Source organism: Agromyces zhanjiangensis, from assembly GCF_040496055.1.
Taxonomy (GTDB): Bacteria; Actinomycetota; Actinomycetes; order Actinomycetales; family Microbacteriaceae; genus Agromyces; species Agromyces zhanjiangensis.
The window spans coordinates 399498-514840 of record NZ_JBEPKB010000002.1; the positions used below are offsets into that span (position 1 = coordinate 399498).

The 115343-nt window shown below is 71.7% G+C and carries 105 protein-coding genes, 6 tRNA genes and 1 pseudogene (2 of these 112 cut by a window edge); 33 read left to right on the plus strand and 79 right to left on the minus strand.

From position 1 onward, the window contains the following. From gltB to ABME02_RS05165, 28 genes and pseudogenes are all read right to left on the minus strand, one after another. Positions 1–67, minus strand: the beginning of a protein-coding gene (gene gltB / locus ABME02_RS05030) for a glutamate synthase large subunit (protein WP_353814402.1). Its footprint begins 4457 nt before the window's first position; 67 of the gene's 4524 nt are visible here — the first part of the coding sequence; it begins with the start codon at positions 65–67; its stop codon lies beyond the left edge, outside the window. 167 nt (positions 68–234) lie between these two features. Further along, on the minus strand, positions 235–1224 hold the full coding sequence (gene lgt / locus ABME02_RS05035) for a prolipoprotein diacylglyceryl transferase (protein WP_436408238.1): 990 nt from the start codon (positions 1222–1224) through the stop codon (positions 235–237). Positions 1225–1286: 62 nt separating this feature from the next. Then, positions 1287–2072: a tryptophan synthase subunit alpha gene (trpA, locus tag ABME02_RS05040; RefSeq protein ID WP_353814176.1), complete on the minus strand. Its 786-nt coding sequence runs from the start codon at positions 2070–2072 to the stop codon at positions 1287–1289. After that, a complete protein-coding gene (gene trpB, locus ABME02_RS05045) occupies positions 2069–3274 on the minus strand; it encodes a tryptophan synthase subunit beta (protein WP_353814177.1) in 1206 nt (401 codons plus the stop codon). The genes trpA and trpB overlap by 4 nt, the downstream gene beginning before the upstream one ends. A 1-nt stretch (position 3275) precedes the next feature. Beyond that, positions 3276–4046 (minus strand): indole-3-glycerol phosphate synthase TrpC, encoded by a 771-nt coding sequence (gene trpC, locus ABME02_RS05050; RefSeq protein WP_353814178.1) that lies wholly within the window; start codon positions 4044–4046, stop codon positions 3276–3278. A gap of 3 nt (positions 4047–4049) precedes the next feature. After that, positions 4050–4280 carry a DUF6704 family protein gene (locus tag ABME02_RS05055; protein WP_155843226.1) on the minus strand — a complete coding sequence of 77 codons (231 nt, stop codon included), beginning with the start codon at positions 4278–4280 and terminating at the stop codon, positions 4050–4052. A gap of 33 nt (positions 4281–4313) precedes the next feature. Beyond that, positions 4314–5027, minus strand: coding sequence for a Trp biosynthesis-associated membrane protein (locus tag ABME02_RS05060; RefSeq protein ID WP_353814179.1), 714 nt, complete (start codon positions 5025–5027; stop codon positions 4314–4316). Next, a complete protein-coding gene (locus tag ABME02_RS05065) occupies positions 5024–6565 on the minus strand; it encodes an anthranilate synthase component I (RefSeq protein ID WP_353814180.1) in 1542 nt (513 codons plus the stop codon). The genes ABME02_RS05060 and ABME02_RS05065 overlap by 4 nt, the downstream gene beginning before the upstream one ends. Further along, positions 6562–6990 carry a phosphoribosyl-AMP cyclohydrolase gene (gene hisI, locus ABME02_RS05070; protein ID WP_353814181.1) on the minus strand — a complete coding sequence of 143 codons (429 nt, stop codon included), beginning with the start codon at positions 6988–6990 and terminating at the stop codon, positions 6562–6564. The genes ABME02_RS05065 and hisI overlap by 4 nt, the downstream gene beginning before the upstream one ends. Beyond that, positions 6987–7748, minus strand: coding sequence for an imidazole glycerol phosphate synthase subunit HisF (hisF, locus tag ABME02_RS05075; protein ID WP_353814182.1), 762 nt, complete (start codon positions 7746–7748; stop codon positions 6987–6989). The genes hisI and hisF overlap by 4 nt, the downstream gene beginning before the upstream one ends. 10 nt (positions 7749–7758) lie before the next feature. Beyond that, on the minus strand, positions 7759–8598 hold the full coding sequence (gene hisG / locus ABME02_RS05080; RefSeq protein ID WP_353814183.1) for an ATP phosphoribosyltransferase: 840 nt from the start codon (positions 8596–8598) through the stop codon (positions 7759–7761). Between the two features lie 46 nt (positions 8599–8644). After that, a complete protein-coding gene (locus ABME02_RS05085) occupies positions 8645–8908 on the minus strand; it encodes a phosphoribosyl-ATP diphosphatase (protein ID WP_353814184.1) in 264 nt (87 codons plus the stop codon). Further along, complete coding sequence (gene rpe / locus ABME02_RS05090; protein WP_353814185.1) at positions 8905–9597, minus strand: ribulose-phosphate 3-epimerase; 693 nt, start codon at positions 9595–9597, stop codon at positions 8905–8907. The genes ABME02_RS05085 and rpe overlap by 4 nt, the downstream gene beginning before the upstream one ends. 30 nt (positions 9598–9627) lie before the next feature. Next, the gene (locus ABME02_RS05095) at positions 9628–11118 is read right to left on the minus strand and encodes an RsmB/NOP family class I SAM-dependent RNA methyltransferase (protein WP_353814186.1); all 1491 of its coding nucleotides are present in this window, start codon (positions 11116–11118) and stop codon (positions 9628–9630) included. After that, positions 11115–12050: a methionyl-tRNA formyltransferase gene (gene fmt, locus ABME02_RS05100; protein WP_353814187.1), complete on the minus strand. Its 936-nt coding sequence runs from the start codon at positions 12048–12050 to the stop codon at positions 11115–11117. The genes ABME02_RS05095 and fmt overlap by 4 nt, the downstream gene beginning before the upstream one ends. A 17-nt stretch (positions 12051–12067) precedes the next feature. Next, entirely contained in the window at positions 12068–14011 is a 1944-nt protein-coding gene (locus ABME02_RS05105) for a primosomal protein N' family DNA-binding protein (RefSeq protein ID WP_353814188.1), read from the minus strand. A gap of 33 nt (positions 14012–14044) precedes the next feature. Next, on the minus strand, positions 14045–15238 hold the full coding sequence (gene metK, locus ABME02_RS05110; RefSeq protein WP_353814190.1) for a methionine adenosyltransferase: 1194 nt from the start codon (positions 15236–15238) through the stop codon (positions 14045–14047). Beyond that, positions 15235–16515 (minus strand): annotated as a pseudogene (gene coaBC, locus ABME02_RS05115) (bifunctional phosphopantothenoylcysteine decarboxylase/phosphopantothenate--cysteine ligase CoaBC); the annotation flags it as partial. The pseudogene coaBC and the gene metK, both read right to left, overlap by 4 nt. A 7-nt stretch (positions 16516–16522) precedes the next feature. After that, entirely contained in the window at positions 16523–16780 is a 258-nt protein-coding gene (gene rpoZ, locus ABME02_RS05120) for a DNA-directed RNA polymerase subunit omega (RefSeq protein ID WP_092669843.1), read from the minus strand. Next, a complete protein-coding gene (gene gmk, locus ABME02_RS05125) occupies positions 16773–17759 on the minus strand; it encodes a guanylate kinase (RefSeq protein ID WP_353814191.1) in 987 nt (328 codons plus the stop codon). The genes rpoZ and gmk overlap by 8 nt, the downstream gene beginning before the upstream one ends. Next, complete coding sequence (gene pyrF, locus ABME02_RS05130; RefSeq protein ID WP_353814192.1) at positions 17752–18627, minus strand: orotidine-5'-phosphate decarboxylase; 876 nt, start codon at positions 18625–18627, stop codon at positions 17752–17754. The genes gmk and pyrF overlap by 8 nt, the downstream gene beginning before the upstream one ends. Continuing rightward, positions 18624–21917, minus strand: coding sequence for a carbamoyl-phosphate synthase large subunit (carB, locus tag ABME02_RS05135; RefSeq protein WP_353814193.1), 3294 nt, complete (start codon positions 21915–21917; stop codon positions 18624–18626). Before carB ends, pyrF begins: the two co-directional genes overlap by 4 nt. After that, positions 21917–23119, minus strand: coding sequence for a glutamine-hydrolyzing carbamoyl-phosphate synthase small subunit (gene carA / locus ABME02_RS05140; protein ID WP_353814194.1), 1203 nt, complete (start codon positions 23117–23119; stop codon positions 21917–21919). The genes carB and carA overlap by 1 nt, the downstream gene beginning before the upstream one ends. After that, complete coding sequence (locus ABME02_RS05145) at positions 23112–23669, minus strand: PH-like domain-containing protein (protein ID WP_353814195.1); 558 nt, start codon at positions 23667–23669, stop codon at positions 23112–23114. The genes carA and ABME02_RS05145 overlap by 8 nt, the downstream gene beginning before the upstream one ends. Then, positions 23662–25008, minus strand: coding sequence for a dihydroorotase (locus tag ABME02_RS05150; RefSeq protein WP_353814196.1), 1347 nt, complete (start codon positions 25006–25008; stop codon positions 23662–23664). The genes ABME02_RS05145 and ABME02_RS05150 overlap by 8 nt, the downstream gene beginning before the upstream one ends. Beyond that, positions 25005–25958 carry an aspartate carbamoyltransferase catalytic subunit gene (locus ABME02_RS05155; RefSeq protein WP_353814197.1) on the minus strand — a complete coding sequence of 318 codons (954 nt, stop codon included), beginning with the start codon at positions 25956–25958 and terminating at the stop codon, positions 25005–25007. Before ABME02_RS05155 ends, ABME02_RS05150 begins: the two co-directional genes overlap by 4 nt. Further along, positions 25955–26494, minus strand: coding sequence for a bifunctional pyr operon transcriptional regulator/uracil phosphoribosyltransferase PyrR (gene pyrR, locus ABME02_RS05160; RefSeq protein ID WP_353814406.1), 540 nt, complete (start codon positions 26492–26494; stop codon positions 25955–25957). The genes ABME02_RS05155 and pyrR overlap by 4 nt, the downstream gene beginning before the upstream one ends. Before the next feature lie 159 nt (positions 26495–26653). Beyond that, a complete protein-coding gene (locus ABME02_RS05165; RefSeq protein WP_353814198.1) occupies positions 26654–27178 on the minus strand; it encodes a DoxX family membrane protein in 525 nt (174 codons plus the stop codon). A gap of 223 nt (positions 27179–27401) precedes the next feature. Between ABME02_RS05165 and ABME02_RS05170 the strand changes: the two genes are divergently transcribed. Beyond that, entirely contained in the window at positions 27402–28727 is a 1326-nt protein-coding gene (locus tag ABME02_RS05170; protein ID WP_353814199.1) for a glycosyltransferase, read from the plus strand. A 46-nt stretch (positions 28728–28773) separates the two neighbouring features. Here ABME02_RS05170 and nusB read toward each other — a convergent pair whose 3' ends face one another. From nusB to ABME02_RS05235, 13 genes are all read right to left on the minus strand, one after another. After that, positions 28774–29187, minus strand: a complete 414-nt coding sequence (gene nusB / locus ABME02_RS05175) for a transcription antitermination factor NusB (RefSeq protein ID WP_353814200.1) — start codon at positions 29185–29187, stop codon at positions 28774–28776. After that, on the minus strand, positions 29187–29750 hold the full coding sequence (gene efp, locus ABME02_RS05180) for an elongation factor P (protein ID WP_353814201.1): 564 nt from the start codon (positions 29748–29750) through the stop codon (positions 29187–29189). Before efp ends, nusB begins: the two co-directional genes overlap by 1 nt. Positions 29751–29826: 76 nt before the next feature. After that, positions 29827–30279 (minus strand): type II 3-dehydroquinate dehydratase, encoded by a 453-nt coding sequence (locus tag ABME02_RS05185; RefSeq protein ID WP_353814202.1) that lies wholly within the window; start codon positions 30277–30279, stop codon positions 29827–29829. A 46-nt stretch (positions 30280–30325) separates the two neighbouring features. Then, positions 30326–31408: a 3-dehydroquinate synthase gene (gene aroB, locus ABME02_RS05190; RefSeq protein WP_353814203.1), complete on the minus strand. Its 1083-nt coding sequence runs from the start codon at positions 31406–31408 to the stop codon at positions 30326–30328. Further along, positions 31405–31905: a shikimate kinase gene (locus tag ABME02_RS05195; protein ID WP_353814205.1), complete on the minus strand. Its 501-nt coding sequence runs from the start codon at positions 31903–31905 to the stop codon at positions 31405–31407. The genes aroB and ABME02_RS05195 overlap by 4 nt, the downstream gene beginning before the upstream one ends. 40 nt (positions 31906–31945) lie before the next feature. Further along, positions 31946–33157 carry a chorismate synthase gene (aroC, locus tag ABME02_RS05200; RefSeq protein ID WP_353814206.1) on the minus strand — a complete coding sequence of 404 codons (1212 nt, stop codon included), beginning with the start codon at positions 33155–33157 and terminating at the stop codon, positions 31946–31948. 24 nt (positions 33158–33181) lie between these two features. Then, positions 33182–34057, minus strand: coding sequence for a shikimate dehydrogenase (locus ABME02_RS05205; RefSeq protein ID WP_353814207.1), 876 nt, complete (start codon positions 34055–34057; stop codon positions 33182–33184). 6 nt (positions 34058–34063) lie between these two features. Then, positions 34064–35731 carry an endolytic transglycosylase MltG gene (mltG, locus tag ABME02_RS05210; protein WP_353814208.1) on the minus strand — a complete coding sequence of 556 codons (1668 nt, stop codon included), beginning with the start codon at positions 35729–35731 and terminating at the stop codon, positions 34064–34066. A 136-nt stretch (positions 35732–35867) separates the two neighbouring features. After that, positions 35868–36338: a Holliday junction resolvase RuvX gene (gene ruvX / locus ABME02_RS05215; RefSeq protein WP_353814209.1), complete on the minus strand. Its 471-nt coding sequence runs from the start codon at positions 36336–36338 to the stop codon at positions 35868–35870. 2 nt (positions 36339–36340) lie between these two features. Beyond that, on the minus strand, positions 36341–38998 hold the full coding sequence (gene alaS, locus ABME02_RS05220; RefSeq protein ID WP_353814210.1) for an alanine--tRNA ligase: 2658 nt from the start codon (positions 38996–38998) through the stop codon (positions 36341–36343). 69 nt (positions 38999–39067) lie between these two features. Then, positions 39068–39256, minus strand: coding sequence for a hypothetical protein (locus ABME02_RS05225; RefSeq protein ID WP_353814211.1), 189 nt, complete (start codon positions 39254–39256; stop codon positions 39068–39070). Positions 39257–39390: 134 nt separating this feature from the next. Continuing rightward, positions 39391–40014 (minus strand): 30S ribosomal protein S4, encoded by a 624-nt coding sequence (gene rpsD, locus ABME02_RS05230; protein WP_166548861.1) that lies wholly within the window; start codon positions 40012–40014, stop codon positions 39391–39393. A gap of 184 nt (positions 40015–40198) precedes the next feature. Continuing rightward, a complete protein-coding gene (locus ABME02_RS05235; RefSeq protein ID WP_353814212.1) occupies positions 40199–41653 on the minus strand; it encodes a replication-associated recombination protein A in 1455 nt (484 codons plus the stop codon). A 120-nt stretch (positions 41654–41773) separates the two neighbouring features. On the opposite strand from ABME02_RS05235, the gene ABME02_RS05240 reads away from it, so the two are divergent. From ABME02_RS05240 to ABME02_RS05250, 3 genes are all read left to right on the plus strand, one after another. Beyond that, positions 41774–42541 carry a peptidylprolyl isomerase gene (locus tag ABME02_RS05240; protein ID WP_353814213.1) on the plus strand — a complete coding sequence of 256 codons (768 nt, stop codon included), beginning with the start codon at positions 41774–41776 and terminating at the stop codon, positions 42539–42541. A 109-nt stretch (positions 42542–42650) separates the two neighbouring features. Beyond that, positions 42651–43883 carry a DUF349 domain-containing protein gene (locus ABME02_RS05245; RefSeq protein WP_353814214.1) on the plus strand — a complete coding sequence of 411 codons (1233 nt, stop codon included), beginning with the start codon at positions 42651–42653 and terminating at the stop codon, positions 43881–43883. Positions 43884–44041: 158 nt separating this feature from the next. Beyond that, entirely contained in the window at positions 44042–44629 is a 588-nt protein-coding gene (locus ABME02_RS05250) for a type IV toxin-antitoxin system AbiEi family antitoxin (protein ID WP_353814215.1), read from the plus strand. On the opposite strand, the gene ABME02_RS05255 is transcribed toward ABME02_RS05250, so the two are convergent. From ABME02_RS05255 to pdxS, 10 genes are all read right to left on the minus strand, one after another. Beyond that, positions 44608–46863, minus strand: a complete 2256-nt coding sequence (locus ABME02_RS05255; RefSeq protein WP_353814216.1) for a RelA/SpoT family protein — start codon at positions 46861–46863, stop codon at positions 44608–44610. The two genes, ABME02_RS05250 and ABME02_RS05255, sit on opposite strands and share 22 nt — an antisense overlap. A 73-nt stretch (positions 46864–46936) precedes the next feature. Continuing rightward, positions 46937–47950, minus strand: a complete 1014-nt coding sequence (gene secF / locus ABME02_RS05260) for a protein translocase subunit SecF (RefSeq protein ID WP_353814217.1) — start codon at positions 47948–47950, stop codon at positions 46937–46939. Then, positions 47950–49692, minus strand: coding sequence for a protein translocase subunit SecD (gene secD / locus ABME02_RS05265; protein ID WP_353814218.1), 1743 nt, complete (start codon positions 49690–49692; stop codon positions 47950–47952). Before secD ends, secF begins: the two co-directional genes overlap by 1 nt. 63 nt (positions 49693–49755) lie before the next feature. Beyond that, entirely contained in the window at positions 49756–50106 is a 351-nt protein-coding gene (gene yajC, locus ABME02_RS05270; RefSeq protein ID WP_353814219.1) for a preprotein translocase subunit YajC, read from the minus strand. A 96-nt stretch (positions 50107–50202) separates the two neighbouring features. Further along, positions 50203–51246, minus strand: a complete 1044-nt coding sequence (gene ruvB / locus ABME02_RS05275) for a Holliday junction branch migration DNA helicase RuvB (RefSeq protein WP_353814220.1) — start codon at positions 51244–51246, stop codon at positions 50203–50205. Continuing rightward, positions 51243–51863: a Holliday junction branch migration protein RuvA gene (gene ruvA / locus ABME02_RS05280; protein ID WP_353814221.1), complete on the minus strand. Its 621-nt coding sequence runs from the start codon at positions 51861–51863 to the stop codon at positions 51243–51245. Before ruvA ends, ruvB begins: the two co-directional genes overlap by 4 nt. Beyond that, the gene (ruvC, locus tag ABME02_RS05285; protein ID WP_353814222.1) at positions 51860–52489 is read right to left on the minus strand and encodes a crossover junction endodeoxyribonuclease RuvC; all 630 of its coding nucleotides are present in this window, start codon (positions 52487–52489) and stop codon (positions 51860–51862) included. The genes ruvA and ruvC overlap by 4 nt, the downstream gene beginning before the upstream one ends. 10 nt (positions 52490–52499) lie before the next feature. Beyond that, complete coding sequence (locus tag ABME02_RS05290) at positions 52500–53258, minus strand: YebC/PmpR family DNA-binding transcriptional regulator (RefSeq protein ID WP_353814223.1); 759 nt, start codon at positions 53256–53258, stop codon at positions 52500–52502. A 111-nt stretch (positions 53259–53369) separates the two neighbouring features. Continuing rightward, on the minus strand, positions 53370–54011 hold the full coding sequence (gene pdxT / locus ABME02_RS05295; protein ID WP_353814224.1) for a pyridoxal 5'-phosphate synthase glutaminase subunit PdxT: 642 nt from the start codon (positions 54009–54011) through the stop codon (positions 53370–53372). Then, positions 54005–54895 (minus strand): pyridoxal 5'-phosphate synthase lyase subunit PdxS, encoded by an 891-nt coding sequence (gene pdxS / locus ABME02_RS05300; protein ID WP_353814225.1) that lies wholly within the window; start codon positions 54893–54895, stop codon positions 54005–54007. Before pdxS ends, pdxT begins: the two co-directional genes overlap by 7 nt. A gap of 122 nt (positions 54896–55017) precedes the next feature. Here pdxS and ABME02_RS05305 point away from each other — a divergent pair, with 122 nt between their 5' ends. After that, positions 55018–56358: an aminotransferase class I/II-fold pyridoxal phosphate-dependent enzyme gene (locus tag ABME02_RS05305; RefSeq protein WP_353814226.1), complete on the plus strand. Its 1341-nt coding sequence runs from the start codon at positions 55018–55020 to the stop codon at positions 56356–56358. A gap of 7 nt (positions 56359–56365) precedes the next feature. Then, the gene (pdxY, locus tag ABME02_RS05310) at positions 56366–57217 is read left to right on the plus strand and encodes a pyridoxal kinase PdxY (RefSeq protein WP_353814227.1); all 852 of its coding nucleotides are present in this window, start codon (positions 56366–56368) and stop codon (positions 57215–57217) included. Positions 57218–57224: 7 nt separating this feature from the next. Here pdxY and ABME02_RS05315 read toward each other — a convergent pair whose 3' ends face one another. Together ABME02_RS05315 and thrS are read right to left on the minus strand one after the other, a co-directional pair. Then, the gene (locus ABME02_RS05315; RefSeq protein ID WP_353814229.1) at positions 57225–57791 is read right to left on the minus strand and encodes an HIT family protein; all 567 of its coding nucleotides are present in this window, start codon (positions 57789–57791) and stop codon (positions 57225–57227) included. Further along, on the minus strand, positions 57788–59698 hold the full coding sequence (gene thrS / locus ABME02_RS05320) for a threonine--tRNA ligase (RefSeq protein WP_353814407.1): 1911 nt from the start codon (positions 59696–59698) through the stop codon (positions 57788–57790). Before thrS ends, ABME02_RS05315 begins: the two co-directional genes overlap by 4 nt. A 363-nt stretch (positions 59699–60061) precedes the next feature. Here thrS and ABME02_RS05325 point away from each other — a divergent pair, with 363 nt between their 5' ends. The 3 genes from ABME02_RS05325 to ABME02_RS05335 all read left to right on the plus strand — a co-directional run bounded on the left by ABME02_RS05325 (position 60062) and on the right by ABME02_RS05335 (position 64379). Then, positions 60062–60940 carry a hypothetical protein gene (locus ABME02_RS05325; RefSeq protein WP_353814230.1) on the plus strand — a complete coding sequence of 293 codons (879 nt, stop codon included), beginning with the start codon at positions 60062–60064 and terminating at the stop codon, positions 60938–60940. Positions 60941–61321: 381 nt separating this feature from the next. Then, on the plus strand, positions 61322–63382 hold the full coding sequence (locus ABME02_RS05330; RefSeq protein WP_353814231.1) for a glycosyl hydrolase family 28-related protein: 2061 nt from the start codon (positions 61322–61324) through the stop codon (positions 63380–63382). Positions 63383–63530: 148 nt separating this feature from the next. Continuing rightward, positions 63531–64379 (plus strand): lysyl oxidase family protein, encoded by an 849-nt coding sequence (locus tag ABME02_RS05335; RefSeq protein WP_353814232.1) that lies wholly within the window; start codon positions 63531–63533, stop codon positions 64377–64379. Between the two features lie 50 nt (positions 64380–64429). On the opposite strand, the gene ABME02_RS05340 is transcribed toward ABME02_RS05335, so the two are convergent. The 3 genes from ABME02_RS05340 to ABME02_RS05350 all read right to left on the minus strand — a co-directional run bounded on the left by ABME02_RS05340 (position 64430) and on the right by ABME02_RS05350 (position 64732). Next, positions 64430–64504: transfer RNA gene (locus ABME02_RS05340), tRNA-Val, on the minus strand. A 32-nt stretch (positions 64505–64536) separates the two neighbouring features. After that, positions 64537–64607, minus strand: a tRNA-Cys gene (locus ABME02_RS05345). A 52-nt stretch (positions 64608–64659) separates the two neighbouring features. Then, a tRNA-Gly gene (locus tag ABME02_RS05350) sits at positions 64660–64732 on the minus strand. A 295-nt stretch (positions 64733–65027) separates the two neighbouring features. On the opposite strand from ABME02_RS05350, the gene ABME02_RS05355 reads away from it, so the two are divergent. Next, positions 65028–65103: transfer RNA gene (locus ABME02_RS05355), tRNA-Val, on the plus strand. A gap of 54 nt (positions 65104–65157) precedes the next feature. On the opposite strand, the gene ABME02_RS05360 is transcribed toward ABME02_RS05355, so the two are convergent. The 3 genes from ABME02_RS05360 to zapE all read right to left on the minus strand — a co-directional run bounded on the left by ABME02_RS05360 (position 65158) and on the right by zapE (position 68271). Next, complete coding sequence (locus tag ABME02_RS05360) at positions 65158–65718, minus strand: type II toxin-antitoxin system PemK/MazF family toxin (protein WP_353814233.1); 561 nt, start codon at positions 65716–65718, stop codon at positions 65158–65160. Between the two features lie 42 nt (positions 65719–65760). Continuing rightward, positions 65761–66984: an ammonium transporter gene (locus ABME02_RS05365; RefSeq protein ID WP_353814234.1), complete on the minus strand. Its 1224-nt coding sequence runs from the start codon at positions 66982–66984 to the stop codon at positions 65761–65763. 231 nt (positions 66985–67215) lie between these two features. Continuing rightward, complete coding sequence (gene zapE, locus ABME02_RS05370) at positions 67216–68271, minus strand: cell division protein ZapE (RefSeq protein ID WP_353814235.1); 1056 nt, start codon at positions 68269–68271, stop codon at positions 67216–67218. A 142-nt stretch (positions 68272–68413) separates the two neighbouring features. On the opposite strand from zapE, the gene ABME02_RS05375 reads away from it, so the two are divergent. Beyond that, a complete protein-coding gene (locus ABME02_RS05375) occupies positions 68414–69313 on the plus strand; it encodes a sulfurtransferase (protein ID WP_353814236.1) in 900 nt (299 codons plus the stop codon). A 36-nt stretch (positions 69314–69349) separates the two neighbouring features. Then, positions 69350–69790 (plus strand): SufE family protein, encoded by a 441-nt coding sequence (locus ABME02_RS05380; protein WP_353814237.1) that lies wholly within the window; start codon positions 69350–69352, stop codon positions 69788–69790. Positions 69791–69838: 48 nt separating this feature from the next. Here the strand turns inward: ABME02_RS05380 and ABME02_RS05385 are convergent, their stop codons facing one another. Continuing rightward, positions 69839–71020, minus strand: a complete 1182-nt coding sequence (locus tag ABME02_RS05385; protein ID WP_353814238.1) for an alpha/beta hydrolase family protein — start codon at positions 71018–71020, stop codon at positions 69839–69841. A 99-nt stretch (positions 71021–71119) separates the two neighbouring features. Between ABME02_RS05385 and ABME02_RS05390 the strand changes: the two genes are divergently transcribed. The 5 genes from ABME02_RS05390 (at position 71120) to ABME02_RS05410 (ending at position 76931) form a co-directional block, all read left to right on the plus strand. After that, entirely contained in the window at positions 71120–71710 is a 591-nt protein-coding gene (locus ABME02_RS05390; protein ID WP_353814239.1) for a DUF3000 domain-containing protein, read from the plus strand. Continuing rightward, the gene (locus tag ABME02_RS05395; RefSeq protein WP_353814240.1) at positions 71703–72899 is read left to right on the plus strand and encodes a ribonuclease D; all 1197 of its coding nucleotides are present in this window, start codon (positions 71703–71705) and stop codon (positions 72897–72899) included. Before ABME02_RS05390 ends, ABME02_RS05395 begins: the two co-directional genes overlap by 8 nt. A 78-nt stretch (positions 72900–72977) precedes the next feature. Beyond that, the gene (locus ABME02_RS05400; protein WP_353814241.1) at positions 72978–74186 is read left to right on the plus strand and encodes a thiolase family protein; all 1209 of its coding nucleotides are present in this window, start codon (positions 72978–72980) and stop codon (positions 74184–74186) included. Positions 74187–74197: 11 nt separating this feature from the next. Further along, on the plus strand, positions 74198–76336 hold the full coding sequence (locus ABME02_RS05405; RefSeq protein ID WP_353814242.1) for a 3-hydroxyacyl-CoA dehydrogenase NAD-binding domain-containing protein: 2139 nt from the start codon (positions 74198–74200) through the stop codon (positions 76334–76336). Between the two features lie 64 nt (positions 76337–76400). After that, a complete protein-coding gene (locus tag ABME02_RS05410; RefSeq protein WP_353814243.1) occupies positions 76401–76931 on the plus strand; it encodes a dihydrofolate reductase family protein in 531 nt (176 codons plus the stop codon). Positions 76932–76983: 52 nt separating this feature from the next. Here ABME02_RS05410 and dxs read toward each other — a convergent pair whose 3' ends face one another. The 5 genes from dxs to dut all read right to left on the minus strand — a co-directional run bounded on the left by dxs (position 76984) and on the right by dut (position 83882). Then, positions 76984–78927 carry a 1-deoxy-D-xylulose-5-phosphate synthase gene (gene dxs, locus ABME02_RS05415; RefSeq protein ID WP_353814244.1) on the minus strand — a complete coding sequence of 648 codons (1944 nt, stop codon included), beginning with the start codon at positions 78925–78927 and terminating at the stop codon, positions 76984–76986. Between the two features lie 131 nt (positions 78928–79058). Further along, on the minus strand, positions 79059–81887 hold the full coding sequence (locus ABME02_RS05420) for an aconitate hydratase (protein WP_353814245.1): 2829 nt from the start codon (positions 81885–81887) through the stop codon (positions 79059–79061). 158 nt (positions 81888–82045) lie between these two features. After that, the gene (locus ABME02_RS05425; RefSeq protein WP_353814246.1) at positions 82046–82810 is read right to left on the minus strand and encodes a DUF3159 domain-containing protein; all 765 of its coding nucleotides are present in this window, start codon (positions 82808–82810) and stop codon (positions 82046–82048) included. Further along, complete coding sequence (locus tag ABME02_RS05430; protein WP_353814247.1) at positions 82807–83427, minus strand: DUF3710 domain-containing protein; 621 nt, start codon at positions 83425–83427, stop codon at positions 82807–82809. Before ABME02_RS05430 ends, ABME02_RS05425 begins: the two co-directional genes overlap by 4 nt. Then, positions 83424–83882 carry a dUTP diphosphatase gene (gene dut / locus ABME02_RS05435; protein ID WP_353814248.1) on the minus strand — a complete coding sequence of 153 codons (459 nt, stop codon included), beginning with the start codon at positions 83880–83882 and terminating at the stop codon, positions 83424–83426. The genes ABME02_RS05430 and dut overlap by 4 nt, the downstream gene beginning before the upstream one ends. Positions 83883–83920: 38 nt before the next feature. Here dut and ABME02_RS05440 point away from each other — a divergent pair, with 38 nt between their 5' ends. Beyond that, entirely contained in the window at positions 83921–84385 is a 465-nt protein-coding gene (locus ABME02_RS05440; protein ID WP_353814249.1) for a DUF3093 domain-containing protein, read from the plus strand. On the opposite strand, the gene ABME02_RS05445 is transcribed toward ABME02_RS05440, so the two are convergent. Then, the gene (locus ABME02_RS05445) at positions 84382–84675 is read right to left on the minus strand and encodes a DUF4193 domain-containing protein (protein WP_129233012.1); all 294 of its coding nucleotides are present in this window, start codon (positions 84673–84675) and stop codon (positions 84382–84384) included. The genes ABME02_RS05440 and ABME02_RS05445 overlap by 4 nt on opposite strands. A gap of 193 nt (positions 84676–84868) precedes the next feature. Between ABME02_RS05445 and sepH the strand changes: the two genes are divergently transcribed. Beyond that, positions 84869–86008, plus strand: coding sequence for a septation protein SepH (gene sepH, locus ABME02_RS05450; protein WP_353814250.1), 1140 nt, complete (start codon positions 84869–84871; stop codon positions 86006–86008). 148 nt (positions 86009–86156) lie between these two features. Continuing rightward, positions 86157–86429: a hypothetical protein gene (locus tag ABME02_RS05455; protein ID WP_353814251.1), complete on the plus strand. Its 273-nt coding sequence runs from the start codon at positions 86157–86159 to the stop codon at positions 86427–86429. Positions 86430–86495: 66 nt separating this feature from the next. Here ABME02_RS05455 and clpX read toward each other — a convergent pair whose 3' ends face one another. From clpX to ABME02_RS05485, 6 genes are all read right to left on the minus strand, one after another. Continuing rightward, on the minus strand, positions 86496–87773 hold the full coding sequence (gene clpX / locus ABME02_RS05460; RefSeq protein WP_155843327.1) for an ATP-dependent Clp protease ATP-binding subunit ClpX: 1278 nt from the start codon (positions 87771–87773) through the stop codon (positions 86496–86498). Positions 87774–87913: 140 nt separating this feature from the next. Continuing rightward, the gene (locus ABME02_RS05465; protein WP_353814252.1) at positions 87914–88585 is read right to left on the minus strand and encodes an ATP-dependent Clp protease proteolytic subunit; all 672 of its coding nucleotides are present in this window, start codon (positions 88583–88585) and stop codon (positions 87914–87916) included. A 19-nt stretch (positions 88586–88604) separates the two neighbouring features. After that, a complete protein-coding gene (locus ABME02_RS05470; protein WP_271192402.1) occupies positions 88605–89237 on the minus strand; it encodes an ATP-dependent Clp protease proteolytic subunit in 633 nt (210 codons plus the stop codon). 54 nt (positions 89238–89291) lie between these two features. Continuing rightward, on the minus strand, positions 89292–89801 hold the full coding sequence (locus tag ABME02_RS05475; RefSeq protein WP_353814253.1) for a tetratricopeptide repeat protein: 510 nt from the start codon (positions 89799–89801) through the stop codon (positions 89292–89294). A 96-nt stretch (positions 89802–89897) separates the two neighbouring features. After that, complete coding sequence (gene tig, locus ABME02_RS05480) at positions 89898–91373, minus strand: trigger factor (protein WP_353814254.1); 1476 nt, start codon at positions 91371–91373, stop codon at positions 89898–89900. A gap of 52 nt (positions 91374–91425) precedes the next feature. After that, a tRNA-Pro gene (locus ABME02_RS05485) sits at positions 91426–91500 on the minus strand. Positions 91501–91699: 199 nt separating this feature from the next. Here ABME02_RS05485 and ABME02_RS05490 point away from each other — a divergent pair. The 5 genes from ABME02_RS05490 to ABME02_RS05510 all read left to right on the plus strand — a co-directional run bounded on the left by ABME02_RS05490 (position 91700) and on the right by ABME02_RS05510 (position 97956). After that, positions 91700–95443: an SCO7613 C-terminal domain-containing membrane protein gene (locus ABME02_RS05490; RefSeq protein WP_353814255.1), complete on the plus strand. Its 3744-nt coding sequence runs from the start codon at positions 91700–91702 to the stop codon at positions 95441–95443. A gap of 106 nt (positions 95444–95549) precedes the next feature. Then, positions 95550–95623, plus strand: a tRNA-Gly gene (locus tag ABME02_RS05495). Between the two features lie 196 nt (positions 95624–95819). After that, a complete protein-coding gene (locus ABME02_RS05500) occupies positions 95820–96326 on the plus strand; it encodes a Dps family protein (protein ID WP_353814256.1) in 507 nt (168 codons plus the stop codon). Positions 96327–96457: 131 nt separating this feature from the next. Further along, positions 96458–97102 carry a hypothetical protein gene (locus ABME02_RS05505; protein WP_353814257.1) on the plus strand — a complete coding sequence of 215 codons (645 nt, stop codon included), beginning with the start codon at positions 96458–96460 and terminating at the stop codon, positions 97100–97102. 143 nt (positions 97103–97245) lie between these two features. Continuing rightward, entirely contained in the window at positions 97246–97956 is a 711-nt protein-coding gene (locus ABME02_RS05510) for a hypothetical protein (RefSeq protein WP_353814258.1), read from the plus strand. Positions 97957–97990: 34 nt separating this feature from the next. On the opposite strand, the gene ABME02_RS05515 is transcribed toward ABME02_RS05510, so the two are convergent. The 6 genes from ABME02_RS05515 to ABME02_RS05540 all read right to left on the minus strand — a co-directional run bounded on the left by ABME02_RS05515 (position 97991) and on the right by ABME02_RS05540 (position 103899). Then, a complete protein-coding gene (locus tag ABME02_RS05515) occupies positions 97991–98659 on the minus strand; it encodes a response regulator transcription factor (RefSeq protein ID WP_353814259.1) in 669 nt (222 codons plus the stop codon). Then, complete coding sequence (locus ABME02_RS05520; RefSeq protein ID WP_353814260.1) at positions 98656–100065, minus strand: sensor histidine kinase; 1410 nt, start codon at positions 100063–100065, stop codon at positions 98656–98658. The genes ABME02_RS05515 and ABME02_RS05520 overlap by 4 nt, the downstream gene beginning before the upstream one ends. A gap of 198 nt (positions 100066–100263) precedes the next feature. Next, positions 100264–101793, minus strand: a complete 1530-nt coding sequence (locus tag ABME02_RS05525; protein WP_353814261.1) for an amidohydrolase — start codon at positions 101791–101793, stop codon at positions 100264–100266. After that, positions 101790–102350, minus strand: coding sequence for an FMN-binding negative transcriptional regulator (locus ABME02_RS05530; RefSeq protein WP_353814262.1), 561 nt, complete (start codon positions 102348–102350; stop codon positions 101790–101792). Before ABME02_RS05530 ends, ABME02_RS05525 begins: the two co-directional genes overlap by 4 nt. A gap of 13 nt (positions 102351–102363) precedes the next feature. Then, positions 102364–103368 (minus strand): Fpg/Nei family DNA glycosylase, encoded by a 1005-nt coding sequence (locus ABME02_RS05535; protein WP_353814263.1) that lies wholly within the window; start codon positions 103366–103368, stop codon positions 102364–102366. A 3-nt stretch (positions 103369–103371) separates the two neighbouring features. Then, positions 103372–103899 (minus strand): ribose-5-phosphate isomerase, encoded by a 528-nt coding sequence (locus ABME02_RS05540; protein ID WP_353814264.1) that lies wholly within the window; start codon positions 103897–103899, stop codon positions 103372–103374. A gap of 122 nt (positions 103900–104021) precedes the next feature. Here ABME02_RS05540 and pepN (ABME02_RS05545) point away from each other — a divergent pair, with 122 nt between their 5' ends. From pepN (ABME02_RS05545) to ABME02_RS05565, 5 genes are all read left to right on the plus strand, one after another. After that, the gene (pepN, locus tag ABME02_RS05545; protein ID WP_353814265.1) at positions 104022–106574 is read left to right on the plus strand and encodes an aminopeptidase N; all 2553 of its coding nucleotides are present in this window, start codon (positions 104022–104024) and stop codon (positions 106572–106574) included. Further along, positions 106574–109129: an aminopeptidase N gene (pepN, locus tag ABME02_RS05550; protein WP_353814266.1), complete on the plus strand. Its 2556-nt coding sequence runs from the start codon at positions 106574–106576 to the stop codon at positions 109127–109129. Before pepN (ABME02_RS05545) ends, pepN (ABME02_RS05550) begins: the two co-directional genes overlap by 1 nt. 119 nt (positions 109130–109248) lie before the next feature. Then, positions 109249–110367, plus strand: coding sequence for a mechanosensitive ion channel family protein (locus ABME02_RS05555; protein ID WP_353814267.1), 1119 nt, complete (start codon positions 109249–109251; stop codon positions 110365–110367). Continuing rightward, the gene (locus ABME02_RS05560; protein WP_353814268.1) at positions 110364–110765 is read left to right on the plus strand and encodes a globin; all 402 of its coding nucleotides are present in this window, start codon (positions 110364–110366) and stop codon (positions 110763–110765) included. Before ABME02_RS05555 ends, ABME02_RS05560 begins: the two co-directional genes overlap by 4 nt. Before the next feature lie 89 nt (positions 110766–110854). After that, positions 110855–112540, plus strand: a complete 1686-nt coding sequence (locus ABME02_RS05565; protein WP_353814269.1) for an FAD-binding dehydrogenase — start codon at positions 110855–110857, stop codon at positions 112538–112540. 86 nt (positions 112541–112626) lie between these two features. Here the strand turns inward: ABME02_RS05565 and ABME02_RS05570 are convergent, their stop codons facing one another. Further along, positions 112627–113307: a DUF8185 domain-containing protein gene (locus tag ABME02_RS05570; RefSeq protein ID WP_353814270.1), complete on the minus strand. Its 681-nt coding sequence runs from the start codon at positions 113305–113307 to the stop codon at positions 112627–112629. A gap of 92 nt (positions 113308–113399) precedes the next feature. Here ABME02_RS05570 and ABME02_RS05575 point away from each other — a divergent pair, with 92 nt between their 5' ends. The 3 genes from ABME02_RS05575 to ABME02_RS05585 form a co-directional block, all read left to right on the plus strand. After that, the gene (locus tag ABME02_RS05575; RefSeq protein WP_353814271.1) at positions 113400–114281 is read left to right on the plus strand and encodes an acyl-CoA thioesterase; all 882 of its coding nucleotides are present in this window, start codon (positions 113400–113402) and stop codon (positions 114279–114281) included. A gap of 104 nt (positions 114282–114385) precedes the next feature. After that, on the plus strand, positions 114386–114859 hold the full coding sequence (locus ABME02_RS05580; protein WP_353814272.1) for a Rieske (2Fe-2S) protein: 474 nt from the start codon (positions 114386–114388) through the stop codon (positions 114857–114859). Beyond that, on the plus strand, positions 114856–115343 hold the 5' portion of the coding sequence (locus ABME02_RS05585; RefSeq protein ID WP_353814273.1) for a hypothetical protein. Its footprint extends 73 nt past the window's final position; the window shows 488 of its 561 coding nt (coding positions 1–488); the start codon lies at positions 114856–114858; its stop codon lies off the right edge, out of view. The genes ABME02_RS05580 and ABME02_RS05585 overlap by 4 nt, the downstream gene beginning before the upstream one ends.

Below are 115343 nucleotides of genomic sequence, written 5' to 3' on the forward strand. Positions count from 1 at the left end.
CGGTGCCGCGCAGGGTCGCGACCATCGCGAGCCCGCAGGCGTCCTTCTCGGCGGCGGGGTCGTACATGCCCTGTGCGGGCGGGGTCAGACCGAACCTGGCGTGGGGAGGGGGAAGCGACACGTTGGACCGTCCTCGGTATCTCGGTGGCAACGGGGACGTCGTCGGCCCACGATGGAGGAGTCGCGGCGCGAGGTGCGGCGCAGCGATGGGGAACGCGGTTTCGGCGTGGCCCCCTATTCGGTGGCCGAGCGGCTCGAGCTTGTGGCAGCCGGCTCGCCGTGTGCGTTCTCGCCCTCGACGCCATCGTCGAGAGAGTCGGTGTCGGACTCGGTGTCGTCAGAGTCTACCTCAGCATCGGCCGGCACCCATTCACGCCCCGGGCGGTACACGCTCGGCTCGATCCCGGTGTGACGACGGCTCTGGACGACGATGATCACGATGCCGATCACGATGGCCGCGAACGACGCCCACACGTTCGAGCGGATGCCGAGGAACATCTCGCTCGGGTCGACGCGGATCGTCTCGAAGACGGCCCGGCCCGCGCCGTACCAGATGAGGTAGGCGCCGAACATCTTGCCCCAGCGGAGGCGGAACGCGCGCTCGAGCGCGAGCAGCACGACGACGCCGAGCAGGTTCCACACGATCTCGTAGAGGAAGGTCGGGTGGAACAGGGTGCCCTCCGGCAGCCCGGCCGGGAACGCCGCGTTGTCGGCCTCGATCTCGAGGCCCCACGGGAGGTCGGTCGGCCAGCCGAAGAGCTCGTGGTTGAACCAGTTGCCGAGGCGTCCCACGGCCTGCGCGACGAGCAGCCCGGGGGCGAGCGCGTCGGCGAACGACCAGAACCGGAGCCCGGTGAGGCGGCAGGCGATGATGACGCCGATCGCACCGCCGATGAGCGAACCGTAGATGGCGTTGCCGCCCTCCCAGATCGCGAAGACCTTCCACCACTCCTGCCCGGCGAAGTAGTCGTCGGGGTGGGTGAACACGTGGTAGAACCGTGCACCGATGATGCCGAGCGGGACCGCCCAGAGCACGACGTCGAGCACGATGCCGGGCTCGGCGCCGCGCGCGGTGAGCCGGCGCGAGGTGATGATCGTCGCGAGGATGATGCCCGCGAGGATGCACAGGGCGTACATCTGGATGTTGAGCGTCAGTCCGAAGATCGGGATCTCCAGCGTGCGCCACGCCTCGTCGGGGCTCGGGATGCTGAGCGGTGCGATCACGCCGGGCTCTGCCTTTCGTCGATGCTGCGGGGTGCCGTGACGGCGGCCCCGTCGAGACTACTTCACTGTCGGACGGTGCCGCGCGCGAGTTCCGCGGCGAGGGCGCCCGCCGCCTCGACGCCGCCGTCGGCGAGGGCCTTCACGAGCGCCGAACCGACGATCGCCCCTTCCGCGTACTCGAGCACCTCGGTGACCTGCGCGGCCGTCGAGATGCCCACGCCGACGCAGCTGGCCGGCGATCCGGCCTCGCGGAGGCGCCCGACGAGCGTCCGGGCCGCGCGGTCGACATCGCTGCGCGCACCCGTGATGCCCATCGTCGAGACCGCGTAGACGAACCCGCGGCTGGCGTCGATCGTGCGGCTGAGCCGGGCGTCGGTCGAGGTCGGCGCGGCGAGGAACACGCGGTCGAGCCCGGTTCGCTCTGAGGCCGCGATCCAGTCCTCGGCCTCGTCGGGGATGAGATCGGGCGTGATGAGGCCCGCTCCGCCGGCCGCGGCGAGGTCGTCGGCGAACCGGTCGACGCCGTACTGGACCACGGGGTTCCAGTAGGTCATGAGCAGCACGGGGGCGTCGACGCGCTCGGTGACGCGGCGGACCGCCTCGAAGCCGTGCGCGAGCCGGAAGCCGTTCGCCAGGGCCTGCTGCGTGGCCGCCTGGATCACCGTGCCGTCCATGACGGGGTCGGAGTACGGCAGGCCGAGCTCGAGGACGTCGACGCCGTTCTCGACGAGCGCCACCGCGGCCTCGACGCTCTCGTCGAGCGTCGGGAAGCCCACGGGGAGGTAGCCGATCAGCGCGCCGGCGGCCTCCTCGTTGCGGCGCGCGATGACGGTGCCGACGTTCCTCACTGCTCGCCTCCGTCGTAGAGCCCGAAGTAGCGGGCGGCCGTGTCCATGTCCTTGTCGCCGCGACCCGAGAGGTTCACGAGGATCGTGGCGTCCTCGCCGAGCTCGGCGCCGAGCTCGATCGCGCCCGCGAGCGCGTGCGCCGACTCGATGGCGGGGATGATGCCCTCGGTGCGCGTCAGCAGGCGGAGCGCCTGCATGGCCGCGTCATCCGTCACCGCGCGGTACGTGGCGCGGCCGAGCGCCGCGAGCCACGAGTGCTCGGGGCCCACGCCCGGGTAGTCGAGGCCGGCCGAGATCGAGTGCGACTCGATCGTCTGGCCATCCTCGTCCTGCAGGAGGAAGCTGCGTGCGCCGTGCAGCACGCCCGGTCGCCCCTTCGAGATGGTCGCGGCGTGACGCGGCGTCTCGACGCCCTCGCCGCCGGCCTCGAAGCCGTAGAGCGCCACGTCGGCGTCGTCGAGGAACGCGTGGAAGATCCCGATCGCGTTGGAGCCGCCCCCGACGCACGCGGCGACGGCGGTCGGCAGCGACCCGGTCAGGTCGAGCACCTGCCGGCGCGCCTCCTCGCCGATGATCTTCTGGAAGTCGCGCACCATCTCGGGGAACGGGTGGGGGCCCGCCACGGTGCCGAAGATGTAGTTCGTGGTCTCGACGTTCGTGACCCAGTCGCGCATCGCGTCGTTGATCGCGTCCTTGAGGGTGCGCGAGCCCGTCTTCACGGCGACGACCTCGGCGCCGAGCAGGCGCATGCGCGCGACGTTCAGCGCCTGGCGCTCGGTGTCGACCTCGCCCATGTAGATGGTGCAGTCGAGGCCGAAGAGCGCCGCCGCGGTCGCCGTCGCGACGCCGTGCTGGCCGGCCCCGGTCTCGGCGATGACGCGCCGCTTGCCGATCCGCTTGGTCAGCAGCGCCTGGCCGAGCACGTTGTTGATCTTGTGCGAGCCGGTGTGGTTCAGGTCCTCGCGCTTGAGGATGATGCGGGCGCCGCCGGCGTGCTCGGCGAAACGCGGCACCTCGGTGATGATCGACGGCCGACCGGTGTAGTTGCGACCGAGGTCGGCGAGCTCCTCGCCGAACGCGGGGTCGAGCTTCGCGAGCGCGTACGCCTCGGAGAGCTCGTCGAGGGCCGCGACGAGCGACTCGGGCACGAAGCGCCCGCCGAACTCGCCGAAGTAGGGACCGGTCTGGGCACGCAGGGCCATGTCACACCGCCAGGAATGCAGAGAGGTTCGAGATGGGGTCGCCCGTGACGAGCGCCTCGCCCACGAGGACCGCGTCGGCGCCCGCCGCGCGGTAGTGCGCGACATCCGCCGCCGAGAGCACGGCCGACTCGGCGACCTTGATCGCCCCATCGGGGAACCGGTCGACGATTCGGCCGAACAGGTCGCGGTCCAGCTCGAAGGTGCTGAGGTCGCGGGCGTTGACGCCGATGAGCTTCGCGCCGATCCGCGCGGCGCGGTCGAGCTCCTCGGCGGAGTGGGTCTCGACGAGCGCCGTCATGCCGAGTTCGGTGATGAGCCCGTAGAGCTCGCCGAGGGTCACGTCGTCGAGTGCGGCGACGATGAGGAGCACCATGTCGGCGCCCGCGGCTCGCGCCTCGAACACCTGGTAGGCCGTCGCGATGAAGTCCTTGCGGAGGATGGGGAGCGAGACCGCCGCGCGCACCGACTCGAGGTCGGCGAGCGAGCCGCCGAACTTGCGCCCCTCGGTGAGCACGCTGATCGCGCTCGCGCCGCCGAGTTCGTAGGTGCGGGCGAGCGCAGCTGGGTCGTCGATCGCGGCGAGCGAGCCGCGCGACGGACTCGAGCGCTTGATCTCGGCGATGACCTTGACGCGGTCGGACGGGGCCAGGGCGACGAGGGCGTCGACGGCGTCGGGGCGCGCGAGGGCCGCGGCCTCGACCTCGGCCATCGGGCGGTCGGCACGACGCGCTTCGGCGTCGGCGACGGCGTTCGCGGTGAGCTCGGCGAGCACGCGTCAGTGCGCCTTGGGCGCGACCTTGTCGCCGTCGACGCCGTAGCCCGCGCGGGCGAGGGCCCACCCGACCACGAGGCCGACGACGAGGAGCGCCGCGGACGCCCACACCAGCCACTGCACGTCGAAGAAGAAGGCGACCGTGCCGATGGTGAAGGCGAGGAGCATGATCACCACGGCCGTCCACGCCGCGGGCGAGTGTCCGTGGCCGGGGTCAACGTGCTCAGTGCTCATGGTGCTCCTTCTGTGCGGGGGTCCTGGAAGAGTCTAGCGGGTGGTCCCGGCGCGATCGTCGCCATCGACCGCGCCGTCGGGCGCACCGTCGCGCCGGGACCCGGTGTCGTCGGTGCCCGCCGTGGCCGTGGGCGCCTCGGTCGGGTCGTCGCCTCGGCTCAGGTCGTCCCACGCGTCGACGGCGCGATCGGATGCCGGGACGGCGGCGCCGTCGTCTGCGGCGACCCGGACGCCGCCACCGTGCCTCCGCGACGTCGGCCAGGCGCGCGCGGTGGCCACGACCCCGAGGCCCGCGAGCACCACGATCGCGCCGCCGACGACGGCGACGGCGGGCCAGGGTGTCGCCACCACGTCGGCGACGAGTGCCGCCGTCGGGCCGGCGCCGGCGACCCCGGTGGCGTCGGCCACGGCCGACGACACCGCGGCGACGGGGTCGGCGATCGCGAGCGACGCCGCGAGCACGACGCAGGCGCCGAGCACGGCCGCGAGAACCCCGAGCACGACCCGGATCACCGGGCCCGCGATCGTGAGCGCACCCGCCAGCGCGAGGCCGGCGAGCGCCAGCGCGGAGAGCGCGGGCGCGGCGGCCTGGCCGCCCACCTGGAGCGTCGCCGCCGAGCCCGAGGTCGCGCCGTCGACGAGGGTCGCCGCGTACCAGGCCTGGCTCCATGCGAGCAACGCGACGCCGGACCCGACGAGGATCCCGACGATCGCGCCGAGCTTCACCCGCCGGCCGCGCACGCTCACGCCCGCTCGACGGGCCGCATGGCGTTCGCGACCGCGACCGCGCGCAGCGGAGCGGCCGCCTTGTTCACCGACTCCTGGTACTCCGACTCGGGGTTCGAGTCGGCGACGAGGCCGCCGCCCGCCTGCACGCGCGCGACGCCGCCGATGATCGTGGCGGTGCGGATCGCGATCGCGAGGTCGGCGTCGCCGCCGAAGCCGAAGTAGCCGACCACGCCGCCGTACACGCCCCGCTGCGCGGGCTCGAGCTCGTCGATGATCTCGAGCGCCCGCGGCTTCGGGGCCCCGGACAGGGTGCCGGCCGGGAACGTCGCCCGGAACACGTCGACCGCGTTCGCGTCGGGCGCGAGGTCGCCCTCGACCGACGAGACGAGGTGCATGATGTGACTGAACCGCTCGACGCGCATGAACTCGGTCACCTCGACCGTGCCGGCCGAGCACACCTTCGCGAGGTCGTTGCGGGCCAGGTCGACCAGCATGAGGTGCTCCGCCTGCTCCTTCGGGTCGGCGATGAGCTCGGCCTCGAAGTCGGCGTCGTCCTCCGGCGTCGCGCCGCGCGGCTTCGACCCGGCGATGGGGTGCGTGTAGACGCGGCCGTCCTCGACCTTGACGAGCGCCTCGGGCGACGATCCGACGATCCAGTACGGCTCCCCCGAGACGTCCTCGAGGTGCAGGAGGTACATGTACGGGCTCGGGTTGAGGCTCCGGAGCACCCGGTACACGTCGATCGGGTGGGCCGTGGCCTCCTGCTCGAACCGCTGCGAGACGACGACCTGGAAGATGTCGCCCTCGCGGATGTACTCCTTCGAGCGCTCGACGGCGGCGAGGAAGTCCGCCTTCTCGGTGCGGTGACGGGGCGCGGGCGCACGGGTCAGGTCGATCTCGGCGAGATGCGCCTCGGACGGTCGCGCGAGCGCCGACTGCATGCGGTCGAGTCGCGACTGCGCGTCGTCCCAGAGCTGCTCCGCGGGCTCGTCGCGGTCGTTGAGCACGGATGCCACGAGCTGCACGGTGCCCGTCCGGTGGTCCATCACGACGAGCTCGGACACGAACGCGAACGCCTGGCCCGGCACGTCGAAGTCCGCGGGTGGGCGGTTCGGCAGGTGCTCGATCTGGCGGATCGCCTCCCAGCCGATGAAGCCGACGAGCCCGCCCGTGAGCGGCGGCGCGCCGGGAACGTCCTCGGTGTGCCAGCGCGCGTAGAGCGACTCCAGCGCCGCGAGCGGTGCGAGGTCGTCGGATGCCTCGCCGAGCGCGCGCGCGCGCGACATCCCGTAGTCGAGCCACTCGACCCGGCCGTCGCGGTCGGTGAGGACGCCGTGCGAGGCCGCGCCGACGAAGGAGTACCGCGACCAGATCCCGCCCTGCTCGGCGGACTCGAGCAGGAACGTGCCGGGGCGACCCCCGGCGAGCTTGCGGTAGATGCCGACGGGGGTCTCGCCGTCGGCGAAGAGCTCGCGGACGACCGGCACCACGCGCCGCCCGGGCAGGAGCGCGGTGAAGTCGTCGAACCGGGTCGTGGCGGTGCGGGGGGCCGTCATCGTGCGCCTCCGGGCGGTTGGTCGAGGTCGGGCGCGCCGGCGACGACCCGCAGCGGGTCGCCGTCGAAGCAGGTTCGGGTGCCGGTGTGGCAGGCGACGCCGACCTGCTCGACCCTGACGAGCAGGGTGTCGGCGTCGCAGTCGAGGGCCGCGGACCGGACGTACTGCGCGTGTCCGGACGTGTCGCCCTTCCGCCAGTACTCCTGGCGCGAGCGCGACCAGAAGGTGACGCGACCCTCGGTGAGGGTGCGCCGCATGGCCTCGCGGTCCATCCAGCCGAGCATGAGCACCTCGCCCGTGTCCCACTGCTGGATGACCGCGGGCAGCAGCCCGTCCGCGTTGAAGGCGGCGCGATCGACGGCGGTCGCATCGGGCGCCCAGCCCTCGACGTCGCGCTCGAGCTCCTCGTCGTCGTGGTACGTCATCGCACGACCCTCCCGTCTGCGGCGAGGACCTGCTTGACCTCGCCGATGGTGAGCTCCCCGTTGTGGAACACGGATGCCGCGAGCACGGCGTCGGCGCCTGCTTCGATCGCGGGCGCGAAATGCTCGAGCGCACCGGCGCCGCCCGACGCGATCACCGGAACGCTCGAGAGCCCGTGCATGAGCCGCACGAGTTCGAGGTCGAATCCTTGCTTGGTGCCGTCGGCGTCGATGGAGTTCACGAGCAGCTCGCCCGCGCCGAGCTCGATCGCCCGCCGCGCCCACTCGAGCGCGTCGAGTCGCGTCTCGGTGCGTCCGCCGTGCGTGGTCACGACGAAGCCGGACCCGGTCCGGTCGGACCGCTTCACGTCGAGCGAGAGCACGCAGACCTGGGCGCCGAAGCGGTCGGCGATCTCGGCGATGAGCTCGGGTCGGGCGATCGCCGCACTGTTGACGCCGATCTTGTCGGCGCCGTGCCCGAGCAGGCGCGCCACGTCGTCCGCCGTGCGGACACCGCCGCCGACCGTGAGCGGGATGAACACCTGCTCGGCGACGCGGCGCACCATGTCGAAGGTCGTCGAACGGTCGTCGACCGTCGCCGTGACGTCGAGGAAGGTGAGCTCGTCGGCGCCCTGGTCGGCGTAGCGGGCGGCGAGCTCGACCGGGTCGCCGGCGTCGCGCAGGTTCAGGAAGTTGACGCCCTTGACGACGCGGCCGCCGGCCACGTCGAGGCACGGGATCACACGGACGGCGAGGGACATGCGCTGCTCCCTACAACCGGGCGGCGTGGATGGCGCTCACGAGGATCGCGCGCGCACCCAGCTCGTACAGGGCGTCCATCACGTGGTTGGTCTCGACCCGCGGGATCATCACGCGGACCGCGACCCACTCCGGATCGTGGAGCGGCGAGACCGTCGGCGACTCGAAGCCAGGCGCGGCGGCCGTCGCGGCCTCGAGCTTCGCCACCGGGACGTCGTAGTCGACGAGCACGTACTGGCGCGCGACGAGGACGCCCTGCAGGCGACGCACGAGCGTCTGCGTGCCGGGCTTCTCCACCCCTGAGCCGATGAGCACGGCCTCGGAGTCGAGGATCACCGGGCCGAAGATGTCGAGGCCGGCCTTGCGGAGCGTCGACCCCGTCGAGACGACGTCGGCGACGGCGTCGGCCACTCCGAGCCGGACGGCGGACTCGACCGCACCGTCGAGCTTGACGAGCTTCGCGGTCACGCCGTGCCGCGAGAGGAAGTCCCCGACGAGGCCGGGATAGCTCGTCGCGACGCGGACGCCCTCGAGGTCGGCGAGCTCGCCGTACGCATCGGGCGGGCCGGCGAACCGGAACGTCGAGTCGCCGAAGCCGAGCGGGGCGATCTCGGTCGCCTCGGAACCGGAGTCGAGCAGCAGGTCGCGGCCCGTGATGCCGACGTCGAGCGCGCCCGATCCCACGTAGGTGGCGATGTCGCGGGGGCGGAGGTAGAAGAACTCGACCCCGTTGCGTGGGTCGGCGACCACGAGTTCACGAGAGTCCCTTCGGCCCGTGTACCCGGCCTCGTGGAGCATCTGCGCGGCGGTCTCGGAGAGCGAGCCCTTGTTGGGCACGGCGATTCGGAGCATTCCCTGGCTTTCGTGTCGACGGAACTGATCTGCGGGCATGGCGTGATCAGAGATGTCGGTACACGTCTGCGGGCTCGAGCCCCTTGGCCAGCATCAGCACCTGCAGGTGGTACAGGAGCTGCGAGATCTCTTCCGCGGTCTCGTCGTCGCTCTGGTACTCGGCGGCCATCCAGACCTCGGCCGCCTCCTCGACGATCTTCTTGCCGATGGCGTGCACGCCGGCGTCGAGCTGACGAACGGTGCCGCTGCCCTCTTGGCGGGTGCGGGCCTTGTCCTGGAGCTCGACGAAGAGGTCGTCGAAGGATTTCACCCGTCCAGACTAGCGGGGTCCTCGCGGCGCTCGTGGCGGTGTGACGCGACCGCGGCGCGGAGCTCGGCGATCCGCTCCCCCGGGACGCCGCGATACACCGCCGACCCCGCCACGAAGGTGTCGGCGCCCGCCTCCGCAGCGATCCCGATCGTGTCGACCGTGATGCCGCCGTCCACCTGGAGCCAGACGTCCAGGCCGGCCGCCTCCACCGCGTCGGCGACGCGTCGCAGCTTCGGCATCGTCTCGACGATGAAGGACTGTCCGCCGAATCCCGGTTCCACGGTCATGATGAGGACCTGGTCGAACTCGGGCAGGAGGTCGAGGTAGGGCGAGGCATCCGTGCCCGGCTTCAGGGCGATGCCCGCACGCGCGCCGATCTGCCGGAGGTGCCGGGCGAGGGCCACGGGCTCGTTCACGGCCTCGGCGTGGAAGGTGACCGACGCCGCGCCCGCCTCGGCGTAGCCGGGCGCCCACCGGTCCGGGTCGTCGATCATGAGGTGCACGTCGAGCGGGATCGGGCTCACCTGCTGCAGCCGCTGCACCATCGGGAGCCCGAACGTGAGGTTGGGGACGAAGTGGTTGTCCATGATGTCCACGTGCACGAGGTCGGCGGTGCCGATGCGTCCGAGTTCCCGCTCGAGGTTCGCGAAGTCGGCCGCGAGGATGCTCGGGTTGATGCGCGTCGCCATGTCCGCAACCCTATCGGCGCGGCGACCGGCTCAACGCTTCCGCACGAGCGCGATGAACATCGCGTCGGTGCCGTGCCGGTGCGGCCACAACTGCACGGTGCCGTCGTCGTCGGCCAGGTCGAGCGGATGCTCCGCCACCTGCTGCACGACGGCGGCCGTGTCGAGCGCCTCCGCGTCGTCGCCCCATCGCGAGAGCGCCCGCCCGAGGGTGCCGTGGGTCTCCGCGGTGTGCGGCGAGCAGGTCACGTAGGCGAGGACGCCGCCGGGCGCGAGCGCGGCGAACGCGGCATCCGCCAGCTCGCCCTGCAGCCGGGAGAGCTCGGCGACGTCGGTCGGGGACTTGCGCCACCTCGCCTCGGGACGGCGGCGCAGCGCGCCGAGGCCGGTGCACGGCGCGTCGAGCAGGATGCGGTCGAAGCCGCCCTCGGCGCCCAGTGCCGCCGGCTCGACCTCGCGACCGTCGCCGACGTGGACCTGCACGTCGAGCGGGACGGGCGCCACGGCCTTCCGGACGAGCTCGGCCCGCGCCGGCACGACCTCGTTCGCGACGAGCGACGCGCCGCCCGCGAGGGCCTCGGCCGCGAGCAGCGCGGTCTTGCCGCCCGGCCCCGAGCAGAGGTCGAGCCAGCGCTCGCCCGCCCGCACCGGCGCGACCCGGCTCAGCGCGAGCGCGGCGAGCTGCGAGCCCTCGTCCTGGACGCGGACCCGCCCCTCGTTGGCGGCGACGACGTCGAACGGCGCTGCGGCGGTGAGGCCCGTCGGCGAGTAGCGGTCGGGTTCGCCGAGCGCTGCCGGGTCGGCGGCCAGTCCCGGGAGCGCCGCGAGGTTGACCCTGGGCGAGGCGTTGTCGGCCTCGAGGAGCGCCGTCAGCTCGTCGACCCGGCCCTCGCGCTCGAGCGCGGCGCGAAGCGCCCGGATCACCCACACGGGGTGCGAGTGCACGGCCGCCAGCGCGGCATCGGGCGACCCGGCCTCCTCGGCGATGAGCTCGAGCCACGCCGCCGGCTCGCGACGCGAGACGGTGCGGAGGACCGCGTTCACGAAGCCCGCCGCCGACGGCGCCACGCGACGGACCAGGGCGACGGACTCGTTCACGGCCGCGTGCGTCGGCACGCGCGTGGCGAGGAGCTGGTGCGCGCCGAGGCGGAGGACGTCGAGCACCGGCGGGTCGATCGCCGCGACGTCGCGGCCCGCGGCGATCCCGATGACGGCGTCGTAGCGACCGATGAGCCGCAGCGTGCCGTACGTCAGCTCGGTGGCGAGTCCGGCGTCGGCCGCGCTCAACCGTGCGCGCTCGATGCGGGCCGGCAGCAGCAGGTTGGCGTAGGCGTCGGAGTCGCGGACCGCGGCGAGGACGTCGTAGGCGACGAGTCGGGCCGGGGAGACCCGCTCGGCCCGCGGGCGACCGCCTCGGCCGTCGCCTCGCCGGCTCGGCCGCCGACCGGCGCGACCGGGACCGTCGGGCCCGCCGGCGCCGTCCGAGCGTTCCGGCCGGCCGCTCCCCCGCGCGTCGTCGCTCATCGCGCGTCCGCCCGCTGGACGCCGAGGCCACGCCACCAGTCGGCGGCGGCCATCGCGTTCCGCCCGGCCGGCTGGACGCGGCGGAGTTCCAGGGCGCCGTCGGCCGTGCCCGCGAGCAGCCGCTTCCCGTCCAGCCGGAGCTCCCCCGGCTCGAATCGGCGGGAATCGGCGCCGACGGATGCCGGTGCGGCCGCCAGCACCTTGAGGCGGATCCCGTCGACCTCAGTGTGCGCACCGGGCTCGGGCGTCACGCCGCGGACGCGGGCATCGACCTCCGCGGTCGACCGGGTCCAGTCGATCCGGCCGTCCTCGATGCCGAGCTTGGGGGCGAACGTCGGCTCGCCGGACTGCGGGGTCGCGACCGCGGTCCCGGCCGCGATGGCGTCGACGACGTCCCCCACGAGCTCGGCCTCGGACGCGGCGAGCGACTCGAGCGCCTCGCCCGCCGTCTCGCCCGGTAGGACCGGGCGCGACCGGATCGCGTAGACGTCGCCGGCATCGAGGTCGGGCACCAGCCGGAAGACGCTCGCGCCGAGCTCGGCGTCGCCCGCGATGAGCGCGCGCTGCACCGGCGCCGCGCCGCGCCACGCGGGCAGTGCCGAGAAGTGCAGGTTGATCCAGCCGTGCGTCGGCGTCGACAGCAACGGCTCGCGGACGAGCCCCCCGTAGGCCACCACCACGCCCAGGTCGGGTCCGAGCGCGGCGACGCGCTCGGTCGCCTCGGCGTCGAGCCGCGCGGCATCGATGACCGGGATGCCGAGACGCACGGCGGCCTGCGCGACCGGGGACGGCGTCAGCACGCGCTTGCGACCGAGCGGAGCCGGCGGCCTCGTGACGACGCCGACGACCTCGTGGTCGGAGGCGGCGAGTCGTTCGAGGGTGGGCACGGCGACGGCGGGGGTTCCCGCGAACACGATCCGGAGGTGGGGCACACCCCATTGTCCCAGTGTCACGGGAGCCCGGGGTCGTCCATGCGGACGCGGACGACGGGCGGACGACCCGGTCGACGGCCCGCGACCGGGCGCCGACGTTCGGTCGCCGCTCGGATCGCCTCGCCCTTCAGGTGCTGGGCGACCTCGGCGCCGGCACCGTAGGCGAAGCGCACGATGGCACGCTCGAGCCCGTCGTCGTCGGCCGGCGTCGGACCGAGCACGTCGACGCCGTCGACGCCGCGCACCCGCTCGAGCGCCGCGGCGAGCCGATCGTGCGACGACACGACCGAGGCCATCCGCACCGCCGGCGGGAACCGGAGGGTCCGACGCGTCTCGAGCTCCTCGGCCGCCCACTCCGCCTGGCGCCACGTCGCGAGCGCCGTGCCGAGGGCACCGCCGACGCCCACGAGGAACACCGGCGAGCCCGGCGCGGCGAGTGCGGCGGCGTTCGACCACCAGCGCAGGCAGTCCTCGGCGACGCGCAGGGACTCGCGCAGGAGCATCCGCTCGCCGTCGAGCAGCAGGATCGCGCGGTATCCGCCGTCGGCGATGGGCTCGGCGCCGCGGGTCGCGACCACGAGCTGCGGATCGGGGCCAACGCGCACGATCGGTCGCTCGCCGTCGGAGACGACGACGCGCGAGCGCGGGAACGCGCGGCCGAGCTCCTCGGCGGTGCGGCTCGCGCCGACGACCGCGGCCCGCAGCTTCGTGCCCTCGCAGACGCCGCACCGCCATGCCGTCGCGGCGGTGCCGCAGAGGCCGCACGCCGGAGCCCCGCCCGTGCGCGGAACGACGAGCGCCCCGCCGCATGCCGCGCACCGCGCGGGCTCGCGGCAGCGGTCGCAGACGAGCATCGGGGTGTGCCCGGGTCGTGCGACCTGCACGAGCACCGGGCCCTGCGAGACGGCGACCTGCGCCTCGCGCCACGCGGCGGACGGGATGCGCGCGTTGCCGCTCTCCGGCGCGGCCTGCTGCTCGGTGAGGACCACTCGCGGCCGCGAGCCGCGGTGCAGGGGCACGTCGTGGACCCACCCGAGCTCGACGAGCCGCTGCACCTCGACGCTGCGGCTGTGGGCGACGAACAGCAGTGCGGCACCCGATTGCTCCTGGCGGATGAGCGCCGCGTCGCGGCTGTGGACGCCCGGCGCGAGCGGCTCGGACTGCAGCCCGTCGCCGTCGTCGACGACGACGACGAGCCCGAGCCGCGCGGCCGGCGCGTACACCGTCGACCGGCTGCCGACGACGACCCGTGCCGCGTCGGCCGTGGCGTCGAGGAACGCGCGGTAGCGCGCGGGCCCGGTCTGGCGCGCGTCCGTCCTGAGCACCCGACGCGGATCGACGAACTCGGCCAGCGCGGCCTCGAGCTGCTCCTGGTCGCGGTAGTCGGGCACGGCCACGACGGTCGAACGGTCGTTCGCGAGGGCGTGCGCCGCGCCCTGCGCGACGGTGCGCGCCCAGCCGCCGACCCAGGTGCCGTCCGCCAGACGCACGGGGCGGGCATCGGCGGCCAGCGACATCCGCTCGCCCGCCGCGATGCCGCGCTCGACGCGTCCCGGTTCGTAGCCGTCGATCGCGCCCGCGGCGTCGGGCAGTGGGCCGGGATCCGGTTCGGCGGCCCGCCACGCCCGCTCGGCGCGGACGTAGCGCGGCGGGATCGCGATCCGCAGGATGTCGCTCGCGTTGCCCGCTGCGCGGTCGGCGGCCGCGCGCGCGAGCCGCCACACGTCGGACGTCAACGCCGGCACGTCGGAGACGACGTCATCGAGCTCGCTGAGTTCGCCACGATACTCCGATCGCTCGGCGAGCTCGACGATCCAGCCCTGGGCGATGCGGCCCCCCGACCTGAGCGGCACGCGCACCCGGACGCCGCGCACCGCGGCGCCGGCGAGCCGCTCAGGGACTCGGTAGTCGAACAGCTGGTCGAGCTGCGGCAGCGGCGAGTCGACGAGGACCCGGGCCACCGGGCGACCGGTCACCTCAGCCCGCCGGCCACGTCAGAGCCCGGCGGCCGCGCGGAGGTCGTCGACGCGGTCGAGCCGCTCCCAGGTGAAGTCGGGCAGCTCGCGGCCGAAGTGACCGTACGTCGCCGTCTTCGCGTAGATCGGTCGGAGCAGGTCGAGGTCGCGGATGATGGCGGCCGGACGCAGGTCGAACACCTCGCGGATCGCCTCGGTGATGCGCTCCTCCGGCAGGTGGCCGGTGCCGAAGGTCTCGACGTAGAGCCCGACGGGCGCAGCGGCGCCGATCGCGTAGGCGACCTGCAGCTCGAGCCGGTCCGCGAGCCCGGCCGCGACCGCGTTCTTCGCCACCCAGCGCATCGCGTACGCCGCCGAGCGGTCGACCTTCGACGGGTCCTTGCCGCTGAACGCCCCGCCGCCGTGGCGGCTCGCGCCGCCGTAGGTGTCGATGATGATCTTGCGGCCGGTGAGGCCGGCATCGCCCTGCGGGCCGCCGATCTCGAAGCGGCCGGTGGGGTTGATGAGCACCTTGAGCTCGGGGCGGGCGAGCTCGACGCGGTCGAGCGTGGGCCGGATGACGAGCTCCTCGACCTCGGCGCGCAGCTGCTCGGTCGATACCTTCGGGGAATGCTGGGTCGAGAGCACGACGGTCTCGATGGTCCGCGCGGTCTGGCCCTCGTAGCCGATCGTGACCTGCGTCTTGCCGTCGGGGCGGAGGTAGTCGAGCTCGCCCTGCTTGCGCACCTCGGCGAGCCGTTCGGCGAGGCGGTGCGCGATCCAGATCGGCACGGGCATCAGCTCTGGCGTCTCGCGGACGGCGTAGCCGAACATGATGCCCTGGTCGCCCGCGCCCTGGCGGTCGAGCTCGTCGAGGCTCGCGCCCTCGCGCGTCTCGAAGGCGTCGTCGACGCCCTGCGCGATGTCGGGCGACTGCGCGCCGATCGACACCGAGACGCCGCACGAGCGGCCGTCGAACCACACGTCGGACGACTCGTACCCGATCGAGGTGATGCGGTCGCGCACGATCGCGGGGATCTCGACGTATCCCGACGTCGACACCTCACCGGCGACGTGCACCAGACCGGTCGTCACGAGCGTCTCGACCGCGACTCGGGCCGCCGGATCGACGGTGAGCAGCGCGTCGAGGATCGAGTCCGAGACCTGGTCGCAGATCTTGTCTGGGTGCCCCTCGGTGACGGACTCGGAGGTGAACTGGCGCAGTGCGCTCATACGGGGTGGGTGTCCTTCGTGGTGGGCTCGGCGCCGGGCGCGACGCGCTCGGCGATGACATCGAGGATGGCGTGCGCCACCGACATCTTGGTGCCGGACGCCTCGGCCGCGACGCGGTCGTCGGCGGCGATGATGCTCACGGCGTTCTCGTCGGCGGCGAAGCCGTGGTGCCAGCCGACGCGGTTGACGACGAGGAGGTCGGCGCCCTTCGCGCGACGCTTGGCACGCCCGAGCTCCAGCAGGCGGGTCGGGTCGGGCTCGGTCTCGGCGGCGAAGCCGACGAGCACGGTGCCGTCGTGCGGCGCGGCGCCGAGGCCGGCGAGGATGTCGGGGTTGCGCACGAGCTCGATCGACATGCGCTCCTGCCCGTCGACCTTCTTGATCTTCGCGTCGCTCACGTCGGCCGGACGGAAGTCGGCGACCGCGGCGGCCATCACGACGACGTCGGCGCCGGCGGCGGCCGCGGTCACGGCCTCTTGGAGTTCCAGGGCGGTCGAGACCGGGACGACGCGGCAGCCGCCGGGCGAGGCGACCTCGAGGTTCGCGGCGATGAGCGTCACCTCGGCGCCCCTGGCCGTGGCCGCCTCGGCGATGGCGACGCCCTGCTTGCCGCTCGAGCGGTTCCCGAGGAAGCGCACTGGGTCGAGCGGCTCGCGCGTGCCGCCGGCGGTGACGACGACGCGCCGGCCGGCGAGGTCGCCGACGGACTCCGTCGCCGGCGCCCCGGCATCGAGCCCGTGACGACGGGCCACCTCGAGCGCCGCCGCGACGATCGCGTCGGGCTCCTCGAGCCGTCCCGGGCCGCTGTCGGTGCCCGTGAGCTGGCCGACGGCCGGTCCGACGATCGTGACGCCGCGGTCGCGGAGCGTCGCGATGTTCGCCTGCGTGGCGGGATGCCGCCACATCTCGGTGTGCATCGCGGGCGCGATGACCATCGGCGCCTCGCTCGCGAGGACCGTGTTGCCGAGCAGGTCGTCGGCGAGGCCCGTCGCGAGCTTCGCGATCGAGTTCGCCGTCGCGGGCGCGATCACGATGAGGTCGGCCGCCTGGCCGATGGCGACGTGGCGAACCTCGGCCACGCCCTCGAAGAGGTCGACGTGGACCGGATTGCGCGAGATCGCCTCGAGCGTCGGACGCCCGACGAACCGCAGCGCCGACTCGGTCGGCACCACGTGCACGTCGTGGCCCGCGAGGACCAGCGAACGCACCACCGACACGGCCTTGTACGCCGCGATGCCGCCGGTGATGCCGACGACGATGTTCAGCGGCATCCGGGCCTGCCGGCTACTCGCCGATCGGGCGGAGGCGCAGCTTGTCCTCGTTGACCTCGTGGAGGGCGACCGAGAGGGGCTTGTCGTCGATCGACGAGTCGACCAGCGGCCCGACGTTGTCGAACAGGCTGCCCTCGTGGAGGTCGGCGTAGTAGTCGTTGATCTGTCGCGCCCGCTTGGAGGCGAAGATGACCAGCTGGTACTTCGAGTCGACCTTCGACAGGAGGTCGTCGATGGGCGGGTCGATGATGCCGGACAGCTTCTCAGCCATGGAGAGACTCCTTCAGGTGGGGCGCACCCCCGGTGCGCGGAAGATCGTGGCGCGAGGCAGGCTGACGCCGGCCCCGGCGAGGCCGCATCAAGTCTACGACCTTTTGCGCGGCCTCGCGGACCTCGTGGTTGACGACCCGGTGGTCGAACTCCTCGACGGCCGCGAGTTCGACCTTCGCGGTCTCGAGTCGGCGCTGCTGCTCGGCGGGGCTCTCGGTGCCGCGCCCGACGAGCCGCCGGACCAGTTCGTCCCATGTGGGCGGGAGGAGGAAGACGAGCGTCGCCTCGGGCATCGCACGGCGGACCGAGCGGGCGCCCTGGATGTCGATCTCGAGCAGGACGCTGCTGCCGGCGGCGATCGCGTCCTCGACGGGACGGCGCGGGGTGCCGTACCGGTAGGCGTTGTGCACGGTCGCCCACTCGAGCAGCTCGCCCGAGTCGACCATCCGATCGAACTCGTCGTCCGTGACGAAGAAGTAGTGCTCGCCCTCGACCTCCCCGGGCCGCGGCGCGCGCGTCGTCGCGGAGACGGAGAGCTTGACGTCGGGGTGGTGCTCGCGGATGTAGCCCGCGACCGTGCCCTTGCCGACTGCGGTCGGCCCGGCCAGCACGACGAGGCGATCGCCCGTGCCGCCGTGGTCGGCGACCCACCCGGCCGTGAACTCGCGCAGGCGCCGGCGCTGGAGGCGGCCGAGGCCGCCCAGTCGCTTCGAGTTCGCGATCTGGAGCTCCTCCATGATCCGCGCGCACTTGGTCTGACCGATGGCGGGGATCGACGTGAGGAACTCGGAGACGCGGAGTCGGCCCTCGACGCCGTCGGGCTCGTCGTAGGCGACCCGGAGCACGTCGAGCGGGCTCCTGGCGCCCTCCGCGACGGCGTGCTTCACGGCCGCGCGGGCGCGTCGCGCCGCCACCGCCGCGCGCGACGCGGCGACCCGGTCGACCTCGGGCGGGGCGGATGCCGTGGTCCGATCAGACATCGAGCGCCCCCACCTCGTCGGCACGGCGCGAGATCGCGTCGGCGATGCCGTCGGGACCGGCCGCGAGCAACCCGCGGCTGTCGGTCAGGATGGCGCCGGGCGCGAGCGCGCCCAGGCGCGCCGGGACGTCGCGGAGCTCGCCGCCCTGGAACCCGATGCCCGGGACGAGCACGGGCACGCGCGGGCGGGCGTTGCTCGAGACGTCGATGCCGAACTCCTCGGGCACGATGGTCGCGCCGAGCACGACGCCCACGGACCCGAACGCTCGCTCGTCGGCGCCCTCGCGGCTGCGGTTCCACGCATCCACGCCCGACACGATCGCACCGGCCACCGACGACCCCTCGCGGCTCGACCCCTGCAGCACGGCCTGCTGGATCGCCGCGGCCTCCGGGTTCGACGTCGCCGCGACGACGAACAGCCCCGCCTGCGCGGCCTCCGCCTGGCGCATCACGCCCTCGATCGATCCGAGGCCCTGGTACGCGTAGATCGTCATGGCGTCGGCGCGCAGCGGCGACCCGTGCGAGAGCCAGGCCTGGCCGTACGCCTCGACGGTCGACCCGATGTCGCCCCGCTTGACGTCGGCGATCACGAGGAGGCCGGCATCCCGGGCGAGGTCGAGCACGCGCTCCAGCGCGGCGTACCCGGCCGAACCGTGGCGCTCGAAGAACGACACCTGCGGCTTCACGATGCCGACCCGGCCGGCCGCGGCATCCACCACCCTCAGGCCGAACTCGCGGACGCCCGCCCCGGTATCGGGCAGGCCCCACTCGTCGAGGAGCCACGCGTGCGGGTCGACGCCCACGCAGAGGCGCCCGCGCGTGGCGAACGCCGCTTCGAGGCGCTCGCCGAACGAGGCGACGACGCTCACGCGACCACCTCGGCGGCGCGACGGCGCGCGTACTCCTGCAGGCTCGTCACGTCGAAGCCGCCGTCGTTCGCATCGAGCGAGGCGACCGCGGCCGAGAGCTCGGCGATGGTGGTGAACAGCGGGATGTCCGCCGCGACGGCGGCCGCGCGGATCTCGTAGCCGTCGGCGCGGGCCGAGCGACCGCTCGGCGTGTTCACGACCACGTCGATCTCGCCGCGATGGATGAGCTCGACGACCGAGGTCGCGTCCTCACCCTGCTTCTCGCTGTACTTCAGCACCACGTCGGCGGCGATGCCGTTGCGACGCAGCACCTCGGCGGTGCCCTCGGTCGCCACCAGGTCGTAGCCGAGCTGCTGCATGCGGAGCACCGGCAGGATGATGGCGCGCTTGTCGCGGTCGGAGACCGAGACGAAGACGCGGCCCGACAACGGCATCCCGCCGTACGCGGCGAGCTGGCTCTTCGCGAACGCCCTCGGGAAGTCGCGGTCGATGCCCATGACCTCGCCGGTCGAACGCATCTCCGGGCCGAGCACCGAGTCGACCATGATGCCCTCGCGCGTGCGGAAGCGGTGGAACGGCAGCACGGCCTCCTTCACCGCGACCGGCGCGTCGAGGGGCACCTTCGAGCCGTCGACCTCGGGCAGCATGCCCTCGTCGACGAGGTCGCGGATCGAGTCGCCGACCATGATGCGCGACGCGGCCTTCGCGAGCGGGATGCCGAGCGCCTTGGAGACGAACGGCACCGTGCGGCTGGCACGCGGGTTGGCCTCGAGCACGTAGAGCACGCCCGCGCCGATCGCGAACTGCACGTTGAGCAGGCCGCGCACACCGACGCCCTCGGCGATGGCGCGCGTCGCCTCCCGGACGCGGTCGACCTCGGCGCGACCGAGCGTGACCGGCGGCAGCGTGCAGCTGGAGTCGCCGGAATGGATGCCGGCCTCCTCGATGTGCTCCATGACGCCGCCGACGTAGAGTTCGGTGCCGTCGTAGAGCGCGTCGACGTCGATCTCGATCGCGTCGTCGAGGAAGCGGTCGACGAGCAGCGGATGCGTCGGGCCCACGATGCCCTGATCCTCGATGCGCGCGAAGTAGTCGACCAGGGAGGGAGTGTCGTACACGATCTCCATGCCGCGGCCGCCGAGCACGAAGCTCGGGCGCACGAGCACCGGGTAGCCGATCTGCTCGGCCACCTGCACGGCGCCCGCCAGCTCGGTGGCTGTGCCGTTGCGCGGCGCGAGCAGGCCCGCATCCTCGAGGATGGCGGCGAACTGCCCGCGCTCCTCGGCGAGGTCGATCGCGTCGGGCGTCGTTCCGAGGATCGGCACGCCGGCCGCCTCCAGGCCCTTCGCGAGCCCGAGCGCGGTCTGGCCGCCGAGCTGGACGACGACGCCGACGAGCTCGCCCGACTGCGACTCGGCGTGGATGACCTCGAGCACGTCCTCGAGCGTGAGCGGCTCGAAGTAGAGGCGGTCGCTCGTGTCGTAGTCGGTGGACACGGTCTCGGGGTTGCAGTTGATCATGATGGTCTCGTACCCGGCGTCGGAGAGCGCGAACGATGCGTGCACGCACGAGTAGTCGAACTCGACGCCCTGGCCGATGCGGTTCGGGCCGGACCCGAGGATGACGACCTTCCGACGGTCGCTCGGCGCGACCTCGGTCTCGAGGTCGTAGCTCGAATAGTGGTACGGCGTGAGCGCGGGGAACTCCCCGGCGCACGTGTCGACGGTCTTGAACACCGGGCGGATGCCGAGGATGTGCCGCACCTCGCGGGCATCGGCCTCGCCGAATCCACGGAGCTGGCCGATCTGGGCGTCGGAGAAGCCGTGGTCCTTCGCGAGCAGCAGCGTCTCGGTGTCGAGCGCCTCGGCCGCGGCGATCTGCTCGGCGACCTCGTTGATCAGCACGATCTGGTCGAGGAACCACGGGTCGATCTTCGTCGCCTCGAACGCCTGCTCGATCGAGGCGCCCTTGCGCAGCGCCTGCTGCACGAGCACGATGCGACCGTCGGTCGGCACGGTGGACGCCTCGAGGAGCTCCTCGACCGACCGCGCCTCGTCGCCCCAGTGGAAGCTCGACCCGCGCTTCTCGAGCGAGCGCAGCGCCTTCTGCAGGGCCGTGGAGAAGTTGCGGCCGATCGCCATCGCCTCGCCGACCGACTTCATGGTCGTCGTCAGCGTCGGATCGGCGGCCGGGAACTTCTCGAACGCGAACCGCGGCACCTTGACGACGACGTAGTCGAGCGTCGGCTCGAAGCTCGCCGGCGTCACCTTGGTGATGTCGTTCGGGATCTCGTCGAGGCGGTACCCGATCGCGAGCTTCGCCGCGATCTTCGCGATCGGGAAGCCCGTGGCCTTCGACGCGAGCGCCGACGACCGCGAGACGCGCGGGTTCATCTCGATGACGATCACGCGCCCGTTCTCCGGGTCGACGGCGAACTGGATGTTGCAGCCGCCGGTGTCGACGCCGACGGCGCGGATGATGTCGATGCCGATGTCGCGCAGCTTCTGGTACTCGCGGTCGGTGAGCGTGAGTGAGGGCGCGACCGTGATCGAGTCGCCCGTGTGGACGCCCACCGGGTCGACGTTCTCGATCGAGCAGACGACGACCGTGTTGTCGTGGGTGTCGCGCATGAGCTCGAGCTCGTACTCCTTCCAGCCGAGGATCGACTCCTCCAGGAGCACCTCGGTGGTCGGCGAGTCGTGCAGGCCCTGCGTCACGATGCGGACCAGGTCCTCCTCCGTGTACGCGAAGCCGGAACCCAATCCGCCCATCGTGAACGACGGGCGCACCACGAGCGGGTACCCCAGGTCGAGTGCGAACTCCTTCGCCTGCTCGAGCGTCGTGGCGACGTGCGAGCGCGCGACGTCGGCGCCGGCCTCGATGACGAGGTCCTTGAACAGCTGGCGGTCCTCGCCCTTGCGGATGGCGTCGACCTTCGCGCCGATGAGCTCGACGCCGTGCTTGTCGAGGATCCCCGCGTCGTGCAGGGCGATCGCGGCGTTGAGCGCCGTCTGGCCGCCGAGCGTCGGCAGCACGGCATCCGGCTTCTCCTTGACGATGATCGACTCGATCACCTCGGGGGTGATCGGCTCGACGTAGGTCGCGTCGGCGAAGCCGGGGTCGGTCATGATCGTGGCCGGGTTCGGGTTCACGAGGATGACCCGCACGCCCTCCGCACGGAGGACGCGGCACGCCTGGGTGCCCGAGTAGTCGAACTCGGCCGCTTGGCCGATGACGATCGGGCCCGACCCGATGACGAGGACGGAATTGATGTCGTCGCGCTTGGGCATTACTTGCCGGCCTCCTGGCTGTCGTCGGTGCTCCTGTTCGCGATGACCATGTCGCGGAAGCGGTCGAAGAGGTAGTTGGCGTCGTGCGGACCGGCCGCCGACTCGGGGTGGTACTGCACCGAGAACGCGGGGATGTCGAGGCAGTTCAGGCCCTCGACGACATCGTCGTTGAGGTCGACGTGGCTGACCTCGACGCGGCCGAAGCCCTGGCTCGACTCGCTGATCGCGTCGGTCGGCGCCGCGACGGCGAAGCCGTGGTTGTGCGCCGTGATCTCGACGCGACCGGTCGCCCGGTCGAGCACGGGCTGGTTGATGCCGCGGTGCCCGAAGGGCAGCTTGTAGGTGTCGAAGCCGAGCGCCCGCCCCAGCAGCTGGTTGCCGAAGCAGATGCCGAAGTACGGCAGGCCCGCGCGGAGCGCCGAGCGGAGGAGCTCGACGTGTCGCTCGGAGGCGCTCGGGTCGCCGGGACCGTTGGAGAAGAAGAGCGCGTCGGGCTCGATCGCGAGCACCTCGTCGGCCGTCACGGTCTGCGGGAGCACGTGCACGTCGAAGCCCCGCTCGGCGAGGTAGTTCAGCGTCGAGGTCTTCACGCCGAGGTCGAGCACGGCCACGGAACCGACCCGGTCTCCCGTCGCGGGCAGCGTGTAGCGCTCGCTCGTCGAGACCGCCCCGGAGAGGTTGCGGCCGGACATCTGCTCGCCCGACTCGACGAGGTCGAGCTGCTCGCCGTGCGAGAGGTACGCCTCCTCGCCGGAGAACACGCCAGCGCGCATCGCGCCGAGCGAGCGGATGTGCCGCGTCACGGCGCGCGTGTCGATGCCGCTGATGCCGACGATCCCCGCGGCGGCGAGGTCGTCGTCGAGGCTCCGCTGCGAGCGGAAGTTCGACACGACCCGCGAGGGGTCGCGCACCACGAAGCCCGCGACCCAGATGCGCGCGGATTCCATGTCCTCGTCGTTCATGCCCGTGTTGCCGATGTGCGGCGCGGTCATGAGCACGATCTGCCCGGCGTAGGACGGGTCGGTCAGCGTCTCCTGGTAGCCGGTCATGCCGGTCGCGAACACGGCCTCGCCGAGCGTGCGGCCGCGGGCGCCGTAGGCGCGCCCCTCGTAGCGGGTGCCGTCCTCGAGCACGAGCACGGCTCGGGTGCGGTCGACGGCGGCGGGCGCCTGCTCGTCGACGGTGGTCGGGGTCTCAGCCATCCGAGGCCTCGCTCTCTTCTGCGTCCGGCTGCGGCGCCTCGGGCGCCGCAGCGATCTCGTTCACGGCCGCCACGAACCGGGCGGAATCGCCCGGGTAGCGGCACCGGAGGTAGCTGTCGACCCGCGTCGGAACCTCGGGCTCCGAACGATCGTCGACGATCCAGGTGAGGGCCACCAGGCCCTCGGGCTCGACCCCGCGATCGATCGCGTAGGTCGCCGTCCCGGCGGCCGCGATGCGGTCGGCCGGGATGAAGCTCGGGTGCTCGCCCGCGACGCGGAGGAGCACACCCGTGCGGTGCACCTCGACGCGCGCCGAGCCGCGGAATGCGAGGCCCTCGACGGCGAGGCGCTCGAGGGGATCGCCCTCGGGGGTCGTCGCCACGTAGAGGGCCTCGATCTCGAGGATCGTCGAGCCGGGGTCGGCCGGCGGGCCGTAGGCGGCGAGCGTCTCGTCGCGCACGGTGCGTCGTCGCCAGGACCGCCACATGAGCCAGGCGGCCACGGCCACGATCGCGACGGCGACGAGCGCGCCGATCCAGCGGCTATCCACGTGCACCGCCCTCGGCGAGTCGGGCGGACACCTCGGCGACCTCGTCGGCCGGCCGGACGGCGCCGTCGAGGACGGTCGGCATGCCGCGGTGGAAGGTCGCCACGACGCGCCCGGGGAGCGTGCGCCCGAGGTAGGGCGAGTTGACGCTGCGCCCGGCGAGCCGGTCGGTGCCGAATTCGGCCGACGCGGCCGGGTCGACGAGCGTCAGCTCGGCGGCGGAGCCGATCGCGACGGGCTCGCCGTGGCCGGCCAGGCGGCCGATCCGCGCCGGGGTCGCGGAGAGCACCCGCGCGACGTCCGCCCAGCCCATCAGCCCCGAGTCGACCATGGTCTGCTGCACGACCGACAGCGCCGACTCGAGGCCGACCATGCCGTTCGCGGCGGCGTCCCACTCCGATTCCTTGGCCTCGACGGGGTGCGGGGCGTGGTCGGTCGCGACGATGTCGATCGTGCCGTCGGCGAGCGCGGCGCGGAGCGCCTCGACGTCCTCCAGCCGGCGGAGCGGCGGGTTGACCTTGTAGCGCGGATCGTAACCGGCGACGAGGTCCTCGGTGAGCAGCAGGTGATGCGGCGTGACCTCGGCGGTCACGTCGATGCCGCGGGCCTTCGCCCAGCGGATGACCTCGACCGAGCCGGCCGTGGAGACGTGGCACACGTGCAGACGGGAGCCGACGTGCTCGGCGAGGAGCACGTCGCGCGCGATGGTCGACTCCTCGGCGACCGCCGGCCAGCCGGCGAGGCCGAGCTCGCCGGAGAGCGCGCCCTCGTTCATCTGCGCGCCCTGCGTGAGGCGCGGCTCCTGCGCGTGCTGCGCGACGACGCCGTCGAACGCCTTGACGTACTCGAGCGCCCGGCGCATGAGCAGCGGGTCGAAGACGCAGAACCCGTCGTCGCTGAAGACGCGGACGCGGGCGCGCGAGGCGGCCATGGCGCCGAGCTCGGCGAGCCGCTCGCCCTTCAGCCCGACGGTGACGGCGCCGATCGGCTGCACGGTCGCGTAGCCCGCGGCCTCGCCGAGCGAGAGCTCCTGCTCGACGACGCCGGCCGTGTCGGCGACGGGGAACGTGTTCGCCATCGCGAAGACGGCGGTGAAGCCGCCGGCAGCAGCCGCCTGCGTGCCCGTGAGGACGGTCTCGCTCTGCTCGTAGCCGGGCTCGCGGAGGTGCGTATGCAGGTCGACGAGGCCGGGCAGCGCGACGAGCCCGTCGGCGTCGACGACCGTCGCGCCCGCGGCATCCGCCACCGAGCCGACCGCGGCGATGCGGCCGCCGTCGAGGAGGATGTCGGCGCGCTCGCCCGTCGGGAGGGTCGCGCCGCGGACCAGGAACGACTCGCTCATCGGGTCTCCCCCCGTTCGCCGGACAGCAACAGGTAGAGGGCGGCCATTCTCACTGATACTCCGTTCGCGACCTGCTCGCGCACCGTCGACTGCGTGGAGTCGGCGGCGCGGGCGGCGATCTCGAGCCCGCGGTTCATGGGGCCCGGATGCATGACCATCGTAGTCTCGGGAAGCTGGGCGAACCGGTGGTCGTCCAGCCCCCACGTACGCGCGTATTCGCGGCTGTTCGGGAAGAACGCGCCGTGCATGCGCTCCGCCTGGATGCGGAGCATCATCACGACGTCGGGACCGGCCGCGAGCGCGCGATCGAGGTCGTACTCGATCGTCGCCGGCCAGCCGGACACGTCGACGGGCACCAGCGTCGGCGGCGCCACGAGCGTGACGTCGGCGCCGAGCGTCTCGAGGAGCCACACGTTCGAGCGGGCGACCCGCGAGTGCAGGATGTCCCCGACGACGACGACGTGCACGCCGTCGAGGTCGCGTCCGCGCGAGGCACCGGCGTGCAGTCGGCGGCGCATCGTGAAGGCGTCGAGCAGGGCCTGGGTGGGGTGCTCGTGCGTGCCGTCGCCCGCGTTGACGACGCCCGCATCGATCCAGCCGCTCGTCGCCAGCGTGAACGGCGCGCCCGACGACGGATGGCGGATCACGACGCCGTCGGCGCCCATGGCCTGGAGCGTCTGCGCGGTGTCCTTCAGCGACTCTCCCTTGGAGACGCTCGATCCCTTCGCGCTGAAGTTGATGACGTCGGCGGACAGCCGCTTCGCGGCCGCCTCGAACGAGATGCGCGTGCGCGTGGAGTCCTCGAAGAAGAGGTTCACGACGGTTCGCCCCCGGAGGGTCGGGAGCTTCTTGACCTCGCGCTCCTGGACGGCGGCCATGTCCTCGGCCACGTCGAGCAGGGCGATGGCCTCGTCGCGCGAGAGGTCGCGGGTGCTGAGCAGGTGCCTCACTCGTCGCCCCCCTCGATCGTGACGGCGTCCTCGCCGTCGACCTCGGCGAGCCGCACGTTGATGCGCTCGCGGGTCGAGCTCGGCAGGTTCTTTCCGACGTAGTCCGCGCGGATGGGGAACTCGCGGTGGCCGCGGTCGACGAGCACGGCGAGCCGCACCGCGCGGGCGCGGCCGAGGTCGGCGAGCGCGTCGAGCGCGGCGCGGATGGTGCGGCCCGAGTAGAGCACGTCGTCGACGAGGACCACGACTCGGCCGTCGATCCCGTCGCCCGGCACCTCGGTGGGGTGCGTGGCTCGGATGGGGTTGCGGCCCAGGTCGTCGCGGTACATCGTCACGTCGAGTGCGCCCGCGGGCACGTCGACGCCGGCGATCCGCGAGACGATCCGGGCCAGTCGCTCGGCCAGCGCCACGCCGCGCGTGGGGATGCCGAGGAGGACGAGATCGTCCGCGCCGCGGTTGGCTTCGAGGATCTCATGGGCGATGCGGGTCAACGCCCGCTCGAGGTCGGCCTGCTGGAGCACGGTGCGCACAGCGATGCTGACTCCCTTCTCCGCCTCACGGGACGGACTTCAAGGTTGTCGGTCGATCGATCCTACCAGCGAGCTCGCGATGCCTCCGCCCTCCGCCCCCGGGACGCGGCGGAGCGGCGGGCGCAGTGCGCCCCGCCGCTCCCTCGTCGATCAGGAGCCGCCTGCTCACCGAGTACCGGCCCGGCCGCGCAGGACCCGCGAGGCGATGACGAGCGCCGCGGCGATGAGCACGACGTTCTTCGCGACGTACTGGCCGAGCAGCGTCGGACCTGCCGCCGTGACGAGTTCGCCGGTGAAGAGCACGATCGGGGAGAGGATGCCGACGAAGGCCACGGCGAGGAGCACGAGGCCGAGGCGCGCGAACACGCCCGAGATGAGCGCGAGACCGGCGGCCGTCTCGAGGACGGCGGTCAGGATCAGCGCGAGCTGCCCGCCCACGACGCCGAAGGTGAGGGCGCTCCAGGTCGCCGCGACGAGCGGCTCGAGCGGGCTGACGCCGGGGAAGAACTTCAGGACGCCGAAGACGACGAACACCGCGCCGAGCGCGACGCGCAGGGCGGGGATGCTCCACCGGTCGAGGAACGCCTTCAGCGCGCCCTCGGCGTCGGCGAGGCGGGAGGCGAGCGATCGGGGTTCGGCCCCTCGACGGGAACCGGCCTGCGAGAGGCCGTGCGCGGAGATGGTGGTCATGGCGGGGTGCTCCTTCCAGAGCGGGGGTCGGGTGCCGGGTGACGGATGTCGCGGAGTGCGACGTCTCCCAGTGAACGACCGTTCGCTCCCCCGCGGATCAGTGCCCGCTCCGGAACGCGCGGAGGGACGTCCCCGTCCCCGGACGCGGGCGCACCCCGGGCATCCCTCCGGGCCGGCCCGCAGCCCACCCCCGTCCGGGGGATCCTGCGCCAAGGGGGTGGCCGTGGCCGCGCAGCGCGTGCTGCAATGGCGCATGGCCGAGGTCATGATCGCCGTGATGCCCTTCTCCGGACACGTCGCGCCGCTCGCAGCCGTCGCGACGGCGTTCATCGAGGCCGGCCACGACGTCCGCGTCTACACGGGCCGTGCCTACGCCGACCGGTTCGCGGCGCTCGGCGCCGAGCCCGTCACCTGGTCGGCCGCGCCCGACTTCGACGAACTCGACCTCGCGGCGACCTTCCCGGCGCTTCGCGGCCGCAAGGGTCCGCGCCAGCTGCTCGCCAACGTGGAGCACCTGTTCATCGGGACCGGCGCCGCCCAGGCGGCCGACCTCGCCGCGGCCCACGGGCACCGCCCCTGGGACGTCATCGTCGCCGACAACCTCAGCCTGGGGACGCACCTCGCCGCCGAGCGCCTCGGCACGCCGTCGGTGACGGTGAGCATCGTGCCCCTCTCGATGCCGACCCCTGAGCTCCCGCCGCCCATCCTCCCGCTCCGACCGGCGACGGGACCGCTCGGACGGCTCCGCGACCGGATCCTGAACGGCGGGCTGGCGTTCGCGACGCGCAGGGTGCAGCGGGCCTACGATGCGCAGCGCGAGGCGGTCGGCCTCCCTCCGACCGACGCGCCCCTCGAGGCGGCGTGGCACTCGCCCGACCTCGTGTGCGCGTCGGGGATCCCGCAGCTCGAGTTCCCGCGCAGCGCCTGGCCCGTGCGCGTCGAGTTCGTCGGCGCACTGGCCCCGACCGGATCGACCAGGCCCGATCCACCGGAATGGTGGACCGACCTGCCCGACGACCGGCCGATCGTGCACGTGACGCAGGGGACGCTCAACGTCGACCCCGACGACCTCATCCGACCGGCGTTCGCGGCGCTCGGCCGCCAGCCGGTATCGATCGTCGCGACGACCGGCCGTGCCGACGCTCCCGACCTCCCGTTCGCCGCACCCCCGAACGCATACGTCGCGGGCCTCGTCGACTACGCCGAACTGCTGCCGAGGACCGACGCGATGGTCACCAACGGCGGCTGGGGCGGCGTGCTCGCGGCACTCGCGCACGGCATCCCGCTCATCGTCGCGGGCGGCGACATCGACAAGCCCGTCATCGCGACGCACGTCGCCTGGGCGGGTGCGGGCATCGACCTCCGGACAGGTCGACCGTCGCCGCGAGCGATCCTGCGAGCGTGGCGACGCCTCACGTCGGATCCGGCGTACCGCGAGCGCGCCGAGGCGCTCGGCCGCGAGCTGCGAGCCCATGACGGGCCCAGGGAGGTCGTCGCGCACACGATGGCGCTCGTCGAGCGCCGACGACGCATCGGCGTGGCGGACTGACCGCTGCACGGGGCGGTGGCCCCGCCGCGCGGCAGTGCGGGCGCGCTCAGCCCTTCGAGTGCGAGACCGCCGCCAGCAGGCCGTTCACGAAGCCCGCCGAGTCGTCGGTCGAGAGCACGGTGGCCGCCTCGACGGCCTCGGAGATCGCGACCGGGTCGGGGACCTCGTCGTTGTAGACGATCTCCCAGACGCCGATGCGCAGCAGTGCGCGATCGACCGCGGGCATCCGCTCGAGGGTCCACCCCCGCGAGTGCGTGGTGATCAGCTCGTCGATCTCCTCGCGGTGGTCGACGATGCCGTCGACGATCTCGCGCGCGTACAGCCACGACGCCTGACGCTCGGGCTCGTTCACGGCCCGCTCGGCCTCGGCCACGAGCACCTGCTCGACCGGGACCTGGCGCATGTCGGCCGAGTAGAGCATGTCGAGGGCGCGCTTGCGCGCCTTCGTACGGGCGCTCACTAGTCGTTCACGCGGCCGAGGTAGTCGCCCGAACGGGTGTCGACCTTGACCTTGGTGCCGGTCTCGAGGAACAGCGGGACCTGGATCTCGTACCCAGTCTCGACGGTGGCGGCCTTGGTGCCGCCGGTCGAGCGGTCGCCCTGCAGGCCCGGCTCGGTGTAGGTGATCTCGAGCACGACCGACGCGGGCAGCTCGATGTAGAGCGGGTTGCCGTTGTTCAGCGCGATGGTGACGGCCTGGTTCTCCAGCATGAACTTCTTGGCGTCGCCGACGACCGTGGCCGGGACGGTGAGCTGGTCGTAGTCGGTCTGGTCCATGAAGACGAAGCCGTCGCCATCGCTGTACAGGTAGGTGAAGTCGCGACGGTCGACGTTCTCGATGTCGACCTTGGCACCGGCGTTGTACGTCTTGTCGACCACCTTGCCGGTCACGACGTTCTTCAGCTTGGTGCGCACGAACGCGCCGCCCTTGCCGGGCTTGACGTGCTGGAACTCGACGACGCTCCAGAGCTGGCCGTCGATGTTCAGGACGACGCCGTTCTTGATGTCAGCGGTGGATGCCATGGAAGTGCTTTCCGTTCGGTGGAGGGGAAGTCTGCGGGCACGCCGAAGGGCGTGCGACTGGTCGAGTGTAGTCGACTCAGCTGGGCGATCGCAGGACCGAGCGCAGCAGCCAGTCGACCGCGAGCCGGTACGAGTCCGACCCGAACCCCGCGATCACGCCCGACGCGACCGCCGAGATGACGCTCGTGTGCCGGAACACCTCGCGCGCGTGCGGGTTCGACAGGTGCACCTCGACGAGCGGCACGCCCGCCGTCCTCAACTGCGCGGCCGCGTCGCGGAGCGCGTAGCTGTAGTGCGTGAACGCCGCCGGGTTCAGCACGACCGGCAGCCGGCGGTCCACCGCCTCGTGGATCCACCCGATGAGCTCGCCCTCGTCGTCGGTCTGCCGGAGGTCGATCTCCACCCCGTCGGGGACGGATGCCGCGAGGCTCGCGCCGATGTCGGCGAGCGTCTCCGAGCCGTACACCTCGGGCTCGCGCGTGCCCAGGCGACCGAGGTTCGGTCCGTTCAGGACGAGGATCGTGGTCATGCCCGAAGCCTAGCGGCGCGGCATCCGCCTGCCCGGGCCGTCAGGATCAGGACGCGATCTCCTGGTACGCGGCGAACAGGAGCGACTGGTCGGGCGCGAGCATGACGGTGGGCTTGCCGAGGTCGTCGAGGACGATGAACCGCAACTGGCCGGCCCGGGCCTTCTTGTCGCGCTGCATGGTCGCGAGGAGCGTGTTCCATCGTCCCGCCGGGTACGACGTCGGCAGGCTCAGCAGGTCGAGCACCCGCTTGTGCCGGTCCGCGACATCGTCGGAGAGCCGCCCGGAGAGCCGGCCGAGCTCGGCCGCGAAGGCCATGCCGACCGCGACGGCCGCACCGTGGCGCCACTGGTAGCGCTCGGCGTGCTCGACGGCGTGGCCGAGCGTGTGGCCGTAGTTGAGGATCTCGCGGAGCCCCTGCTCGGTGAAGTCCTCGCTCACGACGTCGGCCTTCATCTGCACGGCGAGTTCGACCACGCGACGGAACTGGGGCGTCCCGGGGTCGGTCGCGGCCTCCGGGTCGGCCTCGATGACGTCGAGGATCTCGGGGTACCGGATGAAGCCGGCCTTCACGATTTCGGCGAAGCCCGCGAGGATCTCGTTCCCGGGCAGCGTGTCGAGCACCTCGAGGTCGCACAGGACCTCGGCGGGAGCGTGGAAGGCGCCGACGAGGTTCTTGCCCTCGTTCGTGTTGATGCCGGTCTTGCCGCCGACGGCCGCGTCGACCATGCCGAGCACCGTCGTTGGCACCTGCACGATGCGGACGCCGCGGAGCCAGGTCGCGGCGACGAAGCCCGCCAGGTCCGTGATCGCTCCACCGCCGAAGCCGACGACGACGTCGGTCCGCGTGAAGTCCGCCTGGCCGAGGATCTGCCAGCAGAACGCCGCGACCTCGACGCGCTTGGCCGCCTCGGCGTCGGGGACCTCCGCGAGGAGGACCTCGAACCGGTCGGCCAGCGATTCCCGCAGCGCGGCCGCGCGAGCGCCGAGCGTGGGCGGGTGCACGATGAGCACCTTGCGCGCCGACGAACCGATCGCGTCGCCGAGCCGGTCGAGCACGCCTCGCCCGATGCGCACGTCGTAGCCCGCCTCGCCGCCGACGCGGATCACGGTCGCTTCGTCTTCGCTCATGCTCGTCCTCCAGCCCACTCGGTGATCTCCTCGACGATCCGCGCGACCGAGCGACGCGTGGTGTCGATGCTGAGGCCCGCGACCTCGTCGTACAGGGGGCGGCGCTCCTCGCGGATCCGGATCCATCGCTCGATCCCGCCGTCGGCGAGCAGGGGCCGGGTGCCGCCGCTGAGCCTCGGCGCGACGGCCTCGGGCCGCACGTCGAGCCGGACGACGGCGAGGCCCGCGAGGTCGGCGCGCGTGTCGGCGTCGAGCACCGCGCCGCCGCCGAGCGAGACGATCGCCGCCTCACGGAGCGCCTCGGCGACGACCTCGCGCTCGATGACCCGGAAGTGCGCCTCGCCCTCCCGCGCGAAGATCTCCTCGATCGGGCCGTGGCGTTCGACGATCCGGTGGTCGGTGTCGATGAACGGCGCGCCGACGGATGCCGCGAGCCGGGCGCCCACACGGGACTTGCCGGAGCCCATGGGACCGACGAGCACGATCGGGAGCGGCACTGTCCGCGACCCGCCCGACCGGGCGCCCCGGGCGGACGGCTCAGGCACGGAGCGCGCCGTCGGCGACCTCGCTCGCGAGCGCGTCGGGGATCGCCGCGAGGTAGCCGTCGAGGTTGCGCCGGGTCTCGGCGACCGAGTCGCCGCCGAACTTCTCGAGCACGGCGTTCGCGAGGGTCAGCGCGACCATCGCCTCGGCGACGACGCCTGCGGCGGGCACCGCGCACACGTCGGAGCGCTGGTGGTGCGCGGGGGCCGGCTCGCCGGTCGCGACGTCGATCGTGGGGAGGGCCCGCGGGACCGTCGCGATCGGCTTCATGCCGGCGCGCACGCGCAGCACGGTGCCGGTGGACATGCCGCCCTCGGTGCCGCCGGCTCGGTCGCTCGCGCGCACGATGCGCCCGTCGGCGAGGTGCAGCTCGTCGTGTGCGGCGGAGCCGCGGCGCGTGGTCGTGAGGAACCCGTCGCCGACCTCGACGCCCTTGATGGCCTGGATGCCCATGAGCGCGGCCGCGAGCTGCGCGTCGAGGCGGCGGTCCCAGTGCACGTGCGACCCGAGCCCGGGCGGCAGGCCGTACGCGAGGACCTCGACGACGCCGCCGAGCGTGTCGCCTTCCTTGTGCGCCGCGTCGACCTCGGCCACCATGCGCTCGCTCGTCGCAGGGTCGGAGCAGCGGAGCGGGTCGGCGTCCAGCCGGTCGACGTCGGACGGCATCGGCAGTTCGCTGCCCTCGGGAACCTGGACGGGGCCGATGGCGACGGTGTGCGAGACCAGTCGGACGCCGAGCTCGGCGAGGAACGATCGCGCGACCGCCCCGAGCGCGACGCGCGCGGCCGTCTCGCGGGCGCTCGCGCGCTCGAGCACCGGCCGGGCCTCGTCGAAGCCGTACTTCTGCATGCCGACGAGGTCGGCGTGCCCCGGGCGCGGCCGCGTGAGCGGGGCACCCCGGCCGCGACCGAGCGCCTCCGCGTCGACCGGCTCCGGGCTCATCACCTGCTGCCACTTCGGCCACTCGGTGTTGCCGATCCGCAGTGCGACCGGGCTTCCGAGCGTCAGGCCGTGCCTGACGCCGCCCGAGACGGCGAGCTCGTCCTGCTCGAACTTCATGCGCGCGCCGCGGCCGTAGCCGAGCTTGCGGCGCGCCAGGTCGGCGCGGATCTCATCGAGGGAGACGGGGATGCCTGCGGGGAGGCCTTCGAGGATCGCGACGAGTTCGGGGCCGTGCGATTCCCCGGCGGTGAGCCAACGGAGCATGCCCACCATCCTCCCACAGCGGGGTCAGAGGCTCCGGCGCATGACGTCCAGCACGCCCGCCTCCCCGGGCAGCGGCTCGAACGGATCGCCCGATGCGAAGACGCGCACCTGGAGCAGCGCCTGGTGCAGCAGCATCCCGAGCCCGTGGGTCACGCGGCCGTCGCGCTCGAGCCAGGCGGTCGCGAGCGCCGACGGCCACGGGTCGTAGGCCACGTCGAGCAGCAGCGCGGCACCGGCCAGCGCCTCCGACGGTGCGACGCCCAGGTCGGAGCCGCCGGGCACCGTGCTCACCACCAGGTCGGCGGATGGTGCGACGGCGAGCTCGGCGACCGGTCGCACGCGGAGCACGAGCCCGAGTCGCCGTCCGAGCTCCTCGACGCCGATCGCCCGGTCGGGGTTGCGCACGAGCACGTCGACCTCGACGGCGCCGAGTTCCGCGAGGGCCACGAGCGCCGACGACGCCGTCGCCCCGCTGCCGATCAGCACGCCGCGGTGCACGCGGTGCAGGCCGGCCTCGCCGAGCGTCCGGACGATGCCGCCGATGTCGGTGTTGAACCCCTGCAGCGAGCCGTCCTCGGCGTACCGCACCGTGTTGGCCGCACCGGCGAGGTCGACGAGGCGGTCGGCCCCGTCGAGGTGCTCGAGCACCTCGTGCTTCAACGGCATCGTCAGCGAGAGGCCGCGCCACGCGGCATCCGCATCGCCTCGCACGCGCTCGAGGAATCCCGCGAGTTCGCCCGATCGCACCTCGATCGCGTCGTAGCGCCACCCGACGCCGAGTCGGTCGTAGGCCGCGCGGTGCAGCGCCGGGCTCTTCGAGTGCGCGATCGGCGACCCGAGCACGGCCAGCCGGATCGGGCGCTCCCCCGTCGTCGCGTTCGTCGTCCCGGGCGTCGCCATCTCTCGCTATCCGTTCTCGTCGAGGTACCGCAGGAACTGCTCGACGGCCGCCTCGTGCTCCGCGAAGGTCGCCGAGAAGACGGTCTCGCCGGTCTCGAGGTTGACCGTGACGAAGTACAGCCACGGCCCGTCGGCCGGGTTCTGCGCCGCGTCGATCGCGACGTCGCCCGGGTTGCCGATGGGCCCGGGCGGGAGCCCCGGATGCACGTACGTGTTGTACGGGTTCGAGGCGTCGGCGCGCTCGGCGTCGGTGGTCGTGACGAGGGTGTCGTCGCCGGTCCCGTAGTGCACCGTCGAATCGAACTGCAGCAGCTGTGTGGGGAACTGGTTCTCGTCGAGGCGGTTCCGGATGACGCGGGACACCTTGTACGCGTCGGCCTCCGATCCCGCCTCGCGCTCGATGAGCGAGGCGATGACCACGGTCTCCCACCGGTCCTCCGGCGCCACCCCGGCCGCGTCGAGCGACTGGAACGAGCGGTCGACGAGCGTCTGGACGACCTCGTCGGCGGTCACGTCGGGACCGAACGTGTAGGTCGCCGGGAAGAGGAAGCCCTCGACGCTCGTCGCCTCGTCGGGCAGCCCGAGCGCCTGCGGGTCGGATGCCGCGGCCTCGAGCTCCTCGATCGGGATCCCCGTCGCGGCCGACGCGTTCGCGAGCGCGTCGCGAGCCCACAGGCCCTCCTGGATCACGAACGTGTTCTCCAGCACGTTCTCGGGGTCGAGGAGCGCGTCGAGCGCGTCCTCTGCGCTCATCTGGTTCGCCATCTTGTAGGCGCCGGGGTAGAAGATCGGCTGGTCGGAGCGGCTCGTGACCTCCTCGATGAACGCCTCGGAGGACGCGACGATGCCCTGCTCCTCGAGGTTGGCCGCGATCGTCTCGCCGCCGTCGCCCTCGTTGATCATGAAGACGACCTCGCCCGTGCCCGCGCCGGTGTAGTCCTCGGGCGGCTGGAAGCGCTCGAGGAGCGACGTGATCGGCCCCTGCAGGAAGAACGCCGCGCCGGCGATGAGCGCCCCGAGCACGATCAGGGCGATGAGGCATCCCCAGGCGCCGCGACGACGGCGGTTCGGTTCGCGCTCGTGCTCCTCGAACTCCCACGCCGCCGCAGCACGACGGTCGGACCGCGACGGGCGCGCCTCGTCCTCGTTCCAGTCGGCGAACGGGTCCTGGTCGTGCGGGTCGGTCTCGGTGACGAGGCCCCGTCCGCCGCTCGGCGGCCACTCCTCCGGCGCGCCGCCCGCGTCGGCGCTCGCACGCCCGCGAACCGGTCCCGTCGTCGTCGCGCGGAGCATGTCGTCGCCGGAGTATCGGTCGTCCTCGTACGCGTCCGCCCGACGAATGCCGCCCGTGTACCGGAGGTCATCCGGTTCGTGGTGCCCCGGATGCTGTCCGGGCAGGCCCGTCGGGCCGGTCATGGCCCGCGCGGACTGCGGTGGGGGGACCTGCTGCCCTCCCCGGACCGGCGGTGCGGGACGCTGCGCCGCCTGGGCGGCACGCCACTCCGCCTCCGCTGCCCGCTCGGCCTCCTCGGCCGCGGCCCGTCGAGCCTCCGTCGCTGCGGCGCGCTGGGCGTCCATGGCGGCCCGGCGTTCGGCGGCCTCGGCCGACGCCGCGCGCTGCGCGTCCGCTGCGGCCGCGCGCTGCGCGACCTCCGCCGCCTGCCGTTGCTCCATCTCCCGCAGCTCCCGCCTGGTCCTCGGCGCCGGCGTCGAGCCGGTTCCGCCGGCGCGATCGGCGCCGTGGGGATCGGATGACGGCGGGAGCGGCGCGGAGCCGTTTCGGCGCTCTGGGGGGAGCTGGGTCACGAGGTCAGGAGCCTTCCTCGACGGAGATCGTGCGTCCGGGGGCGGAACCCGATGCCCGTTCGGCATCGATGGCATGTTGCAGAATGATAACGGCTGCGGCTTGGTCGATGATCGGACGCTGCTTCCTCGTCGACTTTCCGGCCGAGCGGAGCGCCTGCTGGGCGCTCACGGTCGACATCCGCTCGTCGACGAGGCGCACCGCCGCCCCGGTCGCGGCGAGTCGCTCGGCGAACCCGACGGCGTCGGCGGTCGACGCCGTCGGCCGTCCCGACAGCGAGAGCGGATGCCCCACCACGAGTTCGAAGGCCTCGAACTCGGACGCGAGCTCGAGCACCCGACGGAGGTCGCTGCCGTCGTCCCCGGCGCTCCGCGCGACGGTCTCGACGGGCACCGCGAGGATCGCCGAAGGGTCGCACCGCGCGACGCCGATGCGCGCTCGGCCGACGTCGATGCCGAGTCGCGCGCCCGATCTCACGTTCAGGCCCCCGATGCGGTGCGCGCGGCGCCGAGCGCCGCCGGGATCGCGCCGAGGTCGGTGCCGCCGCCCTGCGCGAGGTCGGGCTTCCCGCCTCCGCCGCCGCCGAGCGCCGCGGCCATCGCCTTCGCGATCGTGCCGGCGTTCGCGCCCGCGTCACGCGCTGCGGGCGACGTCGCGGCGATCGCGAGCGGCTTCCCGCCGACCTCTCCGATGAGCGCGACGACGGATGCCGCGTCGCCGAGCCGGCCGCGCACTGCGGTGGCGAGCGATCGCAGTTCGTCGCCCGACCCGAGCCGGCCGACGGCCTCCGTCACGAGCAGGAGGTCGCCCACCCGCTCCGCCTTCGACGCCAGGTCCGGCACGCGGTCGTTCAGCGCCTTCGCCTCGAACGCCTGGATCTTCTTCTCGGCGGCCTTGAGGCTGGCGACGAGCTCGCCGATGCGGTCGACGAGCAGCTCCGGACGCGTCTTCAGCGTGCCGGTGAGCTCCTGCACGAGGGCGCGCTCGGCGGCGAACCGCTGGAACGCGTCCTTGCCGACGAGCGACTCGACGCGGCGGTTGGACGCACCGACCGAGGACTCGCCCACGATGTTGATCATGCCGATCTCGGCGCTGCGCGCGACGTGCGTGCCCGCGCAGAGCTCGCGGGACCACGGACCACCGATGTCGACGACGCGCACGACGTCGCCGTACTTCTCGCCGAAGAGCGCCATCGCGCCGAGTGCCTTGGCCTCGTCGATCGGCATCTCGCGCGTGACGACCTCGAGGTTCTCGCGCACGGCGCCGTTCGCGACCTCCTCGATCTCGCTGCGCGTCTCCGCCGACAGCGCCTGGTTCCAGCCGTAGTCCAGACGCAGGTACCCGGCCTTGTTGAACGAGCCGGACTGGTGCGCGGCGGGCCCGAGGACCTGGCGGAGGGCGGCGTGCACGAGGTGCGTGCCGGAGTGCGCCTGCGTCGCGCCGCGGCGATAGTCCTCGTCGACGATGCTCGTCGCCGGGACGCCGACGCCGACCTCGCCGGTCGTCACCGTCACCGTGTGGCTGATGAGCCCCTTGACGGGCTTCTGCACGTCGAGCACCTTCAGCTCGAAGCCGTCGCCGACGATGCGGCCCTGGTCGGGGGCCTGGCCGCCGGACTCGGCGTAGAGCGAGGTCTCCGCGAGGATGACCTCGGCCGTCTGGCCGGCGGCGGCCGAGGCCACCGGGCGGCCGTCCACGAGGATGCCGAGCACGCTCGAGTCGGTCACGAGGTCGGTGTAGCCCGTGAAGACGGTCTCGCCCCTGGCGCGGTAGTCGCTGTAGACCGAGAGGTCGGCGAGCACCTTCTTCTTCGACTTCGCGTCGGCCTTCGCGCGCGAGCGCTGGTCGGCCATGAGCGTGTCGAACGCCGGGCGGTCGACGGCGAGCCCGGCCTCCTCGGCCATCTCGAGCGTGAGCTCGATCGGGAAGCCGTAGGTGTCGTGCAGCAGGAACGCGGTGTCGCCGGCGAGCTCGGCCGCGCCATCCGCCTTGGTCTTCGCGACCGCGGTGTCGAGGATCGCCGTCCCCGCGGTGAGCGTGCGGAGGAACGTCGCCTCCTCGCCGAGGGCGAGCTGCTCGATCTGCGTGTAGTTCGTCGCGACCTCGGGGTATGCGGCCTTCATGGCGTCGCGCGATGCCGCGAACAGCTCGCGGAAGGTCGGCCCCTCGACGCCGAGCAGGCGCATCGCACGGATGCTGCGGCGGAGCAGTCGACGGAGGATGTAGCCCCGTCCCTCGTTGGAGGGCGTCACGCCGTCGCTCATGAGCATGAGCGAGGAGCGGATGTGGTCGGCGATGACGCGCATGCGCACGTCGTCCTCGTGGTCGGCGCCGTAGCGGCGGCCGGAGAGGCGCGCAGCGGCGTCGAGCACGGGCCGGACCTGGTCGATCTCGTACATGTTGTCGACGCCCTGCTTGATGAACGCGACGCGCTCCAGGCCCATGCCGGTGTCGATGTTCTTCTTCGGCAGTTCCTTCACGATCGTGAAGTCGACCTTCGACTTCACGTCGGCGATCAGGTACTGCATGAACACGAGGTTCCAGATCTCGACGTACCGGTCGTCGTCGGTCGCCGGTCCGCCGTCGATGCCGTACTCGGGGCCGCGGTCGAAGAAGATCTCGGAGCAGGGCCCCGCCGGGCCCGGCTGGCCGGTGTGCCAGTAGTTCGTGTCCTTGCCGAGGCCCTGGATGCGCTCGTCGGGCAGGCCCGCGACGCGCTTCCAGATCTCGCGCGCTTCGTCGTCGTCCTCGTAGACCGTGACCCAGAGGTCCTTCGGGTCGAAGCCGTAGCCGCCCTCGGCCTCCGAGGTCGTCAGGAGCTCCCACGCGGCGGTGATCGCCCCCTCCTTGAAGTAGTCGCCGAAGGAGAAGTTGCCGTTCATCTGGAAGAACGTGCCGTGACGAGGGGTCTTGCCGACCTCCTCGATGTCGTTCGTGCGGATGCACTTCTGGACGCTCGTCGCGCGAGGATACGGCGCCGGCACGACCCCGGTGAGGTACGGCACGAACGGCACCATGCCGGCGACGGTGAAGAGCAGCGACGGGTCGTCGGACACGAGCGAGGCCGACGGCACGACGGTGTGGCCCCGCGCGGCGAAGAAGTCAAGCCAGCGCTGGCGGATCTCGGCAGTCTGCATGGTTCCGTTCTGGTTCGTGGGAATGGTGGAACGTCCCGCGCCCGGCGCGGGATGCGTCGCGCGCCGGGACTAGTGGTCCTCGGCCGCCCGGAGCTCGGCCTCTCGGGCGTGGTAGCCCTCGGCGACCGCGCGGCCGAAGGCCCGGGCCTTGGCGTCGAGCCCCTCGAAGAACTCACGGCCCTGCGCCGTGCGGTTGACCTGGTGCGCGACCGCGAACCCGGCCGCGACGCCGACGGTGAACCACAGGATGCTCTTCACGTCTCACTCCTCGAGGGGTCGTTGCGCCGCGCAGTGCGCACGCATCCCCCAAGTCTAGGGCGTGCGACGGATGCCGCGGGGAGACGACGAACGGGGCCGCGGCGAACCGCGACCCCGTTCGGGCGTACCGCCGACTAGCGGGCGGCGTAGTACTCGACGACGAGCTGGACGTCACACGTGACGGGCACCTCGGCGCGCTTCGGGCGACGCACGAGCGTGGCCTGCAGCTTGTCGAGCTCGACCTCGAGGTAACCCGGGGTCTTCGGGAGCACGTCGACGTGGCCGCCGGCCGCCGCGACCTGGAAGGGCTCGGTGCCCTCGGAGCGCTGCTTGACGCCCACGACCTGGCCCGGCTTCACGCGGAACGACGGACGGTCGACGAGCTTGCCGTCGACGGTGATGTGGCGGTGCACGACGAACTGGCGGGCCTGCGAGATCGTGCGGGCGAAGCCGGCGCGGAGCACGAGCGCGTCGAGGCGCATCTCGAGCAGCTCGACCAGGTTCTCACCGGTCAGGCCGTCGGTGCGGCGGGCCTCGTTGAACGCGATGCGGAGCTGCTTCTCGCGGATGCCGTACTGGGCGCGCAGGCGCTGCTTCTCGCGAAGGCGCACGGCGTAGTCGGAGTCCTGCTTGCGCTTGGTGCGGCCGTGCTCACCGGGAGCGTACGGGCGCTTCTCCATGTACTTGGCGGCCTTCGGGGTGAGGGCGACGCCGAGCGCACGTGAGAGGCGGGTCTTGCTTCGGGACTGGTTGGTCACGATGTCCTTTCGGAGGATTCTCAAACGGTGTGGTTCCGGGCGCGCTGGCGCCGGAAAGACGATGTTCAGAGGGGTTCGCCACGGGGCGACCGGCTACAGGTCGCATCCCTTCGCCGTGGAGACCGCGCAGCCGCACGCGAGAATCTGGCTTCAGGCCAGCGACGATCCTACCACGAGGCGCAGGTCAGCGCTCTCCGCGCACGATCCGGCGCAGCTTGGCGAGTCGGGCCGACACTTCGCGCTCGTTCCCGTGCTCGGTCGGCGTGTAGTAGATCGCGCCGCGGAGCGGATCGGGCAGGTACTGCTGCGGCACGACGCCGATCGGGTCGTCGTGGGGGTAGGCGTACCCCTTGCCGTGGCCGAGCCGCTTCGCTCCCGGGTAGTGCGCATCGCGCAGGTGCTTGGGCACGCGCCCGGCGCGGCCCGCCCGGACGTCGGCCAGCGCGGCGTCGATCCCGAGGTACGCCGCATTGGACTTCGGGGCGGTCGCGAGGTGAACCACCGCCTGGGCGAGCGGGATGCGCCCCTCGGGCATGCCGATGTACTGCACCGCGTCGGCTGCGGCGACCGCCACGCCGAGTGCCGTCGGATCGGCCATGCCGATGTCCTCCGACGCCAGCACGATGATGCGGCGGGCGATGAACCGAGGGTCCTCACCGGCCTCGATCATGCGGGCGAGGTAGTGCAGGGCCGCGTCGACGTCGCTGCCGCGCACGGACTTGATGAACGCGCTGATCACGTCGTAGTGCTCGTCGCCGTCGCGGTCGTATCGGAGGAGGGCGCGGTCCACGGCGCGGGCGACCACCTCGGGCGTGATCACCGGCAGCGCGGGCCCGCCCGCCTCGACTCCGTCTCCCCCGGCACCGTCGCCGTCGCCGTCATCCGGCGACTCGCCCTCGGCATCGTCGCCGACGCGATCGGGTTCATCCGCGGCATCCGCCGACATCGCGTGCGTCGCCTCGCTGATCGCCGACGTCGATGCCGCCTCGAGCGCGGTCAGCGCGCGTCGCGCGTCGCCCGAGGCCAGGCGCACGATGGCTGCACGCGCCTCGGCCGTGAGCTCGACGCGACCCGCGAGGCCACGCGGGTCGGCGACCGCGCGATCGACCAGCAGCGCGAGGTCGTCGTCGTCGAGCGTCTCGAGCGTGAGCAGAAGCGAGCGCGACAGGAGCGGCGAGATCACCGAGAACGACGGGTTCTCGGTGGTGGCCGCCACGAGGATCACCCAACCGTTCTCGACGCCCGGCAGCAGCGCATCCTGCTGGGCCTTGGTGAACCGGTGGATCTCGTCGAGGAACAACACCGTGGACACGCCGTAGAGGTCCCGGTCCGCTCGCGCGGCCTCCATCACCTGGCGGACGTCGCGCACGCCTGCCGTGACCGCCGAGAGCTCGACGAACTTGCGCCCGGAGGACCGGGCGATCGCCTGGGCGAGCGTGGTCTTCCCGGTGCCGGGCGGCCCCCAGAGGATCACCGAGACCGCCCCAGACTCGCCCGTGCGATCGGCGGCGAGCGCCACGAGCGGCGAACCCGGCGTGAGCAGGTGCCGCTGGCCGGCCACCTCGTCGAGGCTCCGCGGTCGCATGCGCACCGCCAGCGGGGTCGCGCCCGCGCGCAACCCCTGGGCCGAATCCACCATGCCGACCAGCGTAATCGCGGCGACCGACACCGCCCGCTCACGCCCGGACGGACCGGATTCGCCCGGGCGTGCCGCCGTTGCGTAGGCTCTCCTCCGCAGGATTCCCCCCGAAGGAGCAGCGTGGCAACGAACGACCGTCAGGCGCGCGAGGAGCGCTCGCGCCTCCGCACCTACCAGGCCCGCCAGGAGGTGCACCGCCGTGCGGTCCGCCGCCGGACGCGAGACAACGTGCTCGCCGGAATCGGACTCGTCGTCGTGCTCGCCCTCGCCACCGGTGCTCAGCTCGTCTACTTCTCCGGCGGTCCCGGCACGCCCGCGGCCGAGCCCACCCCCACGCCGACGCCGACCGAGGACGCCGCCGAGGTCCCGTCGCCCGAGCTCGCCGAGGACCGCACCTGGGTCGGCGCGCTCACGCTCAACGACACCGCGCTCTCCATCGAACTCGACGGCGCCGCGGCACCGCAGGCCGTCGCGAGCACCGTGAACCTCGTCGACTCGAGGTTCTACGACGGCCTCACGTGCCACCGCCTCACGACGGAGGGCATCTTCGTGCTGCAGTGCGGCGACCCGAACGGCGACGGCTCTGGAGGGCCCGGCTACTCCTACGGCCCGATCGAGAACGCTCCCGCCGACGACGTCTACCCGGCGGGCACCATCGCGATGGCCCGTCAGGGCGGCGCCGCCGAGAGCCAGGGCAGCCAGTTCTTCATCGTCTACGAGGACTCGACGATCCCCTCCGACGCCGCGGGCGGGTACACCGTGATCGGGCGCGTGACCGACGGGCTCGACGCACTGAAGGCCGACATCACCGACCAGGGCGTCGCCGACGATGCCACCGACGGCGCACCCGTCCGGCCGGTGAGCATCACGTCGTTCGTCGTGGAGTGAGCGCCCGCGTCCGGCCTCGGATGCGACCGACACCGTCCCCGGGGGTGCAATAGGCTTGATGCCGTCATCCGCCGCGCACGCGGCATCCGAACGACGACAGGGTGAGTTCGTGACCGATTCAGCACAGCAACCGTGGGGCCGCGTCGACGAGACGGGCACCGTCTTCGTGCGGACCAGCGAGGGCGAGCGCGAGGTCGGGCAGTACCCCGATGCGACTCCCGAGGAGGCGCTGGCGTACTTCGAGCGCAAGTACGCCGACCTCGCGGGCGCGGTCGGGCTGCTCGAGCAGCGCGTGCGCCGCGGTGCTCCGGCAGCGGATGTCGCCAAGGCCGTCGCGACGCTCCAGGCGAGCGTCGCGGATGCCCATGCCGTCGGCGACCTCGACGCGCTCACGCGGCGCCTCGAGGCCCTCTCCGGCACGACGCAGGAGCTGACCGCGCAGCAGCAGGCCGAGGCGAAGGCCGCGCTCGCCGAAGCGATCGCCGAGCGCACCCGCATCGTCGAGGAGGCCGAGGCGCTCGCCGCGCAGGACCCGGCGAAGACCCAGTGGAAGCAGACCTCGGCCGAACTCGACGCGCTGTTCGCCCGGTGGCAGCAGCACCAGCAGGACGGCCCGCGACTGCCCAAGGGCGAGGCGAACGAGCTCTGGAAGCGGTTCCGTGCCGCTCGCTCGACCATCGAGCAGCACCGCAAGGCGTTCTTCGCGGAGCTCGATGCCGCGCACCGCGAGGTGCGCCAGCGCAAGCAGCGGCTCATCGAGCGCGCCGAGGCCCTCGCCCCGCGCGGCGCAGACGGAGTGGTCGAGTATCGCGCGCTCCTCGACGAGTGGAAGCAGGCGGGACGCGCGGGCAAGAAGGTCGACGACGCCCTCTGGGCGAAGTTCAAGGCCGCGGGCGACGTGCTCTTCCAGGCGAAGGCCGAGATCGACGCGAAGGACGACGAGGAGTACCGCGCGAACCTCACCCAGAAGCTCGCACTGCTCGACGAGGCCGACGCACTGCTCACGGCGAAGGACGCGCGCGCAGCCCGCTCGACGCTGAACGGCATCCAGCGCCGCTGGGACGACATCGGGCGAGTGCCGCGCGACCAGGTGCGCACCGTCGAGGATCGCCTCCGGAAGGTCGAGAACCACGTCCGCGCCCTCGAGGACGAGCGCTGGGAGCGCGACGACCCCGAGAAGAAGGCCCGCTCGGAGGGCATGCTCGGCCAGCTGCACGACGCGATCGCGAAGCTCGAGTCGGAGCTCGCCGAGGCCGAGGCCGCCGGCGATGCCAAGGCCGTCGCCGAGGCGCGCGAGGCGCTCGATGCGCGCCGCGCATGGCTCAAGGCCGTCGGCGGCTGACCGCCGGCGTCACCGTTCGCTCGACCCGTCGCCGCGTCCGCGGCGGCGGGTCGATTGCGTTCCGCGGGACTCCTGCACACCGGGCCCGGCTGGGCGATGATCCACAACCTCCGGCCACGACGCCCGCCGGATCCGACGGATGCCGGAACATGGGTCGCATGGCGCGCCTCCCCTCGGTCCTCGATCACGACGACCTACCGCTGGCCGAACTCTGCGCGGCGCGGCTCGACGGCGAGGTGATGCGGATCGGCGGCGGCTGGGCCCCCGTCGACGAACCCGACCTGCCGAGCCTGCGCGCCGCTGCCGTGGCGCCCGGCCTCCCGTCGCCGTTCGTCATCGAGCGCCGTTCCGCCGCGTGGGTGCATGGTGCGGTACCGACTCCCCCGCCGATCGCCGAGTGCTGCGTGCCGCACTCCGCACGCGTGTCGATGCGCTCGCTGCCGCACGCGATGCTGCTGCGCGAGGTCGCGATCGCGCCCGCCGACATCGTGGTCATCGGCGGCGTCCGCTGCACCACCCCCGACCGCACGATCTACGACCTCGTCCGCGATGCGGAGCCCGTCGCGGGTGTCGTCGCGATCGTGGCCGCACTGCTCGGTGCGGACGCCTGCGCGGCCGAACGCGTCAGGTCTCGCCTGGAGCTCGCCCATCGCCTGCCGCACAAGGCCGCAGCGCTCGCACGCCTCGCGGCGGCCGAGGCCACTGCGGCTGCCGCTGCCGCTGATCAGCCGTCGCTGACCCGGTAGACGTCGTAGACGGCGTCGATGCGACGCACGGCGTTCAGCACGCGGTCGAGGTGCGTGGTGTCGCCCATCTCGAAGACGAACCGGCTGATCGCGAGCCGATCGGAGGAGGTCGACACGTTCGCCGACAGTATGTTCACGTGGTGCTCGCTGAGGACCCGCGTCACGTCGGAGAGCAGCCCGGCACGATCGAGCGCCTCGATCTGGATCTGCACGAGGAACACGCTCTTCGAGCTCGGCGCCCACTCGACGTCGATCATGCGGTCGGGCTCGCGGAGCAACGACTGCACGTTGTGGCATGACGCCTGGTGCACCGAGACGCCCGAGCCCCGGGTGATGAAGCCGACGATGTCGTCGCCCGGCACCGGCGTACAGCACCGGGCGATCTTCACGAGGATGTCGGGCGCGCCGCGCACGAGCACGCCGGAGTCGCTGGTGCGCGGGAGCGGTCGCGAGCGGACGGGGATCGCGGGCAGCTCCGGCTCGTCGGCGTCGTCCACGTCGCGCACGAGCGCGATGACCTTCTCGATGACCGACTGCGTCGACACGTGCCCCTCGCCGACCGCGGCGTACAACGCCGAGACGTCGTCGTAGCGCAGCTGTGCAGCGACCTCGGCGAACGACTCCTGGCTCATGAGCTTCTGGAGCGGGAGGTTCTGCTTGCGCATCGCTCGCGCGATCGCGTCGCGACCGTGCTCGATGGCCTCGTCGCGGCGCTCCTTCGTGAACCACTGGCGGATCTTGCTCCGTGCGCGCGGGCTCTTGACGAAGATCAGCCAGTCCTTGCTCGGGCCCGAGTCGGGGTTCTTCGACGTGAACACCTCGACGACGTCGCCGCTCACGAGTTCGCTCTCGAGCGGCACGAGCCGGCCGTTGACCTTCGCACCCATCGTGCGATGGCCGACCTCGGTGTGCACCGCGTAGGCGAAGTCGACCGGGGTCGCGCCGGCGGGCAGGCCGATGACGCGACCCTTCGGCGTGAAGACGTAGACCTCCTTCGCACCGATCTCGAACCGGAGCGAGTCGAGGAACTCACCGGGATCGGCCGTCTCGGCCTGCCAGTCCGAGATGTGGGCGAGCCACGCCATGTCGGCGTCACCGCGCGTCGTTCCACCGTCTGCGTGGCCGGCGGCCATCCGCTCCTTGTACTTCCAGTGCGCCGCCACGCCGTACTCGGCACGCTGGTGCATGTCGTGCGTGCGGATCTGGATCTCGACGGGGCGGCCCTTCGGTCCGATCACCGTCGTGTGCAGCGACTGGTAGAGGTTGAACTTCGGCGTCGCGATGTAGTCCTTGAAGCGCCCGGGCACCGGCGTCCACCGCGCGTGGATGGAACCGAGGACGGCGTAGCAGTCGCGCACGGAGTTGACCAGGATGCGGATGCCGACGAGGTCGTAGATGTCGTCGAAGTCGCGGCCGCGCACGATCATCTTCTGGTAGATGGAGTAGTACTGCTTCGGCCGCCCGACGACCTTGCCCCGGATGCGCGCCGCCTTGAGGTCGTCGGAGACCAGGTCGATCACCGACTGGACGTACTCCTCGCGCTGCGGCGTGCGCTGCTTGACGAGGCTCTCGATCTCGGCGTAGAGCTTGGGGTACAGGACAGCGAACGAGAGGTCCTCGAGCTCCCACTTGATGGTCTGGATGCCGAGGCGGTGCGCGAGCGGCGCGTAGATCTCGAGCGTCTCGGTCGCCTTGCGCGATGCGGAGTCCGCGGGGACGAAGCCCCACGTTCGCGCGTTGTGCAGGCGGTCGGCGAGCTTGATGATGAGCACGCGGATGTCCTTGGACATCGCGACGATCATCTTGCGGACGGTCTCCGCCTGCGTGGAGTCGCCGTACTTGACCTTGTCGAGCTTCGTGACGCCGTCGACGAGCATCGCGATCTCGTCGCCGAAGTCGGCCCGGAGCTGGTCGAGCGTGTAGGCGGTGTCCTCGACGGTGTCGTGGAGTAGGGCGGCGGCGACGGCCTTCGACCCGATGCCGAGGTCGGCGAGGATCTGGGCGACCGCGATGGGATGCGTGATGTAGGGCTCACCGCTGCGTCGCTTCTGCCCCTCGTGCGCACGCTCGGCGACGGTGTAGGCGCGCTCGATGACCGACAGGTCGGCCTTCGGGTGGTGCATCCGCACCGTGCGCATCACGCTGTCGACAGCCCCCGCGGGCAGCGCCTTGGAGAAGATCCGTGGCACGAGTCGACGCAGTGACGCCGTCGAGTTGACACCGGTATCGGTCATGAGCCCCGCACCTCCAGACCTCAATTATCACCGCTTCCGAAACGGTCGCGCGCCATCGAGGTCCGGAGACGCCTCAGGCGACCGGCAGGGCCTCGGCCGTCGAACCCCCTGCGCGCTCGCGCTCCTTCAGGACCTTCTGGTCGTGGCGCTTGATCGCGGGCTCCCCCTCGCGCAGCTGCGAGTAGAGCGGAGCGGCGATGAAGACCGTGGACCACGTGCCGACCAGGATGCCGATGAGCAGCGCGAGCGAGATGTCGCGCAGCGTGTCGGCGCCGAGCACGCCCGCGCCGATGAACAGGATGGCCGCGACGGGCAGCGCCGCCACCACGCTCGTGTTGATCGAGCGCACCAGCGTCTGGTTGACGGCGAGGTTGACGGACTCGGCGAACGTGCGACGGGATTCCTGGCCGTCCTCCGAGGTGTTCTCGCGGATCTTGTCGAACACCACGACGGTGTCGTAGAGCGAGTAGCTGAGGATCGTCAGGATGCCGATCACCGCCGCCGGCGTGACCTCGAAGCCGACGGCCGCGTAGAGCCCGGCGGTCACGACCAGGTCGCCGAGGAGCGACAGGATCGCCGCGAGCGACATCTTCCACGTGCGGAAGTACAACGCCATGATGACGGCGGCGAGCAGCAGGAACGCCGCGAGGCCGAGGAGCGCCTGCCGCGTGATGTCCGCTCCCCAGCTCGCGCCGATGAACGAGGAGGTCACCTCGGACTCGGGTACGCCGTACGCGTCGGCGAGGACGGTGGTGAGCTCACGAGACTCCGCCTGCTCCAGCTGGTCGGTCTGCACGCGCACGCCGTCGTCGCCCACGATCGTCACGCGAGCGACCGCGCCGGGCACGACCTCGGCGACCGCGTCGATCGCGGGCTGCTCGGTCGCGTTCGCCACGCCGGAGATCTGGAACTGCGAACCGCCGCGGAACTCGATGCCGAAGTTGAAGCCCCGCACGACGGGGATGAGCACGGAGAGGATGATGAGCACGGCGGCGACCGTGTACCACTTCTTGCGCCCGCCGACGAAGTTGAACGAGCGCTTGCCCGTGTAGAGGTCGTTGCCGAACGTGGTGAGTCGGTTGGCCATCAGGACTCCTTGCTCTCGCCGGCGCCGACGGTGGCGTCGGCCTGCGCCGCCTTGCGTTCCGCGATCGTCTGGCGCTTCTGCGCCTCTCGCGAGCTGGATGCCGCCTTCTTCGCGGGGACGGCGACCGGCTTGCGGAACTCCGCGCGGCCGCGGTAGACCGCGCCGAGGGCCTGGGGGTCGAGGCCCGACCAGGAGTGCCCGCTGGAGAAGAACCGCGTTTGCGCGAGCAGCTGCAGCATCGGGTGCGTGAAGAGGATCACGACGATGACGTCGATGATCGTGGTGAGACCGAGCGTGAACGCGAAGCCGCGCACGCTGCCGACGGCGAGGATGTAGAGCACCACCGCCGCGAGCAGGTTCATGGACTTCGACGAGAGGACGGTGCGCAGCGCGCGCTTCCATCCGGCCTCCACGGCGCCGACCAGCGGGCGGCCGTCGCGCAATTCGTCGCGAACGCGTTCGAAGTAGACGATGAACGAGTCGGCCGTGAAGCCGATCGCGACGATCAGACCCGCGATGCCGGCCAGCGACAGGCGATAGCCCTGGTACCAGCCGAGGATCGTGATCATCAGGTAGGTGATGACGCCGGCGATGATCAGAGAGGCGATCGTGACCGACCCGAGGGCGCGGTACTGGAACAGCGTGTAGATCACGACGAGGATCAGGCCGATGATGCCCGCGATGAGGCCGGACTGCAGCTGCGAGGTGCCGAGCGTCGCGGAGATCGTGTCGGAGGACTGCACCTCGAAGCTGATCGGCAGGGCGCCGAACTTCAGCTGGTCCGCAAGGGCCTTCGAGGACTCCTGGGTGAAGTTGCCCGTCACCTGCGGACGGCCGTCGGTGATGATGCCGTTCATCTGCGGCGCCGAGAGCACCGCGCCGTCGAGCACGAACGCGAACTGGTCGCGGGGCGTCTGGCCGTTGAGTGCGAAGAGTCGCTGGCTGACCTCGGAGAACGCCTCGGTGCCGCGCTCGTTGAAGACGATGTTGACGGCCCACTGGCCGGTCGTCGCACCCGTCTGGGTCTGCACCATGCCGTTGGTCGCGTCGACGATGTCCTCGCCGCTGACCTCGACCGGGCCGAGGAGGTACTTGATCGTGCGCGTCGAGTCGCACGTGACGAGCGGCTCGTCCGACGGGGCGACGTTCGCCCCGCTCTCGTCGATCGTCGAACAGTCGAAGGTGGCGAACTCGTCCTGCAGGGCGGGCGTCACCCAGTTCGGGTCGCTCGCGTCGGTCGGCTCGACGGTCGGCGTCGACGAGAGCTCCTCCTCCGCGCCGTCGGTCGGCTCGGCGCTCTCGCTCGGGTCGATCGACTGGTTGGCGGCGGCATCTGCGAGCAGCACCGGGCGGAGCTCGAGCTTGGCCGAGGACTCGATGCGGTTGCGCGTCTGCTCGTCGAGCTCGCCCGGGATCGCGACGACGACGTTCTGGCCGCCCTGGGTCGTGATGTCCGCCTCGGAGACGCCGGAGGCGTCGACGCGCTGGCGGATGATCGAGACGGCCTGGTCGAGCTGCTCCTGCGAGACGGTCTCACCGTCGGCGAGCTGCGGCGCGAGGATGATCTGCGTGCCGCCCTCGAGGTCGAGGGCGAGCTTCGGCGTCCAGGAGCCGCCGCCCCAGATGACGCCGGCCGCGTTGATGCCGAACAGCGCGACGATGAGCACGCCGAGCCAGGTCAGTGATCGCACGGCCTTGCGGACGGGCGTCGGTCGCGAGGACCGCTTGGATGGTGCAGCCACGATTGTGCCTTCTCTGCAGGGTGCCCGCGCAGCATCGCGCGGGCAGAGCTATGGGGTGGGCCTCTAGTCGTCCGACTTCTTGGGGTCGGGCGTCTCGTCGTTCGGCGACTCGTCGAGGCGCTGGCCGAACTCGGGCTCACCGTCGATCGCGGCCGCAGCCTCGGCCGGAGCGTCGACCGGCTCCACCACGCGGGCGATGGTCTGGCGGTGCACCGTGAGCACGGTGCCCGGCGAGGACTCGAGCTCGACGCGGTTCTCCTCCTCGTCGATCGAGAGGATGGTGCCGAACACCCCGAAGTTCGTCATCACCGTCGCACCCGGAACGACCTTCGTCTGCAGTTCGCGCTGCTCCGCCTGGCGCTTCCGCGAATTGCGGAACATGAAGAAGATCAGCACCGCCAGGACGGCGAGCATGATGAGAGTCAGCGGATCAAGGACCATGGGGTGGGAACCTTCCGGTGTGCGCGCGGTGCGCACGATCAGGGGCGGGGTGGCCGAAGCCTCAAAGGATTATAGGTCATCGATCGGCAGCGCCACCTCGGCACCGTCGGCCTCGCGGACGAGTCCGAAGTGCCGCCAGGCGGCGGGCGTCGCCATCCGCCCGCGCGGTGTGCGGGTGATCAGGCCGATCCGCACGAGGAAGGGCTCGACGACCGCCTCGATGGTCTCCGCTTCCTCCCCCACAGACACGGCGAGGGTGTTCAGGCCGACCGGACCGCCGCCGAAGCGCGTGAGGATCGTCATCATGACCGCACGGTCGAGTCGGTCGAGCCCGAGCGGGTCGACGTCGTACAGCTCGAGCGCGGCGCGCACCGCGCCGACATCCGCCCGGCCGCCATGGACGAGGGCGTAGTCGCGGACGCGCCGCAGCAGCCGGTTGGCGATGCGCGGCGTGCCCCGGCAGCGCCCGGCGATCTCGGCGATCGCCGGGCGGTCGATGTCGAGCCCGAGCATGACCGCGGCTCGCCCGAGCACCTGCTCGAGCTCGGCCTCGTCGTAGAACTCGAGGTGCGCGGTGAAGCCGAACCGGTCGCGCAGCGGGTTCGGCAGGAGACCGGCGCGCGTGGTCGCCCCGACGAGCGTGAACGGCGCGAGGTCGAGCGGCACCGACGTCGCGCCGGCGCCCTTGCCGACCATGATGTCGATGCGGAAGTCCTCCATGGCCAGGTAGAGCATCTCCTCGGCGGAGCGCGCCATGCGATGGATCTCGTCGATGAACAGCACCTCGCCGGGCACGAGCGAGGACAGGATGGCCGCCAGGTCGCCGGCGTGCTGGATGGCGGGACCGCTCGACATGCGCAGGGGCCGTCCGCCCTCGTGCGCGACGATCATGGCGAGCGTGGTCTTGCCGAGCCCCGGCGGGCCCGCCAGCAGGATGTGGTCGGGGGTCCGCTGCTGCATCGCGGCGGCGGAGAGCAGCAGTTGCAGCTGCCCTCGCACGCGAGTCTGCCCCACGAACTCCCCGAGGCTCTTCGGCCGCAGCGCTCCCTCGAAGGCGAGCTCCGCCTCGGAGGCGAGCTCGGGGTCGGTCAGGTCGACGCCGTCATCGGTCATCGCGCCCGCGCTCCCTGCTGAGCCGGACCGAGCCTGGCGAGCGTGAGACGCAGCAGCACGGGCACCGAGGTCGCGGCCGCGTCGTCGGCGGTCTCCAGCGTCTCGGCGAGCGCCTCGCCCGCGAGCTTCTCCGACCACCCGAGGCCGGTCAGCGCGGCGAGCACGTCGTCGGCGACGCCGCCGGTCGCGACCGGAGCCCCGCCCGCGACGGCGGCCGGCGCGACGACCTTGCCGGACAGCGACACGGTGATGAGCTTGGCGGTCTTCGGCCCGATGCCGCTGACGCGCCGGAACGCGGCGTCGTCGTCCTCCTGGACGGCGCGGGCGACGTCGGTCGGCGACATCGCCGACAGCACGCCGAGACCGGACTTCGGCCCGACCCCGGTGACGCCGATGAGCAGCTCGAAGACCTCGAGCTCGTCGCGCGTGGCGAACCCGAAGAGCGTGAGCGAGTCCTCGCGGACCACGAGCGACGTGTGGACGAGGACCTCGTCGCCGACGCGACTCGCGAGCACGAAGGCCGGAGTGGCGTTCACCAGGTAGCCCACCCCGGAGACCTCCACGACGAGCGAGCTGCCGGAGGCCTGCAGCACGCGGCCGCGGAGGGAGGAGATCACTCCTTCACCCTACGGGCTGCCCCCGACACGGCCGCGGCGCGCTCCGCGGCGAGCCACGCCTGCTGGGCGGGGGTCAGCGTCCCGCCGGATGCGTCGCCTCCGGACCGCGCGCCGCGCCCGCCCCGGGCGTCGGCGATCGCGGCGCCCGCCGCTCCCCCGGTGCGCCAGGCGTGGCAGATGGCGAGCGCGAGTGCGTCGGCGGCATCCGCCGGCTTCGGAACCGCGTCGAGTCCGAGGATGCGCGCGACCATCGCCCCGACCTGCGCCTTGTCGGCACGCCCGTAGCCGGTGATCGCGGCCTTCACCTCGCTCGGCGTGTGCAGGGCCACCGGGAGCACGCGACGTGCGGCGATGAGCATCGCGACCCCTGAGATCTGGGCGGTGCCCATGATCGTGGAGACGTCCGAGCGCGCGAACACCCGCTCGAGCGCGACGGCCTGCGGCCGGTGCTCCTCGACGATCGCCTCGAGCCCGTCGGCGATGCGCGCCAGGCGCCGCGGCGTGTCGAGGTCGGCTGGCGACCGCAGCACGACGACGTCGACGAGCTTCGCCGTGCGGTTCGGCTCGACATCGACCACGCCCACGCCGCAGCGCGTGAGTCCGGGGTCGATGCCGAGCACGCGCACGGCGATCGGCCTAGTCCTCGGCCTCGAGCTCGGCCTGCACCTCGGCGGTCAGGTCGAAGTTGCTGTAGACGTTCTGCACGTCGTCGCTGTCCTCCAGCGCGTCGATCAGGCGGAACACCTTGCGCGCCGTGTCGGCGTCGATCTCGACCTTGAGGTTCGGGACGAACTCGATGTCGGCGGACTCGTAGTCGAGGCCGGCCTCCTGCAGGGCCTTGCGCGTGTCCACCATCGACGACGGGTCGGTGATCACCTCGAAGCCCTGGGCGTGCGGCTCGATCTCCTCGGCCCCGGCCTCGAGGGCCGCCATCATGACGTCGTCCTCCGTCGTGCCCTCGCCCGTGACGACGATGACGCCCTTGCGCGAGAAGTTGTAGGCCACCGATCCCGGGTCGGCGAGCGTGCCGCCGTTCCGGCTGAGCCCGGTGCGCACCTCGGCCGCGGCACGGTTCTTGTTGTCGGTCAGGACCTCGATCATGAGCGCGACGCCGTTCGGGCCGTAGGCCTCGTACGTGATGTTCTGGTACTCGACCGCCTCGCCGCCGATGCCGGCACCGCGCTTGATGGCGCGATCGATGTTGTCGTTCGGCACCGACGTCTTCTTGGCCTTCTGGACGGCGTCATACAGGGTCGGGTTGCCGTTCAGGTCGGCGCCGCCGAGCTTGGCCGCCACCTCGATGTTCTTGATGAGCTTGGCGAACGACTTGGCGCGGCGTGCGTCGATGACCGCCTTCTTGTGCTTGGTCGTCGCCCACTTGGAATGCCCGGACATGCCTCTCCCGTCACGGTGGTTCAGTACCCCGACATTCTAGGCCCGACCGCGGGGCGGCCTCGGCGGGGCGCCCGGCGGGGCGATGGCGGGCGCCTCGCGACGGCCCCCGCCTCAGCCGACGCGCGCGGCCGACCGCACCTTCCCGAGGAAGTACTCGTGGAACCGGTGGTCGCCCTGGATCTCGGGGTGGAAGCTCGTCCCGACCAGGTTGCCCTGCTCGACGGCGACGACTCGTCCGTCCTCGAGCGAGGCGAGCGGCGTCGCACGCTCGCCGACCGACTCGACCACCGGTCCGCGGATGAACACCGCGTGCACCGGCCGCTCGCCGAGCGCCGGCACGTGGAGGTCGGTCTCGAACGACTGGTTCTGCGAGCCGAACGCGTTCCGGCGCACGACCACGTCGAGCCCGCCGAGGTTCTGCTGGCCGTCGATCGTGTCGAGGAGGGTGTCGGCGATCATGATGAGCCCGGCGCAGGTGCCGTACACGGGCAGCCCGTCGGCGATCCGGCGCTTCAGCGGCTCGGCGACGCCGAAGGCGCGCGAGAGCTTGTCCATGACGGTCGATTCGCCCCCGGGGATCACGAGGCCGTCGATGCCGTCGACGTCCTCCGGCCGGCGGACGAGCACGACGCGCGCGCCGAGCTCGCCCAGCACGCGCGCGTGCTCGCGGAAGTCGCCCTGGAGGGCGAGGACGCCGACGGTCGGCCCCGCCGCATCCGTCGCCCCCAGGGACTCGTCGCGGAGACTCACCATCCGCGCTCGGCGAGCCGGTGCGGCGCAGCGAGGTCCGACACGTTGATGCCGACCATCGCCTCGCCGAGCCCGCGCGAGACCTCGGCGATGACCTTCGGGTCGTCGTAGAAGGTGGTGGCCTTCACGATCGCGGCCGCACGCTGCTCGGGGTTGCCCGACTTGAAGATGCCGGAGCCCACGAACACGCCGTCGGCGCCGAGCTGCATCATCATCGCGGCGTCCGCCGGGGTCGCGACGCCGCCCGCGGTGAACAGCACGACCGGGAGCTTGCCGGTCTCGGCGACCTCGAGCACGAGCTCGTACGGCGCCTGGAGCTCCTTCGCGGCGACGTACAGCTCGTCGCGCGTCATCGACTTCAGCTGGTTGATCTCCGAGGTGATCTTGCGGATGTGCTTGGTGGCCTCCGAGACGTCGCCCGTGCCGGCCTCGCCCTTGGAGCGGATCATCGCCGCGCCCTCGTTGATGCGGCGGAGCGCCTCGCCCAGGTTCGTCGCCCCGCAGACGAAGGGAGTGGTGAAGCCCCACTTGTCGATGTGGTTGACGTAGTCGGCGGGCGAGAGCACCTCGGACTCGTCGATGTAGTCGACGTCGAGCGCCTGGAGGACCTGCGCCTCGACGAAGTGGCCGATGCGCGCCTTCGCCATGACCGGGATGGAGACCTCGGCGATGATCGCCTCGATGAGGTCGGGGTCGCTCATGCGGGCGACGCCGCCCTGCGCGCGGATGTCGGCGGGAACGCGCTCGAGCGCCATGACGGCGACGGCGCCGGCGTCCTCGGCGATGCGCGCCTGCTCGGGCGTGACGACGTCCATGATGACGCCGCCCTTCAGCATCTCGGCGAGGCCGCGCTTCACGCGGCTCGAGCCGGTCTCGGACGTGCTCATCGGTGGTTCCCTTCGACGGATGGCGCGCGCTCGCGCAACGTGGCGGACAAGGCGTTGGCTTGACCTAGGCCAAAAGATAGCATGGACCGAGTCCTCCTCCCCGAACAGTGATGGATCATGACATGACCCTCGAGATCACCGGCAGCTCGGCCGCGGACATCGCCGCGAGCGTTCGCGCCCTCGTCGAGCGCGGTGCCCTGCGTCCGGGCGACGCGCTGCCCCCCGTGCGAAACCTCGCCGACGACCTCGGCGTCAACCGCAACACCGCGGTCGCGGCGTACCGCCAGCTCACGACGGCGGGCGTCGTCGTCACGCGCGGCCGCGGCGGAACGCGCGTCGCCGACCGCTCCGCGGTCGCCCAGGAGGGCTTCGCCGCCGACAGCGTGCTCCGCGACGTCGCGACCGGCAACCCCGATCCCGACCTCATCCCCGACCCGTCGCGTGCACTCGCGGGCATGGCCGGCCGGCCCGTGCTCTACGGCGAGCCGGTCATCGACCCGGGCCTCGAGCGCTGGGCCCGCGATTGGGTGGGCGCCGACCTCGCTCCATCCGATGTCCGGCTCACGATCACCAGCGGCGCGGCCGACGCCGTCGAGCGGCTCCTCGCGCAGGCGCTCGTCCGGGAGGACGCCGTCGCACTCGAGGATCCGTGCTTCCTCACGAGCATCCACACCGTCCGGATGGGCGGATACCGCCCGGTTCCCGTCCAGGTGGACGAGGAGGGCATGACCGTCGCGGGACTCCGTGCGGCCCTCGACCAGGGCGTGCGCGCCGTCGTGTGCACCCCCCGCGCGCAGAACCCGACGGGCGCGAGCCTCTCGGAACGCCGCGCCGGGGAGCTGCGCGCCGTGCTGCGCGACCACCCGTACGTCCTCGTCATCGAGGACGACCACTTCTCCATGCTCTCGCGGAGCCCGTACCGTTCTCTGATCGGACCCGAGCACCGGCGATGGGCGCTGGTGCGCTCGGTGTCGAAGTTCCTCGGCCCCGACATGTGCCTCGCGGTCACCGCGTCCGACCCCGACACCGCCGACCGCCTCGCGATGCGGCTCACCCCGGGCACGACGTGGGTGAGCCACCTCCTGCAGCGACTGACGCTCGCGCTCGTGACCGACCCCGACGTGACCGCCGGGATCGCGGCGGCCGGTGCGCGATACGCCGCTCGGAACGACGCGTTCGCCGCCCGCCTCACGGAGCTCGGCCTGCCCACGACCGCCGGCGACGGCCTCAACCTCTGGGTCGCACTGCCGGTGCCGGCCCGCGACGTGTCGGAGCAGTTGATGCGCCGCGGCTGGCTCGCCCGGGCGGGCGACGAGTTCGCGCTCGCCGACGCCCCGTCGTCACGCCGCCTGCGGCTCACGGTGCACGACCTCTCCGACGTCGACGCCGAGCGGCTCGTCGTCGACATCGCCGCCTCGGTCCGCGCGGCGGGCTGGCGGCCGACGCCGGCGGGGATGGAATGATCGAGGGGTGAAGGTCCTCTCGATCCAGTCCGCGGTCGCCTACGGCCACGTCGGCAACTCCGCCGCCGTCTTCCCGCTCCAGCGCATCGGCGTCGAGGTGATGCCGGTGTACACGGTCAACTTCTCCAACCACACGGGGTACGGGGCATGGCGCGGCCCGCTGATCAGCCCGGACGACGTGCGCGAGGTCATCGCGGGCATCGAGGACCGCGGCGCCTTCCCGCACGTCGACGTCGTCCTCTCCGGCTACCAGGGTTCGGAGGGCATCGCCGACGTCATCCTCGACGCGGTCGCCCGCATCAAGGCCGCGAACCCCGATGCGATCTACTCCTGCGACCCGGTGATGGGCAACGCGAAGAGCGGATGCTTCGTCGCCCCGGCGATCCCGGTGCTCCTGCGCGACCGCGTGGTGCCGGCCGCCGACCTCATCACGCCGAACCAGTTCGAACTCGGCTACCTCACCGGCACCGAACCCGACTCGCTGGAGTCGACGCTGGAGTCGGTCGACCTCGCTCGCGCGTCGGGGCCGCGGACCGTGCTCGTCACGAGCGTCGAGCGTCCCGACCGCGAGGAGGGCACGATCGAGATGCTGGCGGTCGACGATCGGGGTGCGTGGATCGTTCGGACTCCCCTGCTCCCGATGAAGGCGAACGGCTCCGGGGACGTCACGGCGGCGCTCTTCTCCGCGCACTACCGCCGCACGGGCGACGCAGCCGAGGCGCTGGCCCGTACGGCCTCGAGCGTCTTCGACCTGCTGGCGAACACCCACGAGTCCGGTGCGCGCGAACTGCGGCTCGTCGAGTCCCAGGAGTCGTACGCGAATCCGCGGATGCAGTTCGAGGTGCGGCAGGTCCGCTGAGCTCCGCTCAGCGCGGCCAGGCCTCCGCGATCTCCTCGCGCACCTCGCCGAGCAGGCGCGGGAGCGCCTTGGTGCCGGCGATGATCGGGAAGAAGTTCGCGTCGAGCGCCCACCGCGGAACGATGTGCTGGTGCAGGTGCCCGGCGATGCCGGCGCCCGCGATGCGTCCCTGGTTCATGCCGATGTTGAACCCGTCGCAGCGGGAGACCTGCTTCACGGTGCGCATCGCGACCTGCGTGAGCTCGCCGATCTCGGCGACCTCCTCGGGCGAGGCCTCGTCGTACGTCGCGATGTGCCGGTACGGGCAGACCAGCAGGTGCCCGCTGTTGTACGGGTACAGGTTGAGCAGCACGTAGGCGTGCTCGCCGCGCGCGACGATGAGGGACTGCTCGTCGCTCAACTCGGGCGCGCGGCAGAACGGGCAGGCGTGCTCGTCTGGCTGCTGGCCGTGCTGGATGTAGACCATCCGATGCGGGGTCCAGAGGCGCTGGAACGCGTCGGGCACTCCGGCGAGGTCGGCCGCGTCATCCGTCGGCACGCGGTCGAACTCGTCGGGCTGGTACGCGCGCGTCATACGAAGAGGTCGTCCCGGGTGCTGATCTGACGGCGATCGGCGATCGCCTCGTGGATGCGGCGCTCGGCGTCCGCGATGGGCACACCGTTCTCCTGGGTGCCGTCGCGGAAGCGGAAGCTCACGGTCTCGGCCGTCCGGTCGTTCTCGCCGGCGATGAGCTGGATCGGCACCTTCTGCTTGGTGTGGGTGCGGATCTTCTTCTGCATGCGGTCGTCGCTGGCGTCGAGCTCGGTGCGCACGCCCGAGCCCGCGAGCTGGGTCAGGATGCCGCCGAGGTAGGGCGCGTACTCGTCGGCCACCGGGATGCCGACGACCTGCACCGGCGAGAGCCACAGCGGGAAGGCGCCGGCGTAGTGCTCGGTGAGCACGCCGAAGAAGCGCTCGATCGAGCCGAACTTCGCCGAGTGGATCATGACGGGCTGCTGGTGGGTGCCGTCGGCCGCCGTGTACTCGAGGCCGAAGCCCTCGGGCTGGTTGAAGTCGTACTGGATCGTCGACATCTGCCAGGTCCGGCCGATCGCGTCGCGCGCCTGCACCGAGATCTTCGGGCCGTAGAACGCGGCGCCGCCCGGGTCGGGCACGAGTTCGAGCCCCGAGCGCTCGGCGACGTCGCGCAGCACGTTCGTCGCGACCTCCCACTGCTCGTCGGTGCCCTTGAACTTGTCGGAGTTCGCGTCGCGGGTCGAGAGCTCGAGGTAGAAGTCGTCGAGGCCGAAGTCGCGCAGCAGCCCGAGCACGAAGTCCAGCAGGTGCTCGATCTCGGCGGGCGCCTGCTCGGGCGTGACGTAGCTGTGCGAGTCGTCCTGGGTGAGGCCGCGCACGCGCGTGAGGCCCTGCACGACGCCCGACTTCTCGTAGCGGTAGACCGTGCCGAACTCGAAGAACCGCAGCGGGAGTTCGCGGTACGAGCGCCCGCGCGAGCGGTAGATGAGGTTCTGCATGGGGCAGTTCATCGCCTTGAGGTAGTACTCGCTGTTCTCGAGCTCCATCGGCGGGAACATCGTGTCCTTGTAGTAGGGCAGGTGCCCGGACAGCTCGAAGACGTGGGCCTTCGTGATGTGCGGGGTCGAGACGTACTGGAAGCCCTCCTCGATGTGCCGACGGCGGACGTAGTCCTCCATCTCGCGCTTGATGACGCCGCCCTTCGGGTGGAAGACGGGCAGGCCCGAGCCGATCTCGTCGGGGAAGCTGAACAGGTCGAGCTCGAGGCCGAGCTTGCGGTGATCGCGGCGGGCGGCCTCCTCGAGGCGGTGCTGGTACGCGCGCAGCTCGTCCTTCGTCGGCCAGGCGGTGCCGTAGATGCGCTGCAGCTGCGGGTTCTTCTCGGACCCGCGCCAGTAGGCGGCCGCGACGCGCATGAGCGCCCAGCCGTTGCCGATCATGCGCGTGTTCGGCAGGTGCGGACCGCGGCAGAGGTCCTTCCACGCCACCTCGCCCGACTTCGGGTCGACGTTGTCGTAGATGGTGAGCTCGGCGCCGCCGACCTCGACGGACTCGTTGTCGTCCTGGCCGCCCTCGCCGCCCGTGGTGTGGCCCTTGAGCCCGATGAGTTCGAGCTTGTAGGGCTCGGCGGAGAGCTCCGCGCGCGCCTCCTCGTCGGTGACGACGCGGCGGACGAAGCGCTGCCCCGAGCGGATGATGCGCGCCATCTCCTTGTCGAGCACCTTGAGGTCCTCGGGCGTGAACGGCTCGGCGACGTCGAAGTCGTAGTAGAAGCCGTCGGTGACGGGCGGCCCGATGCCGAGCTTCGCGTCGGGGTTGACCTTCTGCACCGCCTGCGCGAGCACGTGCGCCGTCGAGTGGCGGAGGATCGCGAGCCCGTCGGGCGAGTCGATCGTGACCGGTTCGACGACGTCGGCGTCGGTCACCGTCGCCGCGAGGTCCTTGAGCTCGCCGTTGACGCGCATCGCGACAACGGAACGATCGGTGAAGAGCTCGAAGCCGTCGGCCAAGTGGATCCACTCCCCTGCTGTATGAGACGCAACCACTCAACTGTAGTCGCGCGGCGCGCGGGGATCGCACCGAGCGCAGGACCCCGCGTGGGACGGACGCGCGTAGAGCGGTGCGGTGGGTCGCGACGGCTCGGACTCGGGCCGGGCCTCGTGGCGCGAGCTCAAACGCGCTGGCAACCGAGGACGCCGCCGAACCGACGACACGCCGCCCGCACGGAAGTGCCCCGTTCGGGTGCTGGCGGTGCTCGAGCCCGTCCGATACGCCTGTGTCAACGGCGGACCGGCTGGGGGGCCGGGTGCCAAGAAGGGGGATTCGACATGTCTATCAGGATGCGCGGTGCCGTCGGGCTCATCGCCGCGGCGGTCCTCATGACCGGGGTGATCATGGGCGCTGCCCTCCCGGCGCAGGCGGGCAGCGGCGACTCCGGCGCGAGCGCGAGCGCCGACCCGGCCGCGCCGGACGACCAGTCGCGATCCGAGTCCGATGCGGACGCGCAGGCTGCAGCCGCAGCGGCGGCTGCCGCGAGCGTCGGCGCCGGATCCGAGGCGGTCTTCGTACCGGTGACGCCGTGCCGCATCATCGACACCCGCGCCGGGGGCGGGAAGCTGGCCGCGAACTCGACGCGCACGTTCTACGTCGCCGGTACGACGGGATTCGCCCCTCAGGGCGGCACGAGCGGTGGGTGCGGCGTTCCCGGCAGCGCGACGGCCGTCAGCATCTCGCTGACGACCACGCAGGCTTCCGGAAAGGGTCGCCTGACCGCGTTCCCGGCAGGCGTGTCGGCACCGAACTCGACGCTGCTGTCGTACACCTCTTCAGCGAACGTGTCATCCAGCTCGTCGGTGGCCCTGACCACCGGAGCGGGCAAGGACATGGCGATCCGGAACTTCAACGCGTCGACCCACCTCGTCGCCGACGTGCTGGGGTACTGGGCGCCGCAGTCGCACGCGTACGTTTCCTCCACCGGCGATCTCCTCATCGGATCTCGTGTCGTCTCGTCGACCAAGGTCGGGACGGGCCACTACGTGGTGACGTTCGACACGGACGTCACGACGTGCAGCAGCGTCGGCGGGTCCGACTACGCGTCGCGGATGGTCTCGAGCTATCACTTCGGCGGCGACACGATCGACGTCTTCGTGTACGACCAGAATGGAGCACAGGTCGACTACTGGTTCTACCTGTTGGTCATGTGCTGACGGACGAGCGTACCGACGCGGATCGCGCGCGACCCGCGTCGGCACGCTCGCGCCTGTCCGGGCCTGAGCACCTGATGGCGAGCCGTCATGGGTTCACCGGTCCAGCGATCGACGCGGCTCACGGGCCCCCTCTCGAGATTCGGTGAGGCACGTCCGCTGATGTCTGCGCGGCTTGCGCGCGTACGGCGCAAGCGAGGCGCCGCGGCTGTCACGGCTTGCACGCCGTTGCGCGCTGCATTGCAAGAACTCAGCATTTTCCGGACATTTCCTCGCAGCCCGTTGTGATGGTCTGGCGGAGCCGCATAGCCTCGCACCACTCGGGGCGCCGTGAGGCCCCCGCCGTGCCCGCAGACGTGCACCACGAGAGGAAACGAGTCGACGATGACGCGTCCCACCAGCCAGGTTCCCCCGCCGCCGCGCGGCCTGCTCCGAATCGCGGGCCGCGCCCGGTTCGCCCTCGCCGCGACCGCCGCAGTGGCCGTCGGCGCCGCCGTGCTCGGTCCCGCGCCCGCTTCGGCCGCTCCCGAACCCGTCGTCACGCGGGCCGCACTCGACCCGGCGCTCGTCGCGGGCCGCGGCGCCGACGTGCCCTTCCTCGAGCAGGAGGCCGAGCACGCGTCGACGAACGGAGAGGTGATCGGCCCCGACCGCACCGCCTACACGATCGAGGCCGAGGCATCCGGCCGGTCGGCGGTGCGCCTCGACCCCGGCGAGTACGTCGAGTTCACGCTCCCGGCGGCCGCGAACGCGATCACCGTGCGCTACAGCATCCCGGATGCGCCCGGCGGCGGCGGGATCACCGCCCCGCTCGAGGTCGCCGTCGACGGCGGCGAACCGTCGACCATGACGCTCACGTCGGAGTACTCGTGGCTGTACAACCAGTACCCGTTCACCAACGACTCCGACGCGGGACTCCTCCATCCGGACTGGTGGGTCACCGAGTGCGGCTGCGTCCCCGGCGAGGGATACGAGGTCGAGACGCCGTTCCGGCCGATGCACTTCTACGACGAGCAGCGGATGCTCCTCGGCGAGACGGTCGCCGCGGGCTCGGTCATCCGCCTCACCGCGCCGCAGGGCACGGATGCCGCGTGGACCGTCATCGACCTCCTCGACTCGGAACTCGTCGCACCGCCAGCGGAGCAGCCCGACGATTCGGTCAGCGTCGTGAAGTTCGGGGCCGACCCCGACGGCGTGCGCGATTCCGCCCCGGCGTTCCGAACCGCCGTCCGATGGGCGCAGCGGCACGGGGTCGAGGTGTTCATCCCCGCAGGCGACTTCCGCGTCAGCGAGCATCTCATCGTCGACGACGTCACGATCCGCGGAGCCGGCAACTGGCACTCGGTCGTGTTCGGCGTGGAGGTCGCGCTGAAGAAGCCGACCGCCGACGGATCCGTGCACACCGGCGTCGGCTTCTACGGCAGGGATGCCGCCGCCGGCGGCAGCTCGAACGTGCACCTGTCCGACTTCGCCATCCGAGGCGACGTCCGCGAGCGCATCGACACCGACCAGGTCAACGGCGTCGGCGGCGCGATGAGCGACTCGACGATCGAGCGCCTGCACATCGAGCACACGAAGGTCGGGCTCTGGTTCGACGGGCCGATGGACGGCGTCGTCGTCCGCGACAACGTGATCGTCGACCAGGTCGCCGACGGCCTGAACTTCCACACCGGGGTGACCGGTTCCGTCGCGGAGGGCAACTTCGTCCGCAACACCGGCGACGACGGCCTCGCGATGTGGTCGGAGGGCGTCACGAACGCCGGCAACGCCTTCGCCCGCAACACCGTGCAGACCCCGACGCTCGCGAACGGCATCGCGATCTACGGCGGCGCCGACACCACCGTCGAAGGCAACCTCGTGGCAGACCCGATCCGGGAGGGCAGCGCGCTGCACGCCGGCTCCCGTTTCGGTGCCGAGCCGTTCACGGGCTCGCTCGACTTCACGGACAACACCACCGTGCGCGCCGGTACGTTCGAGTTGAACTGGAACATCGGGCTCGGTGCGATCTGGCTCTACGCACTCGACCGCTCGATCGACCGGGCCGATGTCCGGATCACGGGCGACCACTACCTCGACAACACGTACAACGCGATCATGCTCGTCTCGGACTGGCCCGTGAAGGACCAGGTCTCGATCGAGAACGTGCACGTCGCCGACGTGCGCGTCGACGGCACGGGCACGTCGGTGCTGAGCGCCCGCGTCGCGGGGTCGGCGTCGTTCGAGGACGTGGACGCTCGCAATGTCGGCGCCGTCGGCATCAACAACTGCGGGACGTTCCACTTCACGCCCGCCGGCTCGGAGTTCGAGGTCGTCGACCTCGGCGGCAACGACTCGAGCGGCGCGAACACCACCGGCCCGTGGCTCGCACCGTGGGAGCTGCCGAACACGATCACGTGCGACGACCGTCCGCCCGTGGTCGCGCCGCCCGCACCATCCGCGTGGTGATCGGGTCAGGGCGCGGAACCGCGCGCCCCGACCCTCGCCCGTCCTCGCCGCCGGCATCCCCCGAACGGGACGTTGCGGCGCGGATCCCGCGACTGCCACGCTCCACTCGAGGCGAGCACATCGAGCTTTCCTCGGAACGGAGCGAGCAATGAAGCGAACATCCGTCCTCTCCGCGACCGTCGTCGCGGCACTCCTCGTCGTCACGGGCGGCGCCACGGCCATGGCGCACGACGTCGAGGTGCCCGACCTGCCGGTCGGGGCGCTCCTGCCCGACGTCATCGAGGAGGTCCCGCACCACCTCCAGATCCAGAACACCCAGCAGCGCGAATCGCTGCGGTTCTCCACGACCCACATCAACGTCGGCGAGGGCAACCTCCAGATCCGAGGCGGCGGGCAGGTCGAGCCGTGCGAGATCGACGGCGAAGTGTACGAGGAGTGCACGATCGCGACGCAGGAGATCCTCGATGCGGACGGCGACATCGTCGCCACGCACGATGCCGGCGCCGCCGTCTACCACCCGCAGCACAACCACTGGCACCAGTCGGCCGTGGCGCTGTTCGACATCCGGAGCCCCGGCCCCGGCGACGATCCGAGCGACCCCGCGGCGATGAGCATGGTCTGGTCGGAGGGCGTGAAGATCACGTTCTGCTTCGTGGACATCGAGTTCATCGGCGAGACCGGATCGCTGAAGAAGGACAAGCCGCGTACGTACTTCGAGTGCAACGGCGACCTGCAGGGACTCGCGTCGTGGTGGGCCGACTCGTACCACCAGTCGACCCCGCTGCAGGAACTCGACGTAACGGATCTCCCGGACGGCGAGTACTACCTCACGCACCTCGCCGATCCGGACGACCACTGGATCGAGGCCGACGAGACCAACAACTTCACCTGGGTGAAGTTCCGGCTCACGAGGACGAGTGCGAACGCGAAGGTCGAGGTGCTCGACCATTCGCCGTGCGTTCCCGAGGTGATCTGCGGATTCGGCGGCAACCCCTGAACCACACCCGGACACGACGAAGGCCCCGGCTGCTGCCGGGGCCTTCGTGCTGGTGGGCGATACTGGGATCGAACCAGTGACCTCTTCCGTGTCAGGGAAGCGCGCTACCGCTGCGCCAATCGCCCGGGGTGTGAGTGAGTTCCAGGAACTCGTCTCGAGGTGGATACGGGATTCGAACCCGTGTATACGGCTTTGCAGGCCGCTGCCTCGCCTCTCGGCCAATCCACCGTTGCTTGGGTTCACCACCAAAGAACAAACCGGCTCTCGCCGGCTTGGTCAGAGCGGATGACGAGACTCGAACTCGCGACCCTCACCTTGGCAAGGTGATGCGCTACCAACTGCGCCACATCCGCGTTGTCGCTGTTTCGGCGACAGAGAGACTCTAACCGATCCCGTGAACGAATGACAAACTGACACCCCCTCACCGAGGGTTCCGGCCGGTCACAGGCCCAATCGAGGCGCGCATCCCGGGCGTGTCGTGGCGGTGGACGGTCCCGCCAACACCTCGGTCGAGCACGGCCCCGGCGCCCGTTCCCGCCGCTCTGCTGCGCTCGCCGCGACCGCCGCGCGCCGATGTGCACTCGACCCGCTGCGTGGGCTAGTATCGACTCCGCGGCCACGATCAGATCGGGTCCGCGAATCCCAGATGGGCGATTGGCGCAGCTGGTAGCGCGCTTCCTTCACACGGAAGAGGTCGTCGGTTCGAGCCCGGCATCGCCCACCACGACGAAACGCCCCCGGTCCCCCGGGGGCGTTCCTCGTTTCGGCGGGCGCGACCCTAGCCCCACCCGTACCGCGCAGCGAGGGCGTCCACGACGCGACGGTACCGCTCGACGTCGAGCGAGGCCGCCTCACGACGCATGCCGTCCGCATGCACGAGGAAGACGCGGTCGATCCGCGCCCAGCTCGGCCGCCCCTCGCCGTCCCACGCGCCCGGGCCGACCGCGACGGCGTGGGCGTTCCCGTCCTGCGGCCTGCTCGTGAGCTGCACGGCCAGGAAGCGCCCCTCGGTGCCCGCCGCCACGACGACCACGGGCCGATCCTTGCCCCGGCCGTCTCGTTCCTCGTAGGGCACCCAGGTCCAGACGACCTCGCCCGGGTCCGGCTCGCCGTCCCGCTCCGGCGTGTAGGCGAACCGCACGCGACGGATGCCGGCGGGATCCAGTTCGACCGTCGCCGACGGCCCGGTACGCCCGGGCCACTCCTCGTCGTCGGCATGCTGCTGCGAGGCGGCATCCGTCACCGTCGGCGCAGGTCGGGCGGGGCGTCCGGCGGGCGACGTCGGGAACGGGCGGATGACACGCCGGAGGGCGGTGAGGAAGCGGTGGGTGTCAGGCACACCCGCACACTAGCCTCACCGCCCTCGCGGTGATTGCAGGGATCAGACGGACTCGAGCTTGTAGCCCTCTTCGCCGTGGACGATCGTGTCGATGCCCGCCAGCTCGTCCTCGTTCTTCACGCGGAAGCCCATGGTCTTCTCGATGGCGAAGCCGACCACGAAGGCGACGATGAACGAGTAGAGCAGGACGCCGATGGCGGCGATCGCCTGGACGGCCAGCTGGCCCGCGTCGCCACCGACGAAGAGGCCGGTGCCGGTCGCGAAGAAGCCGAGGTAGAGGGTACCGATGAGGCCGCCGACCAGGTGGATGCCCACGACGTCGAGCGAGTCGTCGAAGCCCCACTTGAACTTCAGCTCGATCGCGATGGCGCAGACTGCACCCGCGACGACGCCGAGGACCGTCGCCCAGCCCGGGGTCAGGTTGGCACAGGCCGGGGTGATCGCGACGAGACCCGCGACGGCGCCCGAGGCGGCACCGACCGACGTCGGCTTGCCGTCCTTGATCTTCTCCACGATGAGCCAGGCGAGGATGGACGCGGCGGTCGCGACGAGCGTGTTGACGGCGATGAGGCCGACGCCGGGCATGCCCTCGGCGAGGAACTCCGCGCCCGCGTTGAAGCCGAACCAGCCGAACCACAGGATCGAAGCGCCGAGCAGGGTCAGCGGCACGTTGTGCGGCTTGTCCATGCCCTTCTGGAAGCCGACGCGCTTGCCGAGGACCAGGGCGAGCGCGAGCGCGGCCGCACCGGCGTTGATGTGCACCGCGGTTCCACCGGCGTAGTCGATGACGCCCGGGAGGCCGAGGGTGTCGCCGAGCGAGAGGATCCAGCCGCCGCCCCAGACCCAGGCCGCGACCGGGAAGTAGACGAGGGTGGCCCAGATGCCTGCGAAGATCATCCACGCACCGAACTTCGCGCGGTCCGCGATGGCGCCCGAGATGAGCGCGACGGTGATGATGGCGAAGGTCGCGCCGAAGATCACGCCGAGCAGGTCGCCGTTCGCCGACTCACCGCCGGCGAGGCCCGAGAGGCCGAAGTCGGAGAACGGGTTGCCCGAGAACTCCCAGGCACTGCCGACCGCGCTCATGTTGAAGCCGTACAGCACCCACAGGACGCTGATCAGTCCCATTGCGCCGAAGCTCATCATCATCATGCTGACGACGCTCTTCGCCTTGACCAGGCCGCCGTAGAAGAACGCGACGCCCGGCGTCATGAAGAGCACGAGCGCGGATGCCGTGACGGCCCACGCGATGTTGCCGCTATCCATAGGTAATCCTCACACCTCTTGGTTTGCAGGGGACGTACCGCGAGGGGGATGAGACTGGGGCTCGTCTCGAGGTACGTCGTTCAGAATGGTGCGAGAAGGTTTCGACGACGGGGCACGCTGCGTTTCGCAACGGTTACGGATTCGCCCTGAATGTAACGAGCGTGTTTCCGGATGCCGCGACGAGCCTCCGAAAGAACCGCCGAGGACTTGTGCGGCTCGCCCGCCTGCGGCTCAGTCGTGCGGCGGGAGCTCGCCCGTGGTGAGCGCGATCATGCGCGACATCGAGCGCAGGTACTTCTTGCGGTACCCGCCCGACAGCATGTCCCCGCCGAACACCTCGTCGAGCGCCAGGCCGCTGGCCAGGATGGGCACCTCGGCGTCGTAGACGCGGTCGATGAACGCGACGAGGCGGAGCGCGGCGTTCTGGTCGGTGAGCTCGCGGACCCCGGTGAGCGCGATGAACTCGAGCCCCTCGATGAGCTTGATGTACTTCGACGGGTGCACCGTCGACAGGTGCGCGAGGAGGTCGTCGAACCCGTCGAGGGAGACGCGATGGCCCCGGGAGGCGAGCGTCGCCGCCGCGTGCTCCACGGCCGCGTCGTCGGCGAGCGACTCGGCGTGCCCCTCGGTGTCGCGGCGGCGGTAGTCGAGGCCGTCGATGCGCAGCGTCTCGAAGTTCGACGACAGCGCGTGGATCTCGCGGAGGAAGTCGGCCGCCGCGAACCGGCCCTCGCCGAGCGCGTTCGGCGGCGTGTTGCTCGTCGCCGCCACGCGGGTGCCGCCCGCCATGAGCTCGCCGAGGAATCGGGTCATGAGCATGGTGTCGCCCGGGTCGTCGAGCTCGAACTCGTCGATGCAGACCAGCCTGGCGCCGCGGAGCAGTTCGACCGCCTGTGCGTACCCGAGGGCGCCGACGAGCGCCGTGTACTCGATGAACGTGCCGAAGTACTTCGGCCCGTGCGCGACGTGCCAGAGCGCGGCGAGCAGGTGGGTCTTGCCGACGCCGAAGCCGCCGTCGAGGTACACGCCGGGCAGTTCGATGCGGGCCGGGCGCTTCCGGGAGAAGAACCCGCCGGGCCGCTGCGCGGCCCGCCATGCCCCGGCGAACGCATTGAGCCGATCGAGCGCGGCCTGCTGCGACGGGAAGTCGTGGTCGGGCCGGTACGACTCGAACGACGCGTGCTCGAACTGCGGCGGGGGCACCAACTCGGAGGCGATCTCCGCCCCGGTGATCGACGGGTGGCGGTCGACGAGTCGCTCGAGGGCGGATGCCGCGGCAGTGGTCATCGGCGTGGGATCTCCTGTTGCACCTCGTGACGGGCGCGGTGAGAACGACCGGCATGACGCGTAGATTCGTGGTGGACGGGTCACCAGCCTAGTCCGCTCCCCGATCCGCCTCGCCCGACCGGGCGACCACTGGAGGTTCCCCATGTCCGTCGAGTTCGACCCCGCCGCCAAGCTGGCCGAGTACGCCCACCCCGAGCGGCTCGTCACCACGGACTGGCTCGCCGAACGCCTCGGGCAGCCCGGACTCGTCGTGGTCGAATCCGACGAGGACGTCCTGCTCTACGAGGTCGGCCACATCCCGACCGCGGTGAAGGTCGACTGGCACACCGAGCTGAACGACCCCGTGGTGCGCGACTACCTCTCCGGCGAGCAGTTCGCCGAGCTGCTCTCCGCGAAGGGCATCGCGCGCGACGACACGGTCGTGATCTACGGCGACAAGAACAACTGGTGGGCCGCCTACGCACTCTGGGTCTTCACGCTCTTCGGGCATGAGGACGTGAGGCTCCTCGACGGCGGGCGCGACAAGTGGATCGCCGAGGGCCGCCCGCTGACCACCGACGTGCCCGAGCGCGAGGCGGTCGAGTACCCGGTCGTCGAACGCGACGACACCGTCATCCGCGCCTTCAAGGAGGACGTGCTCGCCCACTTCGGCAATCCGCTCATCGATGTCCGCTCGCCCGAGGAGTACACGGGCGAGCGCACGCACATGCCCGCCTACCCGGAGGAGGGCGCGCTGCGGGGCGGTCACATCCCGACCGCGGCATCCGTGCCCTGGGCCCGCGCCGCCGCGGAGGACGGCACGTTCCGCACGCGCGCCGAACTCGACGCGATCTACCGCGATGAGGTCGGGCTGCAGGAGGGCGATGACGTCATCGCCTACTGCCGGATCGGCGAGCGGTCGAGCCACACCTGGTTCGTCCTCACCCACCTGCTCGGGTTCGAGGGGGTCCGCAACTACGACGGATCGTGGACCGAGTGGGGCAGCGCCGTGCGCGTCCCGATCGCCACCGGCCCCGAGCGCGGCGAGGCGCCCACCCGCTAGGACGGCGTCCCGGCGTCGGATGGGAGAATGGGTGCGATGGATGCCACGACCCTTCCCCCGGCGCTCGCCGAGACGCGCGAGGACTTCCTCGCGCTCGGCGTGAAGGACCGCCTGACCCTGCTGCTCGACTTCTCGAACGGGCTGCCCGAGCTTCCCGAGCGCTACCGCGACCACCCCGACCTGCTCGAGCGCGTCGAGGAGTGCCAGTCGCCCGTCTACGTCTTCGTCGAGGTCGATGCGGAGGGCCTCGTGCACATGCACGCGACCGCTCCGGCGGAGGCGCCCACCACGCGTGGCTTCGCCTCGATCCTCGCGCAGGGCATCGAGGGGCTCACCCCCGACGAGGTGTTCGCGATCCCCGCCGACTACCCGCAGTCGCTCGGGCTGGGCGAGGCCGTCTCGCCGCTCCGGGTGCGCGGCATGTCGGGCATGCTCGCGCGCGCGAAGCGCCAGCTCACCGAGCGCATCTCGGCCTGACCGATCCCCCGGCGACGGCAGTCGACCGTCGCCCGCGAGCGTGCGCGCTCAGCGCCCGGCGAGCCAGTCGTGCAGCAGCATCGTCCAGCGGGCCGGATCGTGGTTCCACAGCTTGGTATGGCGGGCACCCTCGAACACCTCGAACTGCACGAGGTCGGAACGCACCTCCGCGAGCCGGCGCGACCCGTCGATCGGGACGAAGCCGTCGTCCTCGCTGTGCATGAGCAGGATCGGCACATGCAGCTCGTCCGCGCGGGCGACCGCGTCGAGCGCCTCGAGGTCGATCGGCGCGGCGAGACCGGTCAGGGTGCCGGCGAGCGGGGCGCTGAGCACGCGCGCGACCGCGCCGCCGAGCTCGGCCGGCAGCCCGAGCGCACGGCCCTGGAAGCGCAGGATGTCAGGCCAGTCGACCGCCGGCGATTCGAGCACCACGCCGACGAGGTGCTCGCGGACCTCGTCGGAGCGCAGCACGGTCTGCAACGCGATCGAACCGCCCATCGACCAGCCCATGAGGACGACCCGGAGGGCGCCGCGCTCCACGGCGTACCGCACCGCGGCGACGACGTCCTCCCACTCCGTGCCGCCGAGCCCGTACCGACGGTCCTCGCTCGCCGGCGCCTCGCCGTCGTTGCGGTACGAGACGAGCAGCGACGACCACCCCGCCCGGGTCGCCGGCTCGACCGCCCGCAGGCCCTCGTGGCGCTTGGCACCGCGGCCGTGGACGACGATGAGCCACTCCGCCGACGGCGCGCCCGAGGCATCCGTCGCCGGCACGAACCAGGCCGGGGCGGGGCCGAGCGGGGTCGGCACGACGACGTTCTCGTATCGCTCGGCCACCTCCCACGGGCCGAGGTGGACCCACCCGCTGATGCGCCCGCGCGCGGCGCGGTCCAGCCGGCCGAACTCGACCGACTCCACGACGCGACGGACCCGGTGTCCGTCGTCGTGCAGCACGTCGCCCACGCGCGCGTAGCCCGAGTCGTGCTCGAACCAGAGACCGTACCGTCCGCGCATCCGCGCCTCCTCGGCGCCCGAGAGCACCACCTCGCCGGCCGCGAGGTCGACCCGCTCGATGCGGAGGTCGTCCTCGCGATCCGGCTCGGGCGTCACCACGCGGCGCGCGAAGACGATCGCCGTCGCGGCGGTCGCCGCCACGAACGCGGCGCCCACGATGGCGAGGCCGCCGAGCACCGCGCCGATCGGTCCCATCGTGCGCTCGAGCCTCGACATCCCGCCTCCTGTTCGTCGCCGACGTGCATCGCCCGGGGTACAGGCGCTCGCGCGGCGCGCCGCCACCGACCCCCGCGATCGAGACTCTAGTCTGCTCACGTGTCCGACTCGGCGACCACGCCTCCCCCTGAGTTCGCCGCAGCGCTGGAGTCGCTGCGGGCAGCGACACCGCGAGCGGAACTGCGCGTGTCGGAGATCGCCGCGCCCTCGTCGCTGGCACCGTGGGCCGTCGCACTCGCGGCGGACCTGATCCCCGGGCGCCACGCGGAGGACTCCGACCTCGGGACCGGCCGCTTCGTGCTCCTGCACGACCCGTCGGAGCCCGAGTCGTGGGGCGGCCGTTTCCGGGTCGTGTGCTTCGCGCAGGCCCCGCTCGAGACCGACATCGGCGTCGACCCGTTCCTCGCGGACGTCGCGTGGTCGTGGCTCGTCGACGCGCTCGACGCGCGCGGTGCGCGGTACGTGGCCGCCTCGGGGACCGTCACGAAGATCCTCTCGACGGGGTACGGCGAGCTCGCGCGGCAGGGCGACGGCGCCGAGCTCGAACTGCGCGCGTCGTGGACCCCGCTCGATGCCGCGATCGCTCCGCATGTGGAAGGGTGGAGTGAGTTGCTGTGCATGCTGGCCGGCCTGCCTCCGAGCTCGGAGGGGGTGACGGCCCTTCCCACACGGAGGAGGAGACGTGGCTGACGAGTTCCACGTGATCGACTCCCTCGAGGCCTACGACGACGCGGTCGCGGCCATCGCGGGGGGCGTGGGTCCGGTCGCCGTCGACGCCGAGCGGGCGAGCGGGTTCCGCTACTCGCAGCGCGCGTACCTGATCCAGCTGTTCCGGCGAGACGCCGGGACGTTCCTGTTCGACCCCACGATGGTGGGCGACTTCTCGAGCCTGCAGGGCGCGATCCGCGACGAGGAGTGGGTGCTGCACGCGGCCAGCCAGGACCTCGCGTGCCTGCGCGAGGTCGGACTCGACCCGAGCGGGATCTTCGATACCGAGCTCGCGGCGCGACTACTCGGGATGCCGCGGGTCGGCCTGGCCTCCGTGGTCGAGGAACTCCTCGGCATCCGCCTCGCCAAGGAGCACTCCGCGGCCGACTGGTCCACGCGCCCGCTCCCCCAGTCGTGGCTGCGCTACGCCGCGCTCGATGTCGAGCTCCTCGTCGACGTCCGGGACCGGCTCGCCGAGCGCCTCGTCGACGCGGGCAAGGAGGAGATCGCGCGCCAGGAGTTCGACGCGACCGTCCATCGCGCCGCCAAGCCCCCGGCCGCCGAGCCGTGGCGCCGCCTGAGCGGCATCCACGCCCTGCGATCGCCGCGCAATCTCGCGGTCGCGCGTGCGCTCTGGCACGCCCGTGACGACCTCGCGGCGGAGACGGATGTGGCGCCCGGACGCCTCGTGCCGGACGCCTCGCTCCTCGCGGTCGCGAAGACCCTCCCCGAGTCCAAGCGGGCGCTCGCCGACCTCAAGGCCTTCAACGGTCGCGCGAGCCGCACCGAGATCGACCGGTGGTGGGCGGCCATCGAGGACGCGAAGACCGCCGAACCGCCCGCCTCGCGCGTGCCGAGCGATGCGCCTCCGCCGCCGAGGGCCTGGGCCTCGCGGAACCCGGAGGCGGATGCCCGGCTCCGACTGGCGAAGGCGGCCGTCGGCGAGGTGGCCGAGGAGATCGGCATGCCGGTCGAGAACCTGCTGACGCCCGACCACCTGCGGCGGCTGGCGTGGCATCCGCCGGCCGACGCGGACCCGGAGGCGATCGGCGCCGCACTCGCGGAGCTCGGTGCACGGCCGTGGCAGATTGCCGCTACCTCACAGATAATCGCAACCGCGTTTGTGCAGGCCGCACAATCGCTCGAAGACGCCGCACACGACGCTTCGTAGGAACCGGCAACCGATTCCGGCCGCCGCGCGGCGCGTTCCTAGGATCGGGTGATCCTCCATTCGAAAGGGAGCTGCAGCGTGGCTGAACGAGCTGACGTCGTGTTCGTCGACGGGGTCCGTACCCCCTTCGGCAAGGCCGGCGAAAAGGGCATGTACTGGAACACCCGGGCCGATGACCTCGTGGTGAAGGCGATCGTGGGGCTCCTCGAGCGCAACCCGAACGCGCCCAAGGACCAGATCGACGACGTGGCCATCGCGGCCACCACCCAGACGGGCGACCAGGGACTCACGATCGGCCGGAGCGCCGCGATCCTCGCGGGCCTGCCGAAGTCGGTCCCCGGATTCGCGATCGACCGCATGTGCGCCGGGGCCATGACCTCGGTGGCGATGCTCGCCGGGTCGATCGGCTACGGCCAGTACCGTCTCGCCATCGGCGGCGGCGTCGAGCACATGGGCCACCACCCGATGGGCTCGGGCGTCGACCCGAACCCCCGCTTCGTCGCCGAGAAGATGGTCTCGGAGGACGCGCTCGTGATGGGCGCCACCGCCGAGCGCATCCACGACCGCTTCCCGCACCTCACCAAGGAGCGTGCCGACCGCTACGCGATGGGCAGCCAGCAGAAGACGGCTGCGGCCTACGAGTCCGGGAAGATCCAGCAGGACCTCGTCCCCGTCGCCATCCGCTCCGGCGAGGGCTGGGGCATGGCCACGCGCGACGAGGTCATGCGCCCCGAGACCACCCTCGAGGGCCTCGCGAGCCTGAAGACGCCGTTCCGCCCGCACGGTCGCGTGACCGCGGGCAACGCGTCCGGGCTGAACGACGGCGCCACGGCCGCCCTCCTGGCGAGCGGCGACGCCGCCAAGGAGTACGGCCTGAACGTGAAGATGAAGCTCGTGAGCTACGCCTTCGCGGGCGTCGACCCGGCCATCATGGGCATCGGCCCCGTGCCGGCGACCGAGAAGGCACTCCGCATCGCGGGCCTCACCATGGACGACATCGGCATCCTCGAGGTGAACGAGGCGTTCGCCGTGCAGGTGCTCTCGCTGCTCGACCACTACGGCATCGACGACGACGATCCGCGCGTGAACCCCTGGGGCGGCGCGATCGCCGTCGGCCACCCGCTGGCCTCGTCGGGCGTGCGCCTGATGAACCAGCTCGCCAGCCAGTTCGCCGAGCGCCCCGACGTGCGCTACGGCATCACGACCATGTGCGTCGGCCTCGGCCAGGGCGGAACGATGGTCTGGGAGAACCCGAACTACTCGCGCAGGGCCGCGAAGAAGGCCTGAGGGACGAGGCGATGACCGACTACACGAAGATCGATTTCACCGAGCTCGCGGGCATGTTCGACGACGAGGTCGTCACGCACTCCTACGTGCGCGACATCCCCCTGTCGGCGGGCCGCGTTCTCGCGCTCGTGACGCTCGACAACGGCCGCGACCACACGCGCCCGAACACCCTCGGGCCGAACACGCTCCTCGAGTACGCCGCGGCGCTCGACGGGCTGACCGCTCGCGCCGCCGCCGGCGAGATCCACGCGGTCGCGGTGACGGGCAAGCCGTTCATCCTCGCCGCGGGCGCCGACCTCTCGAAGGTGTCGCAGCTCCCGAGCCGCGAGGCGGGCCTGCGCATCGCGCAGCTCGGCCACCACGCGCTGGGCAAGCTCGCCACGGTGGGCGTGCCGTCGTTCGCCTTCATCAACGGGCTCGCGCTCGGCGGCGGCACCGAGATCGGCCTGCACGCCGACTACCGGACCGTCGACGCCTCGCTGCCGGCACTCGCGCTGCCCGAGGTGTTCCTCGGCATGATCCCCGGCTGGGGCGGCGCGACCATCCTGCCGAACCTCATCGGCATCGAGAACGCGCTGAAGCTCGTCGTCGAGAACCCGCTGAAGCAGAACCGCACGATCAAGGCCCCCGAGGTGCTCGAGCTCGGCATCGCCGACGTGATGTTCCCCTCGGTGAACTACCTCGAGGACTCGATCCGCTGGGCCGACGACGTGATCTCGGGGCGCGTGAAGGTGAAGCGCCCGAACGAGCCCGGCAAGGTCGAGCGCCTCGTCAAGTGGGATGCCGCGATCGCCATCGCGAAGAAGATGCTGCAGAGCCGCATCGGCAGCGTGCCCAAGTCGCCGTACGCCGCGCTCGAGCTCCTGAAGGCCGCGAAGTCCGGCACCCGCGAGGAGGGCTTCGCGCGCGAGGACGAGATGCTCGCGGACCTCGTCGCGGGCGACCAGTTCCACGCGTCGATCTACGCATTCAACCTCGTGCAGAAGCGCGCGAAGAAGCCGGCCGGAGCCCCCGACAAGGCGCTGGCGAAGCCGATCACCAAGGTCGGCGTGCTCGGCGCCGGCTACATGGCCAGCCAGTTCGCGCTGCTCTTCCTCCGCCGCCTCCAGGTGCCGGTGATCATCACCGACCTCGACCAGGAGCGCGTCGACAAGGGCGTCGCCTACATCACCGGCGAGATCGACACCCTGCTCGGCAAGGGTCGCATCTCGCCCGACGAGGCCAACCGGCTCAAGGCGCTCGTACACGGCACGACCGACAAGTCGGAGTTCGCGGACTGCGACTGGGTCATCGAGGCCGTCTTCGAGGAGCTCTCGATCAAGCAGGACGTGTTCGCCGAGATCGAGAAGGTCGTCTCCCCCGAAGCCGTCCTGGCGACGAACACCTCGTCGCTCTCGGTCGAGCAGATCGGCGCGAAGCTCGAGCACCCCGAGCGGGTCGTCGGCTTCCACTTCTTCACGCCGGTGGCGGTCATGCCGCTCATCGAGGTCGTGAAGACGACGAAGACGGATGACGCGACGCTCTCGACCGCGATGGTCACCGCCGCGAAGCTCAGGAAGAACGCCGTGATCACGGCGGACACCCCGGGCTTCGTCGTGAACCGCCTCCTCGCGGTGCTCCTCGGCGAGGCGATGCGCGCGGTCGACGAGGGCACGTCCTTCGAGACGGTCGACCAGGCCATGGCGCCGCTCGGGCTCCCGATGGCCCCTTCGGCGCTGCTGGACCTCGTTGGCCTCAAGGTCGGTGCGCACGTGCTCGACACCCACCACGAGGCATTCCCGGACCGGTTCTACCGTTCGGAGAACCTGCACAAGCTGGCCGACTACGGCACGCTGCTCGAGAAGGACGACAAGGGCAAGGTCAAGGGCTTCGACAAGGGCGCCCTGAAGATCGTGTCCGGCGGCGCCAACCCGTCGACGCCCGAGGAGATCCTCACCCGCCTGCAGGACGGGCTCGCCCGCGAGGCGAAGCTCATGCTCGACGGCGAGGTCGTCGCGGCGGCCGAGGACATCGACCTCTGCATGATCCTCGGCGCCGGCTTCCCGTTCCAGATGGGCGGCCTGACGCCCTACCTCGACCGGGTCGGCGCGTCCGCGCGCGTCTTCGGCGACACCTTCCACCACCCGCCGGTCCGGGGCGTCGACGCCTGACCCCCGACTGATCCGCCGAGCGGCCCCCGATGCGATGTCGGGGGCCGTTCGTATGCTCGGGGTCGTGACGGGCATCCAGTACTACGTGGCCGCGACCCTCGACGGGTTCATCGCCGACGAGCACGACGGGCTCGAGTGGCTCCTCCAGTTCGGCATGGAGGACTTCAGCGACCACTACGAGCGCTTCTTCGCGTCGGTCGGGTCGCTCGTGCTCGGTGCGACGACGTACGAGTGGGTGCTCCGCGAGGGCGGCGGCTGGCCCTACGGCGAGCTGCCGACGTGGGTCCTCACGCACCGGAAGCTGGAGGTGCCCGAGGGCGCCGACATCCGCTTCGCCGAGGGCGACGTCGCCCAGGTGGCGGATGCCGCGGCGGCGGCCGCGGGCGAGCGGAACGTGTGGGTCGTCGGCGGCGGGCCGGTCGCCGCCCAGTTCCTCGCGGCCGGGCGGCTCGACGAGCTGCACGTGACCTACATGCCGGTCGCGCTCGGGCGCGGTCGACCGCTGCTGCCGGTCTCGGAGGTCACGCCGGTGCTCACGTTGACCGGGGTCACCCGGCTCGGCGACGCGGTCGAGCACGTCTACCGCATCGGCTGACCGCGGCGACGCTCCGTCGCCGGCGGTACGCGGGCGTCGGTCGGCGGTCGGACTAGACGCGGGGCTGTGCCCCGGAATCCGTCGGGACCTCGACGCCCGCGTTGCGGGCGTGCGGGAGCTTGCTGCCGAGCACCATGGCAGTCACGTCGCGCGCGATGTGCTGCGGGGTCAGGCCGACACGTTCGAGGATGTCGGCGCGCGAGCCGTGGTCCAGGAACTCGTCGGGCAGGCCGACCTCGGTGACCGCCGTGTCGACGCCGGCCTCGCGCAGGTCCTGACGGATGCGGGTGCCGATGCCGCCGACCCGGATGCCGTCCTCGATGCTCACGACGATGCGGTACTCCCCTGCGAGCGAGACCACGCTCTCGGGCACGGGCACGACCCACCGCGGGTCCACGACCGTCGCACCGATCCCCTGCGCCTCGAGCTTGCGGGCGACCTCGAGGCCGATCCCCGCCATCGGGCCGACCGTCACGATCAGCACGTCGCGGCGCTCGGACTCGGCGAGGACGTCGACGCCGTCGTGAGTTCGGCGGACGGCGTCGAACTCGGTGCCGACGGTGCCCTTCGGGAAGCGGAGGACGGTGGGCGCATCGCCGATGCGCACCGCCTCGGCGAGTTCCTCGGCGAGCCGCACGGAGTCGCGCGGCGCCGCGAGGCGGATGCCGGGTACGACCTGCAGGATCGAGAGGTCCCAGACGCCGTGGTGGCTGGGGCCGTCCGGTCCGGTGACGCCCGCCCGGTCGAGCACGAACGTCACGCCGGCCCGGTGCAGGGCGACATCCATGAGGAGCTGGTCGAATGCCCGGTTGATGAAGGTCGCGTACACCGCGACCACCGGATGCAGGCCGCCGAAGGCGAGGCCCGCGGCGGAGGTGACCGCATGCTGTTCCGCGATGCCGACGTCGAAGACCCGGTTCGGGAAGCGCTCGGCCATGCGATGCAGGCCCGTCGGGCGGAGCATCGCCGCGGTGATGCCCACGAGGCGCTCGTCACGCTCCGCGAGCGTCACGAGCTCGTCGGCGAACACGCTCGTCCACGACGGCGCAGAGGCGGTCTCGAGCGATTCGCCCGTCTCGGGGTCGATCTGGCCGACGGCGTGGAACTGGTCGGCGGCGTCGCGTCGCGCCGGCTCGTAGCCGCGACCCTTCTCGGTGATCGTGTGGACGATGACCGGCGCGCCGTAGTCCTTGGCCTGGCGCAGTGCCTCTTCGAGCGCGCGCTCGTCGTGACCGTCGATCGGACCGATGTACTTGATGTCGAGGTTGGAGTACAGGGCCTCGTTGCCGCTGACCCTGCTGAGGAACCCGTGGAGGCCGCCGCGGACGCCGCGGTAGATGGCCCGGCCCGGCGATCCGAGCCGGTCGAACGCGCTGCGGCTCTTCAGGTGCAGCGAGCGGTACGACTGCTTCGTCCGCACCGAGTTCAGGAAGCGCGCCATCCCGCCGATCGTCGGCGCGTACGAACGCCCGTTGTCGTTGACCACGACGACGAGGTTCCGCGTGTTGTCGTCGGAGATGTTGTTCAACGCCTCCCACGTCATGCCGCCCGTGAGCGCGCCGTCGCCGACGACGGCGACGACGTGGCGGTCGCCCTGGCCGGTCATCTCGAAGGCCTTCGAGATGCCGTCGGCCCATGACAGCGAGCTGGATGCGTGCGAGCTCTCGACGACGTCGTGCTCGGACTCGGAACGCTGCGGGTAGCCCGCGAGGCCGCCGGTCTGGCGCAGCGTCGAGAAGTCCTTTCGCCCCGTCAGCAGCTTGTGCACGTACGACTGGTGGCCCGTGTCGAAGATGATGGGGTCGCGAGGCGACTCGAACACGCGGTGGATCGCGAGGGTGAGCTCGACGACGCCAAGGTTGGGGCCGAGGTGCCCACCGGTCTTCGAGACGTCGGCGACGAGCACCTCGCGGATCTCGCGGGCGAGCTCCTCCACCTGGTCGTAGGACAGCGCATCGAGGTCGCGCGGTCCGCGGATCGTGTCGAGCAGCCTCATCCGTCGTGCCTCCGGGTGCAATGGGCGCCGTGCGCCCGGGTTTCGTTCGAGTGTACGCCGGGCGACCTGAGAGCCCGGGCAGAGATCGGGGGCGCCGAGCCGAAGCCCGTCGCCCCCGTCGCGTGCCGTCGTCAGACGAGGCTGCGAAGCACGTACTGCAGGATGCCGCCGTTGCGGTAGTAGTCGGCCTCACCCGGCGTGTCGATGCGGACGACCGCGTCGAACTCCACCGTCTGCTTGCCCTCGGGCGAGAACTCGCTCGGCTCGGCCGTGACGCGCACCGTCTTGGGCGTGACGCCCTCGTTCAGCTGCTCGAGGCCCGTGATCGAGACGATCTCGGTGCCGTCGAGGCCGAGCGACTTCCAGCTCTCGCCGGCCGGGAACTGCAGCGGGACGACGCCCATGCCGATGAGGTTCGAGCGGTGGATCCGCTCGAAGCTCTCGGTGATGACCGCCTTCACGCCGAGCAGGTTGGTGCCCTTCGCCGCCCAGTCGCGCGAGGAACCCGAGCCGTACTCCTTGCCGCCGAAGACGACGAGCGGCGTGCCCTGCGCCTGGTAGTTCATGGACGCGTCGTAAATGAACGACTGGGGGCCGCCCTCGCGCGTGAAGTCGCGCGTGAAGCCGCCTTCGACGATCTGGCCGTCGTTGACCGCGGCGACGAGCTCGTTCTTCAGTCGGATGTTCGCGAACGTGCCGCGGATCATCACCTCGTGGTTGCCGCGTCGCGAGCCGTAGGAGTTGAAGTCCTTCTGGGCGACGCCGTGCTCGGTCAGGTACTGCGCGGCAGGGGTGCCGGCCTTGATGTTGCCCGCAGGGCTGATGTGGTCGGTCGTGACGGAGTCGCCGAGCGTCGCCATGACGCGAGCGCCCGTGATGTCGGTCACCGGGGTGAGGTCCATCGACATCCCGTCGAAGTACGGCGCCTTGCGCACGTACGTCGACGAGGCGTCCCACTCGAAGACCGGACCGGCCGGGGTCGGCAGGCTCTTCCAGCGGTCGTCGCCGTCGAACACGGTCGCGTACTGCTTGATGAACTGCTCGCGCGAGATCGAGGAGTCGATGATCTCCTGGACCTCCTCGGGCGCGGGCCAGACGTCCTTGAGGAAGACGTCGTTGCCGTCGGCGTCGGTCCCGAGCGGGTCGGTCTCGAAGTCGAAGTTCATCGACCCGGCGAGGGCGTAGGCGACGACGAGCGGCGGCGACGCGAGGTAGTTCATCTTGACGTCGGGGCTGATGCGGCCCTCGAAGTTGCGGTTGCCCGAGAGCACCGCGGTGACGGCGAGGTCGTTGTCGTTGATCGCCGACGACACCTCCTCGATGAGCGGACCCGAGTTGCCGATGCAGATCGTGCAGCCGTAGCCGACGGTGTAGAAGCCGAGGCCCTCGAGCGACTTGTCGAGGCCCGACTTCTCGTAGTAGTCGGTGACGACCTTCGAACCCGGACCGAGCGTGGTCTTGACCCAGGGCTTCGACTTCAGGCCCTTGTCGAGCGCCTTCTTCGCGAGGAGGCCGGCGGCGATCATGACCGACGGGTTGGAGGTGTTCGTGCACGACGTGATCGCCGCGAGTGCGACCGAGCCGTGGTTCAGCGTGAACGACGGGCCGTCGGCGAGCGTCACCGGCGTCGGCTTGGAGACCGAGTGCGGCGCGTGCGAGTGGTGGTGGTGCTCGTGGTGGCTGTGCTCGTCCTCGGGGGTGAACCCGGGCGGGTCGGACGCCGGGAACGACTCGGAGATCGTGAGGTCGACGAGGTCGTGGTCCGCGTCGGCGTAGTTGGTCAGGTCGGCGTTGAACTGCTCCTTGGCGTTGGAGAGCAGGATGCGGTCCTGGGGGCGCTTCGGGCCGGCGATCGACGGCACCACCGTGCCGAGGTCGAGCTCGAGGTACTCGCTGTAGACGGGCTCGTTGGCGGCGTCGTGCCACAGGGACTGCAGCTTGGCGTACTGCTCGACGAGGGCGACCGTCTGCTCGTCGCGGCCGGTGAGGCGCAGGTACTCGAGCGTGACGTCGTCGATCGGGAAGATCGCCGCCGTCGAGCCGAACTCCGGGCTCATGTTGCCGATCGTCGCGCGGTTGGCGAGCGGAACGGACGCGACGCCGGCGCCGTAGAACTCGACGAACTTGCCGACGACGCCGTGCTTGCGGAGCATGTCGGTGATCGTCAGCACCACGTCGGTCGCGGTGACGCCCGCGGGGATCTCGCCGCTCAGCTTGAAGCCGACGACGCGCGGGATGAGCATCGACACGGGCTGGCCGAGCATCGCCGCCTCGGCCTCGATGCCGCCGACGCCCCAGCCGAGGACGCCGAGGCCGTTGACCATCGTGGTGTGCGAGTCGGTGCCGACGCAGGTGTCGGGGTAGGCGCGCAGCACGCCGCCCACCTCCCGGTCGTAGATGACCTTGGCGAGGTGCTCGATGTTCACCTGGTGCACGATGCCCGTGCCCGGGGGGACGACCTTGAAATCGTCGAAGGCGGTCTGGCCCCAGCGGAGGAACTGGTAGCGCTCGCCGTTGCGCTCGTACTCGATCTCGACGTTGCGCTCGAGCGCGTTCTCGGTGCCGAAGAGGTCGGCGATGACCGAGTGGTCGATGACCATCTCGGCGGGCGAGAGCGGGTTGATCCGACTCGGGTCGCCGCCGAGCGCGGTGACCGCCTCGCGCATCGTGGCGAGGTCGACGATGCAGGGCACGCCGGTGAAGTCCTGCATCACGACGCGGGCGGGGGTGAACTGGATCTCGGTGTCGGGCTCGGCCGTCGGGACCCACGAGCCGAGCGCCTCGATCTGCTCCCGCGTGACGTTCGCGCCGTCCTCGGTGCGGAGCAGGTTCTCGAGGAGCACCTTCAGGCTGAACGGGAGCTTCTCGTACCCGGGGACGGTGTCGATCCGGAAGATCTCATAGGAGGTGTCCCCGACCTGGAGCGTGTCCTTCGCCCCGAAACTGTTCACTGCAGACACGATGTCCTCTCCTTCGCGGATGCCGCGGACGCGGCCCTTCCCGGCGTCGCCCGCCGAGGTTCGCCGGGGGCCGCCCCAGCAAGGCTAGCCCAACCGCATCATCGGCCGACAGGCCGCCGGCCGCACCCGTGATTTATCTTGATGTCGAGATAACTGTATCACTCGGCGGCGCGCTTCGCGGGGTAGACCGCGCGCACGACCAGCCATGAGAACACGAGCAGCAGCGCGTACAGCGGCACGCCCATGAGCAGGCGCGTCGCGCCGAGCGCCTCGACGTTGCCCGCGTAGTAGAACGGGACCTGCACCAGCAGTCGGGCGACGAACATGCCGAGCCAGACGACCGTCAGGAACTGCATCGCCCGGTACTTCCGGCGCTCCCCTCGCCACGCGGTGCCGTCGCCCATCAGGAATCCCACGATGAGGCCGACCAGCGGCCAGCGCACGAGCAACGAGATGAGGATCGCGACGGCGTACGCGGCGTTCGTGTAGAAGCCGATGACGTAGTTGTCCTCGGCGCGGCCGGTCCAGAGCGAGAGCGCAGCGGATGCCGCGACGCCGATGAGTCCGGCGATCGCCTGCGTGGGCTGGCTGCGCGTGAACAGGCGCAGCGCGGTGAACACCACGGCGAGGCCGAGCGAAGCGCCGAGCGCCCAGCCGAGCTCGCGCGTGAACGTGTACACCACGAGGAAGACGAGTCCGGGGAGGATCGCCTCCGCGAGACCGCGGATGCCCCCGAGCGCGCCGACGAGGTCGGCCGGGGTCAGCGTCTCGTCGCGCGCGATCCGGCCCAGGCCGGACTTCTCGGCGGCCGCGGCGACCTGGCGGCCGAACTCGGCCGCCGCGTCGTCCGGCTCGCCGTTCGACGTCCCGGCGGACTCGGGCCGATCGGGGTCCGTGCGGTCGGCTCGGTGCTCGTCGCTCACGCGGGCTGACCACCCGAGGACGGCGCGGGCATGCGCAACGGGATCAGGTCGCGCGGAGGCATGGGCGTGTTGCCGCGCACGACGACGATCGAGCGGAAGAGGTCCTCGACCTTCTTGGCCGCCGCGGGGTCGGCCGCCGCCTCGCCAGCGATGACGCCGCGCAGGAACCAGCGCGGCCCGTCGACCCCGATGAATCGGGCGAGGCGCATCTGGCCCGCCTGGCCGTCGGCGGTCGTGACGGGGATCTGCGCGAGCAGTTCGGGACCGAACGTGCCCTCGCGCACCTGCGTCGAGCCGCCCTGGCGGGCGATCTGGTCGGCGATCTGGCCCCGGATCTCGTGCCAGAGGCCGCTCGAGCGCGGAGCCGAGAACGGCTGCACCTGCAGGGTCGAGTTGGCGTAGTCGAGGCCGACGGCCACGACGCGCTTCGTGCCCTCCTCGACCTCGAGGCGGAGGTGCAGCCCCTCGCGGGGCAGGACCTTGACGCCGCCGAGGTCGACGTACGGGCGGACCGGGTTGGCCTCGGACTCGTCCAACGGGCCGTTCGTCGCGCGGTCCTCCGGCGCGGACTTGGGGTGGTCGACGGGGATGTCGTCGATGTTCTCGATGTCGCTCACGCGTGTGCTCCTGACTGGTTCGCCCCGAATCCGGTGGACCCGAATCCTCCCTCGCCGCGAAGGCTCCCGGGCAGCTTCTCGACCTCGACGAATCGCGCTCGGCTCACCGGCATGACCACCAGCTGCGCGATCCGGTCGCCCGCCTCGATCCGGTACGGCTCGCGGGCGTCGGTGTTCAGCAGCGCGACCTTGATCTCGCCGCGGTAGCCCGCGTCGACCGTGCCGGGGGCGTTCACGATCGTGAGGCCGTGCTTGAACGCCAGCCCCGACCGCGGGACCACGAACGCCACGTAGCCGTCGGGCAGCGCGATCGCGACGCCCGTGCCCACGGTGGCGCGCTCCCCCGGCTCGAGCACCACGGACTCGGCGGCGTGGAGGTCGGCCCCGGCATCGCCCGGATGGGCGTAGGAGGGGACGTGGTCGGCCGTGATCAGCACATCGACGGAATCGGTCACCGTTCGAGGGTAGTGCAGAAGTCTGGTCTGATAGTCCCATGCCCGACTACCGCGAACGGCTCTGGCCGACGCCCTGGATCTACCTCATCAGCCTGCTGCTCGTGCCCGCGAGCATCCTCGTGCTCGCCCCGGTGTCGCTGCCCGCGGGCATCGCGACGGGAGTGCTCCTCTATGTCGCGGTCGCGGGGTCGCTGACCATCACCTCGCCGGTGATCGAGGTCGCCGACGGCCGGCTCCGCGCGGGACGCGCTCTGGTGCCGCTCGAGCTGACCGGGCAGGCCATCGCCGCCGAGGGGGACGCCGCGCGGACCGAGCGGGGCACCGGCCTGGATGCGCGCGCATACCTCGTGATCCGCGGCTGGATCCGCGACGTCGTGCGCGTACCCATCGAGGACGCCGCCGACCCGGCGCCGTACTGGCTCGTGTCGACGCGGCATCCGCACGAAATGGCCGCCGCGATCAACGGATCGCGACGGCCCCGTGTCGGTGGGGAGCCTGCCTAGGCGGCGCACTCCAGGCAGATCGGCCCGAGCTTGGTCTCGTGGTCGATCTGCGAGCGGTGCTTCACGAGGAAGCAGCTGACGCAGGTGAACTCGTCCGCCTGCGGCGGCAGCACGACGACGTCGAGCTCGACGTCGGACAGGTCGGCTCCCGCCAGGTCGAAGCTGCCGGGGTTGTCGGCGTCCTCGACGTCGACGCTTCCCGACATCTTGTCGGGCACGCGCTCCTTGAGGGCCTCGATCGACTCCGAGTCGTCTTCGGTCTTCCGCGGCGCGTCGTAATCCGTTGCCATTCCCATCCTTTTTCCATTGCCGAGGATTCGGCGGCCATAGTCTGCACGAAATCAAGTGCGTAAGCAAACCATCCACGGGCCGTCCGATCCGGTGGAATGCACAACTCACGGCACGCCCGGCGTATTCCCAGCGCAGGGGGAACCCGCGTGGCATCCTTGGGCGGAGATCAAGGGCACGGAAGGGCTTCTCGCCATGCAGGAACTCAAGGTGATCGGGGTCGAGAGCGGCGCCCTCATCGCGGCCTCCGACGACGGCGCGCGATTCCGTATCGAGGTCGACGAGGTGCTGCAGTCGCGCATCCGCCAGGCGGTGCCCGAGACGCGCACCGGACCGAAGCTCTCCCCGCGCGAGGTGCAGTCGCACATCCGCTCCGGCCTGTCGGCCGAAGAGGTCGCCGAGCTCACGGGCGCGTCGGTCGAGTACATCCGCCGCTTCGAGGGCCCGGTGATCGCCGAACGCGAGCACATGGTCACCTCGGCCCTCGCCGTCCCGACCCACGCCGAGGTCGCCGAGGGCGACGAGCCGACCTCGTTCGGCTCGATGGTGCGCGAGCGCCTCGCCGGGCTCGGCGCGCACGGCGAGCGCTGGGCCAGCTGGAAGGACGAGGAGCGCGGCTGGATGGTCAAGCTCGAGTTCACGGCGGACGGCATCGACCACGACGCGAGGTGGTCGTTCGAGCCTCGCAAGCAGGCGCTCCACCCCCAGAACGCCGATGCGACGACGCTGTCGAAGCAGGGCGAGGTCCGCGGCGGGATGATCCCGCGGTTGCGCGCGGTCTCCGCGTCCGACGACGCCTCGCGCTTCGACAGCGGCGCGTTCACGTTCGAGGTCGCCGACAGCGCGGACGACGACACCGCGCCCCAGCCCGAACTCGTGGTCGCGCGACCCTCGTCGACTCCGAACGCATCGGTTGCGTCGTCGACGACCGCCGCGTCGAGCGCCGCGGTCGCACGCGCCGCTATCAAGCGAGCGGATGAGCCGGCGCCGCCCACGGGCGAGACGGCCGACCTGCTCGAGGCGCTGCGCCGACGGCGCGGTGAGCGCGAGGTCGGTCCGGTCCCGGAGCGGATCGCGGCGACGCCCGCCACCGTCGCCTCGGAATCGCCCGACGCGACTCCCGCACCCGCGTCGTCGCCGGCGGACGCCGACCATCGCGCGGACGCCGAAGTCGAAGCCGAGGCTGACGAGGCCCAGCAGCGCGCCGGCGCCGCGGCGCGTGCACTCTGGGGCGGGAAGTCGGGGCAGCCTGCCAAGCCGAAGAAGGGTCGCGCCGCGATGCCGAGTTGGGACGAGATCGTCTTCGGCGCCCGCAGCGACGACGACCCGGCCTGACCCGGGAGCCGCCCGCTCCGGTCGATCCGGGTCGACCCGGTCCCGTCGCGCCTGCCGCCGGCGTCGTCTCGAGCCGTTCCGTCGCCCGACCGCCGGTGCTAGCATTCGAACAGAGTTTCGAATGTCGGAGGTCGGGATGCTGCGGACGATGGAACCGGCGGAAGTGTGGACGAGCGCCTCGGGCGCCCCTGAGCGCCTCGTCTGGCGCGCTCGCCGCTTCCGCGTCGACGACACGCCCACACCGCTGGTCGGCCCGACTGACTGGTGGCTCGCGTTCGCGGGCGGCGACACCACGGCAGGGCGCGCTCCCCTTGCGATCACCGGGTGGCGCTTCCAGGCGACCAGCGGCGAGGGCGAGACGCACGTGTTCGACGTCGGCCACGACGGCACGCACTGGCACGTGCTCAGGGTGTTCGACTGAGCTGGGGTGCTCGGGAACGACGACCCCCTGAGCGCGGCCGAACCGTCCCGCAGTCCGGCGGGTGGGTCAGGCCGACTTCTCCGCCCGGCGCGGCTTCGACGGCACGATCGTCGGGGCAGCGTTGTCGATGACCGTCTCCTTCGTGACGACCACCCGTGCGACCCCGGTCGAGGACGGCACCTCGAACATGATGGGCCCGAGCACCTCCTCCATGATCGCGCGGAGGCCGCGAGCACCGGTCTGGCGCAGCACCGCGAGGTCGGCGATCGCCTCGAGGGCGGCATGATCGAAGTCGAGCTGCACGCCGTCGAGTTCGAACATCCGCTGGTACTGCTTGACGAGCGCGTTCCGCGGCTCGGTGAGGATCTCCATGAGCGCCGCACGGTCGAGCGGGGTCACGGTCGCGACCACGGGCAGGCGGCCGATGAACTCCGGGATCAGGCCGAACTTGTGCAGGTCCTCCGGCAGGACCTCGCTGAAGAGCTCCGCCTCGTCCTGCTTGGAGTGCAAAGGGGCCCCGAACCCGATGCCGCGCTTGCCCGCGCGGGACGAGATGATCTCCTCGAGGCCGGCGAACGCGCCGGCCACGATGAAGAGGACGTTCGTCGTGTCGATCTGGATGAACTCCTGGTGCGGGTGCTTGCGACCGCCCTGCGGCGGCACGGACGCCACCGTTCCCTCGAGGATCTTCAGGAGCGCCTGCTGCACGCCCTCGCCCGAGACGTCGCGCGTGATCGACGGGTTCTCGGCCTTCCGAGCGATCTTGTCGACCTCGTCGATGTAGATGATGCCGGTCTCGGCGCGCTTGACATCGTAGTCGGCCGCCTGGATCAGCTTCAGGAGGATGTTCTCGACGTCTTCGCCGACGTACCCGGCCTCGGTCAGGGCCGTGGCATCGGCCACCGCGAACGGTACGTTGAGCTGCTTCGCGAGCGTCTGCGCGAGGTACGTCTTGCCGCACCCGGTCGGGCCGATGAGCAGGATGTTCGACTTCGCGATCTCGACGTCGTCGTGCGCACGGTCGGCTGGCGTGATCGCCGCCTTCGCGCGCACGCGCTTGTAGTGGTTGTAGACCGCGACGGCGAGGGCGCGCTTGGCGGCGTCCTGGCCGATGACGTACTCCTCGAGGAAGGAGAAGATCTCCTTCGGCTTCGGGAGCTCGAACTCGCCCGACTCGGGCTCCCCCGCCTCGGCGAGGCGCTCCTCGATGATCTCGTTGCAGAGTTCGACGCACTCGTCGCAGATGTACACGCCCGGGCCGGCGATGAGCTGCTGCACCTGCTTCTGGCTCTTGCCGCAGAAGGAGCACTTCAAGAGGTCAGCACTCTCCCCGATGCGTGCCATCGCTTCCTCCCTCGAACCGAGTCTGTTCCGAGCCTAGCCGGACGTTGGCCGCTCGGGGCCGATCCGCCGCGGTTTGGCGGAAACGACACGACGAGGGGCGGATGCGTCATCCGCACCCGCCCCTCGTGGGTCGCCCAGGACTAGCGGCTCAGTGCCGGCAGCGTCTTGCGCGACGAGAGCACCTGGTCGATGAGGCCGTACTCGAGCGCCTCCTCGGCCGACAGGATCTTGTCGCGGTCGATGTCGGCGTTCACCTGCTCGGTCGTGCGGTTCGAGTGACGCGAGAGCGTCTCCTCGAGCCACGTGCGCATCCGCAGGATCTCCGCGGCCTGGATCTCGATGTCGGAGGCCTGGCCGTGCCCGGCCTCGCCCATCGCCGGCTGGTGGATCAGTACGCGCGCGTTCGGCAGGGCCAGCCGTCGCCCGGGCGTGCCCGCGGCGGCGATCACGGCCGCGGCCGACGCGGCCTGCCCGAGCACGACCGTCTGGATCTGCGGCCGGATGTACTGCATCGTGTCGTAGATCGCCGTCATCGCGGTGAACGAGCCGCCCGGCGAGTTGATGTACATCATGATGTCGCGGTCGGGGTCCATCGACTCCAGCACCAGCAGCTGCGCCATGATGTCGTCGGCCGAGGCGTCGTCGACCTGCACGCCGAGGAAGATGATGCGGTCCTCGAAGAGCTTCGCGTAGGGGTCCTGGCGCTTGTAGCCATAGGCCGTGCGCTCCTCGAAGCTCGGCAGGATGTAGCGCGAGCCCGGGGCCTGCCGGCCACCCGAGAAGGCCGTGCCGCCGAAGGCGGGGATGTTCATGCTCACTGTCTCTCTCTTCCTACGCAGCCTGGTCGGTCCCGCCGCCGCCCGAGACGTCGAGCGCCGACTCGCGGATGTGGTCGACGAAGCCGTACTCGAGCGCTTCCTGCGCGTTGAACCATCGGTCGCGGTCGCCGTCGGCGTTGATCTGCTCGACGGTCTTGCCGGTCTGCGCGGCCGTGATCTCGGCGAGTCGCTTCTTCATGTCGAGGATGAGCTGCGCCTGCGTCTGGATGTCGCTCGCGGTGCCGCCGAAGCCGCCGTGCGGCTGGTGGAGCAGCACGCGCGCGTTCGGGGTGATGTAGCGCTTGCCCTTCGTTCCGGCGGTGAGGAGCAGCTGACCCATCGAGGCCGCCATGCCGATGCCGACCGTGACGATGTCGTTCGGGACGAACTGCATCGTGTCGTAGATGGCCATGCCCGCCGTGATCGACCCGCCGGGCGAGTTGATGTAGAGGTAGATGTCCTTCTTCGGGTCCTCGGCGGCGAGGAGCAGCAGCTTCGCGGCGATCTCGTTCGCGTTGTCGTCGCGCACCTCGGAACCGAGCCAGATGATGCGGTCCTTCAGCAGTCGATCGAACACACTGGGCTGCAGTGTCGGTTCGGCCATGGATTTCGCTCCGTTCCGTTGCTTCGTTGGTCTCGAATCTATCCGGTGCAACACGCGGGAACCGGGCTGTTCGCCGTCGGCGGATGCCGCGCCGCGTCAGGCGCCGGTCCCCCGCTCGTCCTCCGCCCGGCCGAAGAGTTCGCGCGCGTAGGCGTCGACCGCGCGGCGGTACTGCGTGAGGTGCGGGGCGAGCGCGACGAGGGCGACGGATGCCGCGGCATCCGCCCTGCCCGTCGAGGCGAGCGCGAGCGCGCGGAACGCCGCCACGGCGTCGGCCAGGTCGCCCACGTCGGCCGCGACCTCGTCGAGGAGGGCGAGCGACTCCTCGGGCCGGCCGAGGTTGCGGATCGTGGAGGCGAGCTGGATGTGCGCCTCGACGCGCGTCCGCCCGGCCAGCCCGAGTTCGAGTGCGAGGCGGTAGCGCGGCTCGGCCTCCTCCTCGAGCCCCGCAGAGTCGCGCGCCCCGGCCGCCTCGAACGGCCCCCGGGGATCGTCCCCGGGGAGTTCGGCGGCGAGCGCGTCGATCCGCACGATCACCTCGCTCTCACCGAGATCGGATGCCGCGTCCCAGACCTCGTCGACCCGTCGCTGCCAGTCGTCCCCCATCACCGCTCGTCCCTCTCGATCGTGCTCCGTGGTCCGCTGGGAGACGACGACGGGGCCGGGCAGTGCTGCCCGACCCCGTCCCGTCCCGACCGTCGACTACTCGGCGTCGGCCTTCTTGGTCGCGCGCTTGCGCGCGGGCTTCTTCTCCTCGGCCGGGGCATCCTCGGCAGCGGCGTCGGCGGGCGCCTCCTCGGCGGCCTTCTTGGCGGTGCGCTTGCGCGCAGGCTTCTTCTCCTCGGCCGGGGCCTCCTCGGCAGCGGCGTCGGCCTGGGCCTCGTCGGCGGCCTCGGCATCCGCGACCGCGGTGAACTCGGACAGGTCGACCGCGTTGCCCGCGGCATCCGCGACCTTCGCCTTGCCCAGGGCGATCGCGAGCGCCTTGTTGCGCGCGACCTCGCCGACCATGGCCGGGATCTGGCCGTTCTGGCTCAGGACCTGCACGAACTCGTTCGGGTCCATGCCGTACTGCGCGGCACCCTGCACGAGGTACTGCGTGAGCTCCTCCTGGCTGACCTGGACCTTCTCGGCCTCGGCGATGGCGTCGAGCACGATCTGGGTCTTGAAGGCCTTGGTGCTCGCCTCGGTGACCTCGGCGCGGTGCTCGTCGTCCTCGAGGCGCCCCTCGGACTCGAGGTGACGGTGCACCTCGTCCTCGATGACGCTGTCGGCGACGGGGATCTCGACGAGCTCGAGGAGCTTGTCGACGAGGAGGTCGCGGGCCTGGGTGCCCTGGCCGAACGACTTGTTCTTCGCGACCTGGTCCTTCAGGCTCTCGGTCAGCTCCTCGAGCGTGTCGAACTCGCTCGCGATCTGCGCGAAGTCGTCGTCGGCTTCGGGGAGCTCGCGCTCCTTGACCGCGGTGACGGTCACGGTGATCTCGGCGGTCTCGCCCTCGTGGTCGCCGCCGAGCAGCTTCGACGAGAACGTGGTGGTCTCGCCGGCGGTCAGCGAGTCGAGCGCGTCGTCGATGCCCTCGAGCAGCTCGCCGGAGCCGAGCTCGTAGGACACGCCGCTGGCGGTGTCGACCTCGGCCTCCTCGATCTTCGCGACGAGGTCGAGCGTCACGAAGTCGCCCGTCTTCGCCGGGCGGTCGACCGTGATCAGCGTGCCGAACCGGCTGCGGAGGCGCTCGAGCTCGGCGGTGACCTCGTCGTCAGCGACCTCGACCGAGTCCACGGTCACCTCGAGGCCCGCGTACTCGGGCAGCTCGATCTCGGGACGGACGTCGACCTCGATCGAGAGGAGGAGGTCGCCCGAGAAGTCCTTCTCGTTCGGCCATTCGACGATGTCGGCGGCCGGGCGGCCGAGCGGGCGCAGCTCGTGCTCGGTGACGGCGGCACGGTAGAAGCCGTCGAGGCCCTCGTTGACCGCGTGCTCGAGGACGGCGGCCTTGCCGACGCGCTGGTCGATGACGGGCGCGGGCACCTTGCCCTTGCGGAAGCCGGGCACGTTGATCTGCTCGGCGATGTGCTCGTAGGCGTGGGCGATGCTGGGCTTCAGCTCCTCGGGCGTCACCGAGATGGTGAGCTTGGCGCGCGTCGGGCTCAGCTTCTCAACCGAAGTGGTCGGCATGGGGAAGTTTCTCCTGTTTGGTGGAAGTACGTGGTCGAGCCTGGGCGACTCGTCGGGGCGACAGGATTCGAACCTGCGACCTCCCGCTCCCAAAGCGGGCGCTCTAGCCAAGCTGAGCTACGCCCCGAGTCGCCGGCTTGACTCGCCGGTCCTGCGCGTCGGCACGCCGAAGCAGGTCGAAACGCGGAATGGACCCGGGAAAGTCTACTGCACGAGACGTCGTCCGCCCGAAGCGGCCGGTCCGACCCGTCCGCGACCGCTGTGGAGAGCGGGTTCAGTGCTCGCACCTATGGTGCCCGGCTCCCTCGCGGTGCCAGAGTGTGCGCATGACCGACCCGTCGCGTCCCGCCGCGTCCGGCCTGCGTCGCTGGCCGACCGATCCCGCGCAGCTCACCGACACCACGTTGTGCCCCGCCTGCTTCTCACGGCTGTACCGCGCCGCCTGCGACGTGTGCGGGCTGCGGCTCGACGTGGCGGCCGCGAACGACCTGCTCGTCGCGGGCGCCCGGGTACGCGACGCGGAGGCGGACCGGCAGGCGATCATCACCCGGATGAGAGCCGTCCAAGCGTCTCCCGTCGACGTCGCCGTGTCGAATCGGGCAGCGGCCGCGACGGCGTCGTTCACCGGCGCCTCGGTCGCGCCGACGATCGGCCCCTCGTCGATCGGCGCCGCGGCCGGGTCGTACGTGAGCCCTTCAGTCGCTCCGGCGTCGCCGGCCGTGCCCGCGCCGGCCCCACTGCCGCCGCAGGAGCCGGCGCCCGTCGGGGTCGCCGACGACGTCGCGCCCGTCTCGACCCCGCGGCGGTCCGGCGTCCAGCTCCTGCTCCTCGTCCTCGGGGTCGTGCTGCTCTCGGTCGCAGCGATGGTCTTCCTCTTCTTCGCGTTCGTCGTCGCCGACCTCGAGATGCGCTCGATCATCACCGCCGGCGTGAGCGTGATCGTCCTCGCCCTCGCCTGGTTCCTTCGGGCCCGACGCCTCCCGGGCACCGCCGAGGGCGTGTCGGCCGTCGGCGCCGTCCTCCTCGTCCTCGACGCCTGGATCATCCAGGCGAACGGCCTGTTCGGCGCTGACGGCGTGGACGACGCGGCCTACTGGGGCGTCGCGCTGCTCGTCGTCGCGGCGATCCTCGCCGGGGCCGGAGTCGTCAGCCGCCTGCGCCTGCCGAGGCTCGCAGCGGCGGCGCTCGCACCCGCCGGCGTGTTCGTCGGCGCGTCCGCCCTCGCTCCCGACGACGAGATCGCCACGGGGCTGTGGCTCGGGGGGTCGACGATGGCCCTCGTCGGCGCGGCGTCCCGGTACATCCGGCCCGAGGTCGAGCGGACCATCGTGCGCACGTTCGGCTTCGCGGGCGGCGGCATCGCCCTCGCTTCGGCGGCATGGGCGCTTCCGTCCGTCGAGCGCGGGGCGTTCTGGTCCTTCCTCGCGGTCGCCGTCGTCTGGGCCGTCGTCCTCGTCGCCCTGCCCTCGTCCGCGGCAGGACCGAGCGGATGGCGCGTGCTGTCGTCCGTCGCGGTCGGTCTCAGTGTCCCGCTCGCGCTCGTGGTGGGGATCGCGCTCGAACGGGAGACGACGACGTCCGTGTGGCTCGCGCCCGGACTCGCGGCGCTCGTGGCCTGCGCCCTCGCGGCGCTCACGAGGATCGGCGCTGTGCGGCGCGATGCGCTCCCCGCACTCCTCACCTCCTCCGCCATCGCGGTCGTCACGACTCTTCCGGCGCTCATCGTCGCGCTGGACGGCCTCGGGCGGCTCACGTTCGACGCGACCGGTCTCTGGGACGAGAGCGCGACCGATCCGCGCGACCTGCCGGACGAGGCCTGGGGGGCGGTGCTCGCACTCGGCATCGCGACCCTCGCGCTCATCGCGGTCCTCGCGCTGATGAGCCGTCTGCCCCGCCTCGCTGCGTGGGCAGTGGCGACCGGGCTCGCGACCGCGCTCGCCGCCGCGGTCCTCATGCCGACCATGGCCGCCGCGGAGGTCGGCCTCCTCGTCGTCGCCGCGGCCGCCCTGTCGACTGCCGTGGTCCCGGCCGTGGGGCGCGTGACGGGCGCGATTCCAGCCCTCGCCGCCGGCGGTATTCCAGCGGCCGCGCTGGCCTGGCTCGTCGGCCACGCCGCGACGGGCCTCTGGTGGTGGGTCGTGCCCGCGGTTCTCACCCTGACGATCGCGGGGCGCGTCTTCGCGGATCGCGTCGCTCGAGCGGCGGCACCGACGGCTCGGGTCCTGCACGTGCTGGCCGCGTCGCTCGTGGCCCTGGCCGCGACGCTCGCGTTCCCGAGCTGGGCCGAGGCATCGGGAGCGCCGATCACGACGCCGTGGGCGGCACCCGCGTTCCTCGTCGCGGTGGTCGCGACGATCGCGCTGGGCGCCCTCGCCGCCGCTCGCCGTCTCCCGTCCAGGGACCGCCTGACGGCCGGTGCCGCGCTGTTCGCCGGCGCGCTGATCGGCACGACCTGGCTCGCCGTCACCTTCTTCACGCCGTGGACCTGGGCGCCCGCGGCCGCCCTCGCCACCGTCGGGCTCGTCTGGATCCGCTCGGGCCTGCGCCCCATGAGCGCGCTGTTCGCCGCAGGCACCCCTCTCGCCATGGTGTTCACGGGAGCGGGCATCAGTGCGGACCTCGACGGCGGGAACGTCGCGATCGGGATCGCCGCCGCGGTCTTCGCCGCCGCCGGCGCCGGCCTGCTCGCCGTTCCCGCCGACCCGCTCACCAGGCGGATCTGGGGCATCGCCACGGGAGCCCTCGCGCTGTTCGCGGCCCTCCTCGGAGTGTCGGGCATCGTCCCCTCCGAGGGGACCTGGATCGTCCTCCTCCTGCTGACGCCGGTGCCGGTGCTCATCGCCACGCTGTTCGGGGATCCGATCGCCGGCCGTTCGCCCGCGGTGCATGCGTCGTGGGGATCGTCCGTGCTCGGCGTCGGGACCGTCTGGGCATGGACGCGCGATCGCGGCATCGACGATGTCGAGCCGTACACGCTTCCGCTCGCGGCCGGTCTGCTGGTGTCGGCGGCACTCCTGATCTGGAGGCGCGCCGTCGCCGATTCGACCGCCATGGGACGGACGGCGCTGCTCGCAGCAGCGGCCGCGGTCGCCGTCCTGCCGAGCGTCGCCCTGGCGGGCGGATCCGAGCTGCGCACGCTCGTGCTCGTCACGACTGGCGCCGTGCTCGTGATCGCCGGCAGCTTCACGCCCGATCTGCTCCGCGGCGTACCCATCCGCATGCTCGTCGTCGCCACCGGATGGGTGGCCGCGACCGGCGCGGCACTCGTTCGGGGCTCAGCGCTCGCCACGGGCCGAGCGAGCGATCTCGCGGTGGAGTTCTGGCCCCTGATCGCCCTGGCGATCGGACTCGTGGCGACCGTGCTCTGGATTCGGGACCGCGTCGAGCCGACAGGGGCCGCCGAGGCGGCGCTCGCCGCGTCCGTCGCTGCAGCATCGCTGCCGACCGCGCTCGCGATCATCGCGGGCCGCGACGCCGACCTTCGGGCTGCGGTGCTCCTGATCGTGATCGGGGCGATCCACGTCGCCTCCACGGCGACCCGAGCACGTCCGTTCGGCGGGCCGGTGCTCGGCTGGACCAGCCTGGCCGTCGCCGTCATCGCGGGCGGGCTCGCGCTCGGGTCGGGCGCGGTCGATCCGTTCGACCTCGTGACCGTGCCGATCGGCGCGACACTCGTCGCAGCCGGCGCCGTCCGCCTCCGTCGTTCGCCGGCCCTCGGCAGCTGGATGGCGCTCGGCCCCGGTCTCGCGGTGCTGCTCGTCCCCGCGCTCCTCGCGGACTGGACCGATCCCGAACTCTGGCGACTCGTCGCCCTGGGTGCGGCCGCGGTCCTCGCCGTCGTCGCGGGCGCGACGCTGCGGCTGCAGGCGCCGCTCCTCCTCGGCGGTGCCGTCCTGCTCATCCACGCCGTCGCCCAGCTCTGGCCGTGGATCACGCAGCTGTACGAGGCGGTCTGGTGGTGGCTGTGGCTCGGCATCGCGGGCGCGCTGCTGATCGCGATCGCCGCCACGTACGAGCGTCAGATGCGCCTGGCCCGGGGCGTGTTCAGGAGCATCGCCGCGCTGCGCTGATCGATGCAGCCGGACATCACGGACGACGGACGAACCGCGGCGCGGCCGTGCACGGCCACGACCCCGACGCCGTGTACGATGATCGGGTGCCCGCGTGCGGGCGCTCGGGGATGTAGCTCAATGGTAGAGCCTCAGTCTTCCAAACTGATGGTGCGGGTTCGATTCCCGTCATCCCCTCCATGTGATGTCCCGGTACATCGTCGGACGGCTGAACGCGCGGGTTCAGCCGTTCGTCGTCTCGGGCGTCGATCCGATCGAGCCCACCCCGTATCCGGCCCGGGAGTCACGCCCCTGCGAGTCCCCGGGGAATCCCGCGGCGGCGAACGGCGTTGGCCCTACCGTGGCATCCGTAAGGGTACGAGTGGAAGGGGACCACATGACCGACTCGAAGACCGCATCGAAGTCCACGAAGGCGCCGATGAGCGGCGCCGACCCGGAGGTCGCCTCGGGCGTCTCCCAGTTCTTCACCCCGCTCGTCCACGAGCTCACGGTGCTCGCGATCAACGGCAAGCAGGCGCACTGGAACGTGCGCGGCCGCGATTTCCTCGAGGTGCACGAGTTCCTCGACACCGTCGTCGACCACGCGCAGGAGTGGGCCGACCTCGCGGCCGAGCGCGTCGTCGCGCTGGGGCTGCCGATCGACGCGCGCATGTCGACCATCGCCTCGAAGTCCGAGGCGGCGGATCCCGCGGCCGGATTCAAGCAGTCGGATGACACCATCGCCGACGTCGTCGCGCAGATCGACGTCGCCACCGCACGCGTGAACGCCGCGATCGAGGGGCTCGAGGAGCTCGACCCCGCGAGCCAGGACGTGGCGATCGCGATCCGCCAGGGGCTCGACAAGGACCGCTGGTTCCTCGCGGCGCATGTCAGCGTGGAGTAGGCAGGACGCCGCTCCCACCCGGACTCCCGGGTGCGGAACCCCGGGCCCGGGTGCAGAATGCCGGTATGGCGGCACCACCCGGGCCCGATCCGACTCCGCCGGAATCGGCCGACAGTCGGGATGACGGCGCGATGAGCGACGCGCAGAAGTCGCTCCGCGCGCAGATGCTCGCAACCGAGCACTGGAGCCTGCTCGCCTCGCGCAGCACCACGCAGAGCGAACTGCTCACCCGCATCGCCATCTACCTCACGCTCGTGTCCGCAGGCTTGGTCACCCTCAGTGTGCTCGGCAACGCGACCGGGTTCCGCGGCTGGTTCGGCGTCGCGGCGATCAGCGTGCTGGCGCTGCTCGCCCTCCTCGGCTTCATCACGCAGGCGCGGGTGCTCAACGGCATGACCGAGGACCTCGGCTTCGTCATCGCGATGAACCGGTTGCGCGGTGCGTACCTCGACCTCGACCCGGGGCTGGCCCCGTACCTGCTCAGCTCGGCGAACGACGACCGGCTCGGTGCGCACCGGACCTACTTCCCGTTCGGTCCGCGCCCGAGCCAGCCCTTCGCCAGCTCGATGACCGTGATCGCCTCGGTGGAGAGCGCCATGGTCGGGCTGCTCCTCGGCGCCGTCGCGACCTCGTTCGGCGCGTCGGCCGCCGTCGCGGTGGCCGTCGGCGTCGTCATCGCGGTCGGGTGGTTCGTGCTCTGGGCGCGGATCGGCTACCTGCGCTACCGCGAGGTCTTCAGCACCTACACGCCGCTTCGGCCGACCCCCTCCGAGTGACCGTCCCCGCGTGCCCGACGTCATGATCGGGACCGGGCCATCGAAGCCCGTGTCGCGATCTCGGATCCGCAGCCCCCGCGCGCGATGAGCGAAACTCCGCGGCGAAGGCCGCGGCATGACGAGCCCGGGTGCAGAATGCCGACATGGCGGATGCATCCGTGCCAGAGGCGTCTCGCGAGCGGGACGCGAACGCCCCCACGACGACCGGGTTGACGGACGCGCAGAAGTCGCTCCGGGCGCAGATGCTGGCCACCGAGCACTGGAGCCTGCTCGCATCGCGGAGCACGACGCAGAGCGAGGTCCTCACCCGCATCGCGATCTTCCTGACGCTCGTCTCGGCCGGCCTCGTGACGCTCGGCGTGCTGGGCAACGCCACGCAGTTCCGAGGATGGTTCGGCGTCGCCGCACTCGGCGTGCTGCTGCTGCTCGCGCTGCTCGGCCTCATCACCCAGAAGCGCGCGTTCAACGCGTCGCTCGACGACCTCATGTTCGTCGTGGCGATGAATCGCCTGCGTGGCGCGTACCTCGACCTCGACCCCGGCCTCGCGCCGTACTTCATCTCCTCGGCGGACGACGACGAGGCCGGCAGCCTCCGCACGTACTACGCGTTCGGTCCGCGTCCCGGTCAGATCCTGGCGAGCTCCGCGATGATCATCTCCGTGGTCGAGGGAGCGGTGCTCGGCCTGTTCACGGGCGGGGTGGTCCTCGGCCTCGGCGGCGCGATCTGGCTGGCGATCACGCTCGGTGCGATCGCCGGCGTCGGGTCCCTCGTCGTCTGGATGATGGTCGGCTACCGCGGGTACCTCGCGCTCTTCGAGCGCCACGAACCCCTGCGCACCACGAGCGACGCATGACTGGCACCGGCGCGCGACCCGGCGCTCGACCGACCTAACGTCGGAGCCAGGCGAGCACCGCGAGCACGCGGCGGTGATCGGTGCCGGAGTCCTCGAGGCCGAGCTTCTGGAAGATCGAGGTGACGTTCTTCTCGACCGCCCCGACGCCGATGAAGAGCTGCGCGGCGATGCCGGAGTTCGTGCGCCCCTCGGCCATGAGCTCGAGCACCTCGCGCTCGCGCGGGGTGAGCGAGGCGAGCGGGTCGCCGCGCCGCGCGAGCAGCTCCCGCACGACCTGCGGATCGAGCACGGTGCCGCCGTCGCGGATGCGGAGCACCGCGTCCTGCAGGTCGTCGAGCGAGGCCACGCGGTCCTTCAGGAGGTACCCCATCCCGCCGTCGGCCGACGACAGCAGCTCGTGCGCGTACGTGCCCTCGACGTACTGGCTGAGCAGCAGCACGCCGGTGCCGGGGCGGCGCCGTCGAAGTTCGATCGCCGCCCGAACGCCCTCGTCGCGGAAGGTCGGCGGCATGCGCACGTCGAGCACCGCGACATCCGGTGCGGCCCGCTCGACGTCGTCGAGGAGCGCCTCGGCGTCGCCGTACGCGCCGACCGTCTCGAACCCGGCCTCGTCGAAGAGGCGCACGAGTCCCTCGCGGAGGAGCATGGAGTCCTCGGCGAGGACCACGCGGATCTGGCGGACGGGCGGTGGGGTGTCGCTCACGCGCCCACCCTATCGACGGGCGTGAACGGGAAGTGGGCGCCGATGACGGTCGGCCCGCCGGCCGGGCTGTCGACGAGGAGCACGCCTCCGAGACCGCGCACGCGCTCGTCGAGGCCCGCCAGCCCGTGGCCGGGCAGTGCTGTGGCGCCGCCGTGGCCGTTGTCGGTCACCCAGAGGTCGAGCCAGAACCCCGTCGCACCGGTGTCGCGCTGGGCGACGCGCAGCCGGAGGGCGCTGGCGCCCGAGTGCTTGACCGCGTTCGTCAGGAGTTCGGCGGCGATGAAGTAGGCGTTCCGCTCGATGGCGGCCGGCAGAGCGGCATCCGCCGGGAGCATCCACTCGAGCTCGACCGGGACGGGGCTCCGACCGGCGAGCGATTCGAGGGCGCTGGCGAGTCCGCGGTCCTGCAGCAGCGGTGGCGCGAACCCGCGGGAGAGCGCGCGGAGCTCGTCGAGCGTGTCGCGCGCCTGGTCGCGCGCCTCGACGAGCAGCCCCTTCGCCGTGTCCGGGTCGGCGTCGAGCTTGCGCTCGATGGCCGCGAGGTCCATCTGCAGGCGCACGAGCCGCTGCTGCGGGCCGTCGTGGATGTCGCGTTCGAGCCGCCGCAGCGCGGCGTCCTCGGCCTGCACGGCGGCGCCGCGCGAGGCGGCGAGGTGCTGCACCTGCCGTTCGAGGGCCTCGGAGCGCCAGGCGCCGAGCATGCCGCGACCGATCGCGTCGTGCAGCAGCGTGAAGCCGGCCGTGACGAGCGGCAGCGTCAGCAGGAACAGCGCGCCGAGCACGAACTGCGCGATGGCGTCGAGCGTGAGCGGGTCGATGGCCACCGCCGCGGACCCGCCCGGCCAGGTCCGGTCGAGGAACCATTCGACCGGCCACACGTCGCGCGAGTCCTGCGGGAGGAAGATCGCCCAGATCCAGTACGTCACGCCGCCGAGCGCGATCGAGACCCAGACGACGGTCACGGTCCAGGTGAACAGCGAGACGATCGGCGCGACCACCATGCCGTGCAGCAGGTACAGCCAGTAGTGGCCGTCCACGAACGGGGCGAAGAACGCGCGCCACGGCCCTTCGCCGACCGGTGCCGAGGCGTCCCACTGCGGGCGACGGATGGCGGGCCGACCCGCCCAGCGGAGGCGGACGAGCTCGAACGTGCCGAACCCGCGTGCCGTGTAGAGCGCGGCGACGATGACCGCGAGCCCGACGACGACGACGAGCAGGCTGACGCCCGTCGAGAACAGGGTCACGAGCGTGGCGAACGCGACGATCGCGACCGGGAACCCGAGCAGCACGTACCCGAGTTCACGGGGCAGGCTCGCCCAGAGGCGGCCGTAGCCGCGACGTCGGGGCACGGCATCCGTCGTCGGCACCGTCGGGCCGGTCGCGGCGGGGTCGGTGATCGTGCTCATGGTCGTTCGTCTCCTCGGTCATCGTCGCACGCGACGGGGCGCTCGGGGCGCGGACGTCGGGCGGTTCGGCAGCTCATGTCTCGAGCCTCGCGCCCGCGGGGCGCCCGCCCCAGCCGAGGACCACCCGGATCGGGACGGGGGTTCGCCCCCGCCCCGACCAGTGCGGTCCGGTCGTGCGCGCATCGCACGCACCCGGGATCAGAGGGCGTCGTGCGTCGCTCGACCGCCGAGCAGCGTGAGCGCCACGGGCATCGCCCTGAGGGCGTCGACGGATGCCGCGAGCGGATCGTGCTCGACGACGGCGAGGTCGGCCATCATGCCCTCGCGCACCTCGGCGCCGACGCCGTCGGTCGAGGCGGCGAGCGCGGCGCGCGCATCGAGGGCCTGTTCGGGATGCCACGGCTCGCGCCCGGCGCGCGAGCGGCCGACGGCGGCGGCGATCGCGATCCACGGGTCGAGCGGCGCGACCGGCGCGTCGGACCCGAGCGCGAGCAGCGCGCCCGCGGCGGCGAGGTCGCGCAGCATGAACGCGCGATCGGTGCGCCCCTCCCAGTACACGTCGGCGACGTCGCGGTCGTCCATGGCGTGCTCGGGCTGCACGCTCGCGACGACGCCGAGCGCGGCGAACCGGTCCACGTCGTCTCGACGGAGCAGCTGCGCATGCTCGATCGAGGCGCGGCCGAGCCATCCGCCCGGTCGCACGGCCTCAAGGGCGTCGAGCGCCCGCTCGTTCGCGCGGTCGCCGATCGCGTGGACGGCGGGCGCGAGCCCGATCCGGTGGGCATGCCGCAGGTGCGGGACGAGCTCCTCGTACGGCACGTTGACGAGCCCGTGCGGGTGCTCGTCGGGGCCGAGCCCGGGGTACGGGTCGACGCACCAGGCCGTGCGCGTGTTGAGCGAGCCGTCGGTGATCACCTTGTACGGGCCGACGCGGACGAGCCCGCCGGTGCCCGCGACCTCGTCTCCGGTCCGGAGGCCCTCGGCCTCGGCCCGGTCGAGGTCGCGCGTGTAGACACCGAATCGCACGCGGAGTGCATCGGCGCCACCGGCCGCACGGCGCGCCCAGTCGTCGCGGTTCCACCGCATCTCGAGGTCGACGACTCCGACCACGCCGCGTGCCGCAGCGGCGCGCGACGCCGCGTCGACCCAGGCGTCGAGCACGTCGTCGGCGAGGTCGTCGAGTTCGCGCACGAGGCCGAAGCAGTCGTCCTCGCGGAGCACGCCGCTCTCCCCTGCCGCCTCGGCGAGACCGTGCCGCCGCGCCGCGGCGCGGTTCACCCAGCAGGCGTGCAGGTCGGCCGAGACGAGCACCACCGGGATGTCGCCCGAGACGGCGTCGAGCGCGTCGATCGTCGGCGCGTCGGGCCAGAGTCCGTCGCGGTAGCCGAAGCCGACGACCTCGTCGGCGCCGCCGGAGACGGATGCCGCGACGAGCGCGACCGCCGCGGCCGCCGACCCGGCGTCGCCGAGGTCGAGCCGCCGCGACACCATCGCCCACTGCGAGAGGTGCACGTGGCGGTCCCACAGGCCGGGCACGACCCAGCGGCCGGCCAGCTCGATGCGGCGGGCGCCCGTCGCGGGCGGGATGCTGCCGGCGGGCGCGACCGTCCGCACGAACCCGTCGTCCAGATGCAGGTCGACCGGCAGGGGCTCACCGGGGAGTCGTCCGCCGGCGAGCACGAGGGGCTCGGGGACCGAGCCTCGCGGCGCGGCGACCGCCCGGCTCACCGGCGCTCCCCCGCATGCCCTCGGCGCTCGGCGCGCGCGGCCCGGAGCACCTCGTGCGTGCGACGCATCTCCGCGGCGAGCGCGGGGCTCGCGTAGGGCCCGTCGCCGTCGAGTTCGGCGATGATGCGGTCGACGGTCTCTGCGGGCCGGTTCTGGCTCATCTTGTTCTTGGCGACGAACCGCGTGATCGGGATGCGGAGGCCGACGGTGCCTGCGGCGATCCGCTCGGCGTAGGCGGCGTTCTCAGGGCTCGAGCGAATGGCGCGCGGTTCGGGCATGCGCTCCTCGAAGTGGTCGACGAGCGCGTCGAGGACGCGGAGGTTCTCGTCGGGCTCGAGCAGCTCGTGGCGGCCGAGCTCGTGGACGACCTCGTCGGGGCGGCCCACGTGCGTGAGGAGCACGATGCCGTCGGCCGTCTCGTCGAGGAGCACCGGGTAGTGCGATGCCACGAGCCCCGAGGCATCCGTCATGCTCACGATGCTCGCCCACGGGTGCTCGCGGACGAGGCGCTTGACGGCGTCCTCCTTCGCCATGGTGAAGCTGGGGTTCTGTCTCATCCGGATCGCGCTCCTACGCCTGGCAGTTCGGGCACCAGTACAGCTTCCGGGCGCCCATCTCCTCGAGCAGGATGTTCGTGCCGCACACCCGGCACGGCAGGCCCTCGCGCTTGTACACCCAGTGGCGGTCGTCGCGGTTCGCCATCGCCGCACGCCACGCCGCGCCCTCGAGGCCGTCCATGGTCATCATCTGCCCGGTCTCGACGCCGATACGCAGGAGCCTCGACCAGTCGTGCCAGAGCTCACGGACGGTCTCCTCGGGCACGAGCCGTCCCGGCGTGTGCGGGTTCAGGCGCGCGCGGAAGAGCAGCTCGGCGCGGTAGACGTTGCCGATGCCCGAGACGACGTTCTGGTCCATGAGGAGCAGGCCGATGGGCGTGGGCTTGCGGCGGACGACGCTCGTGAAGCGTTCCTCGGCGTCGGCACCGGGGTCGAGCAGCGGGTCGGGGCCCAGCTTCCCGACGATCCGCTCGACCTGCGCGGGGTCGAGCACCTCGCACGCGGTGGGCCCGCGGAGGTCGGCGACGACGGTGTCGGTGAGCAGCCGCACCCGCACCTGCCCGATCGGCTCGGGCGGGAAGGCCTCGAGCGCCGCCCCCTCCTTCTCGGACTCCGACATGCGCAACCGGGTGCGTCGGGGCGCGCCGATCGAGGCGACCGAGTTCTCGCCCGCGGTGTCGAGCACCACCGCGTCGGGGTTCGGGCCGTCGAGGAACGTGCCCCTCTGGTTCGTCTGGCCCATGCGTCCGTTCGAGGACGCGATCGTCGCGTCCATCCGGATGTCGCCCGCGAAGTCCCACGCGCCGTACATGCCGAGGTGGACCCTGAGCCAGCGGTCGCCGTCGAAGCCGAGGAACATCTGCTTGCCGACGGCGCGCGCGTCGACCATCCGCCGCCCGTCGAGGTCGGCCGCGCCCTCGGCGAAGCGGCCCTGCGGGCTCGAGGCGCGCACGAGCCGGCCGACGAAGTTGCGCTCGAACTGCCTGGTGATGCGGTGGACGGAGTGGCCCTCGGGCACCGGCTACTCCGCGGCGGCGTGGACGACGCGACCGGTCGAGCCGTCGACGTCGACGCCCTTGCCGACGATGTCGCCGGTCGTCTCGTACTCGGCGAGCTGGCCGATGCGGCGCACGTGACGCTCGTCGCCGGAGAAGGGCTCGGCGATGAAGGCGTCGATGTAGCGGATCGCCTCCTCCACGGTGTGCTGGCGCGCGCCGATCGAGATGACGTTCGCGTCGTTGTGCTGGCGCGCGAGGATCGCGGTGTCCATGCTCCACACGAGGGCCGCGCGGATGCCCGCCACCTTGTTGGCGGCGATCTGCTCGCCGTTGCCCGAGCCGCCGAAGACCACGCCGAGCGTCTTCACGCCCGTGGCCTGGTCGCGCGCCACGGCGAGCGCGGCGTTGATGCAGAAGGCCGGGTAGTCGTCGAGCGCGTCGTACTCGACGGGACCGTGGTCGACGACCTCGTGCCCGCCGTTGACGAGGTGCGCCTGGAGCGTCCGGCTGAACTCGAGGCCGGCGTGGTCGGTCGCGATGTGGATGCGCATGGGGCAAGTCTATGGAGCGGCGGCCCCCTGCCGTGGCGCAGGTCGCACGACTAGGCTGATCGGGTTGTCCCGCGCCACGAACGCCGGGGCGACGCATCCGTTCGACGCAGATGGAGACCTGAGTGCCTGGAGAGAACCTCACCCGCATCGAGGCCGAGGAGCGCGCCGCGCTCGTCACGGTGCACGACTACGACGTCCGGCTGGACGTGACGACCGGGCCGGAGGTGTTCCGCTCCGAGACGACCGTGCGGTTCGCCGCCCGGAAGGGTGCGTCGACGTTCATCGACGCGATCACCGCGACCGTGCACTCGGTCACGCTCAACGGCCAGGACCTCGACCCCGCCGAGGTCAGCGACGGCGTCCGCATCCAGCTCGCCGACCTCGAGGACGAGAACGAGCTGACCGTCGTGGCCGACGGCCGCTACATGCACACGGGCGAGGGCCTGCACCGCTTCGTCGACCCGGTCGACGACGAGGTCTACCTGTACACCCAGTTCGAGGTGCCCGACTCGCGCCGCATGTACGCGGTGTTCGAGCAGCCCGACCTGAAGGCGGCGTTCCGGTTCACGGTGACGGCGCCCGCACACTGGCAGGTCGTGTCGAACTCGCCGACGCCCGAGCCCGTCGACGCGCATGAGGGTGCGAAGACCTGGGCCTTCGAGCCGACGCCGCGGATCTCCAGCTACATCACGGCGCTCGTCGCCGGCCCCTACGACGTGGTGCGCGACGAACTCACGAGCGCCGACGGCCGCGTGATCCCGCTCGGCGTGTTCGCCCGCAGGAGCCTGTCGGAGTACTTGGACGCCGACTACGTGTTCGAGAAGACCAAGCAGGGCTTCGAGTACTTCGAGGCGAAGTTCGGCGTGCCCTACCCGTTCGCGAAGTACGACCAGCTCTTCGTGCCCGAGTACAACGCCGGCGCGATGGAGAACGCGGGCGCGGTCACGTTCACCGAGGTGTACGTGTTCCGCTCGAAGGTGACGGACGCGATCCGCGAGCGCCGGGTCGTCACGATCCTGCACGAGCTCGCGCACATGTGGTTCGGCGACCTCGTGACCATGAAGTGGTGGAACGACCTGTGGCTGAACGAGTCGTTCGCCGAGTGGGCGTCGACGATCGCGACCGCGGAGGCGACCGAGTGGGAGGGCGCCTGGACGACCTTCAACGCCATGGAGAAGAGCTGGGCGTACCGGCAGGACCAGCTGCCCTCGACGCACCCGATCGTCGCCGAGATCCGCGACCTCGAGGACGTGCTCGTGAACTTCGACGGCATCACCTACGCCAAGGGCGGGTCGGTGCTGAAGCAGCTGGTCGCCTGGGTCGGCGTCGACGAGTTCTTCGCCGGAGTCTCCGCGTACTTCCAGAAGCACGCGTGGGGCAACACGACCCTCGCCGACCTGCTCGCCGAGCTCGAGGTCGCGAGCGGCCGCGACCTGTCGGACTGGGGGAAGCTCTGGCTCGAGACCGCCGGCGTGAACACGCTGCGGCCCGAGATCGAGACCGACCACGACGGCCGGATCACCTCGTTCGCCGTGCTCCAGTCGGCGATCGAGGCCTACCCGACCCTGCGCCCGCACCGTCTCGCGATCGGCTTCTACAACCTCACCGGCGGCAAGCTCGTGCGCGAGCACCGCGTGGAGCTCGACGTCGACGGCGAGCGCACCGAGGTCGCGGAGCTCGTCGGCATCGCGCGTCCCGACCTCGTGCTGCTGAACGACGACGACCTGGCGTACGCCAAGATCCGCCTCGACGGCGCTTCGCACGGCGTGGCCCTGGCGAACCTGTCGGAGATCGAGGACCCGTTGGCGCGGGCGCTCGTGTGGAGCTCGGTGTGGGATGCCACGCGCGACGCCGAGACCCGTGCGAGCGACTACCTCGCGCTCGTGCTCGGCAACATCGCGAGCGAGACCGAGTCGACGACGCTGCGCATCGTCCTCGCGAACGCGATCCTGGCCGCGAGCGCGTACACCGAGCCCGCACGTCGGACCGACGCGCTGCGCCGCCTCGCCGACGGATTCTGGGAGCTCGCGAACGAGGCCGAGGCCGGCAGCGACGCCCAGTTCCAGTTCGTCAAGTCGTTCGCCGCGATCGCCGAGCACGGCTCGAACCTCGGCGCGCTCGAGGACCTCTACGCGGGGACGGCGTCGCTCGACGGCCTCGCCGTCGACACCGACCTCGGCTGGGAACTGCTCATCGCGCTCGCCGCGGCCGGCCGGGCCGGCGACGCCGAGATCGACGCGCGCCTCGCCGAGGACGACACGGTCACCGGCCGCGAGGCCGCCTCGAAGGCGCGTGCGGCGATCCCCACGGCGGAGGCCAAGGAGCGCGCGTGGTCGTCGCTCATCGATTCCGACACGGCGACGAACTCCGTCGTGCGCGACACCGCGATCGGCTTCGTGCGATCGGCCGACCTCGCCCTGCTGGAGGGCTTCGTCGACCGGTACTTCGCCATGATCGGGCGGGTCTGGGCCGAGCGCAGCTACGCGATCGCCGAGAAGCTCGTCGACGGCCTCTACCCGTCGACCCTGGCGAACGGCGCGCTGGCCGACGCCTCGCGCGCTTGGCTCGACGCGAACCCGGAGGCGCCCGCCGCGCTCCGGCGACTCGTCGTCGAGAACCTCGCGGGGGTCGACCGCGCCCTGGCCGCGCAGGCGCGCGACGCGCAGGACGCCTGATGTCGGGTCGCCCCGACCTGACGCGGGCGGAGGCCGAGGAGCGCGCATCGCTCCTCGGCTCCCCCGCGTACGAGGTCACGCTCGACCTCACGGGCGACGACGGCCGGTTCCGGTCGGACACGCTCGTGCGCTTCACGGCGACGCCCGGTGCGTCGACGTTCATCGAGGCCACCACCGCGGAGCTCCACGAGGTCGTCCTGAACGGTCGGCCGCTCGACGTCGCGTCCGTCTCCGACGGCTATCGCATCCGCCTCGCCGACCTCGAGGCCGAGAACGAGCTGCTGGTCGTCTCGACGCGCGAGTACACGAACACCGGCGAGGGGCTGCACCGCTTCGTCGACCCCGTCGACGGCGAGGCGTACCTCTACACCGAGTTCGCGGTCGCCGAGGCGAACCGCGTGTACGCCGTGTTCGACCAGCCCGACCTCAAGGCGTCGGTCCGCTTCACGATCACGGCGCCCGACCACTGGAGCGTGCTGAGCAACGCGCCTTCGCCCGAGCCGCACCCCGCCGCATCCGGCATCGCGGTCTGGGCGTTCGAGACCGGCCCCGTCATCTCGAGCTACATCGTCGCGATCATCGCCGGCCCGTACGCGTCGTGGCGGTCGTCGGCGACGAGCCGTGACGGGCGGGAGGTGCCGCTCGGCCTGTTCACGCGCGCGTCGCTCTCGCAGTACGCCGAGCCCGACGTCATGTTCGAACTCGTGCAGCGCGGACTCGCGTTCTACGAGGACGCCTTCGGCGTGCCCTACCCGTACGGCAAGTACGACCAGGTCTTCGTGCCCGAGTACAACTGGGGCGCGATGGAGAACGTCGGCGCGGTGACCTTCAACGAGGGCTACCTGTTCCGCTCGCGGGTGTCCGACGCGCGGCGCGAGCAGCGCGCCATCGTCGTGCTCCACGAGCTCAGCCACATGTGGTTCGGCAACTCGGTCACGATGCGCTGGTGGAACGACCTGTGGCTGAACGAGTCCTTCGCCACGTGGGCGTCGACGCTCGCGACCTCGCAGGTCACCGAGTTCACCGACGTCTGGGCGACCTTCGCGAGCGACGAGAAGACGCACGCCGCCGAACAGGACCAGCTGCCCTCGACGCACCCGATCGTCGCGGAGATCCGCGACCTCGGCGACGTCGAGGTGAACTTCGACGCGATCACGTACGACAAGGGCGCCTCGGTGCTCAAGCAGCTCGTCGCATGGGTGGGGCTCGAGGCCTTCCAGCGCGGCGTCGGCGCCTACCTCACCCGCAATGCGGGCGGCAACGCGACCCTCGCCGACCTGCTCGTCGAACTGGAACGCGCAAGCGGTCGCGACCTGGCGGGATGGTCGGCGACGTGGCTCGAGACGGCGGGCGTGAACACCCTGCGGCTCGAGGTCGAGACGGATGCCGCGGGGCTCGTGACCTCGGCGCGGGTCGTGCAGACTGCGGCCGCGTCGCAGCCGACGATCCGCCCGCACCGCGTCGCGATCGGGTCCTACGACGACGTCGACGGATCGCTCGAGCGCGTGCACCGGGTCGAGCTCGACGTCGACGGCGCCTCGACCGACGTGCCGGAGCTCGTCGGCCGGCCGCGCCCCGCCCTGCTGCTCGTGAACGACGACGACCTCACCTACGCGAAGGTGCGCCTCGACGGGCCGTCGTTCGCGGTCGCCCGCGACCGGCTGTCCGACCTCGTCGACCCGGTGGCCCGGGCGGTCGTCATGGGGTCGGCGTGGGACGGCGTCCGCGATGCGGAGATCCCCGCCGCCGACTTCGTGCGACTCGTCGTGGCGAACGTCGGGCACGAGACGCAGTCCGCCGCCCGCGGTCTGGCGCTCTCCCGGCTCGAGTTCGCGGTCTCCCGTTACCTCGCGGACCACCACCGCGACGTGCTCGCGGAGGAGGCCGCGGATGCGATCTGGGCGCTCGCCGAACTCGCGCCGGCGGGATCGGACGCCCAACTGCAGTTCGTGAAGGCGTTCACGCGACTCGCATGCGTGGCCGCCCACGCCGACGTCCTCGAGTCCCTCGCGACGGGCGAGACGAGCCTGCCGGGCCTCGTCATCGACCTCGACCTGCGCTGGGAGATCGCGGTCGCCCGGGCGGCGCTCGGCGCCGCCTCCGACGACGAGATCGACACGGCGCTCGCGGCCGACGACACGGCGAAGGGGCGCCAGCTCGCCGAGACCGCGCGCGCGGCGCGACCCGACCAGGCCGTGAAGGATGCCGCGTGGCGGCGCGTCGCGACCGACACGACGCTCTCGAACGACCTGGCGCGAGCGATCGCCGACGGCTGGCAGCGGACGACGGATGCCTCGCTCCTCGCGGGCAGCGCCCGGGAGTACCTCGACCTGCTCGACCGGGTGTGGGCCGAGCGCAGCTTCACGATGGCCGCGCTCATCGTGCGGAGGCTGTTCCCGGCACCGGTCGTCGACGCCGAGCTCGCCGCGATGGTCGGCGCGTGGCTGGAGTCGCACGCCGAACCCGCTCCGCTGCACCGACTCGTCGCGGAGCAGCTGAGCGAGCTCGAACGCGCCCTCGCGGCCCGCGGGCGCGACGCCTCGACCGCGGACTGACGGCGAGCCCGACCGCGTCGCGCACGGCCCGCCGCGCGCCCCTCCCGGGCGCCGGCGGGCCGTGCGTCGTCCGGGCATCCAGCATCCGCCCGGGCCCGGCTCAGTAGGATTCGAGCATCATGCGCGCGTTCGAAGAGCCCGGCCCCGAGCAGGTCGACATCTCCGTCCAGATCGACGCCTTCCAGGAGACCTGGTACGGGCAGGTCCTGTTCAACCTCATCGACATCGCCATCATCGTCGCGGTCGCGCTCGTCATCCGCTGGATCCTGCACTTCGTGATCCGGCGGACGGTCAACCAGATCGTCACCGGCGTCAAGCGCAAGCAGGATGTCTCCGACACCCAGGCGTTGAACGCGGCGTCGCCGCTCGCGGCCGTCCGCGTCGTGCAGCGCACGCGCACGCTCGGGTCGGTGCTGAAGAACATCGTGAACGTCACGATCGCCATCCTCGTGGTGATCCTCGTGGTCGGCACGCTCTGGCCGGACGTGCTCGGTTCGTTCACGCTGCTCTCCGCGGCGATCGGCGCGGGGCTCGGCTTCGGCGCGCAGAACATCGTGAAGGATGCCCTGAACGGCATGTTCATGGTCGTCGAGGACCAACTCGGCGTCGGCGACATCGTCGACCTGGGACACGCGACGGGCATCGTCGAGGAGGTGCGCATCCGCGTGACGTCCGTTCGCGACGTCAACGGCACGCTCTGGTTCGTGCGCAACGGCGAGATCACCCGGGTCGGCAACATGTCGCAGGGCTGGGCCAGGGTCATCATCGACCTCGCCGTGCCGTACACGGCCGACGTCGACGAGGTCGAGGCGGCGATGCTCGGCACCGCCGACGAGATGACCCGGTCGGGCAAGTGGCGCTCGCGCGTGCTCGAGAAGCCGGAGGTCTGGGGTCTCGAATCGGTGTCGGCCGACGCCATGGTCATCCGCATCGTCATGAAGGTCCGGACCTCGGCCAAGGACGACGTCGCCCGCGAGCTCCGGATGCGGCTGAAGCGCACGCTCGACGACATGGACCTGACCCTGCCGAGCCTGTCGAGCGTCGTCCTCACCGGCTTCGACGGCGTGACCCGGGTGAAGGGTGCGAAGCCGCCGAAGACCGAGCCGAGCGCCGTCGTGGAGCGGAAGGCGCCGAGCAAGCGCCTGCTCCGCGCGATGCGCGCCGCGAGCACCGTCACCGGCACGGGCAGCGTCCCGACCACGACCGACGCCGACACGAACCCGAAGGACGCCCCGTGAGCCTGCCCGACCATCTCCCCTCGCCGAGCTTCTACGACCAGGTCGGCGGCCACGAGACCTTCGCGAGGCTCGTCCACGAGTTCTACCGCGGCGTGGCCGGCGACCCGGTGCTGAAGCCCATGTACCCCGAGGAGGACCTCGGCCCCGCCGAGGAACGGCTGCTCATGTTCCTCGAGCAGTACTGGGGCGGGCCCACAACGTACGGCGAGCAGCGCGGCCACCCGCGCCTGCGGCTCCGGCACCAGCCGTTCAAGGTCAACCCCGACGCCCGCGACCGCTGGCTCGCGCACATGCGCGCAGCCGTCGACACGCTCGATCTCCCGCCGGTCGCTGAGGCGACCCTGTGGGACTATCTCCAGCGGGCGGCGTTCGCGATGGTGAACACCTTCGAGGAGTAGCCGCCGCCCGCATCGCGCCCCCAGGCGCGGCCCCGCGGCATCCGCACCCCTGGACGCGAGCCGCATCGCCCGAGACGAAGGAGTCCCCCGTGGCCGACCCGACCACTCCCCCCGTGCCCGCCGACGCCGGCGCCGAGTTCGACGCCGTGATCGTCGGCGGCGGCCTGTCCGGCCTCGTCGCCGCATCGGAACTGGTCGAGGCGGGCAAGCGCGTCGTGGTCGTCGACCAGGAGCCCGAGGCGAGCCTCGGCGGGCAGGCCTGGTGGTCGTTCGGTGGGCTGTTCCTGGTCGACACGCCCGAGCAACGGAGACTCGGGGTCCGCGACTCGCTCGAACTCGCGCGCAAGGATTGGCTCGGAACCGCCGGTTTCGACCGCGACGAGGACGAGTGGGGCCGCCGGTGGGCCGAGGCGTACCTCGAGTTCGCGGCCGGCGAGAAGCGGGCGTGGCTCCGCGAGAAGGGCCTGAAGTTCTTCCCGGTCGTCGGCTGGGCCGAACGCGGCGCCGGCATGGCGGTCGGGCACGGCAACGCGGTGCCCCGTTTCCACATCACGTGGGGCACCGGGCCGGGCGTGCTCGAACCGTTCATCGCGCGCGTGCGCGCGGGCGAGGCCGCCGGGCTGGTGTCGCTGCGGTTCCGCCACCGCGTGGACGCGCTCGTCGTCGAGGACGGCGCCGTGGTCGGGGTCCGCGGCGCGCGGCTCGCGCCCGACGACGTCGAGCGCGGCGAGGGGTCGAATCGCGACGTCGTCGGCGAGTTCGAGGTGCGCGCCGCCGCCGTCGTCGTCGCGTCCGGCGGCATCGGCGGCGACCACGACCTCGTCCGCGCGGCGTGGCCCGAGCGGCTCGGCACGCCGCCGGCCGAGATGCTGTCGGGCGTTCCGGCCCATGTCGACGGCCGCATGCTCGGCATCGCCGAGGCATCCGGTGCCCGCCTCGTCAACGGCGACCGCATGTGGCATTACACCGAGGGCATCACGAACTGGGATCCGGTGTGGGCCAGGCACGGCATCCGCATCCTGCCCGGGCCGTCGTCGATGTGGTTCGACGCCACGGGCGCGCGCCTGCCCGCCCCGCTCTTCCCCGGCTTCGACACACTCGGCACCCTCGAGCACCTCTCGCGCACCGGCCACGGGCACTCGTGGTTCGTGCTCACCCAGCGCATCATCGAGAAGGAGTTCGCGCTCTCGGGCAGCGAGCAGAACCCGGACCTGACGAACAGGGACCTCCGCCTGCTCGCCGACCGCCTCGGTTCGGGGGCACCCGGGCCGGTCGAGGCGTTCAAGCAGCACGGCGTCGACTTCGTGGTCGCCGACACGCTCCCAGAGCTCCTCGACGGGATGCGCCGCCTCTCCCCCGACGACCTCCTCGACACCGAGAACGTCGAGCGCGAGATCGTCGCCCGCGACCGCGAGGTCGAGCACGAGTTCTCGAAGGACCTGCAGCTGACCGCCGTCCGCGGCGCCCGCAAGTACCGCGGCGACAAGCTCATCCGGGTGGCGCCGCCGCATCGCATCCTCGACCCGAAGGCCGGCCCGCTCATCGCCGTGAAGCTCCACATCCTGACGCGCAAGAGCCTCGGCGGCATCCAGACCGACCTCGACTCGCGGGCGCTCGGCGGCGACGGCGCGCCCGTTCCCGGCCTCTATGCGGTCGGCGAGGCCGCCGGCTTCGGCGGCGGCGGCGTGCACGGCTACCGCGCGCTCGAGGGCACGTTCCTCGGCGGGTGCCTGTTCACGGGCCGCGCGGCGGGGCGCGCGATCGCGGCGCGCTGAGCGACCCGGGCGGACGCGCGTATGGAGCCCTTCCCGCCGTCGGTGTCGGCGGCGGGTCGCAGGGACGCCCGTGAGGGATGCCGCGGCTACGCCTTGAGCGTCCAGGCCTTCCGGCGGACCAGCACGTGACCGCGCCGGGAGCTCAGGCGCGTCCACGGGCCGGTCTCGAACAGCGCGGTCGGGTCGTCGCCGAGGAAGCCGAGGCTGAACGCCGCGAACGCCGCGCCGGCCGGCACGTACTCGAGCCCGTCGATGCCGCGACCCCACACCTCGGAGCGGACGCGCTGGACGAGCTGCTCGCCGGTCCCGTCGGGGATCGTCGCCGCGACCTCGTCGATACCCGCGCGGGCCGCCCGCTCGAGCGTCGCGGCATCCGTCTCGCCGAGCTGCCGCCAGCCGCCCCGCGGCGGGGAGATGCCCGCCCAGGTGACCGTGTTGACCTCGGGTGGCCTCGTCATCGTGACCGGGCGCGACTCGTCGTCCTCGCCGATCTCGCCGCGCGCACGCACGATGCGGTCGACGACCGAGCGCATGGGCACGACCACGTCGAAGTCGTCGGTCTCGAAGAGCTGGAAGGTGCGCAGCCCGAGCACGGTCGGGCTCTCGTCGAGGATGCCGCGCGGGTACAGGATCGCGGTGTACACGGCCAGGATCCCGTTCGCCGCGACGAGGCGCACCGAGCCGTCCTCCACGCGCGAGGCGCGCTGGAGGTACGTGTGCAGATCGCCGAGCGACAGGCTGTCGGCAAGCGTGAATTGCTGGACCATGGCCTGTCTAGACTACCGAGAGAGCGCCGCGGCCCCGCCCGTCGCCCACCCGCCGATCGGCCGCGACGGCCGACCGACCAGACGGAGGAACGATGAGCGGTTCGATCGAGGGCCTGCTGAGCACGCTGCGACTCACCGACACGGGTGCGCGAACCGACGAGGACATCTTCACCGGCCCGTCGCAGTGGATGCCGCGCGGCCGCGTCTTCGGCGGCCAGGTGCTGGCCCAGTCGATCATCGCGGCGACGCACACGGTCCCCGACGATCGCCCCATCCACTCGATGCACGGCTACTTCCTGCGCCCCGGCGACGTGGAGCACCCGATCACGTTCTCGGTGGACCGCATCCACGACGGCCGGTCGTTCTCGACGCGTCGCACGCAGGCGTTCCAGCACGGCCTGCCCATCCTCTCGCTGATCGCCTCGTTCCAGACGCGCGACGACGGCCTGGAGCACCAGATCGGGATGCCGCACGACCTCCCCGATCCCGACTCGCTGCCGTCGACCGCCGACGTGCTCGGCCACCTCGACCACGATGTGGCCCGGTACTGGTCGAGCGAGCGGGCCTTCGACGTCCGGCACATCCCGTCGCCGGTCTACCTCACCGTCGAGGGCGAGCGGGTGCCGCACCAGGTCGTCTGGATGAAGGCGTTCGGTCGCCTTCCCGACGACCTCCGGCAGCACCGCGCGGCGCTCGCCTACGCCAGCGACTACTCCATCCTCGAGCCGGTGATGCGGGCGCACGGCGTCGCGTGGGCGACGCCGGGGCTGAAGGTCGCGAGCCTCGACCACGCGATGTGGTGGCACCGCGACGCACGCGTCGACGAGTGGCTGCTGTTCACCATGGATTCGCCGTCGGCGAGCGGTGGGCGGGGGCTCTCGCTCGGTCGCATCTACACGCGCGAGGGCCTGCTCGTCGCGAGCGTGGCGCAGGAGGGCATGGTCCGCGTGCCCGACCCGGCCGCGGTCGGCTGAGGCGGGCGCATCCTGAAGGATCGCGGCGAATGCGCCACCGGCTGGACGATGTACCGCAGAATGGCACCACGCCGCGCGTCGCGGCCCGGATGAGGAGGCAGCACATGGACGACGCTCGCGAACTCTCGCGCCGCACGGCGCTCGCGCTGGGCGGGAGCGGCGCGCTCGGCGGCGCGCTGATCCTCGCCGGATGCGCTCCATCCTCGGATTCCGCCGACGGCGGCGAGTCCGGCACGGGGAACGCGGGAAGCGACGCCGGCGGCTCCGACACGCCGACCGCCGCCGCGGGCGAGGACGTCGCTGCGCTCGCCGACATCCCCGTCGGCGGCAGCATCGGCGCCACCATCGGCGGCGAACCGGTGCTGCTCTCGCAGCCGACCGCCGGCGAGGTCGTGGCCTTCAGCGCGATCTGCACCCATCAGGGCTGCACGGTCTCGGCCGAGGGCGCGACGTTCGTCTGCCCGTGCCACGGCTCGACCTTCGACGCCGCGACCGGCGACGTCGAGCAGGGCCCGGCGCTCGAGCCGCTTCCCTCGGTGCCGGTCAGCGTCGACGGGGACCGCGTGATCGCCGGATGAGCGAACTCTTCGACTTCCAGGTCGCCGGCCTGCCGATGCACGTGCTGCTCGTGCACGCCGTCGTGGTCGGCGTGCCGTTGCTCTCGGCCCTGCTCGTGGTGCTCGCCGCATGGCCGGCTGCCCGGCGCGTGCTGTGGATCCCGACGCTCATCGGCTCCGTCGTGCTCCTGGGGCTGACGTGGATCACCGTCGAGGCGGGCAGGTGGCTCGTCGAGCGCGTGCCGGAGACGCCGCTCATCGAGGAGCACGCCGACCAGGGCGAGGACATCCTACCGTGGGTCGTCGCGCTCGCGGTCGTCGCCGCGCTCATCGGCGGCCTCGCGCTCGCCGAGCGCGCCGCGTCGCACAGGGTCACGGACACGGAGGTCGCCGCCGCGCGGGGTGTGTCCACGCCGGCGCGACGGAGCCCGGCCCGCGTCGCGATCGCGATCCTGCTGATCGTGGCGACGATCGGCGTCGGCGTCGGCGCCGTCTGGACGACCGT

Excerpts from the sequence above, each read along its gene's own strand:
- ABME02_RS05330 (WP_353814231.1), top strand. The coding sequence starts at position 61,322 with ATGACGCGTCCCACCAGCCAGGTTCCCCCGCCGCCGCGCGGCCTGCTC.
- ABME02_RS05405 (WP_353814242.1), top strand. The coding sequence starts at position 74,198 with ATGACCGACTACACGAAGATCGATTTCACCGAGCTCGCGGGCATGTTC.
- zapE (WP_353814235.1), bottom strand. The coding sequence starts at position 68,271 with ATGACCACTGCCGCGGCATCCGCCCTCGAGCGACTCGTCGACCGCCAC.
- ABME02_RS05055 (WP_155843226.1), bottom strand. The coding sequence starts at position 4,280 with ATGAGCACTGAGCACGTTGACCCCGGCCACGGACACTCGCCCGCGGCG.
- ABME02_RS05095 (WP_353814186.1), bottom strand. The coding sequence starts at position 11,118 with ATGAGCGACGACGCGCGGGGGAGCGGCCGGCCGGAACGCTCGGACGGC.
- efp (WP_353814201.1), bottom strand. The coding sequence starts at position 29,750 with ATGGCATCCACCGCTGACATCAAGAACGGCGTCGTCCTGAACATCGAC.
- ABME02_RS05575 (WP_353814271.1), top strand. The coding sequence starts at position 113,400 with ATGAGCGGTTCGATCGAGGGCCTGCTGAGCACGCTGCGACTCACCGAC.
- yajC (WP_353814219.1), bottom strand. The coding sequence starts at position 50,106 with ATGCTCGCCGTCCTGGCGGTGCTGATCTTCTTCATGTTCCGCAATTCG.
- ABME02_RS05235 (WP_353814212.1), bottom strand. The coding sequence starts at position 41,653 with ATGGTGGATTCGGCCCAGGGGTTGCGCGCGGGCGCGACCCCGCTGGCG.
- hisI (WP_353814181.1), bottom strand. The coding sequence starts at position 6,990 with ATGACGTACCACGACGACGAGGAGCTCGAGCGCGACGTCGAGGGCTGG.
- alaS (WP_353814210.1), bottom strand. The coding sequence starts at position 38,998 with ATGCAGACTGCCGAGATCCGCCAGCGCTGGCTTGACTTCTTCGCCGCG.
- ABME02_RS05505 (WP_353814257.1), top strand. The coding sequence starts at position 96,458 with ATGAGCGACGCGCAGAAGTCGCTCCGCGCGCAGATGCTCGCAACCGAG.
- ABME02_RS05440 (WP_353814249.1), top strand. The coding sequence starts at position 83,921 with ATGCCCGACTACCGCGAACGGCTCTGGCCGACGCCCTGGATCTACCTC.
- dxs (WP_353814244.1), bottom strand. The coding sequence starts at position 78,927 with ATGAGGCTGCTCGACACGATCCGCGGACCGCGCGACCTCGATGCGCTG.
- thrS (WP_353814407.1), bottom strand. The coding sequence starts at position 59,698 with ATGCGCGTCAACGGCGAGCTCAAGGACCTCGCGGCGACGGTGACCGAC.
- gmk (WP_353814191.1), bottom strand. The coding sequence starts at position 17,759 with ATGTCTGATCGGACCACGGCATCCGCCCCGCCCGAGGTCGACCGGGTC.
- ABME02_RS05185 (WP_353814202.1), bottom strand. The coding sequence starts at position 30,279 with ATGACCACGATCCTCGTCCTGAACGGACCGAACCTCGGTCGCCTGGGC.
- ABME02_RS05325 (WP_353814230.1), top strand. The coding sequence starts at position 60,062 with ATGTCTATCAGGATGCGCGGTGCCGTCGGGCTCATCGCCGCGGCGGTC.
- ABME02_RS05380 (WP_353814237.1), top strand. The coding sequence starts at position 69,350 with ATGGATGCCACGACCCTTCCCCCGGCGCTCGCCGAGACGCGCGAGGAC.
- aroC (WP_353814206.1), bottom strand. The coding sequence starts at position 33,157 with ATGCTCCGTTGGCTCACCGCCGGGGAATCGCACGGCCCCGAACTCGTC.
- pepN (WP_353814266.1), top strand. The coding sequence starts at position 106,574 with ATGTCGGGTCGCCCCGACCTGACGCGGGCGGAGGCCGAGGAGCGCGCA.
- ABME02_RS05475 (WP_353814253.1), bottom strand. The coding sequence starts at position 89,801 with ATGGGGGACGACTGGCAGCGACGGGTCGACGAGGTCTGGGACGCGGCA.
- hisF (WP_353814182.1), bottom strand. The coding sequence starts at position 7,748 with ATGTCCCTCGCCGTCCGTGTGATCCCGTGCCTCGACGTGGCCGGCGGC.
- ABME02_RS05250 (WP_353814215.1), top strand. The coding sequence starts at position 44,042 with ATGGCGCGCCTCCCCTCGGTCCTCGATCACGACGACCTACCGCTGGCC.
- ABME02_RS05385 (WP_353814238.1), bottom strand. The coding sequence starts at position 71,020 with ATGTCGAGGCTCGAGCGCACGATGGGACCGATCGGCGCGGTGCTCGGC.
- ABME02_RS05305 (WP_353814226.1), top strand. The coding sequence starts at position 55,018 with ATGACCCTCGAGATCACCGGCAGCTCGGCCGCGGACATCGCCGCGAGC.
- metK (WP_353814190.1), bottom strand. The coding sequence starts at position 15,238 with ATGAGCGCACTGCGCCAGTTCACCTCCGAGTCCGTCACCGAGGGGCAC.
- clpX (WP_155843327.1), bottom strand. The coding sequence starts at position 87,773 with ATGGCACGCATCGGGGAGAGTGCTGACCTCTTGAAGTGCTCCTTCTGC.
- ABME02_RS05255 (WP_353814216.1), bottom strand. The coding sequence starts at position 46,863 with ATGACCGATACCGGTGTCAACTCGACGGCGTCACTGCGTCGACTCGTG.
- ABME02_RS05445 (WP_129233012.1), bottom strand. The coding sequence starts at position 84,675 with ATGGCAACGGATTACGACGCGCCGCGGAAGACCGAAGACGACTCGGAG.
- ABME02_RS05540 (WP_353814264.1), bottom strand. The coding sequence starts at position 103,899 with ATGCGCATCCACATCGCGACCGACCACGCCGGCCTCGAGTTCAGCCGG.
- ABME02_RS05555 (WP_353814267.1), top strand. The coding sequence starts at position 109,249 with ATGCGCGCGTTCGAAGAGCCCGGCCCCGAGCAGGTCGACATCTCCGTC.
- ABME02_RS05315 (WP_353814229.1), bottom strand. The coding sequence starts at position 57,791 with ATGACGCGCGCGTACCAGCCCGACGAGTTCGACCGCGTGCCGACGGAT.
- ABME02_RS05520 (WP_353814260.1), bottom strand. The coding sequence starts at position 100,065 with ATGAGCACGATCACCGACCCCGCCGCGACCGGCCCGACGGTGCCGACG.
- pdxS (WP_353814225.1), bottom strand. The coding sequence starts at position 54,895 with ATGAGCACGTCCGAGACCGGCTCGAGCCGCGTGAAGCGCGGCCTCGCC.
- ABME02_RS05455 (WP_353814251.1), top strand. The coding sequence starts at position 86,157 with ATGGAACCGGCGGAAGTGTGGACGAGCGCCTCGGGCGCCCCTGAGCGC.
- rpe (WP_353814185.1), bottom strand. The coding sequence starts at position 9,597 with ATGGCGACGCGCATCAACCCGAGCATCCTCGCGGCCGACTTCGCGAAC.
- ABME02_RS05205 (WP_353814207.1), bottom strand. The coding sequence starts at position 34,057 with ATGGCGACGCCCGGGACGACGAACGCGACGACGGGGGAGCGCCCGATC.
- carA (WP_353814194.1), bottom strand. The coding sequence starts at position 23,119 with ATGGCTGAGACCCCGACCACCGTCGACGAGCAGGCGCCCGCCGCCGTC.
- ABME02_RS05530 (WP_353814262.1), bottom strand. The coding sequence starts at position 102,350 with ATGAGACAGAACCCCAGCTTCACCATGGCGAAGGAGGACGCCGTCAAG.
- ABME02_RS05365 (WP_353814234.1), bottom strand. The coding sequence starts at position 66,984 with ATGGATAGCGGCAACATCGCGTGGGCCGTCACGGCATCCGCGCTCGTG.
- sepH (WP_353814250.1), top strand. The coding sequence starts at position 84,869 with ATGCAGGAACTCAAGGTGATCGGGGTCGAGAGCGGCGCCCTCATCGCG.
- ABME02_RS05335 (WP_353814232.1), top strand. The coding sequence starts at position 63,531 with ATGAAGCGAACATCCGTCCTCTCCGCGACCGTCGTCGCGGCACTCCTC.
- mltG (WP_353814208.1), bottom strand. The coding sequence starts at position 35,731 with ATGGAGCAACGGCAGGCGGCGGAGGTCGCGCAGCGCGCGGCCGCAGCG.
- tig (WP_353814254.1), bottom strand. The coding sequence starts at position 91,373 with ATGCCGACCACTTCGGTTGAGAAGCTGAGCCCGACGCGCGCCAAGCTC.
- ABME02_RS05290 (WP_353814223.1), bottom strand. The coding sequence starts at position 53,258 with ATGTCCGGGCATTCCAAGTGGGCGACGACCAAGCACAAGAAGGCGGTC.
- ABME02_RS05490 (WP_353814255.1), top strand. The coding sequence starts at position 91,700 with ATGACCGACCCGTCGCGTCCCGCCGCGTCCGGCCTGCGTCGCTGGCCG.
- ABME02_RS05150 (WP_353814196.1), bottom strand. The coding sequence starts at position 25,008 with ATGAGCGAGTCGTTCCTGGTCCGCGGCGCGACCCTCCCGACGGGCGAG.
- rpoZ (WP_092669843.1), bottom strand. The coding sequence starts at position 16,780 with ATGGCTGAGAAGCTGTCCGGCATCATCGACCCGCCCATCGACGACCTC.
- hisG (WP_353814183.1), bottom strand. The coding sequence starts at position 8,598 with ATGCTCCGAATCGCCGTGCCCAACAAGGGCTCGCTCTCCGAGACCGCC.
- pdxT (WP_353814224.1), bottom strand. The coding sequence starts at position 54,011 with ATGGTGAGTCTCCGCGACGAGTCCCTGGGGGCGACGGATGCGGCGGGG.
- ABME02_RS05065 (WP_353814180.1), bottom strand. The coding sequence starts at position 6,565 with ATGACGGCCCCCCGCACCGCCACGACCCGGTTCGACGACTTCACCGCG.
- secF (WP_353814217.1), bottom strand. The coding sequence starts at position 47,950 with ATGGCCAACCGACTCACCACGTTCGGCAACGACCTCTACACGGGCAAG.
- ABME02_RS05375 (WP_353814236.1), top strand. The coding sequence starts at position 68,414 with ATGTCCGTCGAGTTCGACCCCGCCGCCAAGCTGGCCGAGTACGCCCAC.
- carB (WP_353814193.1), bottom strand. The coding sequence starts at position 21,917 with ATGCCCAAGCGCGACGACATCAATTCCGTCCTCGTCATCGGGTCGGGC.
- ABME02_RS05510 (WP_353814258.1), top strand. The coding sequence starts at position 97,246 with ATGGCGGATGCATCCGTGCCAGAGGCGTCTCGCGAGCGGGACGCGAAC.
- ABME02_RS05500 (WP_353814256.1), top strand. The coding sequence starts at position 95,820 with ATGACCGACTCGAAGACCGCATCGAAGTCCACGAAGGCGCCGATGAGC.
- ABME02_RS05570 (WP_353814270.1), bottom strand. The coding sequence starts at position 113,307 with ATGGTCCAGCAATTCACGCTTGCCGACAGCCTGTCGCTCGGCGATCTG.
- ABME02_RS05165 (WP_353814198.1), bottom strand. The coding sequence starts at position 27,178 with ATGACCACCATCTCCGCGCACGGCCTCTCGCAGGCCGGTTCCCGTCGA.
- aroB (WP_353814203.1), bottom strand. The coding sequence starts at position 31,408 with ATGAGCGAAGACGAAGCGACCGTGATCCGCGTCGGCGGCGAGGCGGGC.
- ABME02_RS05580 (WP_353814272.1), top strand. The coding sequence starts at position 114,386 with ATGGACGACGCTCGCGAACTCTCGCGCCGCACGGCGCTCGCGCTGGGC.
- ABME02_RS05465 (WP_353814252.1), bottom strand. The coding sequence starts at position 88,585 with ATGAACATCCCCGCCTTCGGCGGCACGGCCTTCTCGGGTGGCCGGCAG.
- ruvB (WP_353814220.1), bottom strand. The coding sequence starts at position 51,246 with ATGACCGATGACGGCGTCGACCTGACCGACCCCGAGCTCGCCTCCGAG.
- trpB (WP_353814177.1), bottom strand. The coding sequence starts at position 3,274 with ATGGCCCTGCGTGCCCAGACCGGTCCCTACTTCGGCGAGTTCGGCGGG.